Origin of the sequence: Pseudomonas sp. 5Ae-yellow, assembly GCF_014077575.1 — a bacterium.
Taxonomy (GTDB): domain Bacteria; phylum Pseudomonadota; class Gammaproteobacteria; order Pseudomonadales; family Pseudomonadaceae; genus Halopseudomonas; species Halopseudomonas neustonica.
Window position 1 is genome coordinate 1 of record NZ_JACGWE010000012.1, and the last position, 110,129, is coordinate 110,129.

Genomic DNA, 110,129 nt, shown 5'->3' on the forward strand with positions numbered 1-110,129 from the left:
CGGCGAGCTGGAGCAGTTCGGGGTTGGGTTTACTGCGTTTCGTGCGTTTGTTGATGGTCATAGTGACTCCAGGAGGAGAGGCAGTATCCTGCCGTTTCACCGGTTACACAATTTTTAGGACACCCTCTGCCCTCATGTACTTACTCTTCTACAGCACGTTCCATGGATTCCTTGGACTCTACCGCAGCGTCTTTCACTGCTTCGCCCTTGTCTTCCACGTAGTCAGCTGAGGCATCGTAAGCTTCTTCGATGTTCTCGCCAGCGGCGTCCATCTTGTCTTCGATGACTTCACCGGTGGTTTTTTCGTTACCGGTGGCTTCACGGGCTTTCTGCTCTACCGCATCGCCAGTCTCTTCAGCGGCGTCACCCATGCTCTCAACCGCTTCGGAAACGTTTTCCTGCGCGCGGTCCATCTTGTCTTCTGGCTCGTCCTGACAGCCGGCAACCAAGCCGACCGCACTGACCAACATCGCAGCTGCAAACAATTTTTTCATCTAGATCTCCTTGAAGATGAAAACAGGTTCATCTTTACGTGCTTGTTATAGGTGTTACTGCGCTTCTTGGGCTTTTTGCTCGATGGCATCACCGGTTTCTTCTGCTGCATCGCCCATACTATCGACGGCGTCAGACATCGAATCGGCGGCGTTCTCCATCTTGTCTTCGGGTTCATCCTGACAACCGGCCAGAAGACCCAAACCCGCCATTAAGATAGCTGCAAAGGCTAATTTTTTCATCGTAATTCTCCATGGTGATGATATTAAGTGTCAGCAATATAGGCCGTGATACGTGCGCTAAGTTCCGTTGGCTATGCTTTCTGGAGTCAAAACTGTGATCTGGGTAGTATGATCAGCTTATGTTGCCCCTGGCACAGCTGGAACCGGAATGAGATATGAGTAGTATTCAAGAGCGAGCGCACAATTTTCTGTCGGTGTTACGGCATTGTCAGCACCTGGGTCTCACCATTGAGCAAGCGGATGAGCAAGGGCTGGTGATAAAGCTGCCCTACAGCGAAAAGATAGTCGGAAACCCGGTTACCGGGTTGATACACGGCGGTGCCATTACCACCCTGATGGATACCTGTTGCGGTATCTCTACCGTTTGCTACCTACCCAGTTTTGAGATCTGCCCCACTCTGGACCTGCGTATTGACTATATGCGTCCTGCTGAACCCGGCAAGGCTATTTATGGTTTTGCGGAGTGCTATCGGGTTACGCCCACCGTTATTTTTACCCGTGGCGTCGCCTATCAGGACGACAAGGAACAGCCCATAGCACATGTGGTAGGCACCTTTATGCGCATGGGCAAAGGGGCCGAGCCAAAGGCGTTGGATGGAAACGGTGAGGGGGCGAGTGTATGAGCCTTAATGAAATTGAAGTTCAGCAAGTAGTTGCCAGCTCACATCAAACGGGTGATTACAGTCCTTTGGTAAAACTGATTCCCTATGCCAGCATGATCGGCATGCAGGTCACTCGTCTGGGGGATGAAGCGGTATTCAGTCTGCCCAAGTCAGAAGACAATATTGGTAACCCGGTACTGCCAGCGTTGCATGGCGGGGTAATTGCCGGTTTTATGGAACAGTCTGCGATGCTGCATCTGATGATTTTCATGAACAGTGCGGTATTTCCCAAAATCATCGACTTCTCGGTGGATTACCTGCGTGCCGGGTTGTACCGTGACACTTACGCGACCTGTCAGGTTTGGCGGCAGGGGCGGCGGGTAGGCAATGTTGCCATCACCGCCTGGCAGACGCGTTCGAAAGAGCCGATCGCCACCGCAAGAGCACATTTCAAGCTCGATTAGCATTCTGATGGGAGTAGCAAGAAGACATGGAAAGCCTGTTGATATTGAGTGGCTTGGTTGCGTGTCTCTGCGCCTGGGTCTGGTTGGCTGTTGCTAGCCGGCGGTTGTCGGTTGGACTCTTTGTGGTTGCGCTGATTGCCCCGGTGCTAACGCTGTTTATGCGCGGCAAGGGTTATTCACGTCCTGCTCGCGCATTATTGCTTATGGGCATGGTGATCGCTCTGGGCGGGCTGGCCTTAATGTCTCAGCAGCGACCACAGCAATTTGAGCAATTGATATCTGGCCGCTGGGCCGAACAGCCCGCTGAGAGTGCGTTGAGTGGCATGCTGATGGAGCAGCCTTTTGCACCTAATGACGTGCGTTGGCAAGGTAAGCATCTGATCTTTACGGAAAAGGTGGGGGAGCGCATCCGTCGTTCGTTGGTGATCAAGTTTGATCGTGCTGAATCCCTACTTCAAGGTACGGCGATTGACCTCTTGCCCGGTGACCCGGGGCCCTGGCCTGAAATCGTGCTGCAGTGGTATACGGGCGCGCTTGAGCCGCCGGGCCTCCGACGGCTGGATGGTGCCTACAGTATGAGCTTGTCCCTGGCTGCTCAAGGCACCGATCAGACTCGCATGACAGTGCACCTGCATTTGCCTGCCGATTATGCGACTCGTCTGACCGGCACTGTGTTGTTGCAGGACCAGCCACAATGGCTCGGTAAGTCGGCAACAGTCGCGCCAATTGTTGAGGCAGCACCTGAGCCTGAGGTCTTCGTGCCGGAGTGGCAAGAGGTGAGTGTGCTCGCCTTGCTGGACGAACCACGTGCCTACATAGGGAAAACGGTGCGCCTTTCGACCACCTCGGGCAAGGTGTTCTCGGGTTTGCTTAAAGAAGTGACAGCGCAGAAGCGCGTCGTCCTCTCGCTACCGCAGGGCGCCAATCAGGTCGATTTCCAGTTTCATCCGGTCGATATCCAGCTACTTGAGATGCGCAGGCGCTGAGGGATTTGCGTCCGCGTTGTCGGCTGGACCTTGAAAAAAATCAGACCGTCCCCATTTTCTCTCCATGTGCTGGCTTCTTTAGGCCACGTTTCAACTGAACGCTATGGAGATAATTCGACATGACCGTGGAAAGCAAAAAGGAAACGCTTGGGTTTCAGACTGAGGTAAAGCAACTGCTGCACCTCATGATCCATTCTATGTACTCGAACAAGGAAATTTTCCTGCGCGAGCTGGTTTCCAATGCGTCAGACGCTTCAGACAAGCTGCGCTTTGAGGCCATTGCCCAGCCCGAGCTGCTGGAAGATCAGCCTGATCTGCGCATCCGCATCAGCTCTGATGATAAAGCCAATACGCTGACCATCGAAGATAACGGTATTGGTATGTCGCGCCAGGAAGTCATTGACCACCTGGGTACCATAGCCAAATCCGGTACCGCAGCGTTCATGCAACAACTCAGTGGTGACCAGAAAAAAGACGCCAGTCTGATTGGTCAATTCGGTGTTGGTTTTTACAGCGCGTTCATTGTGGCCGACAAGGTAGAGGTCTTTACTCGTCGTGCTGGCCTTGATGCTGCCGAGGGCGTGCATTGGGAATCAGCGGGTGAAGGTGAGTTCAGCATCGCCACGGTTGAAAAGCCCGAGCGCGGTACGCGCATCGTGCTGCACCTCAAGCCAGCCGAATCCGAATTTGCTGACGGTTTCCGTCTGCGCAATGTGGTCACCAAATACTCCGACCATATCTCCTTGCCGATTGAGCTGCCCAAACAGCACCATGGTGAAGAAGCCGAGAAGCCTGCAGAGACCGAGTGGGAAAGTGTCAACCGCGCCAGTGCACTCTGGACTCGTCCGCGCACCGAGGTCAAGGACGAAGAGTACCAAGAGTTCTACAAGCATGTAGCGCATGATTTTGAGAATCCGCTGAGCTGGAGTCACAACAAGGTCGAGGGCAAGCTGGAGTACACCAGCCTGTTGTACGTGCCTGGTCGTGCACCTTTTGACCTGTACCAGCGTGAAGCTCCCCGTGGTCTGAAACTCTATGTTCAGCGCGTATTCATCATGGACGACGCCGAGCAGTTCCTGCCCTTGTACCTTCGCTTCATCAAGGGTGTGGTCGACTCCAACGATCTGTCGCTGAACGTTTCGCGTGAGATCCTGCAGAAAGATCCGGCTATCGACAGCATGAAGTCCGCCCTGACCAAGCGCACACTCGATATGCTTGGCAAGCTGGCCAAGAACGAGCCCGAGCAGTACGCCAACTTCTGGAAGGCGTTCGGTAGTGTGTTGAAGGAAGGCCCTGCAGAAGATTATGCCAACCGCGAGAAGGTGGCGAGCCTGTTGCGCTTCGCGTCTACTCAGCAGAACGACGACAGCGAAGTGGTTAGCCTGGATACCTACATCGAGCGCATGGTTGAGGGGCAGGACAAGATCTATTACCTCACTGGCGAGCACTACAACCAGGTCAAGAACAGCCCGCACCTGGAGATCTTCCGTAAGAAGGGTATCGAAGTTCTGCTGCTGACCGACCGTATCGACGAATGGCTGATGAGCCACCTGACCGAGTACAACGGCAAGCAGTTCATCGACATCGCTCGTGGTGACCTGGACCTTGGCAAGCTTGAAGGTGAAGAAGACAAGCAGGCGCAGGAAAAGCAGGCTGAAGCCAAGGCCGATCTGGTTAAGCGTATTCAAGAGGCGCTGAAAGATGAGCTGCAAGAGGTACGCGTTTCTCACCGTCTGACTGACTCTCCGGCTGTGCTGGTGATCAATGAAGACGATATGGGCCTGCAGATGCGCAAGATTCTGGAAGCAACCGGCCAGAAAGCACCTGAGAGCAAGCCCATTCTGGAAATCAACACTAGCCATCCGCTGCTCGATAAGCTGGATAGCGAGCAGGATGAAACCCGATTTGCCGACCTGAGTCAGATTCTGTTCGATCAGGCTGCATTGGCTGCAGGCGAGGCGCTGCAGGACCCGGCCGCTTATGTACGCCGGCTCAATGCGCTGCTGGTGGAGCTGAGCAGCTAAAAAGCGCTAAGGCAGATCACATGACGTGGTCTGCAGGTCGCACAGACCTTGTTACGAAAGATGCCTGCTTATGCAGGCATTTTTTATGCGTATGCGGTTATGCTGGGTTTTCTCGGCAACGCAGCAAGGACACAGCTCATGCAAAAGACATTAAGCGCGCTGGTAATGACCGGTGTGGCAACCATGGCGCAGGCAGAAATGACCGTTGAAAACGTAGCTTACGAGATTGACGGCGAGGCTTATGAAGGCTTACTTGTGTTTGATGACAGCGTGAGTGATCCGCGTCCTGGAGTGCTTATGGTGCCTAACTGGATGGGTGTCACTGAGCAGGCCGCAGAAAAAGCAGCCAAGGTCGCGGGTTCCGACTATGTGGTTTTTGTTGCTGATATGTATGGCAAGGACATTCGCCCACAGAACGCGGATGAGGCGGGCGCCGCCGCCACCGTGGTGCGCTCGGACCGATCGCTGATGCGGCACAGGGTCAATGCGGCTCTGGATGTGCTGCGTGAACAGGCTAAGAAGGTACCGCTGCAAACTGACAACTTGGTTGCCATTGGCTTCTGCTTCGGCGGAGGTACCGTACTGGAACTGGCCCGTTCGGGGACTGAAATCAAAGGCGTGGTGTCATTCCATGGCAATCTGGATACGCCCGATCCAGCGGACGCCAGCGCGATCAAGATGCCCGTGCTGGTTCTGCACGGCGCTGATGATCCCTTTGTTCCGCAAGAGCAAGTCCTCGCGTTTGAAGATGAAATGCGCAATGCCAAGGTCGATTGGCAACTGTTCAGCTATGGTGGCGCAGTCCATTCCTTCTCTGATCCTTATGCCAAGATGACGGGCAAGGCTGAGTATCATCCGCAGGTAGCACCGCGTGCGTTTGGCGCTATGCGCCAGTTCTTCAATGAAGTGCTGACACCCTGAAGCGTGATTCTTGACCCTATTAAGGGCTAACAGATTGCATCGGAATTAATAGGCATGCGATTGATTTTAAATAACAAAAGCTTGTCTTTCCTGTTGTTGGTCTGCCTTCTTCCCACGCAGCTGGCTGCTCAGGATGCCGGCTTGCCGGTCATCGTGAGCAGTGTGGAAGAGCGCACCCTGAATAGTGATATTCAGGCGCTAGGCACCCTGCAGGCCAATGAAACAGCCCATCTTGCCAGCCCGGTATCAGACATTATCTCGCGTATCCATTTTGCTGATGGCCAGCGCGTAGCAGCTGGAGAGGTACTGGTTGAACTAACCAATCATGAGCAGGTCGCTGAGTTGGAAGAAGCTCGGGTTGCCGTGGCTGATGCTGAGCGACAATTGCAGCGCACACGGCAATTGGTGGAGAGCAGCTTTGTCTCGGCGCAGGAGCTGGACGGCCGTCGACGTGAGTTTGAGTTGACTCAGGCGCGATTGAGGGCGGTAGAAGCGCGGCTGAAGGACCGACTGATCAAGGCGCCTTTTGCTGGCGTGATGGGTTTACGTCAGATCAGTATTGGTACTTTGCTGTCAGCTGGTTCCCCGGTTGCTACCTTGCTTGATGACAGCGTAATGAAGCTGGATTTCAGTATCCCTGAAACGCTGATGGCGCAGGTACGGCCGGAGCTAGACGTGACTGCTAGCGCTGCGGCTTTTCCGGAACGCACGTTTAACGGCACAATCGTATCGCTGGATAATCGGGTTGACCCGGTTACCCGATCTATACGAGTGCGTGCTCTGTTGGATAATGACGCTCGCCTGCTACGTTCAGGTATGTTGATGCGCGTCAGTGTTGCCAGTGCTCCGCGCCAAGCCCTGGTGATCCCGGAGGGAGCGCTGCTGCCATTAGGAGATAAGCAGTTCGTTATGCGGATCGAAGGGCCCGCCGAATCTCCTTCGGTGCAGCGTTTACGAGTCGAGATTGGCGAGCGTTTGCCAGGATTGGTGGAAATCACATCCGGCTTGGCGAAGGGGGACCGCGTGGTGACTCACGGTGCGTTTCGGCTAGCCTCTGGTCAGACAGTACGGATAAAAGCCGAACTGGGCGCTGGCGAGTCAGTGCAGCCCGCGCTCAAGGGTATCGCAGAACCATGACGGTAAAAGGCCTGTGATTCTCTCTGATACCGCGGTATTGCGTCCGGTTTTTGCGACTGTTCTGTCTGTATTGTTGGTCATCTTTGGTTTAGTGGCTTTCTCCGAGCTGCCTTTGCGCGAGTACCCCGACATTGATCCACCGGTGGTCACTATTGAGACCAACTACGTGGGGGCTTCTGCCGCTGTTGTCGACTCCCAGATCACCCAGGTAATCGAGGAGCGCATCGCGGGTATTGAGGGCATCGAGTTTATTGAGGCGCAAAGCGAGGATGGTCAATCAGAGATCACTGTGCGCTTTGCCATCGATAAGGATATTAACGAAGCGGCCAATGATATTCGTGACCGGGTGTCCAGTGCTGCAGGCAACCTGCCGGATGCAGCCGAACCGCCGGAAGTACAGAAACTGGACGCGAACGAGGATGTGATCGTCTGGTGGAACTTGACCAGTGAACGCATGAGTCTGCCGGAGCTGACTGATTACGCTGAGCGCTATCTGGTTGATCGCTTTTCTACGCTTAACGGAGTAGCGCGTGTCAGGGTGGGAGGTTCGCAACGCTTTGCCATGCGTGTATGGCTGGATAACGAAGCACTGGCGGCACGCAATCTCACGGTCGAAGATGTTGAGCAGGCATTGCGCCGTGAGAACGTGGAACTCCCGGCTGGCTCGGTTGAGTCGATTAATCGGCAGTTCACTGTACGGGTAACCCGGGCCTTCAACAACGCGGAGCAGTTCAATCGGCTGGTGGTGTCGCGTGGCGACAATAACTACCTGGTTCGATTGGGTGAGGTGGCAAGGGTTGAGCGCGGCACGGAAGAGAGCCGCAACCTGTTTCGTGGCAACGGCGTACCCATGGTCGGTATTGGCCTGACGCGGCAGTCTACCGCGAATACGCTGGAAGTATCGCGCAGCTCCAAACAACTGGTTGCCGAACTCAACCCGACTCTGCCAGAGGGGATGGAGATTCTACCCAGTTACGATAGTGCCGTATTTATTGAAGGTGCGGTGAAGGAGGTGTACAGCACGCTCTTGATCGCCTTGGTGCTGGTGGTGATCGCCATTTTCGTCTTTTTGGGCAGTCCGCGCGCGATCCTGGTGCCAGCAGTAACCCTGCCGGTCTCGATCATGGCAACCTTCATTGCGTTGTTGATCTTTGGTTTCACCGTCAACTTGCTGACCCTGCTGGCATTGGTACTGGCCATCGGACTGGTGGTTGATGACGCCATTATCGTGCTGGAAAACGTTCGCAGGCGCATCGACGAGCTGGATGAAACACCCCTGGTCGCCGCCTTTTACGGTACGCGGCAAGTCGCTTTTGCCGTCGTATCTACCACCCTGGTATTGATTGCTGTCTTCGTACCCATTGCCTTTCTTAAGGGGGATGTAGGGCGATTGTTCTCGGAGTTTGCCCTGACCATGGCGGCAGCGGTTGCCTTCTCCAGCTTCGTTGCTCTGACCTTGTCGCCGGTGCTGGCCGCTAAAGTGCTCAAGCCGCACGATGAAGGGCGTCTGAGCCGCACAGTAGAACAGGTGCTACAGAAAAGCCGCGCAGCCTATCGGCGACTGCTCGCGGCGGTACTGCGGCTGCGTTGGCTGGCCCTGACTGTGTTTCTGTTACTGGCTGGCGGCACTGGTTGGTTATTTCAGACCCTGCCCAGTGAGTACACGCCAGGCGAAGATCGCGGCACTTTCTTTATTATCGTAAATGGGCCCGAGGGTGCGACCTTTGAGTACATGAACGATTACATGAATGAGATCGAGGCGCGTATGTCGAGCTATGTCGACAGCGGCGAAGTTACGCGGATGCTGGTACGCGCGCCGCGCTCATTTGGCGGTGTGACCACGTTCAATACCGGCATGGTGATTGTCGTTCTGGATGATTGGGGGCAACGCCGCTCCGGCTGGGAAATCATGCAGAACGTACAGCGAGACATGGCTGACCTGACCGGTGTACGTGTCTTTCCGATCATGCGGCAGGGCTTTGGTGGACGTCAGTTGCAGCCATTTCAGCTGGTTATTGGCGGCGCCGGCAGCTATGAGGAGCTGGCTGAGTGGCGCGATATGCTGCTGACGCGCATTCAGCAGGACAATCCGGGCTTGGAAAATATCGATACCGATTACAAGGAAAACCAGCCGCAGCTGCAGGTTGATATCGATTACGATCGCGCGGCAGATTTGGGGGTAAATATCAGCGTAGTAGGGCGTACGCTGGAGACCCTGTTTGGCTCGCGCCGTGTGACCACCTATATCGATGACGGTGAAGAGTATGACGTCATTCTCGAAGGTGAACGTAACGACCAGCGCACGCCCGGCGCCTTGAACAATGTCTATGTGCGCTCCGATACCAGCGGCGAATTGATTCCACTCTCCAACCTGATCACGCTACGGGACCGGGCCGGCTCTACCACGCTTAACCGCTACAACCGGTCGCGGGCTATTACCGTTAGTGCGTCCTTGGCAGAAGGCGTGCCGTTAGGGGAGGCGCTGGCAAAGGTCGAGCAGATGGCGCGTGAGCTGCTACCCGAAACCCTGGTGCTGGATTACAAAGGCGATTCGTTGGACCTGCGCAACGCGGGTAGCTCCATGGTGTTTATCTTTGTGCTCGGCCTACTGGTGGTGTTTTTAGTGCTGGCGGGGCAATTTGAGAGCTTTGTGCATCCGTTTATCATCATGCTTGGCGTACCCATGGCCATTGGTGGGGCTTTGCTAGGGCTCTGGTTGACCGGTAATAGCCTGAATCTTTACAGCCAGATAGGCTTGGTCATGCTGATTGGTCTGGCTGCCAAGAATGGCATTCTTATAGTCGAGTTCGCCAACCAGTTACGTGATCAGGGCATGGATTTCGATCAGGCCGTGATGGAGGCGAGTGTGCTGCGTCTGCGGCCCATCCTCATGACCGGCGTTACCACGGTAGCAGGCGCGGTACCTTTGGTGATGGCCTTCGGGGCGGGTGCAGAAACCCGCTCAGTGATAGGTATTGTGGTGATTTCCGGGGTTAGCATGTCAATGTTGCTGACGCTTTTTGTGATCCCGGTGCTATACAGTTTTCTAGCACGCGGCACCGGTTCACCAGAGGCTACTGCCAAGCGCCTTGCGGCAGAGGAAGGCGGCAATACGCAGGCTGAATAGGTTGGCTTGGAACGTTCGGTATAACTACGGTCAACGTCATGCCATAGGGCTGCGTGATATACGGCAGAATGCCTGACTTAGGCAGCGCGGACTCTGCATAATGCGTTAAAAACGAGCGGCTTGATCGCCCGTTAAAACAACAATAATGATCGATATGGAGAACGCAATGTCTCGACCCGAACAGCCCGGCTGGCGCTGGGGCCCCTTTACCTTTCGCATGCCTTTTTATCACACTAAATTTCATTGGCAGGAGGCCGTACAGGGCTTCTTCGTAGCCGCAGCGACCGGTCTGGCGTTGGTGCCCATCATGACCGGCGCCTTTGGTTTGAGTTTTGAAGAGGCCATCGCGGTCTCGATGATTCATTCTCTGTTGATCGGTTCGGCGCTGATCTTCTTTGGCGAACCCTATGCGCCCGGCTGGATTACGCCAGCGCTGCCGCTGGTGCTGACCTTTGTGCTAACCGGATACGAAGACCCGGTGAGTCGGTTTCAGGCCATGACAGCCCTGTCGCTTAACTTTGCCGTATTACTGATATTGCTTGGCATAACCGGGCTAGGAAAAAAGTTTGTCATCTGGCTACCCGATACGCTGAAGGCAGGCATTATTCTGGGCGCCGCCATCGCGGCGGTTTACCGGGTGTTTGTGGGGGATGAAAGCAGCCCTTCGATTCTTTCCCAGCAGCCGGTCAGCATCATCCTGGCCTGTGGCGTATGTCTGATCTTCTCGTTCTCCTTACCCCTGCAAAAACTCAAGGAGAAGTACCGCGCAGTTGCCATGATCGCAGCGTTAGGGCTGTTGCCTGGCTTCTTTATCGCAGCGCTGGTCGGCCCTATGGTTGGCGAGATTGATTATGACATTAAGTGGGGCATCCTCTTCCCGCCGGTCGCAGATGCTTTTGCCAAGATGTCCCCCTTTGCTATTGGCTGGCCGAGCATCGAGATGTTTGTGCAGGCTATTCCCTTGGCGGTTATCACTTATGTCATCCTCTTTGGCGACATCGTGACCGGTAATGAAGTGATTCGTGACGGTATGACCAAGCGCAAGGATGAGCATATCGACATCAATCCGACGCGTACTCACCTCTCGGTCGGTATTCGCAATGGTCTGCTGGGTTTGTTTGCTCCCTTTTTCCCGACTCAGGGTGCCATGTGGACCGGCGTGCAGGTGATCATCGTGCAGCGCTGGGCGCAGGGTAAAGAGGCGATGGATAGCCTGCACAGTGGTTTGATTTCCTACTACATGATGGGTATTCCGCTGTTGTTCTTCCTCAAGCCACTGCTGACCGGCCTGCAGCCACTGCTATATGTGGCTCTGGCACTGACGCTGATGCTCACGGCCTTTGCCTGTGCTTACGTTGCAATGTCTATTCCGCGTAACAATACCTCGCGTGGCACGGTGCTGCTGATTGGCGCAGGGCTCGCGTTTTTTGATCCCTGGACCGGTTTGGCGCTGGGTGTGATTGCCACGCTGGTCATGGTTGGCTGGGACCGCAATAGCGATCCGATCCCAAGCGAGGACTAATCCCGAGGCGCTTTGATCGCCGACCTCGCGGTATACTTGTGGGCCTAATGCTTCGGCGTTCAGGCCCACATGCTTTTCCAGTCGCCCCGTTTGATGAGAGTCGCCGTGCGCCCCAGTTCTGATAGTCAATATGCCGCTGGTCCAACCAATTGGCGGATCATCCTCAGCTTGCTGCCCTATTTGAAGGAGTTTCGAGGCCGCGTGCTGGCTGCCATGCTCTGCATGCTGGTAGCCAAGTTGGCGGGCGTCGCCGTTCCCTGGTTGTTGAAGCTGATTGTTGATCACTTTGACTCTGCAACAGACGCGTTAGTCGTGGTTCCTATAGCGCTGCTGGCCGCCTATGGGATATTTCGGTTCTCCTCGGTATTTTTCGGCGAACTGCGTGATGCGGTATTCGCCCGCGTAGCCGAACGCGCGATGCGGCGCATATCACTGCGCGTGTTTGAGCATCTGCACCGGCTTGATCTGGGCTTTCACCTGTCGCGCCGCACTGGTGGTCTGGCACGGGATATCGAGCGCGGTACCACGGGGATCAGCTTTTTGCTGCGCTTCATGGTGTTCAATATTCTGCCAACACTGATTGAGATTGGCCTGATTACGGTTATTTTACTGATCAATTTCAGTGCCTGGTATGCGCTGGCAGTGCTGGGTGCGGTCGTCCTGTATAGCGGCTTTTCGATCTGGTGCACCGAATGGCGTAATCGCTTTGTGCGGGAAAGTAATCAGCTGGATAACCGCTCCAACACTCGGGCCATCGATAGTCTGCTGAATTTCGAGACGGTGAAGTACTTCGGTAACGAGGCTTTTGAGGCACAGCAGTACGACCAGAATCTGCAAGCCTGGGAAGCGGCGCGCATGAAAAACCGGTTATCGCTGGTCGCGTTGAATTCTGGTCAGGCCTTGATTATTGCTGGTGCGGTCACCCTGATGATGGTGATGGCCGCCCGAGAGGTCAGTGGTGGCAGCATGACCGTCGGTGAGCTGGTGATGATCAACGCGTACATGATTCAGCTGTTTGTGCCGCTGAACTTTCTGGGCTTTATTTACCGCGAAATCCGCGAGGCGCTGACTAATATCGAGCGCTTGTTCGGCTTGCTGGAAGCGCCAGCCAAGGTTGTCGACGCGCCGGATGCGCCGCAGCTGAACTTGAGCGCCGGTGAAGTCGTTTTCAGTGGGGTAGCACACGCCTATGAGCCGGGCAGGCAAATACTCAAGAATGTCAGTTTGCGCATCCCGGCAGGCCATACCCTGGCAGTGGTTGGGCCGAGCGGGGCGGGCAAATCGACCTTGGCAAGACTCCTGTTCCGCTTTTATGACGTTGGTGCAGGTAGCATTAAAATCGATGGGCAGGATATTACCCAGGTGACGCAACACAGCCTGCGCCAGGCCATAGGTGTGGTGCCGCAGGATACGGTGCTGTTCAACGCCACTATCGGCTACAACGTAGCTTATGGGGCGCCCGGCGCCAGCGAAGACGATGTTTGGCGGGTGCTGCGCCTGGCTCAGTTGGAAGACTTTGTGCGCAGCCTGCCACAACAACTGGAGACGCCAGTCGGCGAGCGCGGCCTGAAGCTGTCCGGCGGCGAGAAGCAGCGCATTGCCATTGCCCGCGTCTTGCTCAAGGATCCGCCGATTCTGATTCTTGATGAGGCAACCTCATCGCTGGATACGCACGCCGAGCGGCGTATTCTGGATGCATTGAATCTAGTTGCACGCAAGCGCACGACCCTGGCAATTGCTCATCGGCTGTCGACCATTGTTCACGCTGAGCGCATTTTGGTGCTGGATCAAGGTCAAGTAGTCGAGCAGGGTAGCCATCATGAGCTGCTGGCTCTAGGCGCCGCCTATTCGCGTTTGTGGGCAGACCAACAGCGCGAACAGACTGAAGCCAGTGATACCTGATTCAGCGGCTGAATCTCCCTTGCACCTTGCATGAATCGCTTTAAAAATAGCGGGCAGACAACAACAAGGACAACCAGGAGCAATCATGAGCAGCGTAATTGAGAAGTGGCATCACATCGTTGAAAATCTAGACGCCAAGGGCTTGGATGACTTATTGGCTGACGATGTGGTTTTTCACTCACCGGTGGTGCACACACCGCAAGTTGGTAAACACATCACGCGTCTGTATCTGGCCGCTGCCATGCAGACCCTGAATGCGCCTGGTCACTTCAAGTATTTGCGCGAAGTCATTGATGGCAATAACGCGGTGCTGGAGTTTCAGACTGAAATCGACGGTATTACCATCAACGGCGTCGATATGATCCAGTGGAATGAGGCGGGTCAAATCGTCGATTTCAAGGTGATGGTACGTCCGCTGAAAGCGGTTAACGCCATTCACGCTGCCATGGGGCGGATGCTGGAGGCGATGAAGGCTAAGGCTTGACCTCTGCGTTGGCCTAGGTGGCCGGGTTCAGCAGGTTTGTTGGCTCTGGATCGGCGCTCAGCATTTGGTTCAGTTGGCCACTTGCGAGCGCCGCGGACACCACCTCGCCAATCACCAGCACCGCCGGGCTTTGCAGCTTGAAGGCCGCGGCCTGTTCGCAAAGGTCGTCCAGCCTGCAAGCGTGCTGACGTTGCTGCGGTGTGCTGGCTTGTTCGATCATGGCTATTGGCGTATCTGACGGCATGTCGCCGCTGAGTAGTCCCTCCTGAATCTGTTGCAAACGCGCTACGCCCATGTAGACCACCAGCGTGGTGCCGCCTTGTGCCAAGCCTCGCCAGTTCAGCTCGCTGTCGTCCTGGGTGTGCGCGGTGACGAGGGTCACGCCACGGCTAACGCCACGTAATGTCAGCGGAATCCCGCATTGGGTGGCGCCGGCGAGTCCGGCGGTAATGCCGTTGACAATCTCTGATTCCACGCCGCGCTCGCGCAGCCACAGGGCTTCTTCGCCAGCGCGGCCAAAGATGCACGGATCTCCGCCCTTGAGGCGCACCAGCCGCTTGCCTTGGCGGCCATAGCGCAGCATCAGGCGGTTGATGAAGGCTTGCGGTGTGGAGCGGCAACCGCCGCGCTTGCCCACGCGGATAATGCACGCTTGCGGGCAGTGCTCAAGGATTTCCGGATTGACCAGGTCATCGACCATCACAATCTCTGCCTGGCTGAGTATTCGCGCTGCTTTCAGCGTCAGCAGCTCAGGGTCGCCGGGGCCTGCACCTACCAGCCATACTGTCGGGTTCATGGATGCATACTCCTTGGATTCAGTGTTCTTCATGCCGGTACCGCCAGGCTGGCGATCAATCGTTTTATTTCCGGAACGCAGGAGCCGCACTGCGTTCCGCAACCTAACTCTTGTTTTAGGTCGTCCAGATTCAGCCCGCGCTCAATACCAGCACAAATCCGGCTCTGGCTGACGTCTATGCAGTTGCACAAAGTCTTGTCTGCGCAGGCGCTGGCGGCGCCTGGTGGCGTACTGATGGGGGCAAGTAGCCAGCGGCTTAGCTCAGAAGCGGGCTCACCGCTCAGCCACAAGCTGCGTAGCCAGTTTCGTGCCGCCGTTTCACCACTCAAGCGCACGGCGGTAATGCGCTGTTGGTCAAGCCTGACTCGCTTGCTGACGGCCATGGCCGGATCCTCATAACTGAGTACCGGTCCGCTATCCAGGCCTGCCAACGCATCAATCTGAGCTAGTAGCTCGGCGTCTGGCGCCTGAATCGAAGCAGCGCGCAGCAATAGCGCCGGCCGGTCACGTCCGATCAATCCCATGCCCAGATAGTCGAAGCCTTCACACAATGGTCGTATTGCCTCGAAGCGCTCCTGGACCTTTCCTTCCACCAGTAAAAACAGCTCCCACTGCAACTCGGCGGGCCGGATATTGATGCAGCTCTGTTTGAGTTCGGGCTGTTTGGATAATGGGTCGAAGGCTGGCTGAGTTAGCACGTTACACCCCAGCCCTTTCAGAAAACGATCACCCCAGTGCATCGGTAAAAAGGCTTGGCCAGGGCGCACCTGCTCATCCGCTTGTACCGGCAGTACCAATTCGCCACGACGGCTGCTTACGCGAACCAGGTCGCCGTCGTGCAGGTCGTGTTTGTCGAGGTCATCGGGGTGCAAGCTAAGGAGCGCCTGCTCGACATGCCCGAACAACTGGGCGGCGGTGCCGGTGCGACTCATCCCGTGCCACTGATCACGCAGGCGGCCTGTATTGAGTATAAGTGGGTAGCGCACATCGCGTCTTTCTCGGGCCGGCTGGTACGGCTCACTGACAAAGAGCGCATTGCCATTGTCGGTAGCAAATTTGCCATCGGTATACAGGTGCTGCGTCCCTTGTTGCGTTTTGACGTTGAACGGCCATTGTTGCGGCCCCAGCTCATCGATCAACTGGTGGCTGAGGCCGCTGTAATCCAGATCGCGGCCGGTCGTCAGCTGTTTGTATTCGTCGAAGATCTCTGCTGGGCTGCTGAACCCGAAGAGGCTTGGAAGGCCAGGGCGCAACTGCCTTTCAAGCCGCCGGGCAAAATCGCAGACGATGGCCCAGTCGGCTCGCGCCTGGCCTGGCGCCGGCACGGCTGAACGCACGTGACTGATACGTCGCTCCGAATTGGTGACGGTGCCTTCTTTTTCCCCCCAACTGGCGGCGGGTAATAGTAGGTCAGCGTAGCGGCATGTTTCGGTGGTGAAGAAGGCTTCCTGCACGACCACGAATGGGCACGCGACCAGCGCTTCATGGATCAGCGTCTGATTGGGCATGGACTGCGCGGGGTTGGTACAGGCGATCCAGATCGCCTTGATACCGCCAGTGCGCACGGCCTCGAAAAGCTCAACGGCCGATAGCCCAGCATTGGCGGGCAGTGAATCCACGCCCCAGTAGTCAGCTACCTCGGCTCGGTGACCGGCGTTGTCTGCGTCACGGTGACCGGGTAGCAGATTGGACAGGCTGCCGGTCTCGCGGCCGCCCATCGCATTGGGTTGGCCGGTGAGGGAGAAAGGTCCGCTACCTACCTTGCCGATTTGCCCGGTAGCCAGGTGCAGATTGATCAAGGCACTGTTCTTGGCGCTACCGGACGTGGACTGGTTCAGCCCCATGCACCACATTGATAAAAAACTGGGCGCTGTGCCTATCAGGCTGGCAGCGAGGTTAAGATCAGCTTCGCTTATGCCGCATAGCTTTGCAGTGTGTGCCGGGGCGTAATCCTGAACCAACTGTGCCAGGTCCGCAAAGCCATCGGTATGGGCCTGGATAAAAGCGTGATCGACCCAGTTCTGTTGCAGCAAGATGTGCAGGATGCCGTGGAATAAAGCGACGTCGGTCCCAGGTTCTATGGCCAGGTGTAGATCGGCAATGTCACAGGTATCGGTACGCCGCGGGTCAATCACAATGATGCGCTTGGCGGGGTTGGCTGCCTTGGCGGCTTCCAGGCGGCGAAATAGCACAGGATGGGCGTAGGCCATGTTGCTGCCGGCAATCAGCAGGCAGTCACTCTGCTCGATGTCTTCATAGGAGCAGGGTGGTGAGTCGGCACCCAGGCTGCGCTTATAGCCGACGACCGCGCTGGACATGCACAGGCGCGAGTTGCTATCGATGTTATTGGTACTAATCAGGGCGCGGGCCAGTTTGTTAAAGCTGTAGTAATCCTCGGTCAGCAATTGGCCGGAGATGTAGAAAGCGACGCTGTCAGGGCCGTGCTCGGCGATCGTACGGCCGAATATGTCAGCTGCGTGGCCGAGGGCGGTATCCCAATCGGTTCGGCTGCGTGCCAGCCCCTTGCCCAAGCGCAGCTCCGGGTCGAGCGCACGGGCGGCGAGATCACCGGTTTTATGCAGGGTAGCGCCTTTGCTGCAGAGTCTGCCCAGATTGGCAGGGTGTTTCGGGTCACCGCTGACGTCCAGTAGCTGCTCGCCGTCATGCTCAATGAGTACCCCACAGCCGACGCCGCAGTAGCAGCAGATTGAAGCGGTTGTTTGCGTCGGCTTCATGCGACAGCCTTGGTTTGCTGCATAACGTCATCCGGATCCGGCCTTCCAAACATCAGGTGCTGACGCAGGTGTCCTATGCTGCGTGCCTCACTTATTAGCTGCAAATACCAGTTATTGTCAGCGGTATCGCCATACAGGCATACCCCCACCAGTCGATCAGCTTTAAGCACCAGCTTCTTGTATACACCGGAGCTTGGGTCATTGAGAGTGATGCTCTCGGTGCCTTCGGCGCCCATGAAGTCGCCCACCGAGAACAGGTCGATGCCGGTGACCTTGAGCTTGGTGGGGGTTACCGACCCGAGATAGCGCTGGTAGCCGAGCCTGGCCAGATGATTAGCACAGACTTTCGCTTGCTCGAACAGCGGCGCGACCAGTCCGTAGGCAATGCCGCGGTGACTAACACATTCGCCGATGGCGTAGATGCGAGGGTCGAAGGTTTGCAGCGTATCGTTGACAAGAATACCGCCATTGCAGGCTAGTCCAGCACGTTCGGCGAGTTGGATATTGGGGCGGATACCCGCGGCCATAACGACGAGGTCGGCCGCTACGCTGGTACCATCATTAAAGTCAACGGCACATACGCGGCCACCTTTGTTGCCGCGCAGTTGCTTAGGTGGAGTGCCCAAGCGAAAGCGTATGCCACGTCGCTCCAGTGCGGTCTGCAGCTGCTTGCCAGCGCGCTCATCCAGTTGACGGTCGAGTAACCATTGGCCCTTGTGGATCACGGTGACCTGCATGCCGCGTAACGTCAGTCCGTTGGCGGCTTCTAGACCCAGCAGGCCGCCTCCCACCACTACCGCGTGCTGATGAGTAAGGGCGGTATCCAGCATTAGCTGCGTGTCGCCAATATCGCGATAGCCGATCACGCACTGCAAGTCGTTACCGGGCAATGGCGGTATGAAGGGGGTAGAGCCAGTAGCGAGCAGGAGACGGTCATAGCTCGCCTCAGTATTGTCGTCAGCGACCACTTTGCGATTACGACGATCAATGGCAACGATGCGTTTGCCGGTGTGTAGACTGATGCCATGGTCGCGATACCAGTCAAGATCATTCAGCACTATGTCGCTGAACTCCTGTTCACCGGCAAGTACTGGCGACAGCATTATGCGGTTGTAATTGGGGTGGGGTTCGGCACCGAACACGGTGATCTCATAAAGGTCTGCATTGAGCTTTAGCAGCTCTTCGAGCGCACGTACGCCTGCCATGCCATTACCAATCAATACCAGTTTGAGCTTGTGCATTTCGCTGCTCCGCCTGAAGCTAAAACAAAAAAAGGCGTCCCCCTGCTAACGCAGTAGGGACGCCTTTGTCCGAGTCCTGTTCGATCAGGAAAGCAGGGTCGTCGCCGTTGACGGTCCCACATTGTGTTCGTTGATTAACGATGCAAAGTGCAAAGCAGGTTCCGTGCCATGCACTTGAGTCCAGCAAATTCAGTGGTTTGAGGCACCGTCCAGTATATGGTTTGGCTGTCATGCTGCACTGCGGTGTGGCATGTCGCACTGTGTTGGAGCGCCATGCGACCCAATGGCCTGGGGGCCGCTAGTGAGTCAGCAGCTGAACGACCAGCAGCAGGTTGAGGGCCAGGGAGGTGAGGGCAACATATCGCCAGAATCGTAAGGGATCACGTTTCAATAGCGGTTCATGACAGCTGTGCAGCGGCTGATTTTCGCCTTTTGCTAATTCCAGCAGCCATTCTTCTGCCGTTTCAAAGCGCTCCTTGGGCTCTGCTGCGACCGCACGTAACAACATTGTGTCGATCCACGGCGGCACATCCGGACGGTAGCGGCTGGCTGGAATGGGCTTGCCGAAACGAGGCCGTTGAAAGGCTTCCACCTCGCCGTAGGGATAATGCCCAGTGAGCAAAAAGTACAGGGTCACACCGGTACTGTAGATGTCCTGCTGTGGGTGGGGTTCTGCGCCCCTCAATGCTTCGGGGGCGCGGTAACTTGGCGTACCCGGTGCCCTGCCGGTTTCTTGCTGGGTTAGGCCGGGACAGAAGGTTAGGCCAAAGTCGAGCACGCGTAGCTGTCCGTCCTCTCCCTGATGCAGGTTCTCCGGCTTGATATCTCGATGGATGAGATTGCGTTGGTGCAGTTTGCCGACAGCCTTGACCATTTGTGCGGCCAATGCACGCCAGGCCGGAATGCTGAGGAGACCCAACTGACGCCGCTGCTCTTCCAGGGTGACGCCGGCATATTCACGCATGACGTAATACAAGTGCCGGCGTTGCGGCAGGGGATGTAGTTCGGGCGTGAAGGCACCGGCTACTCGGCGCATGAACCATTCTTCTAATACTAGCGCCTGACGCGCCTGCTGATCATCCTGTAGGCTCGCGGGTAGGGTTTTCAGCAGCCAGGTTTGTTGCAACGGATCGCGTACCCGGTAGAGTAGCGATTGTCGGGATTCGGCACGCACATTGACGACTTCCCACCCCTCAAACGGCTGGCCAGTCTTGAGTTGAGGCGGCAGTGCACGTTCATCCAATGGGGCTAATGCACCGCTGAGAGATGACTCCGGTAACGCGTCTACACGCACCAGCAGTGCGCTGGCGTTGTCCTGACTGCCGGCGCGGTATGTTCGTTCAAGCAGGACCGGGCACGCCTGCTCGAAAGGTTGTTCGTGCAGAATGCCGTGAATCTCGCTGTCTTTGAGTGAAGCCCAAACCCCATCGCTGACGATCAGTAGCTGATCGTGTGCGCGCAGTTCGCCCTCGATGTAATCCATCAATAGGTGCTCATCCAGCCCCAATGCGCGCTTGAGTACGTGCTCCATGCCGGGTTGTTCCCACACGTGCTCACTTGTCAGGTTGCGCAGCTTGCCGTCGCGCAGCAGGTACGCGCGGCAATCGCCAATATGGGCCAGCGTATAGCGTTCGCCGCGCAGCACCAGTGCCGTGAGAGTGGTGAGTAGCGGTTGGCCACCGCCATTGACGCGCAACCAACGGTTATGGGCTGTGAGCAACTTGTCCAAGGCATGGGGGATGGTCCAGGTTTCTGGTGTGGAGTAGTAATCCAATGCGAGCGCCTGCAAGGTGGCATTTGCTGCCAACCCTCCATCTTGGCAATGGCTCACTCCATCTGCCACCGCGAGCAAGTGCCCTTTGCTCGCGGCTAATAGCGGGGCAGGGGTAACCACGCGCACGGCATCTTGATTCTGCGCGCGCGGACCCTTGTCAGTGGCTTCGCAGATACTCAACTTGAGTGTCATGTCAGATCCGCGCCGCGGTTGCGCCTGAAGCGCCCCAAGTGGTGCGCCAGCGACGTTTGACATTATATAAACCAAGCAAGGCCAGAATGCCTAGGCTGGCAAACAACCACAGGCCGAGCTGGTAATCGCCGGTGTGCTGCTTGATAGCCCCCAGACCGGCCGCGAGGATAAAGCCGCCCACACCACCGGCCATGCCGATCAGTCCGGTCATGACGCCAATTTCACGGAAGAAACGTTGGGGGACCAGTTGGAAGACCGCGCCGTTGCCGGCACCAAGGCCAAGCATCGCGGTAACGAAGAAGGCAAGAGCGGCGTAAGAGTTCGGCAAGTTGAAACCGACCACAGCGATACAAATGGCTGCAATGCCATACATGAACAGTAGTGATCGGATGCCACCGATACGGTCAGCTAACGCGCCGCCCAGCGGCCGCATTAAACTGCCGGCCATGACGCAGGCTGCAGTGTAGTAACCCGCCGTTACCGGGTTCAGAGCATACTGGTCGCTAAAGTAACCGGGCAGGGCGCTTGCCAGCCCGATAAAGCCGCCAAAGGTTACGCTGTAGAAGAACATAAACCACCAGCTATCTACGTCTTGCAGTGCCTTGGCGTAATCACCCAGTGACTTAGGAGTTGGTCGCTGGGGTGAGTTCTTGGCCAGCATAATAAACAGGATCAGCGTGACGCCAAGGGGAATCAGTGCAAGGCCGAATACGTTTTGCCAGCCAAACAGGTAGGCCAGGCCCGGCGCAAATATAGCTGCTAACACGGTCCCGGAATTTCCGGCACCGGCGATACCCATCGCTTTTCCCTGATGCTCCGGCGGGTACCACTGGGAGGCCAGCGGCAGCGCGACTGCAAAAGAAGCCCCGGCAAAACCTAATCCTAAGCCCAGCATGAGCGTATGCTGGTAACTGTTAACGCCCACCTGCCATGCCAAAAGCAAGGTGCAGATGACCACTATCTGGCCGATGATTCCGGCGGTTTTAGGCGACAAACGGTCCGCTAAAAAACCCATTAGCAATCGTAGCAATGCGCCCGCCAGAATGGGCGTGGCAACCATTATGCCTCGTTGCTGTGCGCTGAGATCAAGATCGGTGGCGATTTGCACCGCCAAGGGGCCCAGTAAATACCAGACCATAAAGCTCAGGTCGAAGTAGAGAAACGCTGAAAATAACGTTGGGGTGTGGCCGGCTTTCCAAAAGCTATTGTTCATCTGGCACTCCTCTTTGCGCCGTGTGGCGCGCTTTGTAGCCTGTACTAGCTACGACGTCAGGGCAAAAAAAAACGCCATCCCCACGCCCGGAATTACTCCAGGTTGAGGATGACGTCGTTGTCTGTGTAGGTAACCGCCATTGGCTACCTCCTAAACGTTTAGCAGGATATGTGCCAGTGTGAGTCTTATTCGCCAAGCATCTCATGCATGGCAATGATTTGTTCCGCGACTTGAACTAGTTTTTGTTGACGGCTCATGGCCTGCCGTCTCATTAGAGTATGGGCTTCTGACTCATCGCAGCTTTTCATCTTCATCAACAAGCCTTTGGCTTTTTCGACCCGCTTGCGTTCACTCAGCTGTTGTTCTCTGGCATGCAGTTCGGCACGGAGCTTCTGATCGCTCTCGAACCGCACCATGGCGACATCCAGTATTGCTTTCAGTCGAGAACTCTCAACACCTTCAACTATGTAGGCGCTGACCCCCGATTGAATTGCCTGGCGCATGATGCCGGGATCTTGTTCGTCGGTGAACAACGCAATGGGGTGAGGCAGGTCCCGGCTGAACAGGCAGACCTGCTCCATCACGTCCCGACCCGGAGAGTCACTGTCTATCAGAATAACATCGGGTTTGGCGCTCTGTACCCGTGCCGGAAGATCGATGGTCAAACCTGATTCGTCGATCACCTCAAAGCCTGCCTCCAGCAGCGCTTGCTTGAGCTTGCCGACTTTTTTAACGGTATCGTTTATCAGCAAAATGCGGAGCATGGTTTATCAATCAATCCTGGATGATAAGTTCAGTTGGCTTGTCGCGTTGCACGCGGATCGGCGATGGCGTGCAGATCAAAACTATGGGCATAAGCTGTCGGGTTTGTGCCGTCCCATATCTTCCCGTCCATCAGGGTGCTACTGCGCAACATGCTGGTGGGCAGACTGATACCCAGAGCGTTAGCCGCCTGTTTATACAAGTCCACCTGCTGGACCTGCTTGGCGACGGCAAAATAGTCCGGGTCTTCCCGCAGTAGTCCCCAGCGTCGGAACTGAGTCATGAACCAGAGCCCATCAGAAAGATAAGGCATGTTTACCTCACCATTACCGTGAAAACGCAGAGGGTGAGCGTCGTGCCAGTCATGGTCACAGCCATCAACGTAGTTGCCTAACATGCGCGGCTGCAGTGATGTCAGAGGTGCGTTGACATAGTCAGCGCCGCTGATGAGCTGTGCGGTACTGCAACGGTTGTCTTCGCTCTCTTCGATAAAACGGCTCGCATCCAGAATGGACATGATTAGTGCCCGGGCGGTATTGGGATACTGCTCAACAAAGCGTTGAGTGGCACAAAGTACTTTTTCTGGATGATCAGGCCAAACCGACTGGCTGGTAGCCAAAGTAAATCCCATGCCGCTTTGAATCGCGTGAGCACCCCAGGGTTCGCCTGCACAAAAACCGTCAATACGGCCTGCGCGCAAGTGCTCAACCATCAGTGAGGGCGGCACTACGCGGGTGTCTACATCCTTCAGTGGGTGAATACCATGGGCAGCAAGCCAGTAGTAAAGCCACATCGCATGGGTACCCGTGGGAAAGGTGTGCGCCAGGCAGAGCTTGCGACTTTTGTGCTTGGCTTGTGCGATGAGCGCTTGGCTGCTGTTGACGCCGCTTTCCAGCATCGCCTGTGATAGATTGATGCTTTGGCCGTTCTGATTCAGGCCCATCAACACCGCCATAGGCGTTGGTGCACTGCCCAAGCCTAATTGTATGCTGTAGGCCAGACCGTAGAGGCCTTGGGCGGCGTCCAGTTCGCCGTTCAGCAAACCGTCTCGCAGGGCAGACCAAGATTGCTGGCGGCGCAGGTTTAGTGTCAGTCCGTATGGCTGGGAAAATCCCTGCGTTGCGGCCACAATGAGTGAGGCCGAGTCAGTCAGTGGCATAAACCCGAGGTTCAAGATGTGCTTTTCCGGAGCGTCGCTGCCATTGATCCAGGCGAGCGTGTCTCCGCGTGGACTGTCGTTCTGCTTCATTTTTTCGTCCTGAGCCTGCAGTAAAAAGCGCCGTGGACCGCATCGTTAACAGGCATGTTTTCTGTTTAACCTTTGCCTGCTACAAGGCCGAGCCAGGGCGCTATTTCTTGCACTATTTTCGTTCTCTTCAGCGCACTATCATGACTGAGCGCTTGGATTGTTGTACCACCCGCAGGGCGTTGGTGCCCAAGAGATAGTCTTCCAAGCGCTTGCGCTTGTGCGAGGCCATGATAATTAGATCCACATCAATCTTCTTGGCCATTTTAAGGATGGCTTCATAGGGTTTCCCGTCCGCGACGATACGCTGGACCTTGATTTCCTTTGGGACGTTTTCTTTCACGAACTCGCGCAGATTGTCGGTTAGTGTTTTCTTGGCTTTCTCGGCAAACTCTTTTGGGAAAAAGCCGCCAACCATGGGCATGCCAAAGTTGGGCAGCACCATGATGACGTGCAAAGAGGCATTGTAGGTCTGACAGAAGTTCAGCGCGGTGGGCAGCGCTTTACTCCAGGACTGTTTATGGTTCAAGTCGATCGGTAGCAGAATCTTGTTGTACATGGCCGTTACCTTACGCAGTAGTTGCAGTGGCTTTGGAGGTGTTGGCGGGGCGCCGGCGCCACTGCAAGCCGATAACCAGCAGGAATACCGCGAGCCCAGGCAGCCACATCCACTCCTTGGCCCAGCGGTCTACCGGTGCGAGTATTTCGACAATTTCCTGGTCGAACTGGAAACCCAGATCGGCCGCGACGCTACCGTAGGTGACCATGTCGACGATGGTGCGGTCGCCGTCTTCCATCAGCATCAATCCGAGGTTGTCCATGCGCTCTTGCGCGGTGTCGCCCTCAGGAACCGGGACCAGCACAAAGAAGTTGCGTGGCTGGCCGATATCGTCTTCGCCATTGATCTGAACGCGCAGATTGCTGCCCTTATCTACGCTGCCCAGTGTTTGCTCCAGCTGGGCAGGCGGGATGCTGCGATAGGGATCGTGCAGCATGTCCATCCAGAAGCCGGGGCGGAACAAGGTGAAAGCAACCAGCAGGAGTAACAGACTTTCATACCAGCGGCTTTTGACAATCATCCAGCCTTGCGTACCGGCGGCAAAAATCAGCATGGCGATGGTCGCCACGAAGAAAATCAAAATGCCTTGTGCCCAGCTCACATCGATCAAGAGTAGGTCGGTATTGAAGATGAACAGGAAGGGCAGCGCCGCGGTGCGCAGGCTGTAGTAAAAGGCCTGAAAGCCAGTACGGATGGGATCGCCGCCCGATACGGCGGCAGCGGCAAAAGAGGCTAGACCTACGGGCGGAGTCACGTCTGCCATGATGCCGAAGTAGAAGACAAAAAGGTGAACGGCGATCAGCGGCACGATCAGGCCGCTTTCCTGGCCTAGGGTAACGATGACCGGAGCTAGTAGCGCTGATACGACGATGTAGTTGGCTGTGGTAGGCAAGCCCATGCCGAGAATCAGACTAAGGACGGCGGTTAGCGCTAGCATCAGTAGCAGGTTGCCCATCGAGAGTATCTCGACCAGATCAGCCAGCACCAAGCCCACCCCGGTTTGCGACACGGCGCCAACGATAATGCCGGCGGTAGCCGTTGCGATGCCGATGCCAATCATATTGCGAGCACCTGCGACCAGGCCTTGCCAGAGGTCATCAGCGCCCTGCATCAGGTCAGCGCCGAGGCTGGACTGTTTACGGAAGATAGCCATCAGTGGGCGCTGGGTGAGAATAATAACGATCATGAAAACGGTTGCCCAGAACGCCGAGAGGCCGGGCGACAGGCGTTCTACCATCAAACACCAGATCAGCACGATGACTGGCAGTATGTAGTGCAGGCCAGACATGACCGTAGGCTTGGTTTGCGGCAGCGTCACTACCGGGGAGTCGGCATCATCCAGCTCCAGCTCGGGATACTGCGAGCCTATCTTGAGCAGGCCAACATAGACTGCGGCCAGCCCGGCAGCGATGACCCAACTGGCGGCATCACCCAGCGCGGGTTTCAGCCAGCCTAGACCGTAATAGACGGCAAAAGAAAGCGCCATCAGCAGTATGAGGCCCGTCAGGAATCCGATGATCTTGCGCACTAGTGGCTTGGGCGGGTTACTACTCTGCAGGCCCTCCATGCCGGCCTTGACCGCTTCCAGATGCACGATGTAAATCAGCGCGATGTATGAGATCAACGCAGGCAGGAAGGCGTGCTTGATAACCTCGACGTAGGAAATGCCCACGTACTCGACCATTAAAAAGGCCGCGGCCCCCATGACCGGGGGCATGATCTGACCGTTGACTGAGGAGGCTACCTCAACGGCGCCGGCTTTTTCCGAAGAGAAGCCTACGCGTTTCATCATCGGAATGGTGAAGGTGCCGGTGGTGACGGTGTTTGCAATCGATGAGCCAGAGATCAGCCCGGTCATGCCGGATGCGACTACGGCTGCCTTGGCGGGGCCACCGCGATAGTGACCGAGCAGAGAGAAAGCCACTTTGATGAAGTAGTTCCCCGCGCCGGCCTTATCGAGCAGCGAGCCAAACAACACAAATAGGAAAACAAAGCTGGTAGAAACGCCCAGTGCGATACCGAAAACGCCTTGGGTAGTAAGCCACTGGTGATTTGCAAGTGATTCGAGGCTGACACCACGGTGTGCCAGAATACCTGGCATATGCGGCCCGGCCACCGAATAAACGATGAAGATCAACGCCACAATCATGAGTGGCGGACCCAGTGCCCGGCGGGTCGCCTCGAGCAACGTGACGATGCCGATAATCGCGATCACTACATCCTGGGTAATGGGCTTGCCAGGTCTGTCCGCCAGGTCGGCATAGAAGAAAAACAGATAAGAGGCGCAAAAGGCGGCGACCAAGGCAAGAATCCAATCGATGATTGGAATGTGATCCCTGGGTGAGCGCTTGAATGCCGGGTAGGCCATAAAGCCCAAGAATACGGCAAAAGACAGGTGTATCGAGCGTGACTCTGTGCTGTTGAACACGCCCATGCCGATCATGAACGGCAGCGGTGAGGCGATCCACAGCTGGAATACTGACCATAATGCGGCGATAGACAGTAGTAGCTTTCTTGCCATGCCCGTTGGTTTTCGGGCGCCGGTATCGCTGGTTGCAACAAGGTCTTCCAGATCATTGCTATTGGTGCTTGTCGCGTCGCTTGTTTGGCTCATGGCTGCGAGCTACTCCCGTTATTTGATCTTATGATGTCGCTTTAGGCTAACGAGGCAAGACCGTGGTGAAGGCTTGCCAGCACACCGGCATGCTCTTGTGGAACGCCGGTTACTGCAATTATCCGCCGGTAAAAGAGGAGGGCGGAAAGAAACACGTGAAACGATATGCGTAGTGCTGAAACAAGCGAGCCGCCCGGTTGGGCGGCTCGCAGTGTGGCTTACAACCAGCCACGTTCCTTGTAGTAACGCACTGCGCCGTCGTGCAATGGCGCGGATAGACCTTCGGAAATCATCTGCTCTTCTTTCAAGGTGGCGAAGGCAGGATGCAGGCGCTTGAAGCGGTCAAAGTTTTCAAATACCGCTTTTACGGTTTGATAGACCACTTCATCGCTGACCTGATCAGACGCAACCAGCGTAGCGCGCACACCAAAGGTATTTACGTCTGCGTCGTTACCGCGATAAAGACCACCGGGAATAACGGCCTTGGCGTAGTAGGAACGATCTGCGACCAGTTTATCGATTTCTGGCCCATCTACCGAGACCAGTACCGAGTCTACTGTGGTGGTTGCTTCCTGAATGGAACCATTCGGGTGGCCTGCTACATAAACCATGGCATCAACGTTGTTGTCGCCCAGAGCTGCGGCCTGCTCAGCTGCGCCCAGTTCGGATGCAAGGGAGAAGTCCTCAACGGTCCAGCCCAGCGATTCCATGACCACGTCCATGGTGTCGCGCTGACCTGAGCCAGGGTTACCAATGTTGACACGCTTGCCTTTCAGGTCTTTTACGCCGGTAATGTCGGCATCGCGACGGGCAACGATGGTCAGCGGCTCGCCGTGCAGAGCAAAAAGCGCACGCATACCGGTGAATGCGCCGTCTGCTTCAAAGTTCTGTACGCCTTCGTAGGCCTTGTACTGAACGTCAGACTGGACCACGCCCATATCCATCTCGCCACCGCGAATGGAGTTGACGTTGGCAACTGAGCCGCCGCTGGAGGGAGCGTTGCAGCGAATGCCGTGCTCTTCGCTATTGCGGTTGATCAGGCGGCAGACTGACTGTCCGACCACATAGTAGACGCCGGTTTGGCCGCCGGTACCTATAGTGACAAATTCTTCCGCAACAGCAGGGGTTGCCGCGAGGGTGGCGTATCCGATAGTGGCCGAGAACAGCAGGGCAAGGGATTTGCGCTTCATGTGAGATAACTCCTGTTTTTCTGATTATTCATGACTGCAGTGGGTAGACCGCGAGCCAAGTGGTTGACTCAATGCCGTTGTACAGCACTGAAAGCAATTAAATTCCCGGTCTTGAATCAATAGTGTAGTGGATGATTTCACTTCTATTAAAACATACCTGCGGTTCAGGGTAGGAGCAAGCGCCCGCGCAGCGGTGTATCACCATTGTGTGGTAGTGCTCACTCATCAGTTACTTCTGGTGCTGATGAGTGAGCGGGTAGTGTGAGGAGACACGCAACTCAATCTACCGGTGGCCAGCCGCCCATCTCGCGCCAGCGATTCACAATGGTGCAGAACAGCTCAGCCGTTTTCTCGGTGTCGTAGCGCGCTGAGTGGGCTTCACGACCATCAAAATCCATACCGGCTGCATTGCACGCCTTGGCCAGTACAGTCTGTCCATAAGCCAGCCCGCCCAGCGTTGCGGTATCGAAACAGGAGAAAGGGTGGAATGGATTGCGCTTGATCTGAATACGCTCGACTGCCGCGTTGACGAACCCGAGATCAAAGAATGCGTTGTGGCCAACCAGCACCGCACGTTTGCAACCAGCGGATTTGACCGCCTTGCGCACGTGCTTGAAGATTTCTGTGATGGCGTGTTCTTCGCTCACCGCCTGACGCAACGGATGATCCAGCTTGATGCCGGTGAACTCTAGCGCGGCGGCCTCGATGTTGGCGCCTTCGAAGGGTTCGACGCGGAAGAAGTGGGTCTGGTCAGGGTAAACCATACCCTCATCGTCCATACTGATAGTAGTAGCAGCAATTTCCAGCAGGGCGTCAGTAGCGGCGTTGAATCCGCCGGTTTCGACGTCGATCACGACCGGCAGGAACCCCCGGAATCGGTAGGCCATTGGCGATTTTGGTTTGCTGGAGGTTGGTGCGTCCAGACCATCGTTTTCACTATCAAAGTCGAACTCACTCACGCGTAATCCTTAGCATCGCAAAGAGGGGTGGTCAGGCTAGACGCCAGTGCAGGTTTTCACCGGCACGTAGTGGAATCACAAGCTGATCGCCAAAGGGTAGCTGTTCTGGCGCCTGCCAGCTATCACGAATCAGAGTGATCTGGTCCGTGTTGCGCGGCAAACCGTAGAAGTCGGGGCCGTGGAAGCTGGCAAAGGCTTCCAGCTTATCCAGCGCGCCAAGACTGTCGAAGGCTTCCGCGTAGAGCTCTATGGCGGCGTAGGCGCTGTAGCAGCCAGCGCAGCCACAAGCGGCTTCCTTCGCATGTTGTGCGTGGGGCGCTGAGTCAGTGCCCAGAAAGAACTTGCTGGAACCTGATGCGACCGCATCACAGAGGGCCTGTTGATGAGTCTCTCGCTTCAGGATCGGCAGGCAAAAAAGGTGCGGGCGAATACCACCGACCAACATGTGGTTGCGGTTGAACAACAGGTGGTGCGCAGTAATGGTCGCGCCCACGTTGGCTGGCGCTTGTTTGACGAACTCCACCGCATCGGCCGTTGTAATGTGTTCAAACACCACCTTGAGCGTCGGAAAGCGCTCTACCAACTGCACCAGTTGTTGATCAATGAAGGCTTTTTCCCGATCAAAAATATCAACGCTGCTATGGGTTACCTCACCATGCACCAGCAACGGCATACCAATATCAGCCATCGCTTCCAGCGCGGGGTAGATATTCTCCAGATTGGTTACGCCGGACTGCGAGTTGGTCGTTGCACCTGCCGGGTAAAGCTTGGCGGCAATGGCTTGTCCGCTTTGCATGGCTGCACGCACGATCTCGGGGCTGGTTTGATCAGTCAGATACAGAACCATCAGTGGTTCAAAGTGCGAACCGACAGGGCGAGCGGCGAGAATCCGCGCTTTGTAGTCCGCTGCTTCCTGCGCATCACGCACCGGCGGCACCAGATTGGGCATGATTATCGCGCGGCCAAAGGTGCGGGCAGCGTCTGCAACAGTGTAGTCAAGCATCTTTCCATCGCGAAGATGGATGTGCCAATCGTCCGGGCGGGTCAGCGTGAGGCGGTCAGTCATGCGGGTGGGTCCAGAGCAAGATAATGCCGTAATGCTACCGCAATCCTTGGCTTTTTCACACAGCCCAACCGTGCCGCTCGGCTGTGTCTGGGTGCTGCTTGGCCCAATTGATCTGATTTAACTGCCGCTTTGGGTAAAGATTTGTCTCGTGCCGCCGATGAGACAGGCAAGAGAGATTCATTGCGTCGGCATCAGGTCGACGGTTGAAGAGGTGAGAAGCGTGCTTACGCGAACATACCCGGCAATTCTGCTTGCACTGGCCTTGCCTGCCCAGGCTCTGACTTTTCAGACGCGCATGGAAGATGTGCAGTGGCAGGTCACGGGTGATCAGTTTGCCTGTCGCCTGAGTCAGTCGGTTGCCGGTTACGGTGAGGCGACCTTCGTGCGCAATGCTGGCGAGCCTGCTGCCTTCGAGCTTAAGGCGTGGGACAATCACATGAGCTCTGGTGCGGCGCAACTATATAACGAGCCTCCAGCCTGGCGGCCCGGCACCGCCGTTGTCCCTGTCGGTCGCATTGCTGTGAAGCAGGGGGAGGGCACCATGTTGGTGCCGCAACAGCAGGCTGGCCGCATGCTCGCTGGTCTTGCCTCCGGGCTGCAGCCGACCATTATGCGCACGGGGTTTGCCGGCAGTGACCCGGTGCGTGTGGTGGTCTCAAGTGTCGGCTATCAGGATGCCTGGCTGGATTTTCAGAAATGCGTCAGCGGATTGTTACCTCTGAGCTACGCGCAGATTGCCGAGAGCTTGATCAGCTTTGGTTCTGGCGGCTCCGGACTGAGTGCGCAGGCAAAGGCGATGCTCGACACGGCAGTCATTTACATCAAGGCTGAGGAAGACGACCTTAAGGATATTCTTCTCGATGGCCACTCTGATAACCAGGGCAACCGACTGGATAATCGCGAGCTTTCACGTCAGCGAGTGCTGGCCGTGAAAGATTATCTGGTAGAGCAGGGCATCGACGATGAATTGTTCGTCATGCGCTTTCATGGTGATCGCTATCCCGTTGCAAGTAACAGAACCGATCAGGGGCGCAAGGCCAACCGCCGGGTAATGTTGCGGCTGGAAAAGAACTGATCTCACCTTTCCTTGCGTGCTCTGTGCGCATTATCGGCGTTTTTGCGTGCCTGCATGCACAATCTCTCCATAGCTGCCCTGTGATTCCTCGTGCCTTAACGCTAGAATAGCGGCCTTTCGTCCGCTCCTGTGCGAGTGGCGTTACAGTCTTGTTAAGGGAGCTCATCAATGGCAGAAGTCAATAAAGTCGTCCTGGCCTATTCCGGCGGTCTGGATACGTCGGTAATCCTTAAATGGTTGGAAGATACCTACGGCTGCGAAGTGGTCACCTTCACCGCCGACCTGGGGCAGGGCGAAGAGGTAGAGCCCGCGCGTGCCAAGGCGCAAGCCATGGGTGTGAAGGAAATCTACATTGATGATCTGCGCGAAGAGTTCGTTCGTGACTTCGTATTCCCTATGTTCCGCGCCAATACAGTGTATGAAGGCGAGTATTTGCTGGGTACCTCTATTGCCCGTCCGCTGATTGCCAAGCGTTTGATTGAAATTGCCAACGAGACCGGCGCTGACGCCATTTCCCATGGTGCTACCGGCAAGGGTAACGATCAGGTTCGCTTTGAATTGGGTGCCTATGCGCTCAAGCCGGGCGTGAAGGTAATCGCACCCTGGCGTGAATGGGACCTGTTGTCCCGTGAAAAGCTGATGGATTACGCTGCCAAGCACGATATTCCGATCGAGCGCCACGGTAAGAAGAAGTCGCCTTACTCCATGGATGCCAACTTGCTGCACATCTCCTATGAAGGTGGTGTGCTGGAAGATACCTGGGCAGAACATGAAGAAGATATGTGGCGTTGGTCCGTTTCACCAGAAAACGCACCTAACCAAGCGACCTACATCGAACTCGGTTACCAGAATGGTGACATCGTATCTATCGATGGCAAGGATATGAGCCCGGCTACCGTGCTGGCTTACCTGAACAAAGTAGGCGGCGATAACGGTATCGGCCGTTTGGATATCGTTGAAAACCGCTTTGTCGGTATGAAATCACGCGGTTGCTATGAAACGCCCGGTGGTACCATCATGCTCAAGGGGCATCGTGCGATTGAGTCGATCACGCTGGATCGTGAAGTTGCTCACCTGAAAGATAGCTTGATGCCCAAGTATGCCGAGCTGATCTATAACGGTTTCTGGTGGAGCCCTGAGCGCGTCATGCTGCAGCAGATGATTGATGCCTCGCAGGCGCAGGTTAATGGTGTTGTCCGTCTCAAGCTTTACAAGGGCAACGTCATGGTTGTTGGCCGCAAATCAGATGATTCGCTGTTTGATGCCAACATCGCGACCTTTGAGGATGATGCGGGTGCCTACGATCAGGCAGATGCCGCTGGTTTCATCAAGTTGAATGCGCTGCGTATGCGGATCGCTGCCAACAAGGGCCGCAAGTTGCTCTGAGCAATAAGACAGTAATGAAAACGCCCGGTTTATCCGGGCGTTTTGCTGTCAGTCTGGCTAGACTGGGCGCAGGCTTGTAGCTTTAACTTTGTATATCCAATCAGGGCTTTAACTATGCGTATTCTGCACACGATGTTGCGTGTGGGTAATCTGGAAAAATCCATCGCCTTTTATACCGAGGTTTTGGGTATGACGCTGTTGCGCCGCAGGGACTACCCGGAAGGACGTTTTACCCTGGCCTTTGTCGGCTACGGTAATGAAGCAGAACATACCGCGCTGGAGCTGACCCACAATTGGGACACCAATGAGTATGACCTGGGGTCCGGTTATGGGCACATCGCTATTGAAGTGCTGGACGTTTACAAGGCTTGCGAACAAATCAAGGCTGCCGGTGGCAATGTAGTGCGAGAACCGGGTCCGATGAAGCATGGACAAAGCGTATTGGCGTTTGTCGAAGATCCAGACGGTTACCGTATTGAGTTGCTCGGTAAAAAGTGATGTGAAACCGCCCCAGAGGCCTTCAGGGAAGTATTGGCATGATATGGATGTTGCTCATCGCCATTGTGTTGCTTTCAACGCTTGCGGTATGCCGGCTGCGCCACGTACGTAAGCGGGAAGAGACAGAGCAGCGGCGTCAGGCGATTGCGCACATTTTTCTGCTGCGGCAATTGCTGGAGCAGCTGCAGCGCCACCGCGGACTCTCCTTTGGTGTCATGTCGGGAGAGCACGCATTGGAGGCACGACGCTGGTCGGTGCATCAACAACTGCTGCGTCTGCTTAGAAATATCGGCCACTACGAAGCGTCGCTCTACTGGTACGACAGTTGGCACCAGACACGTGATCTATGGCAAAAGATAGAAGCTGGCTTCGATCACCACACCGCAGCGCATTTGCTGTTACTGCACAATCAGATGACGGCGTCCCTGCTGCAGACAATTGAAGCGCTCGCGTCGCGCTTTGACTTGGTGTGCCTGGGACGTTTGGCTCCCCAAGCTGAAGGTATATGGCTGGAATTGCTGCACAATATTGAGCTGGTTGGGCAAAGTCGCGCTTTGGGGACAGGTATTGCGGCTAATCGGCAAAACCTGCCCATCTGGCGGGACCGCTTGCAGATTCTGAGTGCGCAAATCCAGGAGCAAGCTTATGCCGCCTTGGCCAGGCTGATTTCAGATCCTGAGCTGCGGGATCTGGTCAGCTCGTCTGTACGCGAGGCGGAGGATGCGCTGGATATATTGCTTGACCGTATTCGCTCGATACTTGAAAGCCAGAAGGGACCTAAGGTGCACTCGGTCGAATTCTTTCAGGTCGCTACCCGGGCGATCAGCGCTCAACTGCAACTGGTAGACCTGTTGTTAGGTCGGCTAGCGCTAGGTTCAGGATTGCTTGACACCAATTTTCTGAATGCCGATCAAGTCTAAGTAGTCGCACCAAAATAGTGTTCTCTGTTGAAATTGCCCCCTTCTGGCTCACCTTGGAATCACTCAACAGCTCTTTAATCAGAGAGTTATTCTAGTGCTTTTGGCCTGCTGTTTTATTTTAAATTATTGTATTTAATGGTTTTTAATCTTATATCGGTTCCCTCCCGCTTACCCGAAGGTTTTTTTCTCTATCTTGGCATGCCTGTTGCTTTGTTAGAGCAACGGCTATTTCTATACAGCCATGCTTCCGGTGGTCATCGTAGATCACCTGCCTCAAGGCTAGGAAGCGGGTGATCCGAGCAACGAAGCTCCGGCTAGCGCCCAACACAATTTGATCAGTACCAGGCAACGGCGCCTGGAGTCCCAATAGGGCTCCAGGCGTTTTTTTTTGTTTTTTTGCCGGCTGTTGCCGGCTGCGGCTTCGACTGAGGAAAGGCGATGAACTCGAATATGACACCGATCAATAATCAGACACTAGTCATCATCGGTAACGGTATGGTCGGCCATCATTGCGTCGAACAACTGACTGAGCGAGGAGCGCTTGCCCATTATCAAGTTCACGTGTTCGGTGAGGAGCGTCAGCGGGCTTATGATCGTGTGCACCTGTCGGAGTATTTCGGCGGACGCGATGCCGAGTCATTAGCCATGTGCGAAGCTGGTTTTTATGAACAGCATGGGGTGCATATGCACCTGGGTGTGGCGGTGTTGGAGATCGACCGCGAGCGCAAAGAGGTCGTGACCAGCGAAGGGCGGCAAGCCTATGACCGTTTGGTGCTAGCAACAGGTTCCTATCCTTTCGTGCCGCCGATTGCCGGTGCTGACGGTAACTCACGACTGGTTTACCGCACGCTGGACGACCTCGACGCCATCCGCGCGGCGGCCAAGGGCGCGCGTCGCGGTGTCATCGTCGGCGGCGGACTGCTCGGGCTGGAAGCGGCCAATGCACTCAAGTCACTGGGCCTGGAAGCCCATGTTGTTGAATTTGCCCCGCGGTTAATGCCTGTGCAGCTTGATCCCGATGGTGGCGCTGCATTGAAGGCCCGAATCGAAGAACTGGGCGTGCGTGTACACCTAAACCGCGCAACCAGTGAAATTGTAGCTGGCGAAGAGTATGCCTACCGCATGAACTTCAGTGATGGCGAGTCGCTGGAAACCGATCTAATCGTATTTTCCGCTGGCATCCGCCCGCAGGATGCTCTGGGCCACAACGCCGGGCTCAACGTCGCGGAGCGCGGCGGCGTGGTAATCGACAGCGATTACCAAACCAGCGATCCTGATATTTTTGCCATCGGCGAGTGCGCGTCCTGGAAAGGAAACGTTTTTGGTCTGGTTGCACCGGGTTACACCATGGCACGTAATCTGGCATCGCTGCTAATGGGTGAACCACACGAGAGCTTTATTGGCGCGGATATGTCCACCAAATTGAAGCTGTTGGGTGTGGATGTAGGCTCCATTGGCGATGCGCACGCCGCTACACCGGGTGCCAAAAGCTACCGCTTTAATGATGAGGTCAACTCCAGCTACCGGCGCCTTGTGGTATCGCCGGATGGCAGCCAGGTGATTGGCGCGGTCTTGGTGGGTGACAACAGCTTCTACGACACGCTGCTGCAGTACGCGCAAAACGGCATCAAACTGCCGGCTGATCCGGCCAGTTTGATCTTGCCCGCCGGTGAGGGCGCTCCGGCACTCGGTGCTGACGCGCTGCCGGATACTGCCACAATCTGCTCTTGTCATAACGTCAGCAAGGGCGCTGTTTGCTGTCAGGTAGATGCCGGCTGTGTTGACCTCGGCGATCTCAAAGCGGCGACCAAGGCGGGTACAGGATGCGGAGGTTGCAGTGCGCTGCTCAAGCAGGTGTTTGAGCATGAACTCAGTGCGCGCGGCGTTGAGGTCGATAAAAGCCTGTGTGAGCACTTTGCCCATACCCGGCAGGAGCTTTATGGCATTGTCCGGGTTGAGGGCATAATCAGCTTTGACGAGCTGTTGACCAAGCATGGCTACGGCCAAATAGGCTGCGATATCTGCAAGCCGGCTGTGGGTTCGATTCTGGCTTCCTGCTGGAATCAGCCGATCACCGCCCCTTCGTTGGTGCCGCTGCAGGACACCAACGATACTTTCATGGCCAATATGCAGAACAACGGTACCTATTCGGTTGTGCCGCGTATTGCTGGCGGTGAGATCACCCCCGACAAACTCATTGCTCTCGGCGCGGTTGCCAAGAAATACGACCTCTATACCAAAATTACCGGCGGCCAGCGAATTGATCTGTTCGGCGCCGAGTTGCATCAGTTACCGGACATCTGGGGCGAGCTGATTGACGCAGGTTTCGAGACAGGTCATGCCTATGGTAAGTCGCTGCGCACGGTCAAATCCTGCGTTGGCAGTACCTGGTGTCGCTACGGTGTGCAGGACAGTGTGGGCATGGCGCTGGTACTGGAAAATCGATACAAAGGCCTGCGCTCACCCCATAAAATCAAGTTTGGGGTCTCGGGCTGCACGCGCGAATGCGCTGAGGCGCAAAGCAAGGACGTGGGCGTCATCGCCACCGAGAACGGCTGGAACCTTTACGTCGCTGGTAACGGCGGCATGCGGCCGCGTCACGCAGAACTGTTCGCCACCGATCTCGATGATCAAACGCTGATCCGCTATATCGATCGCTTCCTGATGTTTTACGTGCGCACGGCTGACCGGTTGCAGCGCACCTCGGTCTGGCGTGAAGGTCTTGAGGGCGGTCTGGATTACCTGAAAGACGTCATCATCAATGACAGCCTGGCGCTGGGCGCTGAGCTGGAATCCCAGATGCAGTTGGTCATTGATCGCTATGAATGTGAATGGGCCAATGCCCTGAAGGACCCGGAAAAGCTCAAGCGTTTTCGCACCTTTGTTAATGACGAGCGCGGTGATCCGGATATCAAGTTCGTCAAGGAACGTGAGCAGCGTCGGCCGCTTCAGGCTCATGAGCTAAACCTCATACCGCTGGCCGAGGAGGCACTCTGATGATCGAACACAGCCAAAGTGCGGAGCAACAATCCGTTGCCTGGCGTGTGCTCTGCACGCGTCAGGATCTGGTGGCCAACTCGGGCGTGGTCGCGCTGCTGGATAATACCCAGGTTGCCCTGTTTCATTTACCCCAGTACAGCGAAGGTGAGCAGCTTTTTGCGGTTGAGAATCGCGACCCCAAGTCAGGCGCAAACGTGATAGGTCGTGGCATCGTCGGGTATATCAAGGGGGATCTGGTAATTGCATCGCCTTTGTACAAACAGCACTTTAGGTTGGTCGACGGCAGCTGCGTCGAGTATCCAGAGCAGCGCTTGCGCGTATGGCCAGTTCGGCTGAGCGACGACCGGGTGGAAGTGGCAATAGCGACTGAATAATCCGCTTGGCCAGGCCGGTTTCGGCTGGCCGAACCAGCAGTACTGGCGCGCTGCTGCCTGATACGCACGTCAGCCACCTTAAACGATTGAGTACAGAGAGAGTCACGTCATGTCTTATTTAGTTCCTGCCGAGTTTGTCACCAAGATGGTGGATGCGGGTGAGTCCAAGGTTTTCATGTCCACACGCGATACCTTGATCCGCTCATTCATGGCCGGTGCCATTCTGGCACTGGCGGCGGTATTTGCGATTGCCATTACGGTACAGACGGGGAACCCGCTGATCGGTGCCATTTTGTTCCCGGTGGGTTTTGTGATGCTCTACCTGATGGGCTTTGACCTGCTGACTGGGGTCTTCATGTTGGTGCCCCTCGCGCTGCTCGATAAGCGCCCTGGTGTGACCATGGGCGGCCTGCTGCGCAATTGGGGATTGGTGTTTGTCGGCAACTTTGCTGGCGCGCTCACCGTGGCTTTGATGATGGCCTTTGTTTATACCTACGGTTTCTCCACCGATCCGGGCGCGATTGGCGAAAAAATTTCGCACATCGGTGAAGCTCGGACTCTGGGGTACGCTGAGTATGGTATCGCTGGCTGGCTGACCATTTTTCTGCGCGGGATGCTTTGCAACTGGATGGTATCCATGGGCGTGGTAGGGGCTATGATTTCTACCTCGGTCAGTGGCAAGGTGATTGCCATGTGGATGCCGATCATGTTGTTCTTTTACATGGGCTTTGAGCACTCGGTGGTCAACATGTTTCTGTTTCCCTCAGCGATGATCATGGGCGGAGATTTCTCGGTCATGGATTACATGATCTGGAACGAGATCCCCACCGCGCTAGGTAACCTGGTCGGCGGTCTGGCCTTTACCGGTCTTACGCTCTATACCACCCACGTGCGCACCGCTCCCAAGCGCGTGCTCTAACGCGCTCGCTACTCTGTGACTACCCCGGCGGCGTCGGGGTTTTTGAGTGTATAACGCATGTATAAACAGCTCTCAGTGAGTGTGGGGCAGCATTCGGACAAGGGCGTGAAAGACCTGAATCAGGACTTTCACGGCGCGTGGGTTCCGGCCGAGCCCCAGCTAAGTACCAAGGGTATTGCCATTGCTCTGGCTGATGGTATCAGCAGCAGCAGTCTGAGCCAGGTCGCCAGTGAAGCCGCGGTAACGGGGTTTCTGGCAGACTACTACTGCACCTCCGAGGCCTGGAGCGTAAAGCAGTCAGCGCAGCGCGTGCTGATGGCCACCAATTCCTGGCTGTATGCCCAGACGCGACAAAGCCAGTATCGCTATGACGCTGATCGCGGTTACGTTTGTACTTTTAGCGCGCTTATTTTAAAAGCGGCCACAGCCTACCTGTTTCACGTTGGCGATGCGCGCATCTATCGCATGGCAGGCGGCGGGCTGGAGCAGCTCACGCAGGATCATCGCTTATGGGTGTCGCAGCAGCAAAGCCAGCTGGCACGTGCGCTGGGTGCCAGGCAGCAGCTGGAACTTGACTACCAGGCCCTGCCGGTGACGCAGGGCGATACCTTTGTATTGGCAACCGACGGTGTCTACGAATTTGTCAGTGTAGCCTTTATTGCTCAGACCATTGCCGAGCAGCATGCAGACCTGGAGCTCGCGACCAAATTGATTGTGGCAGAAGCTTTGGCGCGCGGTAGCGACGATAACCTCACTGTTCAAGTGGTGCGTGTAGACGGTCTGCCAACACGCGACACCGCTGCTGACTGGTTGACTGATCAGCTGCTTGGCAACCTGCCGCTACCTCCTTTGCTTGAAGCGCGCGAACTGTTTGACGGCTATCGCATCATGCGCGAAGTACAGGCCAGCAGCCGCAGTCATGTGTATCTCGCAGTGGATCAGGAGAGCGGCGAGCAGGTGATTTTGAAGACCCCCTCTATTGATCTGGGCGCTGATGCGGCGTATCGGGAGCGCTTCATGCTAGAGGAGTGGATTGCCCGCCGGTTAAACAGTCCGCATGTGCTCAAGCCTTGCCGTATCGAGAGGCAGCGGAATTTTCTCTATGTGGCTACCGAATATATCGAGGGACAGACGCTGCGCCAGTGGATGGTCGATAATCCTGCGCCGAGCCTGGAGCAGGTGCGCGGGATCGTCGAGCAGATCGCCAGAGGACTGCAGGCCTTTCACCGGATGGAAATGTTGCACCAGGATCTGCGCCCCGACAACATCATGATAGATAATACGGGCACCGTGAAAATCATCGATTTTGGCGCTACCCGCGTGGCCGGACTGATGGAAATGAGCTCCCAGATACTGCCCGAACAGATGCTGGGCACCGTTCAGTACTCCGCGCCCGAGTACTTTATCGGTGACAGCGGCACGCCACGCTCTGACCTGTTTTCATTGGCGGTTATCACCTACCAGATGCTCACCGGGAAATTACCTTACGGCGCCCAAGTGGCCAAAGCACGCACGCGTGCAGCGCAGAACAAACTGATGTATCAGACGGTCCTGCACGATGAGCGAGAGATTCCGGCTTGGATAGACGAGGTGCTCAAACGTGCCCTGCAGCCCAACCCCAACAAACGCTACGAAGCGCTCTCGGAGTTTGTGTTTGATCTGCGTCAGCCCAGCCAGGCCTATTTCAATAGAACGCGACCACCGCTGATGGAACGTAACCCGCTGCTATTCTGGAAAAGCCTGTGTTTTATGCTGGTTATGGTGATTGCCGCGTTACTGGCGCGCTAGCGCGGCGGAGCTTGCACAACTGCTTTGTCAGGGCTGATTGATACCGCGAATACGGGTTGCCAGGTCGGCGGCGTAAAGATCGGTCATGCCAGCGATAAAATCGACCACTCTCAGGTAACTGCGGTAGGGATCCCAATCCGCTTGTGGAATGGTATGTCCCAGCAGGTCCAGTATGCGCTGGTGCTTGAAGCTCAGGTTCTGGCCGGCATGCAGCTCGCTGACTGCGCCGCAAAACGCGTTCAGCAAGGTTTCCAGTGTGCTGTAGGCGCCGATCTCGACCACCGTTTTGCGCTTGTCCTGAAAGATGCGTTTGCGCGCCATCTGCTTGGCGTCCAACACGCAGCGTCTTGCTGCTCCGTGCATATGCTCAACCAGATCACCTTTCAGGTCGCCAGCCAGTAACGCTGGTTGCTGCTCGATGAACGCCTCGGCGGCAGCGTTTACCAGATGCTCAATCGCCTTGCCACGCAGTATTGCCAAGCGACGGCGCTGGGAATCTTCGGGGCCAAGTTGGCGGTAGGTCTCGGGCACATCATCGCCCACGAGATCGAGCAGAACCTTTTCGACCTCTGAATAGGCGAGCAGATCCATTTCCAGGCCGTCTTCCAGGTCAATCAAGCCATAGCAAATGTCGTCAGCCGCCTCGACCAGATAGACCAGCGGGTGGCGGCTCCAGCTCTGCTCGCCCTGGGAGGGCAGGCCGAGCTTGTCGGCGATTTGCTGCAGCAGCGGATACTCGGCCTGGTAGCAGCCAAACTTGTGTTTTTTGTAGCCCTGGCTATCGGCATGCTGCGCTGTCCAGGGATATTTCAGATAAGCGCCTAGCGTTGCGTAAGTCAGGCGCATGCCGCCATCAGCCTGGTGGTACTCAATCTGGGTTAAAACGCGGAAGCCCTGGGCGTTACCCTCAAAGTGCAGAAAATCCTGACGCTCTGCCTCACTCAACTGATCAAGCAGACCGCCTTGGGCTGCCTGGTGGAACCAGTGGCGGATGGCATCCTCGCCGGAGTGGCCGTAGGGCGGGTTACCAATATCATGCGCCAGGCAGGCCGCCTGGACTATCGCACCCAGATCGGCGGGCTCGCACCAGTCTGGTAGCTCGCTGCGCAGCATTTCACCGACGCGCATGCCCAAAGAGCGACCTACGCAGCCAACTTCAAGGCTATGGGTAAGACGAGTGTGAATGTGGTCGTTACTGGAAACCGGGTGCACCTGGGTTTTCTTGCCTAGCCGGCGGAAAGCGCCAGAGAAGATAACGCGATCATGGTCCTTGTGGAACGGTGTGCGGCCTAACTCGTCGGCGCTGGCTAGAGGCTTACCCAAACGTTCCCGGCACAGCAGTGTTTCCCAATCCATAATGATCTCCGTTGTAGTGTGCCGAGTATGTGGGATGCGCACTCGACTGCCAAGGTTGCAATTGATCTCGCGGCACCCTCGTTAGAGGTCGGCAGGCGCGCGTCAACCGGGTAGAATAGCGACCCTTTGTGATTAACTGCGAGCGGCCCCCCGGCATGATCCGTCTTACTCTTTATGGCACCAGCGCCTGCCATCTGTGCGATGCCGCGATGGCTGAGCTTGCCCCCCTGAAAGCCAATGGCCTTCAGGTGCGCGAGGTGGATATTGTGGACGCCGAGGAGCTGATGACGCGGTATCAGTTGCGCATTCCGGTACTGCGTCGTGAGGATACCGGCGCGGAGCTGGACTTCCCATTTGACCTGAACCGTTTGCTTGACTGGTTGCAGGATGTGTTGGCCGAGGAGGGTTGAGCTATGGCGATGCGCGTACTGCCGTTCTGGCAACGTAAAAAGCTGACTGAAATGGATCAGCAGGAATGGGAGTCGCTGTGTGACGGCTGCGGCTTGTGTTGTTTGCAGAAGTTGGAAGATGAAGACGAGCCGCAGACATTTTATTACACCCGCATTGCCTGCAAACTGCTAGATCACCAAAGTTGCCAGTGCAGCGACTACCCTAATCGCCAATTGAAAGTTCCAGACTGTATCCAGCTAACGCCGGGGGCTGCCAGCGATTTTGCCTGGCTGCCGCCAACGTGCGGCTATCGTCTGGTGTCTGAAGGAACGGACTTGCCGCCATGGCACCATTTGATTTGCGGTGACCGTAACGCCGTACACAAGGCGGGTATTTCGTTATCTGGCCAAATGCTCAAAGAGGGCAGTGTAGATGATGATGATTGGGAAGATCACATCATTTTTCGCGTGGGCTGAGGGTGTCGGGCGACCCAGAGTGAGCCGCCCGCCATCTGTTTAGTTGTCGACCTGAAACTCACGTAACTTGGTGTACAGGTAGCGCACCTGGTCATACTCGAATGGGCTGTCGAGTGCACCATAGCGGAAGGGTGTCTGATAGCGCAGATCAATAGCCCATATACCCCAGGTTGCCTGATAGTCGTTCATGAAATCACGGTTGTTCATGTAGTTAACATTGTCTTCAATCGCCCAGTCCACGACTTTACCCGTGCCGTCGCGCAGCGATGAAGGGCCGAGAAACGGGATCACCAGATAGGGGCCAGGCGGCACGCCGTAAACGCCGAGTGTTTGTCCAAAGTCCTCTGGTTGCTGCGGTAGGCCCATACTGTTGGCCACATCAAAAATCCCGCCAATCCCCAGAATACTGTTGAACAACAGCCTTGCTGTGGTCTCTGCACTGCGCTGGAACTTACCCTGCAGCAGGCTATTTCCAAGGTGAGGAATGTCTTTCAAGTTATTGAAAAAATTGGAAACGCCTTTTCGCGCGACCTTGGGTGTAGCCCACACATAGGTGCGTACAACCGGCAGATAAACATGCTGGTCGAATTGTGCGTTAAAGCGATAAATACGACGGTTCATACCTTCCAGCGGGTCTTGCACATTCAGTGCGCGAAGACTCGAGCGCTCGAATTGGTAGCGCGTTTCACTCTTATCAATATCCAGTTCATCAAGCGGATCATGGTAAGCAGGGAAGTCGAGCTCATGCCCGCTGTCACTGTAATTGACGTACTCGTTTGGCGCGTCGGCCAGGACGGTGCCGGTGAAAAAAATACAGCCGAACAGGCCGCTTATCCAATAGACCGGGTTCATTGTGCGTCTCCCTGCAGAAAGTCCATATAACGTTCGGCAACCTGCGGATAGTCGAGATTACCGCCATGTCCTCCGTGCGGATAAAGGTAGGCACGCTCACCGAAGGTGTCGGCCAAAAATCTGTAGTCGTTTTGGGTCAATATAAGGTCATCAGCGTTGCTGACTGCGGCGATGTTGGGACTGTCGTGCAGGAAAGCCTGCAAGCTGCGCAAACTGGTTTCGTAGGCCATCTCGTCGATGGTGCGCCCGGCATTCAGTGCCTCCCACGCTGGCCACAGCTGGGTATTGATGTAGCAGGAAAAATCACAAAACAACGCGCGGCGCAGGTAAGGCGTCAGTGAGGTGCTGACCTTCAATTCCTTATCGGCTGGTACGTAGCGTCCGCCGTGATTGATCAGGTCGCTCATAAAGCTCAGATCCGCTGCTGAGAAGCGAAACACGGCGCCAACCAGCATGGCGAGCTCTGGATCTGATAGCGCCTCGGGTGAGTTCTGTATTTCATAGAACAGGTTGGCTTGAATATCGCTGTTGCCGCGCTGCGCAAAGTGGCGTGAGAGCTTTTGGAAAATATGCTCGTAGAAGCTGTCGTTGTCGCTTACGCCGGGGATACGGGTGTAGGACAAATCGTCGAGCCGGCCTACCGAGGCGTAAAGATCGACCGGTGGATTGAGCAGCAGCACCTTGCTGAAGTTGAATTGCCCCAAATGGGTATCAAGCTCGGCAACGAAGGCGGCATTCAACGCGCCCAAGCTGAAGCCGGCCAAGCGATACTCGGTGACTTCGAAGCCCTTTTCATCCTGCGCCTTATCCAAGGCCATGCTCATGGCAGTATGCAGGTCACGCGCGTCCTCAGCGCCCATCCCCGGCATGCCGCTATTGGACGCTGCTGCGATAAAGTCATGATTGGTTGGCGAAGACAAGACAATAACGTGCATGCCAGCTTGCCAGAATAGTCGCTTGAGATAGTCCATACGCGAGCTGTCGTAGCCAGAGCCGGTGCCAGCAATCAGGAAGATAAGCGGTGCGGGCTCATCATGCCAGGCGACACGGAAATGCAGATCGCGGTAATTGGATAGCGCGGGGGGCAACTTTCTGTCCGGTAATACGCGAACGGCAAGATCGTCCTGCTGAACGTCGACCTCATCAGGAACAGGTACTTTAAGTTCATTCGGAGTGCCGGCAACCGTGGCCATAAAAGGATTGGTTTCCGGGTAGTCAAATTGTTCAGCCTGAGCCGTGAAGGCGATGGCAAAAAGCAATCCGGTGCAAATTCGTATCGTCTTTCGGGGCATAATGGCGATCGTCTACTTTTCCTGAGGAGTCGCTGCAATATACCCTCAAAAGGGGGGTAAAGTTCCATTTTTGCGGGCTGCAAGATTTTTGACTACGGTCGAAAATACGCTATCAGTGCCTGTTCTCGAGGCTTTTACTTAACACTCTGTCAGGCCTGAAGAATCGGCGAGAGCGGCTGCAACTCTGTTTGTTTGCGACGCTCATGACGCTTCCATATCTTCTCGTGAAAGTAGAACGCAACGGTATTCACCGCTGGCTCTACCAATGCGACAGCGCCACCCAGCAATACGCTACCCGTCATCAAGTAAACCACGCCAAAGGCGATGGAGAAGTGCATGCAGGCAAAGGTCATGGTTTTCAACATGGAACACCTCAGACAAATATTTAAATGTTAATGATTCGTAATTGCATATATTAGCGTTTCGAATGGATGACGCAAGCGCGAAAATCCCATAGCCTTGATAGGTAAGCTCAATTGCCTTGTTCCTGCGCGCCGTTGCCGTTTCTATCAGCAATGGGTATCACGCGATCAGTGACTTGGTTGCTGCCCAATTCCGCTATGCTGGTAGTTCGGCACCCTGGGTGTCGCGGTCGTCTGATTAGTCAGTGACGCCAGCAAAAGACAGGACTGCATATGGATTTCAAGGATTATTACAGCGTACTCGGTGTGGATCGTCAGGCCGACGACAAGGCGATCAAGACGGCCTACCGTAAGTTGGCCAGGCAGTATCATCCGGATGTCAGTAAGCATCCTGAGGCGGAAGAAAAGTTCAAGGAAGTTGCTGAGGCCTATGAAGTACTGCACGACGCCAACAAGCGTGCGGAATACGATGACCTCTGCCAGGCTCGAGAGCAGCGCCAGCGTTATCAAGGTAACGCTGATGCCGGTTATGGCGGTGGCGGCCAGTCGGACGCTGATTTTGCCGACTTTTTCAGCTCCATGTTTGGCGGAGCAGGTGGAGGTGGTTTTGGCCGAGGCGCGGCGGATCCCTTTGCCCGCAAGGGCCAGGATGTTGAGATCGAACTGCCGGTGTTTCTAGAAGAAACGCTGGCCGAGATCAGCAAGCCGGTCAGTTTCAACCTGCAGTACGTTGATGAACGCGGTCAGCCGCAGGTGTTACAGAAATCGCTGAAGGTCAAGATTCCCGCCGGCGTTGCGGATGGCGAGCGGATTCGACTCAAGGGCCAGGGATCACCCGGCATGGGCCAGGCGCCGGCAGGTGATCTTTATCTGCATATTCGATTGGTCCCGCATCCGATGTTTGATGTGGAAGGGCGTAACCTGATTCTGACGGTACCCTTGGCCCCTTGGGAAGCGGCGCTGGGCGCCAAGGTAACGGTACCTACCCTGAGCGGTAAAATTCAGCTGACGATCAAGCCAAACAGCCAGAGCGGGCAGCGGTTGCGAATCAAGGGTAAGGGTCTGACTGGAAAACAGGGTAGTGGTGATCTTTTTGCCGTGCTCAAGGTGGTCATGCCGCAGCAGCACAATGAGCGTATGCAGCAGCTCTGGACCGAGCTGGCAGAGCAAGCGGCATTCGATCCCAGGGCCGACTGGAGTAAAGAATCATGAGCAGCGTATACGTAAGTTTTGACGAGCTTTGCCAGTGCGTGAGCATTAGTGAAGCGCAGATAGTCGATCTGGTTGAGCAGGGCGTGCTCCGGCCTGAAGCGGGCGTCCGGCGGGAGGAGTGGCGTTTTAGCCATATTGCCATGAGCCTGGTTAGCAAGGCTGATCGCTTGCATCATCAACTGGCGGTCGAGTGGTCCGATATGCCGTTGGTGCTGGAGATGCTTGATGAGTTGAATGAACTAAGAGCTGAAAACGCTATGCTCAAGCAGCGTCTTGATCGGTTTTTACACGACGAAGGATAAACGCTCGGCACTGCCCTGACCGGCCAGCTACTATCATAGCGGTCAGGGCAGTGCTATCGCGTTAGTCAAAGTCGAATTCGGTCAGCTCACGCTGCAGGCGGCGTTCCTCGAGGTAATTGTCGATCAAGCGACGTTTGGTAAGGCTCGCCTTGGAATTGGGCGCGCTGTCGGTATCTGGGGTGTCGTCCTCTTCGATGAAGTCATCATCGTCCAGTTCGATATCGGTTTTCGCTTTAGCCATGACTCAACTCCACAATGAAGATGCCATTTGCGCACCTTATAAACGGAGTAGGGGTTTTGCGGAAATAGTTTTTTTTTATTAAAAAAGCAAAAAGACCTCGAACCTTCAGTCCGAGGTCTTCTCTTTGTAGTCGCACAGGTCTTCGATGCGGCAGCTACCGCACTGCGGCGTGCGTGCTTTGCAGACGTATCTGCCGTGCAGAATCAACCAGTGATGAGCGTCTACCAGGAACTCCCTGGGCACATGGCGCATCAGTTTTTTTTCCACTTCGAGCACGTTTTTCCCCGGCGCAATACCGGTGCGATTGCTCACGCGAAAAATATGCGTATCCACTGCCATAGCAGGGTGACCAAAGGCCGTATTGAGGACTACATTGGCTGTTTTGCGTCCCACGCCAGGTAGCGCCTCCAGCGCCTCCCGGTCGTCGGGAACTTCACTGTGGTGCAGCTCAATCAGCATTTTGCAGGCGGCGATTACGTTGCGTGCCTTGCTGTTGAACAGGCCAATCGTCTTGATGTACTCGGATAGGCCGTCAACCCCCAGCGCGTAGATCGCCTCTGGCGTATTGGCGACCGGAAAGAGCTTGGCGGTAGCCTTGTTGACACCGACATCGGTTGCCTGCGCCGAGAGGGTGACTGCGACCAGCAGTTCGAACGGCGAGCTGAAGTTAAGCTCGGTCGTCGGGTGCGGGTTGTCTTCACGCAGGCGGCGGAAGATCTCAAAGCGTTTTTCCTTGTTCATAGCCTGCTTGCCGCCTTAGCTGATGGTGCCGGTAACCCGCACGCGCTTGCTGCCAGCGGCTGGTTTGCTAAAGCGCGCTTCCGCACGCGCCTTGACCTTGGCGTCGATCACATTCTTCAGCGCGATCAACAGGCCCATGAATAGAAAGGCGCCGGGCGGTAAAATAACAAAAAGCACATCGGTGTAATTCGCGAAGATAACCAGTTTCCAGTTTGCCGCCATTGGCCCCAGCAGCAGATCCATGCCCGCGAACAGGGTGCCATGGCCTACCAGCTCGCGCAGACCACCCAATACGACCAATACCAATGCAAAGCCCAAGCTCATCATGAAACCATCGACCAGCGACGGTAGAATCGCGTTTTTTGACGCAAAGGCATCGGCGCGGCCCAGAATCACGCAGTTGGTGACGATCAGCGGAATAAAGATGCCGAGTATCTGATACAGCTCGTAGGTAAATGCCTGCATCAAGAGCTCAATACAGGTAGTCAGCGCGGCGATAATCATCACAAAGGCAGGCAGGCGCACGGCATCGGTTACGGCGCTGCGGATCAGCGACACCGCCAGGTTGGAGCCGGTTAGTACCAGCATGGTCGCCAGTCCTAGCCCCAGCGCGTTGACCACTGAACTACTGACGCCCAGCAGCGGGCATAGCCCGAGCAGTTGTACCAGGCCCGGATTGTTATGCCATAGGCCATCAGCGGTTATCTCGGAGAGCGTTTTAGTTGCCATTGTCGGGCTCCTCAGCGGGTAGTTGCAGCAGGCTGCGCCGGTGTTCTGCAAAGTATTCCAGGCTTTGGTAAACCGCTTTGACCACGGCCCGCGGGGTGATGGTCGCGCCGGTGAACTGATCGAACTTACCGCCGTCTTTTTTCACCGCCCAGTTCTCGGGTACCGGCATGCTCAAGCTTTTACCCTTGAACTCCAGTATCCACTGACTTTTGCCAGTCTCGATCTTGTCGCCCAGCCCGGGTGTCTCACGGTGATTGACGGCGCGCACGCCAGCCACAGAGCCGTCAGCATAGATACCGACCAACAGATCAATACGGCCACTGTAACCCTCGGGCGCGACGACCGGCAGTATCACCGCGACGACCTTGCCGTCTCGTTTGGCGCGATAGGCGTCATGGGCAGCGCCAAGGCGCAGATGGGGATAATCATCAACGCTGAAGCTGTCGGCGAGCAGATCGTTATCGTGCTGCTCATGCGGAAGAATCTCGTTCAGGGCGCTCAGCTGCACCCGGCGTTGGGCTTCGCTGATGCGTTCGGCGGTGCCCTGTTGGGTAATTGCGATCATACCGACGGTCGCCATGGCGAACAGTCCGAGAATGATGCTGTTGCGCAATACCGAGCTGCGGGTAGTGGTTGGATTATCCATGCTCAGTCCGTTTTGCCCATGCCGCGCTTGGCCTTGCGATGACCATAGGTGCGGGGGGTGCTGTAGTAGTCAATGGTCGGCGCAGCCAGGTTCATCAGTAGCACCGCGAAGGCGACCGCGTCGGGGTAGCCACCCCAGGCTCGAATGCAATACACCAGAGTCCCCACGCCAGCACCGAAGATCAGGCGGCCCTGTTTACTGGTGGCGCCGGAGACCGGGTCAGTGACGATAAAGAAGGCGCCAAGCATGCTGGCCCCGCTGAGCAAATGAAACAGCGGTGAGCCATTGGAGTCTGAACCGCTGCCATTCCAGAACAGCAGACTCATGATGGCCAGCGCACCCAACATGCCGACCGGCGCATGCCAGGTATAAATTCGCTTGTAGAGCAGGGCAATGCCGCCAGCCAAATAAGCCAGGCTGACCCATTCCCAGCCATGTCCGGCCAAGCTACCGAATACCGGCTTGCTCGCTTGCAACTCCGCCATGGTCAGGCTGGTATTAGTTTTAACCACATCCAGAGGCGTGGCGAGGGTCCAGCCGTCGATGGCCTGGGTCGCGGGCAAGAAGATACGCGCCAGCCCATCAAACAAGCCCAGGGTGGCCTGGACATTGGGCAGTACCGCTTCAATGCCGCGCCAGGCGGGCCAACTGGTCATTTCTACCGGAAAAGATACCAGTACCACTGCGTAACCCAGCATGGCCGGATTGAACGGGTTCTGACCAAGGCCGCCGTACAATTGCTTGCCGAAGATAATGGCAAAGGCGGTGGCAACCAGCGTCAACCACCAGGGCGCATAGGGCGGCAGCGCAAGGGCCAGCAGCCAGGCAGTCACCAGCGCGCTGCCGTCGCGCAGATAGAAACTGATTGGGCGTTTACGAACCCACAGGATCAGGCTTTCCACCGCAAGCGCAACCAGGCTGGCAAAGCAGATATTGATCAGGGTGCCAAAACCGAAAAACCAGGTCATGGCCAGCACGCCGGGCAGGGTTGCAGCCAATACCCAGAGCATAATGGTCTGGGTGTGGTTGTTGCCCTTGGCGTGCGGCGATGTCATACGAACCAGCGCCATCAGTTGGTCTCCTTGCTAGCCATATATTCGGCGAAGGCTTTGGCTGCCGCGTCGAGTTTGGCGCGGGTAGCCGTTAGCTGGTCCTGTGCCGGGGCGGTGTCGGTTTCAGCATCTATAGCGGCCTGCAGCTCTCGCTCGGCCCGCTTGAAATCAGCTTTAGTGGTGGCCAGGTTGGTTTTCAGCTCGCGCAGGGTTTCGTCCACCGGCTTCTTGTCGACCTTGTTGCGCTCGGGGGGCGGAATCGGGCTGTTGCTTTCGGCCTCATGCAGCGCTTTTTCAGCGGCGTTGAAAACCTGCTGCTGGGCTGCAAGCTGCGCTTTTAGATTCGCGTCATCAGGGGCGCTGTCTATTTCTCGCTCGGTCTTCTTGACTGCTGCGCGCGCCATAGCCAGATCCAGCTTGGCTTTTTTCAGATTCTCATCGACGGGCTTTTTCGAGGTCGCGGCGGCAGGCACGCGGGCATCAGCTGCTTCGGCTTCTGAGCGCAACTTGTCGATTTCTGCCTGCTGCTCTGCGCTCGGGGTATCACCGGCTGCGCGCTCGGCCTTCTTCAGGTTGGCGCGCAGCATTGCAGCCTCGATTTTAAGCTTCTTGGCATCATCCGCGCCGGCAGCGGGCTCAGCCGCAGGCTGGGTGGCAAGGTCGCCCTGTACCTGGTCGAACGCTGTTTGAGCATCGCGCGCGGCTTGTTCCAGGGTCGGGATTTGCGCTTGCAAGTCGGTGTTGTCCGGGTTGGCTGCCAGTTGTTTTTGCGCTTTCTTTAGCGCCATCTGTGCGGTGGCGGCGGCAATCTTGGCTTGCTTCTGTTCTGGACTCAGGCCGCTGGGTTTCTGCGCTTGCAGGCGGGCGACATCAGGTTCTGCCGAGCTATCATTTTCCGTTGCGCTAGGCTTGGCCGCCTCGGCTTCCTTGGCGGCTTTCAATCGTGCTGCTTTTTCGGCGCGAGCCTGACGGTCACGTTCTTTCTGTTCGGCTTCACGCTGCAGACGTTCCTGACGATGCTCAAAGCGTTGCTTGGAGTGATCAGATTTGTGCTGCTGCAGATCCAGCGCACGGATATCAGACTTGGCTGCGCGGTAGTACTGCACCAGCGGGATACTGCTGGGGCAAACGTAAGAGCAAGCGCCGCACTCAATGCAATCAAACAAATTCTGCCGCTTGAGCTGATCGTACTCTTTGCCCAATGCAAAAAAGTGCAACTGCTGCGGCAGCAGCTCTGCTGGGCATGCCTCGGCGCATAGGCCGCAGCGAATGCATGGCTGAGCCGGTGGCGGCGGAGGTAATTCCTCCTGGGTGCCAGCCAGCAGGCAGTTGCTGGTTTTAATGATGGGCGCAGCCATGCTTTGCAGGGTGAAGCCCATCATGGGGCCGCCCATCACTAGCCGATACAGGCGCTCAGGCTGCAACCCGGCAAATTCAAGCAGGTGGCTGATGCGCGTACCAATCAATGCTTCCACGTTGGTGGGGTGATTGAGGGCGTCGCCGGTCAGGGTGGTAATGCGCTTGATCAGCGGCTGGCCCAGCAATACGGCATCGTGGATCGCCAGCAGGGTGCCTATGTTTTGGCAGACCATGCCGATGTCGGCCGGTAGGCCGCCACTGGGCACCTCTTTACCTGTCAGTATCTGGATCAGTTGCTTCTCACCGCCAGAGGGGTATTTGGTCGGGAAGACCACGACCTGCATGCTGTCGCGCGCGCCAACGGCCTTGCGCATCGCTGCGATGGCCTCTGGCTTGTTGTCCTCAATGCCGATCAACACCTGCTCTGGGTGCAGAATATGCTGAAGTATCTCGATACCCGCAACGATCTGCTCGGCGTGGTAACGCATGGCACTGTCGTCGGCCGTGATGTAAGGCTCACACTCGGTGCCATTAACGATCAGCGTATGAATTTTCTGCTCGGGGCGCGCCTTGAGTTTGACCGAGGTCGGGAAGCCCGCACCGCCCAGGCCGCTGATGCCTGCCTGACGGATAACTTCCAGCAGGGTCGCGGGCTCCAGGCTCTGGTAATCACTCATTGGGCTGAGTTCACACCACTGATCCTGGCCATCCACGTCAAGAGTAATAGCCCATTCCTCAAGGCCTGAGGCGTGCGGGTAGGGCGCGGGCCCAATCGCGGTCACTGTGCCGGAGGTGGGCGCATGCAGCGGGCAACTGATCATCCCGCTGGCCTCGGCAATCAGTTGGCCCTTGAGTACCCGCTCGCCGATTTCGACCGTCGGTTCGGCGCGAGCACCCAGATGCTGTTGCAGCGGCAGGATCAACTGGCTGGGTAGCGGCACCGATTCGATACCGTGCGCGGTCGACTGGTGCTTGTTCTCTTCCGGGTGAATACCGCCGGGAATATCCCAGATACGGATGGGGCTGGCAGCGGTCATCAGGCGGCCCCTCGCTGGGCGTCGGTGGCAATAACGGCGGGGCCGGGCAGTGGGAAGTCCCACTTCCAGTTTTGTGGGGTCGTCGGCAACGGCAGCATATCGATACAGTCAACCGGACAGGGCTCAACGCAGAGGTCGCAACCAGTGCATTCATCGGTGATCACCGTATGCATTTGCTTGGCCGCGCCGAGAATCGCATCGACCGGGCAGGCCTGAATGCATTTGGTGCAGCCAATGCATTCAGCTTCACGGATATAGGCAACCATCTTGGGCTTTTCTTCGCCGTGTTCGGCATCCAGCGGCAATACCTCGACGTCGAGCAGATCAGCCAGCGCCTGAATGGTCGATTCGCCGCCGGGCGGGCACTTGTTGATTGGCTCGCCGTTGGCAATGCCTTCGGCGTAAGGCTTGCACCCCGGATGGCCGCATTGGCCGCACTGGGTTTGTGGCAGCAGTTCGTTGATCTGGTCAACGATGGGATCGCCCTCGACCTTGAAGCGAATGGCGGCGTAACCCAGGATGGCGCCGAATATCAGCGCCAGGCCCAGCAGTACCAAGACAGCAGTGAGAATCATCGACATGCTTACAACCTTATCAAGCCGGTGAAGCCCATAAAGGCAAGGGACATCAGGCCGGCTGTGATCATGCCGATGGCGGCGCCGCGAAAGGGCGTGGGCACGTCGGCAATGGCGATGCGCTCACGCAGGCCGGCAAACAGAATCAGGATCATTGAGAAGCCAATTGCCGCGCCCAGACCGTAAGTCGCCGATTTCATAAAGGTCTGTTCGGCGCGGTTAGTGTTCAGCAGAGCGACGCCCAGTACCGCGCAGTTGGTGGTGATCAGCGGCAGAAAGATACCCAGGACGCGGTACAGCAGGGGGCTGGTCTTGTGCACCACCATCTCGGTGAACTGCACCACCACCGCGATCACCAGAATGAAGGAAATGGTGCGCAGAAATTCCAGGTCCAGCGGGACCAGAATGTACTGAAACGTCAGGTAGCTGAGGATGGAGGCCAGCGTGAGCACGAAGGTGGTCGCCGCCGACATACCAATAGCGGTTTCCAGCTTGCCGGAGACGCCCATAAACGGACAGAGGCCGAGAAACTGCACCAGCACAAAGTTGTTGACCAGAATGGTACTGACCAGAATGAGGGCAAATTCAGCCATGTTCCCCAACCCCATGTGTGGAATGCTCGGCGAGCCGCTCTAATGGCAGCTGCGCCTGATTCCGGCTAATCCGGGCGGTCTGCAGACCGCCTCTGTTTATGCTTGTCGCACTATTGAATTACTTGACGCGCTGCCCTGGCTTGGCGCCTTCATCGGGGCTCAGCAGGAAGATATCTTCGCCACCGGGGCCCGCTGCCAGCACCATGCCTTCCGATACGCCAAACTTCATCTTGCGCGGCGCCAGGTTGGCAACGTACAGGGTATGGCGGCCTTCCAGTTTGCTCGGGTCAGGATAGGCGCTCTTGATGCCCGAGAACACGTTGCGCTTGGCGTCGCCGATATCCAGCGAAAGGCGCAGCAGCTTGTCGGCACCTTCAACGAACTCGGCCTTCTCGATCAGGGCTACGCGCAGGTCAACGGCGGCGAAGGCATCAAACTTGATCTCGGCTTCCAGCGGCTCTTTCGTCAGCTCGCCGTTGCCCGCAGGCGCAGCCGTGGCTTCGGCCGCGACGAGGTCTTCCTTGGAGGCATCGATCATGGCTTCAATTTTAGCCGGTTCAATGCGTGCCATCAGCGGCTTGAAGGCGTTCAGCTGATGATCGGCCAGCAGATTCTGGTGATCGTCCCAGCGCAGCGGTGCGACATTCAGGAAGGCCTCAGCGTCGGCAGCGAGATGCGGTAGTACCGGCTTGAGGAAGATGATCAATTGACGGAACAGGTTCACGCCGAGCGAGCAGATGGCCTGGACTTCGTCGTGTTTGCCTTCCTGCTTGTTCAGCGACCAGGGCGCCTTGTCTGCAATCCAGGCATTGGCCTTGTCAGCCAGGCCCATTATTTCGCGCATGGCGCGGGAGAAATCGCGCTTCTCGTAAGCGTCGGCAATCAGCGGTGCGCCGGCGGAAAAAGCCGCGGTCAGTTCAGGGGCTGGGTTGGCATCGACCATCACGCCGGCATTGCCCTTTTGAATAAAGCCCGCGCAACGACTGGCGATGTTTACCACCTTGCCGACCAGGTCGGAGTTGACCTTCTGAATAAAGTCGTCAAGGTTCAGGTCAAGGTCTTCTACACCACGGCCCAGCTTGGCCGCGTAGTAGTAACGCAGGTATTCCGGGGACAGATGATCCAGATAAGTACGGGCCTTGATAAAGGTGCCGCGCGACTTGGACATCTTCTGCCCGTTCACCGTCAGGTAGCCGTGTACGTTGACTGCCGTAGGCTTGCGGAAACCTGCACCTTCCAGCATGGCCGGCCAGAACAGGGTGTGGAAGTTAACGATGTCCTTGCCGATAAAGTGATACAGCTCGGCGCTGGAATCGGCATTCCAGAAGGCATCAAAACTCAGTTCAGGGCGACGCTCGCACAGGTTCTTGAAACTGGCCATGTAGCCAATGGGCGCGTCCAGCCAGACGTAAAAATACTTGCCGGGCTCGTCAGGGATCTCGAAGCCGAAGTAGGGCGCATCACGGCTGATATCCCACTCGTGCAGGCCGCTGTCGAGCCACTCGGCGATCTTGTTGGCAACGGCTTCCTGCAGGGTGCCGCTGCGCGTCCACTGCTTGAGCATGTCGCTGAAGTCTTGCAGACGGAAGAAGAAGTGCTTGGAATCCTTCAATACTGGCGTGGCGCCCGAGATAGCAGAGCGCGGGTCTTTCAGCTCGGTCGGCTCGTACGTGGCACCGCATTTCTCGCAGTTGTCGCCGTACTGGTCTTCTGCGCTGCACTTGGGGCAGGTGCCCTTGATGAAGCGATCGGCCAGAAACATCTTTTTCTCTGGATCGAAATACTGCGTCACTGAACGCGTGCTGATGTGGCCTGCCTCTTTCAAGCGGCCATAGATCAGCTCGGAGAAGTATTTGTTCTCCTGCGAATGAGTCGAGTGATAATTGTCGAAATTGACCAAAAAGTCGGCAAAGTCAGCGGTGTGCTCGGCCTTGACGTTGTCGATCAACTGCTCAGAGGTAATCCCTTCCTTCTCGGCGCGCAACATGATGGCGGAGCCATGGGCATCATCGGCGCAGACGTAAACTGCCTGATTACCGCGCAGTTTCTGGAAGCGAACCCAGATGTCAGTCTGAATGTACTCAAGCATGTGCCCCAGATGGATCGAACCGTTGGCATAGGGCAGGGCGCTGGTAACGAGGATCTGGCGAGATGGGGCGTTGCTGGACATGGGTTCTCGGCTTCTGTTGGATGGACGGAATAAAGCCGGACATGATACCTGTTTGGCGCGCGGGGGTCATCAGGCAGCGCCAGAGAAGGCGCCCATAATGACATCAGATACCGCCAATCTGTTCTGTAAAGCAAGTTGGCAACTGTACCTTGCTGGTGACGGGTGCTGGCGGTATAAGAGGCGCTCGAAAAAGGACGCTTAAACATGACCACCGCACAGCAAATTGATTCGTACGCCGAGCAACCCGCCAGCCGCCGTGAGTGGCTGGGTCTGGCTGTCTTGGTGCTGCCGACTCTGTTGCTGGCGCTGGACATGACGGTGTTGCATCTGGCGGCGCCTCGGCTGAGTGCCGACCTGCAACCAAGTAGCTCAGAGTTACTGTGGATTCTGGATATATACGGCTTCATGGTTGCCGGCTTTTTGATCACCATGGGCACGCTGGGCGATCGCATCGGCCGTCGGCGCTTGCTGCTAGCCGGCGCGCTGGCATTCGGCGTGGCATCGGTGGCGGCTGCGTTCGCAAGTTCTGCTACTTCCTTGATTATCACCCGTGCTTTGTTGGGCATCGCAGGCGCGACCTTGATGCCGTCTACCCTGTCCTTGATTCGCAACATGTTTCATGTCGAGCGCGAGCGCACGCTGGCTATTACGGTGTGGATGACAGGGTTTATTGTTGGGAGTGCCATAGGTCCACTGGTGGGCGGCGTGATGCTGGAGTTTTTCTGGTGGGGCTCGGTGTTTTTGCTTGGCGTGCCGGTGATGGCATTGCTGCTGTTGATGGGGCCGTTTTTATTGCCCGAGTGCCGGGACGAGAACGCAGGGCGGTTGGACGTGGTCAGCGCGCTGCTATGCATTGTGGCGCTGCTGTTGGTGATTTATGGGCTTAAGGATACTGCTCGCGATGGGCTTAATCTGGGGGCATTGCTCGCCGTAGTACTAGGTCTAGTGGTGGGTACTGTGTTTACCCGTCGTCAAAGCCGATTGCCCGATCCCATGCTGGATTTGACGCTCTTTAGTCGGCGCGCCTTTACGGTGTCTATTTTTGCCATGCTGATGGCTATTTTTGCGCTTTCCGGCGCCTGGCTGATGATTTTCCAGTACCTGCAAGGGGTTGCTGGCTTGAGCGCACTGGAAGCCGGGCTGGTCATGTTGCCCGCGGCTATTTTGCAAACGGCTGCTTCACTGGTGGTGCCCAGCTTGTCACGCAAGCTAAAGCCCTCTGTATTCACGAGTCTTGGTTTGTGCGTATCGGTTATTGGATTTTGTGTCTTGCTGCTGGTGCAGGGTCGCGATGGCGTCGCGTTGATGGCGCTGGGTACCATGCTGCTTGGTGTGGGTATCATGCCGGTGATGATTATGGGTACCGATCTTGTGGTGAGCTCGGTACCGCCGGCCAAAGCGGGCGCGGCGGCTGCAACCTCCGAGACCGCTGCCGAACTGGGCATGGCGTTGGGTATCGCGGTTATTGGTAGCGTCGGCGCGGTCATCTATCAGCAGTACATGGCGGCGCGGCTGCCTGACGGTCTGACGCCTGATCAGATAGAGATTGCCAGCGATACCCTGGGTGGCGCGCTGGCAGTGATCAAGCAGCTACCACCCGACACCGCGCAAGCGCTGTTGATCGTAGTGCAGGACGGCTTTGCCTCGGCTCTGCATGTTAATTCGCTGATCGGCGCGGTCATCATGGCCAGTGCCGCAGTGCTGACGGCAACATGCCTGCGTCAAGTCAGGCTGGAAGGCTAGCTGCCCATTGCTTGAGTGTCAGGCCTGAAGCGGTTTCATACTTGAGGGGTTGTGATTGCCGTGCAACCCCGATAGTTTTCCAGGATCGTTTTCTAGTCTGCTCGCTCAAATAACAATGGACACTACATGCCTAACGAACACACTCCCTATACGCTTTATGGCTCGCCGCATTCACTGTATACCGGCAAGGCGCGGTGTTATCTGCGTAATCAGGGCATTGACTATGTTGAAGTGTCGCCGTCGCACCCGGACTTTGCCACCCGCATTCTGCCGCAGATCGGTCGGGGCATCATACCGGTGCTGGAAACGCCAGACGGCCGCGTGATTCAGGACACCATCGATATCATCGACTTTTTTGAGGGGCAGGGCGTCCCTTATCCGGCATACCCGAGTACACCGTTGCAGCATAGTCTGGCGGTGATCATTGAGTATTACGGTGGTCAGGCGATGCTCAAGCAGGCGATGCACTATCGCTGGTCCTACCGCGAGCAGCAGGAAGCCTTTCTGCGCCATGCCTTTGCAAGTAGTTCAGGCGCCGTCATGGCAGAGAAAATCATGGGGCGAATGAACTCCTATCTGCCGCGTCTGGGCGTCAATCCTGACAGCGTTGCCTTGATCGAGCAGTCCTTTGAGACGCTGCTGGATTTACTCGACGCGCATTTTGCCGAGTTGCCTTATCTATTGGGTGGTCGTCCTTCCATTGCCGATTACGGCCTGATCGGCCCGATGTTTGCGCATTTGGGGCGTGATCCGGTGCCTGCTGGCATCATGAAGAAACGTGCGCCAAGAGTGTACCGCTGGGTAGAGCGCATGACGGCACCTGGACTGGATTTAGTCGATTATCCCGACTGCCTGGCTGAATTCTGGCCGCATGACGAGATACCGCCAACGCTGGAGCCTGTATTGCGGCATATCGCGGCAGATATATTCCCCGAGTTGACGGATAAGCTCGCCTTTCTTGATGCCTGGGTAGCGCGCCGGCAGCCAGCGCAGGGTGAGCCGGTTACCGACAAGCCACAGGTGCGGCAGGTCGGACTGGTTGAAACTGAATATCAGGGTGCCCCCGTCGAAGTCGGCGTCGAGCCTTATCTGCTATTTGTGCTGCAGCGCGCGGCAGATCTACTGGCAACGCTCCCGTCAGCGCATGCGCAGGCAGTCATGGCGCAATTGCAGCAACTGGGGCTGGCCGCTGCGATCCCTGCGGTCAGTAGCTACAGGGTAGAGCGCAGCAATAACATCGAAGTATGGGCGCTGCCGACAACGGGGTGATCAGCGCTGTGAAATAGGTCAGTGCTCGGGCTGACTGTCTTGTTGCTGGCTAGCGACATAGCGCTGATAGGCGGCATCCAGGTTGTCGGCAATCTGCTGAGCGTCAGGGTTGCGCCGTGATACGACAAATACTAGCGGCCATTCGCCGAGCTTATCGCAATGGGTTTGTTGCAATGGGTAGTTTGCCAGACTTTCCTGCATTGGATGGCCGTAGCTGATCAGGTACTCAGCACGGCCGGTCGCCAGCAATTGCATGGCGGCCGTATGGTCCGGCGCTACAATCGGTTGGTGGGCTGCTCGATCGAAGACGGCTTTTAGTTGGCCGCGATATGTGTAGCCACGGATTAGCACCAGCTGTTTATCTATCAAGTCTTCAGTGCTGGTGAGCGGTGTACTGCCTGAGAACGAAAAAGCGCACAACTTCACGTTGTAATCCAGTGGCTTGGATTCCAGGGTGAAATCGGCTAGTGCTGGCACGTGCTGCGAACCGGGCCAGAGGTCAATATTACCGTTACTCAGGCTGCGGTAGATTCGATTGATCGGATAATTGATCCAGTGGATTCGATAGCCACTATCCGCTGCCAGCTCGTTGGTCAGTTCAATGATGCTGCCTCGGGCGTTGCCCTGTTCATCGGTGTAGGCCATCGGCGGGAAGGTAAGGTAAGCGGCGTTGAGCAGCGGTAAGGGTTCCTCGGCGCTGACGGAAGTCGGGTAGCCCAGTATGAAAAACAAGATGGCTATCGCTGGAAACTGAGGACCAAGCTTAAGCAATTGATACATCGTCATATTATTATTTTTTATTGGTTTGTGTTCAGGGCAGCGAATCAAGACTAGCCGGGTTTTTGAGTCGGGTCGAGAGCGCGCGGTTTACAGGCGTACTTTTAATGGTTGAAGCGCCCGCGGATAAGGAAAATATTCGTACCGATTTTCGCGCGCAAGTTCGACGCTGTTGAGCATGATCGGGGGCTAAGCGAGCTTGAGTCTCACCTGAGTTTACCGCTCAAGGCGCCGGCGTGTACCGGACTTGGCGCTGGCTTGAGGTGCAAGGTTAGTGGTGTAATGTCATCCGCATCAGCATCTAGCTCCTCGCAAGAGGGGATAATCCGACGCCACACTACAAGCAGGCGTCGTTTTTTTATGTTTACTGAGCAGCTGTTGCTTGCCCAAGTGGCATCGCTGGGTTCTCAGGCTTGAGTCGATAATGAGCGTTACTTCTGGTATCCGGTTGTAAAGGCTATTTTGACCCTGTCTGCGATAGCAGAGAACATGCTGAGCTTACCTAAGACTAGGGATCGTATTTTGACCAATAATGATATTTTGCGCCGTATCCGTTACACCTTCGACATCAAAGACGCCGCCATGGCAGATATTTTCTCTTTGGCGGATGTTGAGGTTTCCCAAGAGCAAGTTGCTCACTGGCTGAAAAAAGAAGAAGACACAGCGTTCGTTAAGTTGAGCGACAAAGAGTTGGCTGTTTTCCTTAATGGGTTTATCAACTTCAAGCGCGGCAAGCGTGAAGGCGCGCAGCCAGTGCCGGAAGATCGCTTGAATAATAATATGGTGTTCCAAAAGCTGCGCATTGCGCTTAATTTAAAGGCTGAGGATATTCTTGATATTTTTCAATTGGTTGAGTTTCGTCTGAGCAGTCATGAGTTGAGTGCTTTCTTTCGTAAGCCAGGTAATAAGAATTACCGCGAATGCAAAGACCAGATTTTGCGCAACTTCTTGCTGGGCGTTCAATATCAACTGCGTCCCCAGGACAAGCAAATAGACTCCGAGTTGGAATGAGCTGAAGGTGCGGTGAATATGAAGTCTAACGGCGAGATTATTGCGCGACTGCGCGAGCAGATTCCGACCTTCGAGTGCGTGCCAGGCTGCCATGACTGCTGCGGTCCGGTAACGACTTCTTCTGAAGAAATGTCGCGCCTGCCGGTGAAGTCCGACGCCGAGCATGACGCCGCGCTGAATGAACTTAACTGCGTACATCTAGGGCCGCACGGTTGCGAAGTTTACGCAGAGCGGCCCCTGATCTGCCGGCTGTTTGGTACCACGCCGCGCATGCCTTGCCCCAATGATCGTCGGCCCGAAACCATGATTGATCAAAAAGTAGAGTGCCAAGTGCATCATTACATCGCCACTACGCGGCAGGTGCTGGTGTAAGTAGATAAAACGTCATTTTACTGCAACATCTGGAGCGTTTTTCGCTCCCGTTACGGCTGCACAGATACCGGCTGAAATGAACAAAGCCATGCCTTTAGGGAATAAGCAACCAGTTGCGCGGTGGTAACAGTGACGGGTTAGCTAGCGCCCTCGTAGAGCAGGTCAACGCGCGGCCGTTTAGGTCGCGCGCCTACCGGGTTACTTGACTGAATCCAGAATAGGGCTCAGATAGGGTTTGTGTTCATCAATGTCTGCACGGGTAAGGCCGTTCATCTCATAGGGGAATACGAGCCAGTCTTCGGTGGTATGCAGGCAGAAGTCGGGCTTGACTCCGGTCTGGCCTGCGCCCAGCCGCTGATAGAGGGTGGCAATACGCGTATCTTTGGGCATGTTGCGCTTCAACTGGCCGCTGAGTTTTTCCAGCACTGCGGCCATGCTGTGACCGGTACCAAAGGCGTCATCGACAATCAGCAGGCGATCATCCTGGTTGATGTTGTCGAGCAGGTAGTGGGTGCCGTGCACGCGAATCTCTGACTGGGGCGAGGCGATCATGGTGTCGTAGTGCTCCATGCCTCGGTACGAGGTGCGCAGCGCGATGTGATCGGTTTTTACACCCAGCGTCTGCAGGCATTCCTGTACGTAAATACCCACGGCGCTGCCGCCGCGCCATAGGCCGACGATGAAGTTTGGGCGAAAACCGCTCTCAAAAACCTGTACGCCAAGGCGGAAGGCATCTTCAATAAGCTGGTTCTCGTCGAGGAAACGGCGAGTGCGAGTGGGTTTTTGTGTGGCGCTGGGCTGGGTCATGGCTTGCCAGAAGGCTCCGTCAGGTGGGAATATGTCGCGAATTCTCAAACGCTAACGGTCTTATGGCTGATAAACAATACCTCAGTGCACAAAGTCTGCTCGAAGATGCTTTTCATCTTGGCGCGCAGATCCTGAATTCGGACTTTCGTCCGACCTTTATTATTGCTGTGTGGCGCGGTGGCGTACCCATGGGCATAGCGGTGCAGGAGTTCCTCGACTACCACGGAGTGCACACCGACAACATTGCTATCCGTACGTCGTCGTACCACGGCATTGACCAGCAAAGCCGCGAAGTCCGTGTGCATGGCCTGAATTATCTGGTCAAGCATGTGACCCATCAAGACTCACTGCTGATTGTTGATGATGTGTTTGATACCGGTCGCTCGGTTGAGGCCATCATCCAGGAACTGAAGAACAAGGCGCGGCTGAATACGCCCCATGATATTCGCGTGGCGGTGCCGTATTACAAGCCTAGCCGCAACGAGGTGGAGTGGGAGCCGCATTTTTACCTGCACAGCACAGATGCCTGGCTAAAGTATCCGCATTCACTCGAAGGCTTAACGGCTGATGAGATCGCGGCCAACCGCCCAGCGCTATATGAAATTCTAAAACCGCATCTGAAGTGAGCAGCTAGCTCGAAGGCTATTTTTCCGGGTTGCTGATGTAATCGTCCTGGCCATGAATAAAGGCGCTGTACTCAGCCGAGTTGTAGATGGTCAGGCAGGCAATCATGGGGTTTTTACGTCCTTGTGATTGAGTCTGGGCATCGGTATTTGGGTAAGCCTCGACGATGAAGTCCTCAGTGGCTTGATAGGGGTCGTGGGTCGCGTCCAGGGTATCTTCGTCTTGTTGTATAAAGTGCGCCCCCCTGCCCATGTAGTGATAGGCACCGCTCGCAGCGGCCAAGTCGTCATCGAGCTGCTTGCTATCCTGGTATGCAGCGTCCAGACAGTGCACAAAACCATAGTTTTTAAGAGACGTTCTGGCTTGCTCTATGGTGGCTGCAAAAACTGAGGGTTGGGTCGCGATCAGAGCGACAAATATAAATCCGCTGATAGTGAACTTTTTCACTACTTTAGCTCCCAGTACAAAATGTGTTTAGGCGAGACTGCAGGGCTGTCGAAGGCATGGCTCTGAGGATTCTGGTAATCACTGTCATCGCCGGTAGCAACGCCATCCCAGAGCGTGACATGGCCCGACGCATCACTCCAGCCTTGAACCTCAATGACAATCAAACCCTTCAGGCCGTTTAGTTGATCGTGCTCTGATGGAGCAAGAGTCTTGTCGGGCGCTCCCCAATTATGGCGGACGAAATTGATTACATCGTTGACCCGCAGAATATAAGGCAGGCCATCTGCACCTTTGGCGCGATATATATTGGTGCCCTGGATGATGGTGCCTTTGGGTATGACGTACCCGCCGTAGTTAAAGCCGCGACTCATGCGCAGAGCGCAGGCGTTGGTGTAGTCCGCGGGCCTTGCTTGTCTTAGCTCGGCTACGTTTCCGCCAACCAAATCGTAAACTTGCTGATAATCCTTCATGCCTACTTCGTAGTAAGCGCGCCACAGTGCTTCGAATTCAGGACGGTTGATCTGTATTTCGGTGCTGGCGCCGCCAGCTGAGGCGGTGAGAGTAGTCATTCAAATACGTCCTTGTAGGTGCACATCATGCGATTTCAAGGCGTTTTGAATGCAGACCTTGCCATTGGCATCAACGACGCCTTGTAGCCTTTGCGAGCTGGCACCTTCCAGGGTTATTTCCAATGTTTCGCCTGGTTGGTAGCCCACTGTCTCGGCATGTAGGTTCATATCAGTATAAAAGCGGGACGCGTTTTGCAGCGGCGTCTGCTTATCGCCGTGACTCCAGTAAATCCGGGTAACCGATTTTTTGGAAGCGCCTGGTGAGCGTAAAGCGGTTTGAGAGCTTTGCTGTGCAGACCCCTGGCTACCTATGCTGATGGTGCCCTCGGCGATCAATACGTTTGAATGTGGCGGGCAGCCGCAAGCAATATAGTCGCCCGCTCTTGCCGCCAGGCCAGCCGGCAGCATAACGCTACGCGGACCTACGGGTATGATTTCACCAATGCCTTTTTTGCAAGCGGGGCAGGTCGCCTTATGGCCTATGGAGCTGGCGACCAGGCCATCGAATTGAAGTCCTGTGTTGCCTTCGACAACAACACCGCCAGTTGAGGTTTTTGAGCCAATACCGATTCTTAACATGCAGATGCCAACTGATTGCAGTGACTGTGGATACGTGGTGAGAGTTGATTTCGGTTTATACGCGCATTGTCTTATAGCGAAAAGGACGGGACTAAAAATCTGTAGAGGGTGTCACGGTCAGTTTAATATTAAGGCTGTTTGCTCGCGCACGGCGAAGCCAGGCCAATAAACCAAAAGCTACACCGGAGTGCACTCAAAACGTGGTTTTTTGGCATGTTGAATTGTTTTTTGGGGGGGGGCACCAGCGCTGAAGTGGTGCTGATGCAGTGGGTACCCATCGCCGGTGTGCCTGCTGCTGGGATGGCAGTGGCACACCGACTGGGGCGCCGCTCAGACCTTGAACTGACGCACCAAAGTACCGAGTCGGTCACCCAGGTCAGACAGGCTACGTGCCGTATTTGCGCCCTGACGAGTCTCTTCGGCGACGCTCTCTACCGCCATCGCGATCTGATGCACGCTACGATTAATCTCTTCTGCTACTGCCGTTTGTTCCTCTGCGGCACTGGCAATCTGCGCGTTCATCGAATTAATGGTGCCGATCAGACCGGCAATGGCATCAAGCGAGGTACCTGCCTTGTTTGCATGCTCGCTGGTCAGTTCGCCGCTGTCACTCGACTGGCGCATGGACTTGATCGCGCTTTCTGTACCTTGCAGGAGGCGGTCTGTCATGCTCTGGATCTCTTCGGTACTGGTCTGGGTGCGGCTGGCCAGCGCGCGCACCTCGTCCGCTACCACGGCAAAGCCGCGACCTGCTTCACCGGCACGAGCAGCCTCAATGGCTGCGTTGAGCGCCAACAGGTTGGTCTGGTCTGCAATGGAGCGAATGACCCCCAATACGCTGACGATTGACTGAACATCTTCATTCAGTTTGTCGAGTGAATTGCCGCTTTCACGGATTTCCATAACCAGCGAGTGAATCTGAGTGATGCTGCCATCGACCACGCGCTTGGCATCCTGACCCTCGCGATCGGTCTGCTGGGCTGCCTCTGATGCTCCCTGGGCGCTATGCGCAACTTCATGCGCTGCTGAGGACATCTCATTGATCGCCGCCGCCACCTGATCGGTCTCCTGGCGTTGCTGCGACATGGCCTTCTCGGAGCGCTGTGCCTGCTCTGTAACTTCTGCAACCAGTTGGGTGAGTTGGCCGGTCATTTCTACCGTTTGGCTCACCAGCCCGTGTACTTTTTCGACGAAACGGTTGAACGCGGTTGCCAGGTCGCCAAGCTCATCATTACTGGTGACCGGCAGGCGATGCGTCAGGTCGCCATCTCCTTGTGCGATATCGTCAAGATTTTGCTTGATACGGATTAGCGGGCGCAGCAGGGTGTTCGCCATGGTTACACCGACAACACCAAAGATGACCAGCAGCACGGTAGCAACCAACAGGATACTGGTGATGATGTTCTCGATGCGCTGGTCTATAGCTTCCTGCACTTCTGCTACCTGGGTCTCGATCCCGTTCAGGTTGACGGCCGTGCCGACCGCCATGTCCCACTTGGGCAGGTAAAAGCTGTAGGCCAGCTTGGGTACGGTAACGGCCTCGTTGCCAGGTAAGGGTGAGGAGTAGTTAACGTAATAGGTGTTGTCTTTTGCGACCCTGACCAGCTCTCGGTTGGTGTATACGCCATTGGGGTCCTGGCGGTCATTTAAACTAACGCCTACGTCCTTTGAACTGGTGCCGCGAAAGAGTCGTACCACGTTGGAGTCGTGACCAAAAAAGTAGCCGTCTTCGCCGTATGTAATCTTGGACAGGATGTCGATGGCTTGTGCTCGCTTCTGCATGTCACCTTGAGCTGATTCCTCGTAAAGCGTCTGAACCGAGCCTATGGCTATCTGGGAGTAGTTTTCCAGCAAGGTACGGCTCTCTTGCATCAGGCGCTCACGTGTCTCTGCTACCTCTTTTTCCGCCAGATTCTGCAGGATCTTGACTGCAGCTCCACTGATGACCAATGCAAACAAAACGATGGGAATAAGGGCCAGCAGCACCACTTTGGTTTTTAACGTCAGACGCATTAGTTTCTCCAAGACAGGTCGGCCGCGCTGAGGTAAAGCACGCGCGTCTGATGTCAGTATCGACCAGAAAATCCAAAAACTGTAGTACTGCTGCGACATTTCAAAGCCAAACAGAGCTGGTAAGGGGGTTGCAGGTTTTCAGGTGCGCAGGTTAGCGCCGCCGACTGAGTATCTGCGTTGCCGGGCATCCTGCTCAGCGAGTAGTCGACATCTCTTTGGTGTTTCTTTCACACCAGCAAAGTGGTCATATGTGCCGCATTTCTGTACCAAAGTTGGACAAAATATTTTTATTGTACAACTAGTGTGGTTTTGAGAGGATGCGCTAGTGGCATTCTGCCAACGCTAAAGTAGAGTTTTTACTATGTTCAATGCAAAGCTAAAGAGGATGTACAGCTCTCAAGGACGAGAGTTGGCTGAAAAAAAGGGCCAGCTGGAAGCCTTGAAAGCGCATATGGCTTTCATTGAATTTAATCCGCAGGGTGTCATTACCGATGCCAGTCCGCTATTTCTGAATCTAATGGGTTATTCGCTGGATCACATAGTCGGTCAGCATCATCGCTTATTTTGTTCGGCAGATGATGTGGCCTCGCCAGCGTACCAAGGGTTCTGGTCAGAGCTGGCAAGAGGTAAGGCCGTTTCAGGCACATTCAGACGCCTCAAAAAGAGTGGTGAGGCAGTGTGGCTGGAAGCGAGCTACATCCCGGTACTGGATGAACAAGGGCGTTGCCTCAAGGTGATGAAGGTCGCCGCCGACGTGACTGCAGAAAAAAAAGAATCGCTGAGTAAAGAAGCACTCGCTGCAGCGTTAGACAAGTCGATGGCGGTTATCGAGTTTAGCCCCAGCGGTGAAATAATTACGGCTAACCGCAATTTTCTGCAGGTGATTGGCTATTCGCTCGAACAATTGCGTGGGAAGCATCACAGAACGCTTTGTACTGACGCCTTTTATCAGCAGAATCCGCATTTCTGGTCGGCGTTGGCCAAGGGCGAGTTCAAGTCCGGGCAATTTCAGCGCTTGAATAGCCGCGGCCAAGTAGTCTGGCTTGAGGCAACCTACAATCCGGTATTTGATGACACTGGCGAGGTATTCAAGGTGGTCAAGTTTGCCAGCGACATCACCGAGCGTATTGAACAGGCGGCGGCGGTGCGTCAGGCCGCCGAGGTTGCCAGCAGTACATCGGAGGAGACCGCAGCGATTGCGCAGCAGGGCATGAAGTCGTTGCAGACGGCGGTCGATACATCTGCGCGTATTGCCGCTCAGGTGTCCGAAGCGACGAGCCTTATCAAGCAGCTAAACGCGCAGTCGAGGAATATTGAAGAGATTGTGGCGACTATCTCGGGTATTGCAGATCAAACCAATCTACTCGCTCTTAATGCGGCTATCGAAGCTGCCCGCGCCGGTGAGCAGGGTCGTGGCTTTGCGGTGGTAGCTGACGAAGTGCGGCAGTTAGCTGCGCGTACCAGCAAATCAACGGCGGAAATTGCCGGAGTAGTGCAAAAGAACCGCGAGCTTACCAGCAAGGTAACGGAGACGGTGCATTCGGTTAGCATTACCGCAGAAGAGGGGAGTCAGCGCACGCACCAGGTTTCGTCGATCATGGAGGAGATATACCAGGGCGCAGAGAACGTTTGTCGCACAACTTCAGGTCTGGTTAGCGTCAAATAATCGAGGGAGATGACGCAGGCCTGAGTTTGTACGGTTAACGTGTATTTAAACTCAGGTCTGCGTTTTACGGCGGTTTTTGGTGCTCACAATCAGGATGCGGTCAGGGATCAGTTACCTTCGCGGCGCAGGGCCTGTGGTGAGAAATCCCGTGGATTGATGACGGCATCAAAGTTGTACATGGGCTCGTTGTTATCGAGGCCGTCTACAAAGTAGTTGCCGTCTTTGAGGTGGTAAAGCGTTTCCAGGGTGCTGCTAACCATCGGCACTTCGTAGTAGTTGATCGGATGAGCTTCCTGCAGGCCAATCAACTCACCATCGGCATCTCGCAGATCAACCGCAAGAATTTGCCAGCTATCTTCATCTATGTAAAAGCGCCGAGCAGCATAGGGGTGGCGATACCCGGTGCGCAGAGTAGCGTCGACGACCCATACTCGGTGCAGTTCATAGCGCAATAGCTCTGGGTTTAACGTGTCGGGCTGCACGATTTGATCGTACGGGATGCCTTTCTGGTGAACAGCGTAGCTGTTGTAGGGCACCAGCATTTCCTGCTTGCCTACCATGCTCCAATCATAACGATCAGGTGCGCCGTTATAGGTGTCCAGCACGTCGGCCGTTGCCAGATCACTGGTATCTGGCTGCACGGAATCATAGGCTAGTGTGGGAAGACGACGAACGCGGCGGTTATCCGGGCTATAGCGCCACGCTTTGCGAGTGGTCAATACCTGATCCAGTGGATCCTGAACAACCAGTGCGGTATTGGCCAATTTCGCAGGTGCGGTGACAACGTACTTGTACAGCAGCAATGTGTTGTCCAGCTCGGCAGTGGTCATGCCTTCGCGGTTATAAACGTAATAGATCTGGCGATCACGTTTGATCAGGTTGCTCTTGCCATTGATGACCACAGCCTGATTGTTGATGAAATGGTTTTGATCACCTTTGTAATGCAGGATGTGGTTCCAGATGGCCTCGATGCCGTCTTGTGGGATCGGGAAAGGAATGCCCGCAGCAGCGCCACGAATACCGTTACCGTTGGCAATCAGTTCTGCGCGGGTAGCGTTGGCTATGGTGGCATCGTAAATACGTTGTGGGGCGGAAGCGCTGCGTCGGCTGGGGAAGATGCGCATGGCGTAGTCAGGATGACGCTGCATCAGATCGACCAGACCAGCTGGTAGTTGAGCTTGATACTGCTCCACATTCTGCGCGCTGACCCGGTATAGCTCAGCGTCCGCTGCATAAGGATCTGGATGATGCATGCCGGGACTGTAGCTAGCGGGCGCAGTTACGCCACCGTTCCATGATGGAATAGTGCCCGCGCTATTGGCAGCCTGCTCAGCACCTAGAGGGGTCAAGTCTCGACCGAGGCGGTCGGCTTGCTGCTGATCAACTTTCGCGAATGACTGACCAGCGGCAACAGTCAGCAATACAGCTGCGAACGTCCTGTACATGATTTAGCTCCTTGCAACACGCCGGAAGACTGCGCGGCGGTAGTATGGAATTGATAGGGAGTGTCGGTAACTTATATTTCTTCGCGCGCGCGCGTGGCGTGATTGTAGCGCCAAACTGATCTTGCTGGCACCCAAGGTACAAAATGAAACAAAGCCTGATATCTCTCTGATCAAGCTTATGCGCTCTAATGTTGTGGCCAGTTTTGGCCAGATAACTTTGCATTCCGCAGCGATTGAGTAGGCCGGTGAGATGATCCTGCGAAAAGCAGGAACAGGGTATACCTGTCAGGTTGCGCTGGTCAGTCACACATTGTTGTATTTATGCAGCATTTGAATTCTGTTAAGGCTGCAGCTCTCCAATGGACCTCTGCACTCTTTTCTAGCCGGCCCACGACCGGAGCGAGAGCTTTGTCCCCGGGTTGATCAGGACTCGTCAAACCAGTTACCAAGATGGACCTTGTTTTTGCCGCCCGGCACCTTGGGTTTCTTTGGCTTCTTGGGTTTCTTGACCAGTTGGCCGCCAAGCCGGGTTTCAGGTACGCGATGCTCGGGTTTAAAGTCGCTGTGCTCACGCCGCTGTAACAGCTGTTGGATGAGGGTTTCAATTGCAGCCAGTTGCCTTATTTCGTCGGCACTAACCAGCGAGATGGCCTCACCGCTGGCACCTGCGCGGCCGCTGCGCCCAATACGATGGACGTAGTCTTCCGCGTTGATGGGCAGATCAAAATTGATCACCAGCGGTAGCTGGGCGATATCCAGCCCTCGCGCAGCGACGTCGGTCGCGATCAGCATGCTGACTTCATTATCTTTAAAGCGCGTGAGCGCTCTCAGCCTGGCTGGTTGCGGACGATCGCCGTGGATACAGTCCGCCTGCACACCTTGGGTTTGCAGTGCTTCGAGCAGCTGATCGACAGCCTTGCGTGTTTTAGCAAATACCAGCGTTTGCGGCCACTGCCGCTCGCTGAGCAGTTGCATAAACAGCTCGGTTTTGCGCTTCTTGTCGACCGGTATGATCCACTGCTCGACGCTATCGATTGCACTGTTGCGTGGGCTGATATCGATCGTCAGCGGATCGCGCAGCAAACCGTCGGCCATCTGCCTGATCAGGGCGGAGAAAGTAGCGGAAAACAGCAGGGTCTGCCGTTTGCGCGGCAGGGCAGAGAACAGTTGATCCAGCTCGTCGGCAAAGCCGAGATCAAGCATGCGATCGGCCTCATCCAGCACCAGAACCTGCAGCTGATTAAATTTGATCGCATTTTGCCGATAGAGATCGAGTAGACGTCCGGGCGTGGCAACCAGCACATCGACGCCTTTACGCAAAGCCATCATCTGTGGGTTGATTGAAACACCGCCATAAACGGCATAGCTGCGCAGCGGCAATTGCTCGCTGTAACGCTGCAGGCTTTGCAGTACCTGCTCAGCCAGTTCGCGGGTGGGTGTCAGTACCAGTGCGCGCACTGAATTGCTGGCGACTACAGATCCTTGCTGGGTCAGTGTTTGCAGTAACGGCAGGGCGAAGGCTGCGGTCTTGCCGGTGCCGGTCTGCGCACTGGCCAGCAGGTCGCGGCCCTTGAGGATGGCGGGGATTGCCTGCTCCTGAATGGCGGTTGGCGTGCTATAGCCGAGCTCTTCAAGAGTACGCTGCAGCGGGTCGATCAAACCGAGGGGGGCGAAAGTCATGATGTGGTCACAAAGTTGAACAGAACGTCAGTTTACCCGTTGCGGCGCTGCGTTGCCTGCTTGGGGTTTTAACTCGGTCCTATTCGTGTTCTGCTAGCGTCGCTAGTGTATGTGCAGATGCGATCTGCTCTACCCAACATAATCACCCTGACGGACGACCTATCATGAATACACAGCCTATTCGGACCACCTGGCAATTGGCGATTCTGGTGTTGCTCAGCAGCCTGTTAGCAGGCTGCGGAATCAACAATATTCCGACCTATGACGAACAGGTGAAATCTGCCTGGTCACAGGTTGAAAACCAGTACCAGCGCCGCGCTGATCTGATTCCTAATCTAGTCGAGACCGTGAAGGGCTTTGCCCGTCAGGAGCAGGAAACCCTGACCGCCGTAGTGGAAGCACGGTCCAAGGCGACATCGATACAGATCAGCGCAGAGGATCTTAATGATCCGGCCAAAATGCGTCAGTTCGAACAGGCGCAGAGCCAGTTGACGGGGGCACTAAGTCGCCTGATGGCAGTGTCCGAGCGCTACCCGGACCTCAAGTCAAACCAGAACTTCCTGGCGTTGCAGTCTCAGCTGGAGGGCACAGAGAACCGTATTGCCGTGGCTCGTCGTGATTTCATTGCCTCTGTGCAGCAATACAACACTGAGATTCGCACTTTCCCCGGCCGTATCTGGCATAGCCTGATGTACAGCGATATGCCTATCCGCGAGAACTTTGAAGCGACCACTGAAAATGCCGAGCAGGCTCCCGCGGTGAGTTTCGAATGAGGTTGATGATCTCCCTGTTGTGCGCGCTGACCTTCTGTTTCAGCGCTGCAGCGACGGCGCAGGAGTCGGCTCTGCCCGAGTTGACCGGGCGCGTGGTCGATAACGCTGGCCTGCTGGAGCAGGGCGCAGAGCAACAACTGACGCAGATGCTGACGGCGCATGAACAGGCAACCAGCGAGCAGGTAGTCGTAGTGACTGTGCCGAGCTTGCAAGGCCAGAGCATTGAGCAGTTCGGTGTGGCGCTGGGCCGTGCCTGGGGAATTGGTCAGCAAGACAAGGACAACGGTGCCTTGCTGATCGTGGCCCGCGACGATCGCAAAATTCGCATCGAAGTGGGTTACGGGTTGGAAGGTCGCCTGACCGATGCGCAGTCTTCGGTCATCATCAATGGCATCATTACGCCCGCTTTCCGTGAAGGACGTTTCGAGCAGGGCATTGTCGACGGTACCGGCGCGATTATTCAGGTGCTGGGCGGTAATCCTCTGGCGGTCGCTGAACGTGCCGAGAGCGATAAAAAGGGCAAGAAGCCGGCGGGAGCCTTGCTGTTGGTCCTTATCATTATTGGCGTCTCTATGTTGGGCGGTGGTGGTCGTGGCGGTTCCGGTCGCGCGCTGCTGGCTGGCGCCCTGTTGGGCGGGCTAAGTGGTGGCTCGCGCGGCGGCGGTGGCGGTTTTGGTGGTGGCGGATTCGGCGGTGGCGGCGGCGGCTTTGGCGGCGGCGGAGCATCGGGCGGATGGTGATTTCAATAAAGGATGCACAATGACGCTTCTATCAAGCAGTGAGCAGCAACAAGTAGCGGATGCGATTGACCGCATTGAGCAGCATACCGACGCCGAAGTGGTGACCGTGTTGGCTCGCCAGGCCGACGACTATCGCTACATACCCTTGCTATGGGCCAGTGTGCTGGCTCTGGTGCTACCGGGGGCAGTGGTCTATTTTAGCGGCTGGCTGGATGTCAGCGAGTTACTGCTGGCCCAGTGGTGTGCGTTTGCAGTGTTAGCGCTGTTGTTTCGGTTGCCGATCATTACCAGCAAGCTGGTACCGCGTGCGGTGAGACATTGGCGCGCCTCCAACCTGGCACGGCGGCAGTTCATTGAACTCAACCTGCACCACACTGAGGGCGAGACCGGCATGCTGATCTTCGTCTCAGAGGCCGAGCGCTACGTCGAGATCATGGTCGACCGCGGCATATCCAGCCGCATCGACAACAAGACCTGGGAGTCGATAGTGGCGACCTTTACCGCGCAGGTTGGCAAGGGTGAGGTGTTGCAGGGCTTTCTTGACTGTATCGAGACCTGCGGCACGCAGCTGGCAAAAGAGCTACCCGCTACCCATGAGCGTAACGAACTACCTAACCGCTTGGTCGTGCTCGACTAAACGGTTGGCGTGCAATAAAAAACCGCTTGGCAGCAACTGCTCAAGCGGTTTTTTTATATCTCACTGCCAGCCTTCAGCAGGCTGGCGTCATCGCGTTAACCTAACGTTTTTGCATGCCAAGGCTGCGGCTGGTCTTGAACTGATTGATCAGCTGATTTAGTTGCGCAGCTGCCTCAGTCAGCTCCTTGGTGTTGCTGGCGGTATCCTGAAGCTCGCGCATGACCCGACCGCCCAGCGTGCTGAGCTGGCTAAGACTGGACGATATTTCGGTACTGGTGCGTGACTGTTGTTCTGCGGCCGCTGCAACCTGACTGGTCATGTCTGTGATGGTGTCGACCGAACTGGCAATGGATTGCAGCGCGGCGCGGGACCCCTCTACCTGTTGCTGCATGGCCGCTGACTGCTGATGGCTGCCTTCCATCGAACTGACTGCCTTCGCGGTGCCGGCCTGCAATGAGTCGATAATGGTGCGTATTTCATCGGTCGATTTCTGGGTGCGGCTCGCCAGCGTGCGCACCTCATCGGCTACCACTGCAAAGCCGCGCCCCTGTTCGCCAGCGCGGGCCGCTTCTATCGCGGCGTTCAGGGCCAGCAGATTGGTTTGTTCCGCGACGGCGCGAATCACGCCGAGCACGGTATCAATGGTATGGGATTGTTCGCTCAATTCAGCTACTGCTTCGCCTGCCTGAGCTATGTTGCGAGCTAATGCTTCCATGGAGCGTGAGGTCTCATCAGCGGTTTGCTGGCTGTTGAGAGCTTGCTGGTTAGCATCGCGGGCCGCATTTGCAGAGTCGGACATGCGTTGCGCTACCTCGTCCGAGGTGGCGCTCATTTCCTCTACCGCCGAAGCAATGGTATCAAGCTCGCTGTTTTGCTGGTTATAGGACGCTTCAGCCTTGTTCATGGCCGAACCGACTTCAGTGGCAATAAGCCTATTGCGCTCGACCACGTCGCGTATATTGTCGATGACGTGCGCGACCTTATCGGTGAAGGCATTAAAGCCGCGGGCCAAACCGCTGATTTCATCGTTACCATGGGCATCCAGATGGCGCGAGAGGTCACCATCGCCGGTAGCGATGTCGTTCATCGCTTTGACTGCATGAGCGATAGGGCGGCTGATACTCAGTGCGATCATCAAATTGACCCCAACCAGCAACAAGATGCCTAATGCGGCCATCGTCAGCTTGGGAATCATATGGGTCCAGAACGCCTGGTTAACGTCATCCAGATAGATGCCCGAGCCAAGAATCCAGCCCCATGGCTTGAAGCCTGAAACGTAAGACACTTTGGCAACCGGGTCGGTTACGCCGGGTTTGGGCCACATATAGTTGACCACACCAGCGGACTGCGCCTTGACCAGGGCCACCATGTCACGGAACAGATATTTGCCGGTCGGATCTTTAACGTCAGCCACGCTGTTACCCACTAACTGGGTAGCAAACGGATGCATGACCATGATCAGGTTATTGGAATGTATCCAGAAGTAGTCTTTGTCGCCGTAGCGCAGCGTTTGCAGGGTGCTGGCAGCGGCGGCTTGCGCTTGCTCTTCAGTCAGCTCCCCGTTTTGCTGCAAGGCATAAAAGTGCTCTATGACGCCCATGCCCGACTCAACCAAATGCTGAGTTTTGAGCGAACGGCCATCGAGTAGGCTTTGGTGATAATCCACAGCAAAGGCGGTTACCAGGCCCAGCACTATGATGAGTACCAGAGCGGTAACAGCAATCAGGCGCTGAAAGATAGAGAAACGACGCAGCACATTCATTGCAGATCCTCTAGGCGGGCTCTAACACGCGCGATAGCCAGCGAGACAGTAGCGCAGAGCCATTATGATGTCCTTTGATCAGCCTAGCAGGTCTTTTGCTAAATCTCCTTGATATTTAATGTTCTACGTATGCTATTGGTGGCGCAGCTTGAACTATTCCAGCGCTCAGCAAAGTATGATGGGGTCAGGCGGTAGGCAATTTTTTGCCGGGGGTAGGGCATAGACACCAGGAGTGGTGCCTATGCATATCAGCAGGTTAAAAAGGTTATTGAATGTAGTCTCTGAACTGTACCGAATTTGAGCGTATCTCGTCTGATGGCCAGTTAGGTACGTTTATTACCTGTACCGCACCATTGCTGCCGCGTGGCTTGAGCTGGATGTTGATGGGTTGATTGGCACCCGGAGAGGCCGGGATGAACAGATCCAGTCCAGAGATAAACGGCAGAGCACTAAAGAACGGATCCGGTCCAGGAAGGGTGCTGTTACCGTCGCTATTGCGGTCATGCAGGAAGATACTACTGGTGCGTTTGAGTAGCGGGGCGGTGGCACTGGTGACGATCTGTGTGTCATTCACCGTGAGACTGTCGTTCAGCTCACCCTGATCGCCCCATAGCTCGCGGTCGCGGGCGATCATCAGGTTGGTGTGGTTGGCACTGCGGTGTAAATAGGCACCGACGCCAGCGCCAGGCAGGGAGGTATTCAAGCGAACAAACAGGCTGTCCTGCAGATAACCTTCACGGTAGAAATAATGGTCGGCACCGACGGCTTCCCGGTCCAGGCCAAACTCGTAGGTTGCGCCCTTGGTAATCGAGAATGGCCCCCAGTTGCCATCACTGCTGATTGGCATGCTGTGGTCAGGGGTGTCTTTTAAACGAATGCCGGTTGCCGGATCAACCTCAAAGATCTGCAGCTCGGTACCCTCTGCGCCGGTATTCTGCGGAAACAGACTGGCGCGGCCCGCGATCCAGACGTTATCGCCTTCGGCGTCACTAATCTGCGTAGTGCCTGGCTGGCTGCCATTGAAGTGGTTATAGATGCGCGCAAAAGAGTCAGCGGATGTGGCTACTTCGATGTGGCCGATAGGCATCTCGGGGGAGGGGTAAACGTTCTCGGCGCCGCTCACTTCGCGTTCAACATACTGACCCCAGAGCGCCAACGTGGGTACGTTGCCTGGCGGTGCGTCCAGCGCTGCGCCATCGATGCTGGTGTAATGCGCAACCTTTGCTGCATTGTCGCTCTCGCCCAGGTACATCAGGCTTACACCGGTGCCCATCGAGTGTCCCATCAGGTCCACTTTATCCGCACCGGAGATCTGCCGCAGGCGCTCGACAATCAGGTTGATCTCCTCGTTACGCTTCGCTGCCTGGATAGGGTCCAACGCATTTTGCCCGGTACTGCTGCTGGTATCGTATTCATACACCGCCAGATAACTGCGCGGGTAACCATTGGCCCGAAAGCGCATGGCTTGAGACTCAAACTGCGAGGCTGAGCCAGCCCCGCCGTGAATGAAAAGCACCGGCCGCAGGGAGAAGTCGATGTTCTTGCCATTCGCCTTATCGACTGAATCAAGCAGGTGGTTAAAGGCGTCGAGTTTAGCCGTCAAGCCACGACTGGCGGTATTGGGATTTTCGGCAAATACATTTTCGGCGCTGAGTGCCGCCAGCAGATCGTTCATGGCGGGTTCAAAGCCGCTTGAGTCGGCAAAATCCAGGGTGACGCCAGGGTTGGCTTGGAGATAGTCACTGATAGCGTTTTTGATGTCAGCGGTGATTTCAATGCCGTTGCCCAGGTTACCGTCTGCATCCAGTGATTGCAGAAAGCGGGAGAGGTTCAGTACCGCGGGGTCGCTGAAGGCAGTAGCGCCATCGACGATGTCCATAGGGGTTAGTTGGCTTGCGCCTGCGGCGGACCCCAGATCGATACCCGCCAGGGAGAAGCGCACGGTCTCGTTGCCTTGATATTGGAAAGTGCCTGCACTGTCGGTCTCACCGCTGCGGCTGTCGGTGGCGTACTGCAACCCCGCCACCGGAGCATCGATGAATACACCGCTGGAAGCGGACTCAGAATCATCGCCGCCACCACCACCGCCCGACAAGCAACCACTGAGCATGACGGATGATAAGCCGAGTAGGGGTAATGCGGTGCGACGTAAGACGCGGGTGACGCCGTGATGACGAGTCATGGGGATCTCTCTTTTTAGAATTGTTCTTTGTCTGTTTTGTCGGCAACGCCGCGCAGGCGGATACCGAGGGCCGTTGCGAAGGACCGCGGTATTGCCAGCGGATGTGCCTTAGCCAAGCAAGAGTTAACAGTGCACAAGTGTATACTGTCAAGCAAAAGAGAATGAACGTTCATGCATAAATGTCTCTGCATGATTCTATTGAAGAAGGGGGAGCCTTGGCTTGGTGGCGCGCAAGCCAGTTCAGCGGTTAGTGTCGCTGAACCAGAACTCAATCTCGTCGGTTGGCTGGTCAAAGGCGGCCGCATGCTCTACCCGGGCTGCAACGTGATACCACTCGCCCACACCATAGCGCCGGGTTTCGCCCGCGACAGTCAGAATCAGTTCGCCGCGGATAATCACGCCGTAGTTGTCTGTTTCGTGCGTGTGCGGCGGTATGCGGGTACCTGGCGGGTAGGAGGCAAATAGCACATCTGCACCGTCGGCGGCGAGCTTGTAGGCATCGAAGCGGCCGTCGTAAATCGGTAGGGTTCGAATCTTGTCTGGGTAATCGCCGGCCATTGCTCTATTTACTCCGTATTGGGTCTGCTCTGATTAGCGACCAGCCCTCAATGTAGTCGGGCATGGGGTCAGCGGCTATTTACAGCTACGAAGTAATCGACAGTTACAGTTGTGGTAAAGCTGGTGCAAGTGGTTAGCTTTCGCGCGTGCTAATCTTGCTGTCAGACTATTTTACCCTTGATTCAACTGGAGATTCGGATGCCGATGATTGTTCCACGCTGGCTGGTGTTGGTACTTGCTGCTACGCCGCTACTGATGGCCTGCGGAGAGTCTGAGTCGCCGCAACCTGAAACGCTGAAACCGCAAGCGCAGAGTAACCTGGCGTCGCAGCAGGAGCAGTCGCTATTGGCCGCGCAACCTGCAACTGATCTGTTGCAAGTATTCAAAAGTCCGAGTTGTGGCTGCTGCGAAGGCTGGATCGAGCATGCTGATAGCGCTGGCTTTACCACGCAGGCGCAGCACCCTGATGATTTGGCCGGCCTGAAGTCTGATTACGGTATAGCGCCGCAGTATCGTTCATGCCACACCTCGATATCAGATGAGGGCTATCTATTTGAAGGTCATGTGCCGGCGCGCTACGTAAAGGCCTTTTTAGCCGAGCCACCCGTTGACGCCATCGGCTTGGCGGTACCGGGTATGCCGGTAGGTAGTCCGGGTATGGAGATGGGCACTGATTTTATGCCGTATCAGGTGCTGTTGTTGAAGCGCGATGGTGGTGCAGAGATTTACGCGCAGGTCGATAGCCCGGCAGATCAGTGATTGCGTGGGATTTCCGCTAAACTTGAACGCGCTGCCTGCAGGTTGTAGAGAAGCCAGCGCCGATAGTTTTTAGCTAACGGACCTTATAGCGTTAATCGATTTCAGTAATTTATGACGATGATTGATTATGCTCCCGGTATACAAGACAACCAAAGGGAGCAATATCATGGCCGTACTCATGCGCATTCTCAAACGCACCGATTCAACTGCTGCAGTGGCTGAAACCATTGCCCATCCCAATTTCTGGATGTATCAATAGGCAGCGGCTCGGGGCCGGTCTGAGCGGGCGCGAATAGTCTGCGCAGAGGCTCAGGCCTCTGCGGGCTCTTCAGTCAAACTGGTGAGTGCATCAGGGCTGTTTTTGAAGGCTTTAGCAAATATCTCACGATGCCGCGCCATGTAGATACTGACTTCTTCCGCCAGCTTCTCACTCAGATCCGGTACCGCCTGTTGCAATACCTCGCCCAGGGTTTCTGCCAGTTCCAGCATCTTGTCGTGACGGTCTGCTTCGGCTTTATCCATGAACAACTGCTCCGGGTCTCTGCTGCTGCGATACACAATTTCAACGGCCATACACACCTCAGGCTTGAATGCGGTTTTCAAATACGTGCTGTGCTGCTGATGAGATCAGCGCTTCACGAGTGTCGCCATTGTACTGGATGGAAATACAGTATCAAGTTATTTGCTCTGCGAGTTTGTCTGCCTCGGCAACATTACCCGTGGCACCAAATCGCTCTAGTTGCATTTCCTGCAAACGGCTACGGGCTCGCTCGAACGCGAAAGACAGATAACCTTGGGTATATAAGTCTTCCAGCGGCACTGCTGCCTCGATATACAGCGGAATACGGCGGTCGTAGCATTCGTCAACCAAGGCGATGAAACGTCGCACGCTGTCGTCATGTACGGACAGACTGGGTAGCTCGCGGTCGCCAGCCTCAACCCGCTCTGCGCCGTCTTCGGTGCCGCGAGCAATGATTCCGGCACGTTGTGGGCTGCTGAGGTTTGGCACCTCGCTTAACAGCAGGGCCGGGAAACGGTCACACAGGCTGATAAAGTCGAGCGCAGACAGTGAGCTGCTGCACAGGGCGCGAAAGGTAAACCAGGCGGCTTTATTACAGTGTTTTACACAGGGCACCTGCAGGTGCCCTAGCAGTATTGGGTCACAGCTCTGCGGTCGATCGCCACAGAGCTGTGCAAACACCTGATCCAGCGGTTTTTCAGCGCTCGTGTCACTGCTCAGCCAATAACGCTGGCAGGCGGTGCCCGGATGTAGGCGATGATCCTGCGCGCCATCGAGCCGCGCGACCCACATGTGCTTCTCAATCGCGGCGATCGCAGGGGTGAAACGCTCACGATTGAAACCGTCGGCGTAAAGCTCGGCAGGAGGCAGATTGGACGTGCAAACCACAACCACGCCCTGTTCAAACATTTCGCGCATCAAGCCGCCGAGCAATATGGCATCGCCAATATCGGTAACAAAAAACTCGTCGAAACACAGCACGCGAACGTTTTGCGCCATCTCGCGGGCGAGCGCTCGCAGGGGCTCTGCCGTCCCGGTAATCTGGAAAAGACGTTTGTGCACCCAGCCCATGAAATGATGAAAGTGCAGACGTTTGCTGGGCACAGAAAGGCTGTCGTAGAAGCGATCCATGAGCCAGGTTTTGCCACGCCCGACAGGGCCCCAAAGATAAACTCCGCGCGTTTCGCGACCGGATTCCAGAGCTTGGTAGCAGTCTTCGAGCATTTGTGCAGCTTGCATTTGCGCCGCATCTGAAGTGAACCCCAGATGTTGCACGGCGTTTTGATAGGCACTAAATGGTGAAGGTGTGTTCATAGTATTTGATACTGAGGGAAAGTAACGTCGGACGGCAAGATGCAGATTGTCACAGCAGCGCTTCGACACCAGACCGCTGATGCTCTGACAGATTTAAACGCTTGGAGGTTCCAATGGCGACAGGTTGGGCTCGTGAGGGCGCAGTACAAGAACAGATTGACGATACCGTTGACGAGGCAGTGCAGCGCGCACGCAGTCAACTGCCGCAGGGCGATAGCCTGGCGTTCTGTGAAGAATGCGATGAGCCTATTCCAGAGGCCAGGCGTCAGGCTCTGCCCGGTGTACGCCTGTGCATTACCTGTCAAAGCGCGGCTGACCAAAGTGCTGCCGGCAGCACCTTCAATCGACGCGGTAGCAAGGATAGTCAGTTGCGCTAGGCTGGTTTACTCCGTTACCCGAGTACAGTGCCTGCAGCAATATCGCGTTATCAGGTGATGTCAAAGATAGACGATTTTTCCTTCTCTGCGTTCACTCCGTCCAGCATGGCGCGCATGCGCTCTGCGGCCTGTTGCTGAAGTTCGTCGCTGCTGGCGCGCTTATTGGGATCGTTCAGCTCGTCAAGGCGTTCGGCAATCAGCTCATCGATCTTTTCTTTTTCTTCCGGGGGTAAGGCATCATATTCTTCTTCGGTTAACCCCATCTCCTGCAGCAATGTGTGCTTTATCTTCTCGGCGACCGACATCGCCATGTAGCGGCTGAACTCTTCGGCAGCAGTGCTGGTATTTTCCTCTTGCTCTTTGGCTTTAGCTTCAGCTTGAGCCTGCTTGGCTTCACTCGTCTGATTGACGGATTGCATTATTTCGCGGAATTCAGCAGCGGTACTGATGCGACTGCTCTTGCTAGGGGTGGCAAGTCCGCTAGGTTGGTTCGCTTGGCTCATACTGTCAATAATGCTCATGGTGTGCTCCTTTTACCATCGTTTGGTCAAAGCCAGGTGCTATCTCGAACAGCATATAAGCAATTATCAGGCCGCTGTTTTGGCACTGGAAAACCGCTCTGGAATAGGGGTATGGTGCTGCAAAGCCTATGTTTTCAGCGGCACTTTCTTGCCGTTGCGGCAAGATATTACCCACCAATGGAGAGTGCTATGCGTAAGCTGGGTGTAGTGCAGGAAATCTGGCGGTACCCGGTCAAGGGCATGGCTGGTGAGTCGCTGAATCGCTGTCAGCTGACTGCACAGGGGCTTTTAGGGGATCGCCTCTGGGCCGTGCGAGACACGCTGCGTGACGAGGTGCAGAGCTGCAAATTTCGTCCTCAACTGCTGCAGGTCAAGGCTAGCTGGGACACCTCGGGCGCTGAGCCAGTCAAGTTAGAGCTGCTGTTTCCGGATGGTAGTCGCCTTGCCAGCAATAGTAAGGATGTCGATGAACGCCTATCGGCGTTACTCGGGCGCACCTCGACACTGGAAGCGCTTGAGTCAGACACCAATCTGCGGCGCTACAAAGCGGATGCCGACGACAGCTGGCTGGACGAACTCAAGGCAACCTTCGAGCGTGAGCCTGGCGAGCCGCTACCGGACTTCTCCGATTTACCGCAGGACATGATCGATTTTGTCTCACTGCCCGGTAGTTACTTTTTGGTATCGCCTTTTCATCTTCTGACCACCGCGAGTCTTAATTATCTTCAGCAGCTGCATCCTGATAGCGACTGGGATGTGCAACGCTTCCGTCCCAATCTGGTGGTCGATACGCTCGACGCGGAAGCGGGACTCATCGAGCAAGCCTGGCTTGACGGTCGGTTGCAGATAGGCGAAGCCGAATTGAGGTGCACCAGTACTGCGCCACGTTGCGGCGCTATCACCCGCGCTCAGCAGCACCTGCCCGCAGATAAAAGCCTGCTACGCACGGTCGTACGTGAGGCAGATCAGAACCTGGGGATTTACGCCGATACCCTGACAGCAGGCGAGCTGCGCGTAGGCGATCCGGTTTATATGCGCGACTGAGGCCAAGAAAATTTGTTTGCTTGCTGTGCTTACAACGACGCCGGTTAATTGATCAATTAACCGGCGTCGTTGGTAATGCAGGATGTGCGATCAAACGTCAGCTTTATTCGAAGATGATGACGCCGCGCGCATTTTTACCTGCCAGCATGTCGTCAAAGGCTTGCTGCGCCTGGTCGATACTGTAGGTCTGGGTTACCAGCTCATCCAGCTTCAGACGATTGGCTTTGTATAGATTGAGGATACGCGGAAAATCGTACTGCGGACGCGCCGAGCCCAGCCAGCTGCCCTTGATGGTGCGTTCATCAGCAGGCAGGGCGAGGGTGGTGATCGACGTTTTGTCCTTGCTGTCGGCCACGCCCACAACCACTACCGTGCCGGCTCGGCCGAGTGATTTGAAAGCCTGCTCGACTACCTTACCGTTGCCCACGCATTCAAATGCATAGTCGACGCCGCCGCCGCTGAGCTTCTTGATTGCTTTGCTGACGTCTTCCACTTCAGAGATATTGACGGTGTGAGTCGCGCCGAACTCCTTGGCCATCTCCAGCTTGCTGGCGTTGGTATCAACCGCGATGACCATTTCAGCCCCAGCGGTAACACAGCCCTGGATAGCATTCAGGCCGACGCCGCCAATGCCGAACACTGCAGCACGGGAGCCTGGCTCCAGCTCAGCAGTGTTGAACACCGAGCCAACGCCGGTAATGACTGCGCAGCCGACCAGCGCTGCGCTGGACATGGGTACGTCGCCATCGATTTGGACGCAGTTGTCCACGTGCAGCGTGGCGTATTCGGCCATCACGCCGCAGGCGCCAAATACATTGAGATCTTCTCCGTCCTTGCCATGGGTACGCACGGTGCCATCGGGTAGGGTGGTCATCGACTTGCGGGCGTTCTCACAGAGCACCGGGCGACCGCGCACGCAGTTCCGGCATTTGCCGCACATGGTGATAAAGGTACTGACGACGTAATCGCCTTCTTTCAGCGTTGTCACACCCTCGCCAACTTCAACCACGATACCGGCTGCTTCATGGCCCAACACCAGCGGTGGAGCGTAAGGAATCTTGCCGGTAGCGGCGGAGTGATCACTGTGGCAGACACCACAGGCAGCGACTTTGATAGTTACCTCACCGCGTTTGGGTGGGTCCACCGTGATGGTTTCAACGTGAAGTGGTTGACCCCATTCACGACAAACAACCGCTTTTGCCTGACGACTCATTATTTTTCTCCGTTTAGGTCTTTGTGATGTGCGTATCTGGTTTACTCAAATGTACTCATGGGCGCAAGGGGAAGCTATCAAACGCTGCAAATTTGGTCGCGCGTTACTATTGTCTGCGCCTTTAACTGGTTTTAATTTCAAGTGATACGGTTTTGTTTATTGTATCACTCCGCCGATTGGCCATGCCAGATGCCAATGCGCTTAACTTTCCTTGGTACCGCGGGCTCAGAAACCACGCGGTTTAGCCGGCGCTAGCCAAACGCTTAAAAAAGGCTACTCAGGGCTGATACTCGAAGACTTCGACGCCTTCTGGTATTTGAACCCAGTCCTGCTTTTCGCTCACCCAGACATGCCTGGTCGGATTGATCATTCTTGTATCGTCCAGATTGGAGGGCTTTAGCTTGATAATCCCGGGCTGCGCTGGGCTGTAGTGATAAAGGCGGTTGCCACAGGCGGGACAGAAGGCGGCACCATTTACGTTGCCGCTGGCAGCGACGCGGCTCCAGTGAGATAGCGGGCCGTTGAAGGTGAGGTCAGCTTCATCAACGATGGCAGTGATGCTGAAGGCGCTAGTCGAGAGCTTCTGGCATTCGCGGCAGTGGCAGGCCATTACGGCCTTGGGAGCCGCATGCAATTGATAGGTGACGGCACCGCATTGGCAACTGCCGTTAACAGGGTATTGAACGACGTCAGACATGATGGACTCCTTGCTTGAAGCCGGAAATTATCGCATGCCGCACTGACTCCGGGCACCCAAAGACAGCGCGTTCAGGTGCGCTGGCGATACCGGTTCTTACGCATATCCATGGTAATCAGCGCGAGCCAATAAAAAGCGCTCACCAATACCGGCAGATAAAACCAGAGGGGGTCCTCAATCGGGAGCCAGTCCAGCGCGCTGAGCAACATCAGCAGCAGCGTCACCAGGTGCAGGCTGCCAGGCACGAACAGTGCACTATCAAGAATACGATTTTCCAACGAGCTTAACTCGTCACAATTATTGGCAATACCGCAGGCGGCGAAAAACAGCACCATGCTGCCGCCGAGCAACAGCACATTGACTAGCAAAGGAATAAGCATAAACGTCTCATGGGGCTCGGGCGGCGGGAGTCCCGTCGTCCAAGCTGGTTGTCCATATCTGGTGATTGTCTACGTCAGCCGTGTTTTAGCCCTGCGGCTTCTGGGCTACAAGAATAGGCGAAGTTATATGCTGATGCTATCGCAGACTATGCTATTGCGAATGGCTTTAATCACGCTGCTGTTCAGTCGCGCAGTGCTTGATTTACAGCCGCCTCAACGTGAATCAAAGTAGTGTCATACAACGGCACTGAGGTATGTTCGGCGCTGATCAATAAGCCTATTTCGGTGCAGCCGAGAATCACGCCCTCGGCACCTGCGGCGACCAAATTATAGATGATGCTCAGGTAGCGTTGACGGGAGTCGTCGCGAATCTCTCCGCGGCAAAGTTGCTGATAGATAATACGGTGCACATCAGCGCGCTCATCGGCGTTCGGAATCAGCACTTCAATGCCCTGGGCTTCCAGCCGTTCACGGTAGAAGGCTTGCTCCATGGTGAACGCGGTGCCCAGGAGCCCGATGCGTCTGACTTGAGCTTGCTGCAACACCGCGGCAGTGGCGTCAGCAATGTGCAGCAACGGGATAGTGACGTGTGCGCCGACATCAGCGGCCACCTTATGCATGGTGTTGGTGGCGATCAATAGAAAATCGACACCAGCCATTTCCAGCGTGCGCGCCGCCTGAATCAGTATGTCGGCGGTGGCTTGCCATTCACCTTTGTGTTGCAGTGCCTCGATCTCGGCAAAGTCAACGCTGTAGAGCAACAGCCGAGCAGAGTGCAGACCGCCCAATGCCCGATTGATGCCGCGGTTTATCTGCGCGTAATAGGTCTGGGTTGATTCCCAGCTCATGCCGCCAATGATGCCGATGGTCTTCATCTGCACTCCCGGTATACGTGTTAACGAATTCAGAGTCTAGCGCCTTGCTGGGATGACGTAGCGGTACAGCTATTGCTCTTTTTTTGTGATTGAAACAGTGCGGTTTACTGGTCTTGCTGATCGAGCTGCTGACTGATCTGGCTGTTTACTGTGGGGGCAGGCAAGCCAAGCAGGTGTTTGATTGATGATAGCGCCAGTAGCAGAAAGGCCAGCGCACACAGGCGATAGGTCATGCGCGCCCAGCGTTGTCCGGCATTGCGAAAGATGCGATCGACTATGCCAGCGCAGACAACACACCACAGCAGTGAGGAGGCCATGAAGCCGGCAAAGAAGAGGGCATAATCGGTGAGGGTCGGATCAGCGACGCCGACGGCGCCCATGGCGCTGCCGAGCGCGGCCCAATAGGCCACGTTCTGTGGGTTGGTTAGCGACAGCAAAACGCCTGCGCGCAGGGCCTTGCGGGCATCGACAGCGGCATTGTTATGGTCAACCAGAAATTCCTGGTTGGCTGCTGTCCAGGAGTCCCAGGACAGCCATAGCAGATAGGCCGTACCGGCAAGCCCGATAGGAAGCTGCAGGGCTTGCGCCTGCAGCAACAGGCCAACGCCAGCCAACCCTAGGATTGCCCAGGAGGCATCGCCCACCAGCGAACCTACCTGTACCGCCAGAGCGGAACGGAAGCCGCCATGCACGCCAACTCGAACGGTTTCGGCAAATACGGCTCCCGGCGCTGCATTGAATATCAAACCAAGTGCGGCGGCGGTAAAAAAGAGTGCAAGCATGGCGACCTTCGGTAGTCAAAAACAGCGCGCAATGATGCCATTGCTGGTTAGGTGGCCCAAGTATGTTTTTGTGAGTGTAGAGAGCTCGTCAGCGGTTTGCTGTGGTGCGGTCTTTTACAGCAGGGCTTGTATGGCCGATCAGCGGCTGGTCGCTGCCAGGCCAACACCAAAACACATAAAGGTACCGCCGCCCAAACGATTGACTAAACGGCCGCCCTTAGGCGATGCCAGCCACTGCCGGGTGGTCCTGGCCAGACCAGCGTAGATCAGATGAATAATCACCAGTACCAGGCTATAGGTCACCACCAGCAGCGCAAACTGATGAACGTGGGCAGCATCGTAATCGACAAACTGCGGCAACACCGAGAGGAAGAAAAATACCGCTTTGGGGTTGGTCAGCTGCAGGCTAAGGCCCTGAATGAACTGTCTGCTGATACTACGGCGGGTGCCTCCGCTTATTTCCACCGGGGTTGCCGGGGAACGCCAGAGCTTGATTCCGAGGTGAATCAAATAAGCAGCGCCGATAAACTTGAGCACGGTGAAGGCGAGGGCAGAGGTCGCCAGCAATATACCCAGGCCGGTAGCGGACACACCGGCAACAATGAACGCACCAATAGCGAGTCCCATAATACCGCCCACCGCGCCGGACACGCCAAAACGAATAGCGTTGGTTAGTGTCAGCAATACTCCGGGTCCGGGACTCATCACGGTTGCAATGGTAACGATCAGAAATAGCAAGTAGGCGTCCATGACGGCTCTGCATGTCACTTTGGGATACTGCTGATTCTGCTGCGTAACCTAAAAAAAGAAAATAGCACCTGGGCTGTTTTTTGCTTGAAAGTGGCACACTGCTGACGATGCCATCGCGCTTCTTTGATTGGTATCGTCAGCCACAAGTACATAACCATGCCACCTTGGTTAGCAGCGCGGCGCAATCAGCGGTTACTTGCGCGGCCCGGGGAAAAATCGGTTGGTACGCTGCTGATAGTCCTTGTACTCAGGCCGTTTTTTCACCGAGTAATACTCCGCTGGTACGGCACCTGTGTAATACACCAAGGTGGTGTACATAACCCGCGAGGCAAACAACAAACCGACGCCCAGCAGCAACCAAATCATCAGGCGCTCGCCCTCGTATAGTGCGAGCCACGATGGAATAGAGGCGACTACCAGTGCATTCCAAACCATCCATTCGGCAAAATAGTTAGGATGCCGGCTGTATTTCCAAAGGCCTGCATTGCATACCTTATTTGTTTCGCCAGCGGCTTTCATAGCGCGTAAAAACGTATGCTTCTGGTGATCAGCGAGGGCTTCCAAACCAAAAGCCATGAGCCATAGCAGTAACCCGATCACCTCGAAGATTGACACGCTATTGCTCGGATTAGAGGCGATGATTAGCGCGGGCATCGCCAGAAATGAGGCGTTCCCCAGCCCCTGAAGAATGCCTTCGACCTGCATGCTCAGTTTGATATTGGTTTTACCCGCGCGCTCCCAGCGGCGCTGCTGAAACGCGTAGCGCGGCAGTTCGGTTTTCAGCTCGCCGGATCGCCACATGCGCAGGGCATCCAGGCCCATGCGACTGCCTGCGAACACATAAGCGCCGCTGACAATGGCGACGCGTATCGGGTTGCCGTCACTCAGGAAAAAAGTCAGTACACCAATTAGCGTAAGGCCCCAGGGCCAGCCTATATCAACGTATGACATACGTCCGGTTAGCCACGTGGGTAAACAGACGACCAACGCAAACAATAACAATTGTAGTAAGCCGTTGGTGAGGCTGATATAGGCTAGCGCATCGGTAGATAGCAGCAAGGCCCAGCCGGCCAGAAAGGGATAGAGCGGAGAAAGATACTTCATCGGTTCGCCTGCTTGGTCAAATGATCGGGTGCTGAGAGCATCAGCACTGGGCATCTAAAGCGGGTTGGGATACACAAAGGCGCTAGTCGCCAAGTAGGCGAAAGCAGCTTTCATAACGTAGAGGGGGCTACGCGGACGCATCCATTCAACAATATCCGTTCAGAACGGTAAATTGTCGCTTATTGTGAGACGCTTTCCAACTATGTTCGGGTTTTTGGCCTCTCATGGCAGGCAGCGCATTGCGCGCTGCCTGCCATGAGTGAACCGATTTTAGCGGTTACCGCTACCGGTGAGCTGGATGATGTTGTTGGGGAACTCCAGTGACTCCACCTCAGCGGTAAAGGCCCGGGCTACTTTGAGAATGGTATCGCTGACATGCGCGTACTGCTTGGAGAACGGCGGCCAATAGTCGCCCAGCCCCAAGGCATCGTTGATCACCAACACCTGGCCATCACAATCCGGCCCTGCGCCAATACCGATAGTGGGGATGCCAACTGACTGGCTGATCAAGCCGCCCAGGCTGTAGGGAATGTGCTCTAGTACCACCATAAAAGCGCCCGCTTTTTCGATCAGTTTGGCTTCATCGAGAATGCGCTGCGCATCGGCATCGGTATTGCCTACTTTCTTGAATGAGGTCGCGGTCTGCGGCGTCAATCCGGTATGCCCAACAACCGGTATACCGTTATCGACCAGATGGGCAATGACCTCAGCCTTGGGGCCTTCCAGTTTAATGCTGCTGGCGCCTGCTGCGATCAGCCGTTGCGCACTGATCAGCGCCGTTTCAGGATCTGTATCGGTGAGATAGGGCAGGTCACCGATGATGTGGGTATTACGCGCGCCGCGGCGCACGGCACCAATGTGATACTCCATATGCTCGAGGGTTACATCACGGGTGCTCTCAAACCCCATCTCCACCATACCCACGGTATCGCCGACCAGAATTACCGGAACGCCGGCCGCCTCAATGCCGCGGGCAACCGGGCAGGTGTAGGCGGTCAGCATGGTAATGGGGTGTTTACCCTTGCGGGCAATAAAATCAGCTGCGTGTAGTGTCATGATGACGCCTCCCAATTTGCAGGAAAACGATGCTGGCTCACGGTGTTGCCCGTAAAATAGGCAGTGGCAGCAAGCCGCATCGTGCTTTTGAGATACCAGCAAACTGGCAATTGCTCAAGCTTCATTGCTGCGGTTTATGGTGGCTTCTTCCGAGAATAAGTTTGCACGAGCCTGGTCTTTTGCCTCGAGCGCTTGCAACGCGGTGCTTACCGGCGTTTTTCAAGACTTTGCTGGTTCGGGTGCCAGTCGCTGTTGCGTTGTTTGCTGGGCTCAATGTCTGGACGGGGTCGCCTTGAGCACGTAGGGTAGCCGTCCGGGTTGGCCTTGGCAGTGATCTTTTTCGGCTCAATGTGAGTAGCTTTTGGCCCCCGCCATCACTGCGTTTAATACGCCGGACTTTTGCGTTACCCGACCACCCAGCGTGGTCATCATCTCGCTGCAGACATAACTAGAAAGATGTTCTGTTTTTTGCTTACGCCCCGTGGCGGCCGCTCCTTGCGTGGGATTCTGGCTGCGACAAAGGACGATCAGGCTGCAAAGCCTATGGGTACTCAATGAACGAAGAAAATTTTTATCAGTTCTCGACACTGACCGTGCTTATCTTGCTGGCAGCCTTTTATGGCGGGACCTATCTGCTTACCTTGCTGATCAAGAAGAAAAAGGAAAATACCGACGCCTTCATGGTGTCCAACCATCAGATCGGCTTTGGTCTGGGCGCTGCTAGCATGACCGCTACCTGGATCTGGGCTGCATCCTTCTATGGTGCCGCTACCTCAGGTTATACCTACGGTATTTCTGGCCCACTGCATTACGGGCTGTGGGGCGCCTTGATGATTTTGTTCATCTATCCCTTTGGTCGTCGCTTTCGTGAATTGGCACCGAACGCACACACGCTGGGCGAGCTGATCCATGCTCGGCATGGCTCTTCCAGTCAGCTTATTCTGGCGTCCTCCAACATACTTGGCAGTATTATCAGCCTGATGGTTAACTTCACCGCTTCGGGTGCGTTGGTTTCCGTGCTTTCGCCCTTATCGTTCCAGGCTGGCGTGGTGATCGCCGGGGTAGGGGTGCTGTCTTACACCCTCTGGTCGGGCTTTCGCGCCTCCGTCCTCACCGACTTTGCGCAGCTGATGGCAATGATGGCCGTGGCTATTCTGATCATTCCCGCCGTGCTCTTTGCGCTCGGCGGCCCGCAAACGCTGTCTGATGGTATGAGTCTGTTAACCCCAGAACAGGCAGACCTGTTTTCCATGGACGCGATTCTCAAGCAGGGCGCACCTTTCTTTGTTGCGGTGCTGGCTTATGCGATTGGTAACCAGACCATCTCACAACGCTTGTTTGCGGTACGTGAAGACCACATCAAACCGACCTTTATCACCGCCACTATCGGCTACGGGGCAATCGTGATTGGCCTGGGCATGATTGGTTTGATGGCCTTGATGACCGGTATGAAGCCTATCGATGGCGACATGAACAACCTGATACCGCAAATGGTATCCATGTACCTGTCTCCGGTGTTTATCGGGCTCTTCTTCATCCTGGTGATCGGTTCGTTGTCTTCGACGGCTGATTCCGATCTCTCCGCCATGTCGGCGATTGTTATGGCTGATGTGTACGGTAAAAACATCGCCAAGAACAAACCTGATCCCACCAAAATGCTGTTTATTGGCCGTCTGACCATGATTGTCGCGACCCTGATCGGGGTAATCCTCGCCAGCTTCTCGATGGACATCCTGATTATGCTGGTGTTTGTCGGCGCCCTCTGGGGGGCCATTGTCTTCCCGGTGATTGCCAGCTGTTTCTGGGATCGCGTCACTAATCTGGCCTTCACTTCAGCGGTCATTGCTGGCTTGTTGATGTTCTGCGTCGCGCGCTTTGAGCTGCTGCCAATGGCAGGTTTCATTGCGGTGCTGTTTGAGCTGCTGGCTGCCGTTGGTGGTGGTGTAGTGCTCGGCCTGATGACCTTTGGCTTCTGCGGCCGCCGTGTTGGCTTGATCGTTGGCGCGCTGAGCGCCATCGGGTTGGCCTTCCTCTGCGTTGGCTTCCTGCGCGACTACACGGTGCTGCTGGCATCGCTGATGGCGTATGGCGTCAGCACGCTTGTTTGTATCGCTGTGAGCTTGCTGGGTTCCAGCAAGTTCGACTTTACGCAGATTGATCAAAACGTAATCAATTACGATCCGGCCAAGACTGAAGCACAAGCCTAAGCTCAATACTAACCATCCGCTGGTGCGCAGACGCGCACCAGCCTGATAACAGGGATACACATGCAAACATTTATCTTGGCGGCCTACGTGCTGGTTTGGCCGTTGGTCTCATTGCTTGTACTGGCTGTCATCGGTGTGGCGACGATCAAGGACATTCAAGCGGCACGGCGCGAGAAGCGTGAACTGGTTTAAAACGTCGAAAGCACGGGCTTTGGCCAGCCGACAAGGGGCAAGGGTGGCTATAGTGGCACCATGATCTGCACATCAGACGTTATGCAGGGTTGCCTCAGTAAACATTATGAATACGCTTAAAAGTCGGCTTACCCTACTCTTTGGCGGCCTGGCCTTTGTTGCCACGGCAGCAAGCACCTGGGTAGTCAGCGATCTTGCGGTTGACGCGCTGCGAAAATCGACCGGTCAAAACCTGGAAGAAATAGCGATTCAGTTCAGAGATAAGATCGATCTCGATTTGTATGAACGCTATAACGATTTTAAAGTCGTTTCCGCCTTTGTTAGCCCGTTACTAGAGTCGGGGCGCGAGGCCGAGATTGCCCCGGTTATAGACGCACTGCAGCATAACTTTTCCAGTTACGCCTGGGTTGGCCTTGTTTCTCCTGCCGGTATGGTCATAGAGAGTAACGGCGGGCTGCTGCGGGGCGCAGACGTAAGTCAGCGGCCCTGGTTCAAGCAAGCACTAAAGCAGCCTTATATGGGCGATGCCCATGACGCCATTCTCTTGGCCGAAAAACTCTATAATCCCACCTCCGCGCCACTGCGCTTTCTCGACTTGGCGGTTCCGCTGCGATCTGAAGATGGAACGCTTTTGGGCGTGCTGGGCGCGCATTTGTATCTGGACTGGGTTGCCAACATGGGGCGCACATTGATGACGCCCATGCGCAAGCGGCTCAATGCAGAGTTCATCGTGGCTGATCAATCTGGCGCTGTGCTGATTGGTCCGCCTGGCAGCGTGCGTCAGGCGCTGCCTGAGGCACTGATTAACAGAATGAAAACTGTGGAGTCGGGTTACCTGACCACAGCGCTTGCGTTCAACGACACCCCGACCGAAACGCAGGACTATCTCGTTGGCTTCACTCGCCTGCAAGGCAGAGGGGAATATGAAAGCTTCAACTGGTGGGTTCTGGTTCGCAAGCCAACAGCTGATGCCTTTACTACTGCCAGAGACCTGCGCACATCCTTGATTATGGTGGGCTTGGTGGTCGCTCCGATCCTGCTTTTATTCGTATCTCTAGTGGCGCGCTGGACTACGCGCCCCTTGCTGAAGATGACGGCAGAAGCCAGTCACCTGGACCCTGAAAAACCGGATACCCTGATTCGCTTGCGCGACGATTACGCTGAGGTCAAAACGCTGTCGTCGGTACTGCGTGACCTGATTCGTAGCCTGGCTAATAAAACGCGAGAGTTGAATGAGCTTAACGCCCATCTGGAGCAGCGCGTTGCTGAGCGCACGCAAGAGCTTGAGCATGCCAATCTCAAGCTTGAAGCAACTGCCCATACCGATTCACTCACTGGTCTGAATAATCGCGGCCATTACTTTAAACTGGGTGAGACTGCCTTGAAAAAAGCGGTGCGGTCGAACAGCCCATTAGCGGTGATCATGTTTGACGCCGACCACTTCAAGACAGTCAATGACACCTATGGTCATGCCGCCGGTGACCGTGCTCTGGTGCATCTGGCACAGATGGCACTGCAGGCACTCAGGGACACCGATATTCTCGCGCGGGTGGGTGGTGAGGAATTTGCGGTAGTGCTGGAAAACACCACTGAACAGTCGGCTGCCGAAGTTGCCGAGCGTTTGCGCGCCAGCATCGCAGCGACTCCGCTGATATTGGACACCGAGGAGCTGGTGCTAACGGTCAGCGTTGGGGTGGCCTGTCTTAAACCAGACAGAGCGGCCAGTCTCGATGCCTTACTGGGGCTGGCGGATAAAGCGCTTTACGCCGCCAAGGCTGGCGGGCGCAATCGCGTGTGCTGTTATTCTGCGCTTCCAGCTAGCGCTAACCAGCCCACACCACCCGGATGATCAAACTGCCACGCCGAACAGCGCACCGACACCTGCGGTTAGCGCCATCGCCAAGGCACCCCAGAAGGTAACGCGGCTGGCAGCGTTGATGACCGGCGCTCCGCCTGCCTTAGCGGATACCGCCCCCAGCAGTGCTAAAAACAACAGTGAACTGCCTGATACTGCCCACATGAGTGTCGCCGCTGGAAAGATAAGAACCATCAGTAGCGGAAGCGCTGCTCCGACAGTAAAGGTTGCCGCGGAAGCAAAAGCAGCCTGTATGGGGCGGGCGGAGACCGACTCGGTGATGCCCAGCTCATCACGCGCATGAGCGCCCAATGCGTCATGCTGCATCAGCTCGGTCGCCACCTGGGAGGCGAGGGCGGGCTCAAGCCCTCGGTTGACGTAAATAGCGGTCAACTCCGCTTGTTCGAACGCGGGGTTGGTCGTCAGCTCTTCTGTTTCGCGTGCCAGGTCAGCACGTTCGGTATCGGCCTGGGAACTGACGGAAACGTATTCGCCAGCCGCCATCGACATTGCCCCGGCAACTAGCCCCGCCACGCCAGCTACCAGAATGCTGCGTGAGTCTGCCCCGGCAGCCGCAACACCCAGCACCAGACTCGCGGTAGATACGATGCCGTCATTGGCGCCTAGTACCGCTGCGCGAAGCCAGCCGATACGGTGTGTTTTGTGTCCCTCTGCATGCATGGTTTAACGCTCTTGGTGAAGGAGGATAATGACTCTCTTCAGTCTAGCCGTTTTTGCTCTCCAAGGTCTGTTCGCTAGCCGTCCAAGCAAGAGCACTTTGCCGGAAAAGGGTAGCGCTGACGGATATCGCCGGCACTCAAAGCAAGCCACGCTCAATCAGTACGTCTTTCACTACAAACATGCCATTTAATGCAGCGGGAAAACCGGCATACACCGCCATTTGTAATACGGTTTCCTTTACTTCGTCCGGGGTGCAACCCACATTCAAGGCGGCATGGACGTGAACTTTTAACTGCGGGGCGCAATGGCCCATGGCGGTGAGGGCGGCTACGGTCGCTATCTCTCTGGATTTCAGATCGAGCCCGGGGCGCGAGTAGATATCGCCGAAGGGGAACTCGATAGTGTATTTGGCCAGATCAGGGCAGACATCCTTCAGGCTTTCAATTACCTGGTGCCCCGCCTCGCCATCTATCTCAGTCAGTTTTTCCAGGCCTGTCTGGTATCTCGTTTTACTCATGATTTTGCTCCACTAGGGTATGTGTGGAGCCAGCATGCATCTTGGAGTTAACTCTAGGTCAAGCAGGTTTGAGTGATTGGTAGTGTTGGATCTTTGCTTCCAGAGCGACCAAGTGCAGCTGTTCATTCTCGATTCGTGCTCTCAGCGCATCGCTGTGCTGCTCCAGCATCTTTTGCCGCGATGCCAGGGTAGTGCTGCCGAGTGCGCGCAGCCTGGAGTAGGTGAGAATGTCGTCCAGCGACATGCCGGTATCCTTGAGCCGCACAATAAAGCGGACCCACTCCAGATCCTGGGTAGTGAACGCGCGATGGCCACTGGCGTTACGCTGAATGCCCGGCAGCAGCCCCAGCTTTTCGTAATACCGAATGGTATAGGCCGAGAGCCCGGTCTGGGCGGAAAACGTGCGCATATTCATTGGCTCAGTCCTTGTGGCTAGGCACCTTCCTCGGCGCGCAGTGTGAGTACCTCAAAACCGTCTGCGGTGACGGCAATGGTGTGCTCCCACTGCGCCGATAGCTTCTTGTCTGCGGTGACTACCGTCCAGCCATCCTTTTTCTGCTTAACCTTGGCTTTGCCCTGATTGATCATCGGCTCGATGGTGAAGGTCATGCCTTCTTGCAGAACGAGTCCCTTGCCCGGCTGACCAAAATGCATCACCTGAGGTTCTTCATGCATTTCACGGCCGATACCGTGTCCGCAGAAATCACGTACCACGGAGTAACCGTGTTTATGGGCGTGGTGCGCTATGGCATAGCCCACATCACCCAGTGTCGCGCCGGGTTTGACCACCTCGATCCCTTTCCACATGGCCTCGTAGGTTTTATCGACCAGGCGCTTCGCCAGCGGTGTCACATCGCCTATCAGGTACATTTTGCTGGAGTCGGCAATAAAACCGCCTTTTTCCAGGGTAATGTCCACGTTGATGATGTCGCCTTCTTGCAATGTTTGATCGTCGGCAGGTACGCCGTGACACACCACCTGGTTGAGGGAGGTGTTCAGGCTATAGGGAAATCCGTACTGGCCTTTGCTGGCTGGGCGCGCGTCAAGCTCATCGACAATGTAGCGTTCAACCAGGTCATTTATGTCCATGGTAGACATGCCCGTTTTCACCTGGCCATCCAGGTAAGCGAAAACAGAGGCCAGCAGCCGACCTGACTCACGCATCAGCTCCAGTTCTTTCGCGCTCTTCAGTTTGACCTTAGACATTGATGATCTTTCTTATACCGATATCCGCCTGCTGCATTTGCTCGCGGATGATCTGAGAAAACGACATGTCCGGATTGGCCTCGGCCAGCATGCCGATTTTTATCCAATACTCAGCTTGTGCATTGATCGAGCGGACCATCACCGAGCTGGCCTTGCGAATGTCTTCGTGCAGGTCTTCACTTATTTTAACAATACCCATAATGGTCCTTGCTATACGATATATATATGTAACGTATACGAATCATATTTTCATCAATGCGCCGTTGCAAGCGCTTACAATCGGCGAACCAGCATCGACCAACCTGGTCGGTTGGGTTTTAAGTCAGGAATCGTTGGCAGTTGCTACAGCGCCTGTAGAATCGGCGGCACTTCATACCTTTACCAGGAACGCGTTTTAAATGGCTATCAAACTGGACGAGAACAGCCAGGGCATTGCTTATGGCGTCAGCGCATACATGTTGTGGGGCTGTTTTCCGCTGTTCTTTGCCTTGTTTGATGGGGTGCCTGTCTACGAGATACTGGTACATCGTATCGTCTGGTCTTGCGTGTTCCTGACGCTGCTAATCACGCTGATGCGTCGCTGGGCTCCGGTGGTTAACGCCTTGGCCCATCCCCGGCGGTTGGGGCGGGTCGCTGGCTGTGCGGTATTGATTGCGCTCAACTGGGGTGTGTACATCTACTCGGTAGAAACGCACCACGTACTGCAAGCCAGCCTGGGCTATTTTCTAACACCGCTGATCAATGTAGCCCTGGGGATGCTGATTCTGCGCGAGCGCATGGCGCGCCTGCAGGGTGTGGCAGTAGCGCTGGCGGTTGTGGGCATACTGGTGCAACTGGTGCTGCTCGGTACTATTCCCTGGATTGCCGTGATACTGGCGCTCAGCTTTGGCACCTATGGTCTATTGCGTAAACAGGTCCTGCTGGACGGGTTGTCCGGGTTGTTTGTCGAGACGCTTTTGCTGTTGCCGCTGGCATTGCTGGCGCTGGCAGCAATGGCGCAGCTGGAGCTGTCTCACTTTACTCAGGATGCGCGCACCCTGATGCTGCTACTCGCCAGTGGCGTGTTTACCGCGGTTCCGCTACTGGCATTCGCCGGTGCAGCGCGGCGCTTGCGCCTGGCGACGCTGGGCTTTCTTATGTATATCAACCCAAGCATGCAGTTTTTGATAGCGGTGTTTGTTTTCAAAGAGGCTATCAGCTCGGTGCAACTGGCCAGCTTTGCGCTTATCTGGCTGGCGCTGTTGCTTTACTCCTGGTCAGCCTGGCGAGGCATGCAAAGTGCGAGGAAGCAGCAGCGCGTTTGAGGGACTGGGCTCGAGTGGATGGGCTTGAAGTAGTGGGTTTGAAGTCGAGAGCAAGGTGAGCTTTTAACCTGCTTGCCCGCGGCTAAATACGGATTCTAAATGCAGCTCCGCCCAGCTCAGACTCCTCAACAAACAACTCGCCTTCATAGCTTTCGAGGATGTCCTTGACCACGGCGGTGCCAATACCCTGGCCCGGATGCTGGGCGTCCAGGCGTTCGCCTCGGCGCAAAATGCGCTCGCGTTGATCGACCGGCACGCCGGGACCGTCGTCTTCTACACAGAGCTCACAGATACCCTGAGCAATGCTGGCGCGAATCCTCACCTGGCCCAAGCAAAGGCGATACGCGTTCTCCAGCAGGTTGCCCAGCAGTTCAAGCAGGGCAGCACGCTCCATGGGGATTTCCAGCCAGGGATCGAATTGCCGTTGCACGGTTACCTGCTTGTCTCGGTAGACCTTGTCCAGCGCATCGCAGAGGTTGTTTACCACTTGCTGCAAGGGCACTCGATGCCTGATCAGGCCGCTCTTGCGCAAGCTGGCGCGTTGCAGCTGATAGCCGATTTGCTGGCTCATGCGCTCTATCTGGCCCTGTAGTATTCGTGTCTGTTCACGGTTCTCTGGTTTGGCGGCGATGACCTCGCTGACCCCTTGCAGCACGGACAAAGGTGTCTTGAGACTGTGCGCTAGATCATCCAGGGAATGGCGATAGCGCTCGCGCTGCTGACGTTCACTGTCGAGTAGCCGGTTCAGCGAGCCGGTCAGGCGTAGCAGCTCGCTAGGATGCTTGTCGCTGAGGCGCTCGCGGTTGCCGCTCTCGACTTCATCCAGTTCTTTGCGCAGCCCGCGCAAGCTGCGAAAGCCCCAAGTCAAACCGAACCATAGCAAGCCAAGCAATAGCAGCAGAGCAAGCCCCAGCCACAGGTAGAGCTGCGTGGTGAAGCCGCGATACAGCGCCTTGGTGTCGCTCGCCGGTTGCAGGGTGACAATGCTGAATGCGGCGCTTTCGCCGCGAAGTAGATCTACCTCCACATCGTATAGGTAGAAATCCTTACCTTTGCTGTCGTAGATGCGCAAAAGCCGGTTGCCGCCGCCGTCGTATTGGGGCAGGTAGTCAAAAGCAATGCCCCGGGACGAGCGCGATCGCCAGATCAAGTTGCCCTCGCGGTCATAGATAAAACCCAACAGCTTGGCGTCGGGAATATCAAACTCTTCATCGGGCAGCTTGCTGGGCATGGTCAGCTTGCCATCGTCGGTGCGAGCAGCAGAAATCAGGGCGCCCGCATCCGCTGCCAGGCGTTGCTCTACCGTCTGCTCCAGGGCGATCAGAAAAGCGCTGCGCAATAGCGGTAGCAGGGCGGTCATAAACAACACCGCCAGCACTGCGCTGCCAAACATCAGGCGCAGGCGCAGGGATGATCCCCAGCGCTCTTTCACACGCCTGAGACGTAATGTCATCGGCAGCGCTCGGTAAACAGATAACCCTGACCGCGCACTGTTTCTATCGGCTTGAAACCGTTAGTGCTTTCCAGCTTACGGCGCAGGCGGCCGACCAATACCTCGATCACATTGGGGTCGCGTTCTTCGTCATCAGGGTAGAGCTGCTCGATCAATCGCTCCTTGGGTACTACTTGTTGCTGGTGACGCATAAGGTACTCAAGAATGCGGTATTCATAAGCGGTTAGATTCATGCCGGCGCCATCAATCTGCGCTTGTTTGCGGTTCAGGTCCAGTAGCAGTGGGCCGGCTGCTATAGTCGATTGAATAAAGCCTGACGAGCGGCGCAACAGCGCATTAAGGCGGGCTTCCAGCTCTTCGAACTGAAAGGGCTTAACCACGTAATCGTCGGCACCCGAGGCCAGGCCCTCGACTTTGTCTTGCCAGTTGCCGCGCGCGGTCAGAATCAGAATAGGGAAGGTCTTGTCCTGGCTGCGTAGCTGCCGGATGAGATCCAGACCGCTGATATCGGGCAGACCGAGGTCGATAATCGCCAGATCATGATGGTACTCATCGACGCGATACAGCGCCTCTTCGGCGTTGGCCACTGCGTCCACCACGTGGCCCTGTTCGCCGAGTCGGGTATAGAGATGGTGACGCAGCAGCGCCTCATCCTCCACGACCAGCAATTTCATGGTTGCATACCCTCTTTATCATGAACACAACCTAGCCACCCCGTGGGGTGGCTCGGCATAGCAACAGTAACCTCAGAACGCGTAGTTTGCCCCCAGATACCATTCGCCGCTGCTGTGCAGGTCAACTGAGCCGGCTTTGCCTTGGCCGTGCGGGGCGAACTCAGTGCTGGCATTGGTGCGCAGATAACGATAACCGCCCTCCAGCGAGGTATTTTGGCTGACTTCCTGTAGCAGGCCTGCCTGCAGGCCGGCAGCATAACCTATATCGCTGTCACGTGAGACGCCAGGGCTGTTCTGCTCCAGCTTGACCAGACCCAGGGTGCCGCCACCAAACACCTTGGTGCCATTTTCATTCAGCGAGTAAATGGCATCGTAGCTGCCGAGCAGGTTCTGCTGGCGCAGCTTATAACCGTTGTTGCTGCCCGACATGTACTCGTAGGTCGCATAGTAACGGCCGGTCTCGTTCTGTCGGCCGGCGCGCACGCCCCAGGTGTTCTCTTTGTTGATGACTTTGTCGAATTTCGGGTTGTCCAGGTTGGCGTTCAACTCCGATGACTTTTGAATGTTATCGCTGGTTTGGCCCCAGGTTAGCCCTGCAAAGTTTTCGTCGGCATGGGCAGCGGTTGCGATGCCGAACACCAGGGGAGTTGCCAGAATCAGCTTGGAAATAGTCGATTTCATGAATGCCTCTCGAAACACAGTGGATGTATCAAAGCTCGAGAGTCATATTGCATGGCGTCTGCTGAACATAGGCTGAATGCTTGCTGAACAGCAGCTGAACAGAGCGCTATTTCACCGTTGAATCAGAGGTATAGCGTGAATATGGCTAGGTGCCACTATAGGTAATGCCTATGGCCGTTCATGGCAGTTTCAATTGGGTCTTTATCAGGTTTACACATAAGGTACTTACCAGCCCGGTTTGCCTCCTGGTTCGGAGCCTCCGCCGGTCATCACTGCCATCATTCCAGCCGAGCACCCTAGATGAAAAAGAATCTCTCACTCGCGGCCCGCATAGGTCTTGGCTTTGCCGCAATCGTATCATTGCTTATCTTGATCACCGCCATCGGTATTCAGCGCGTATGGTTCATTGACGCGACCCTGGAAGAAGTCAGCGAGAACGCGGCTAAGGTGCAGCGCTACGCAATCGACTTCCGTGGCAGTGTGCACAACCGGGCTATCGCCATTCGTGACGCCGTCCTGGTAAGCAATAACCGTGACATGAATGCGCACTTGGCAGAGGTTACCCGCCTTGAACGGGATTACAGTAAGGCGGCGGCGCTGATGGACGAGCTATACCAAAGCCCTAACGTCAGCGCGCAGGAGTTGACCTTGCTGCGCTCAATTCAGGCGATAGAAACCCAAGCACTACGCTCCACAAAGGCGCTGATTGAACTGCGTCAGTCCGGCAATATTGCAGACGCGCAGGCGCTGCTGCTCAAAGAGACATCTGGCTATTACACCGAGTGGTTAAAGCGCGTTAACGCCTTGATTGACTACGAAGGGGAGTCCATAGAGGTGGAGCTGGCCCTCGTTAAGTCCACTGCCAGTGGCTTTGTCAGTGTCATGCTGGTGGCCACGGCTATCGCGCTGCTGCTCAGTATCATTCTTTCTACCGTGATTATTCGCTTCGTTAAATCAACCCTTGGCGCTGATCCTACCGAAGTGGCAACGGCGATACGTCGCCTTGCAGCAGGAGACCTGCAGCAGAGCATAACCACCGACTACCCCAACAGCGTGATGGATGTGCTCAAGACAGCCCTCGACCGCTTGGCCGAAACGGTGACCCAGGTTCGCAGCGCAGCGCACGAGGTTAATCAGTCTTCAACACAGCTGTTGACCACCTCGTCCATGAACAAAGAGCAAATAAGCCTGCAAACCCGTGAGGCCCAGCAGGTCGCAGCGGCCATTTCACAGATGGCGGCAACGGTCAATGAGGTGTCTGGCTACGCCGCCAACGCCGCAGACGCAAGCCGACTGGCTGACGCAGAAGTAGAAAGCGCCAACCAGGTGGTTGCCGACACCACAAAGGCCATCGAGCAGCTTGCGGCAGCCATTGCAGAAACCACGGTAAACGTCGAGCAAATGTCGACAGACAGCGAGAAGATCGAAAGCGTTATTGAGGTAATTAACTCAATCGCATCGCAAACCAATTTGCTGGCATTGAATGCCGCGATAGAGGCGGCCAGGGCTGGGGAGCACGGTCGCGGATTTGCTGTGGTAGCCGATGAAGTTCGCTCTTTGGCAAACCGGACACAGCAATCCACGCAGACTATCCGTGACATGATCAGCGCGTTGCAGACCGGAACCGAAGCCTCTGCCCGGACCATGCGCAACAGCTGCGAGCTGGCCAACAGCACCGTGATAGCAACGCGCAATGCCCAAGGCATCCTGAGCAAGATCAGTGAAGAGGTGGGTGCAATAAACTCAATGAACGCGCAAATCGCCAGTGCAGCGCTGCAGCAGAGCACGGTCACTGAGGAGGTTGCGCAAAATATCAACCGCATTCATAGCTCTACCGTGGAGTCGGCAGCTGGCTCTGAGCAGGTGGATACGTCAAGCCAGGAGCTGTCGCGCCTGGCCGATGGGCTGACGCAAAAAATGGCCTTTTTCAAGGTTGCCTGAGCCGGTCTTGCCCTGCGTGCCGCAGGTGAGGTTTTCAGCCTTTTGGCGCAGCTCAGCTCGAAGCGACTTGAAGTCAGGTCACTGAAGCAGGGTCGCGTCTTAGTGCTGCTAGAGCAGGGCCGGAAGGTGAATGACGATGCCAGGATTCTCTTTAAGGCTGCTGCGGACTTGGTGTCGGCAGCGCCTGAATGTTGCGCAGAATAGCGCGGGTAATATCTTCACGTTTGTGCAGGTCGTCCATCCGGTTGGGTGTATCGATGTTCAGCGCAAAAAACACCGGGCCTTCGGGCCACTCAACCCAGCCAACCCACCAACCGTAACGGCCTTCCCAGCCGGTTTTGGCGCGCAGAATCCAGTTGCGCTGCGCCTCGACGATCATCAGATCTTTCACCAGCCGTTGATGCTCTATCTTGAAGGGTAACTTGTTGCGATACAGCTGTTGCAGAAAGCGGATCTGCTCCTGCGCCGAGATCGCCAGCTTACCGTCAATCCAGTAATCGCCCTGGGTAACCGAGGGATCGGCGTTGCCATAATCCAGCAGCTGCAGGTAGGCGCGTGCCCTGGGCTCACCAATGTTGCTGGCAAAGCCGCGATACACCCACACGGTTGAGTTGCGCATGGCGGTGCGCAGGGTCTGGTCCTGGTTGTGACCTGCGTAGCTGTGTTCAACACCGTCCCAGGGGAATACCTCAAACTCGTCGCGCACTGCTCCGGCGTCCAGCGCCATGAGCGTGTGGGGAATTTTGAAGGTAGAGGCAGGAGAGAAGCGCTGCGCTGCGCGCTCCGGGTTATGTACCCAGGCAGGTTGGTTGGGTGCGCGCTCATCTAACACCACGATGGTGCCCACGGCATTTTGCGCGGCAAATTCAGTTGCCCAGTCAGAACGCTCTTGGTTGGAGGCCTGCAGGGGCAGAGCAAGGATATACAGCAGGCATAGTAGTAGTTTTGGCATGGTTATCAGGGTCAATCGAGTTTGGCCAGGCGCCCAAGTCGGGCACGAATACGCGGCTACTTTAAAGTGTATAGGCTTAGCTACCAAGCCCCAGCCGGGTATGCCACTCGGCCAGCGACTCCTGCGGGTACTGATCACATAGTTTGTCATTTGCCCCGGCCTGCACCTCAACCCACGGCGCTTTGGAGCCGAGCATCAGGTGCGTGCGCTCGGGTGGTACCGGCAAGGGTGTATCGATAGCGGACGCGAGCGGATGTACCAGTTCTGGCCAGTTCGGGTCCCACAGCCATAAGGCACTGCCACACTCGCGGCAAAAATGGCGCTGGGCCGAGCTTTGCCGCCGCTCGCCGGTGTCGTCATCGGTCATCATCGCCTGATACACCTTCACATGCTCCAGCCCCTCTACCTTCAGCGTCTGATAGTCGCCGCCCAGGTTGATTGCATAACCGCCACCGCCCGCCGTCTTGCGGCAGATAGAGCAGTAACAGAGATTAAACGGGTAGGGCTGCGCCGATTCCAGTGAGAAATGAACACTGCCACAGTGGCAAGAGCCTTTGAGGTGCATGGGATTACCTCGTATTGGTTGCTAGGGTCGCGCACGAGCGAGTCCACTAGCGAGTGGTTTGTAGAAGCGCTCAGGGTAGCAGTCGACAGGATGTGATACACGGAGCATTGTGTGCTGCGGGCTGAAGACGACCAAGCAATAACTATCACATTGGGCGACCGAGATTCCAGCTAGCCGCTGTCCCAAGCAGTCCTCCAGTAAGCGATGTGTTAAAACACCTGCCCGCGAGAAGAGCGATCAGATTTTCTTGCAGGGCAGATTAGCAGCGCTAGCTGGTCTGGGATGCAGGCGCTGCTTCCATGCGGCTGGTCAGTCTTGCCTGGTGAATGTTACGCCCATGATTCTGATTTCTTTTACTGACTCTGCCGGTATGGCAAATTGAAATGCTTGTTTTCTGCCCGTTCGGCTCGGAATCGTAACCTGCAATGGGTTTGCGCCTATAGTCACGTTTGTCGCGTAACCGTCCATGTCAATCGCGATGACATTCTCTGACTCCAGCAGATTGATCAATCTGACCGGTTTGTCGCTGTTGTTTTTGAACCCTACTTCAATAGATGAAGCGCCGTCGCTAACGGCATTGACATTTAAGACGGTGCCCTCGATGTGGGCACGCAAGTCGTCAGCGTTATCAATAATGATGGCTTCGTCTTGACTGAGCCCGGTTTTGCGCCCCTCGTCTATACCATCGTCCACTCCACCAATTAGGTCTTTACCGAACCTGACCATGCCCGATACGACTGATTTTGAAGCCTCGGTTACGGAGCTTTCTTCTGAGCTTTGGGCGTAAGAAACGGAGCTGAGTGTCGTGAGTGCTGCGGCGAATAGTATTTTTTTCATTGGCAATCTTATGTGAAGAGTTCTTTCGGGAGGGAAGGCAACCAATGCCTACGCCAGGGCGCATTGCGCGCTGACACCGAATGAGTTCTATTGAAGTTAAACTGTCCGTGTTCCAGCAACCTATATATCCCTATTGTGGCAGTCGTATCGCTCGGGAAAAAATCAGTGCGCGAGCGTCAGTACTGCCTGGTGAATGGGTAGTTTGCTGCTTGTTGAATGGTGCTATAGGGCGTTCGCGCTGCCAACCTGATCTTCCGGAAAATGCTACTCAGTCCACAGCGCGCGCTTCTCACATCGCTATTCGGGCTGTTTTTCCCGGTCGATGGCCGCTTGCACTTGGCGGTAAAAGGCCAGGCGTTGTTTAGCCTGGTCGCCGCCTTGACGGTCTGTCGCCTGCGGCCAGTTGCCATTGGATGCAATTACCAGTTGCCGCGCGGGATCGATAAAGATGCCCTGGCCGAAAATCCCTTGGGCGATGTAGGCACCATCATCCAGTGTCCACCACTGATAGCCGTAGCCGTGTCCGGGCACACCGATATCCGCCTGTTTGGTAGTTGCCTCGGCAATCCAGCCCTCAGGCAATACGGACTCACCACGGGCGATACCGCCACCCATCATGAACAGACCAAAGCGGGCAAAGTCGCGGGTCGCAGCCTGCATGCAGCAGCCACCGATTTCATGCCCGGTGGAGCCCAGCAGCCAGGTTGCGTCCTGCTGCATGCCAAAGGGCTTCCAGACTTTCTCGGAGAGGTATTCAGACAGGGTTTTGTTCGCGGCGGAACTCGCCAGCACGCCAATCAGATTGGTCTCGCCGGTTTTATAAACCCACTTGGTACCGGGCTCTGCTTCAGACTTTAGTTGGCGCATATAACTCACGGTCACATCCACGCCCGGCTCGGCCTTGTGCGAGTTAAACAGCGCTACGTCTGATTGCGGGTCCGCGTAGTCCTCGTTCCAGGCCACGCCGGAGGTCATGGTCAGCAGCTGCTTGATGGTAACGTTGTCGTAAGCGGAGCCCTTCAGGTCGGGGATGTAGTCCGACACCATGTCGTCGATGCTCTTGATGTAGCCATCCTTGATGGCGGCACCGACCAATGTGGAGGTAAAAGACTTGGCCACCGAGAAACTGGTCCAGCGCCCTTCAGGGCCAAAGTCCAGCCCATACTTTTCCAGCCGCACCTTGCCGTCCTGCACGATCACCAGGGCAGCGGCGCGCTGCGAATCCATATAGGCATCCACATCCAGGCCAACATCCAGCGGCGCGCCCTCAGGCAATGGGTACACATTATCGCCAGCCGCAATAACCCGCGAGTCACTCAAGGCGGGGACGCGGTCCAGCGCACGAAAGCCAGCATCGCGCTGGGCTGTAGACCAGAAAAGTACATTGCCGTCAGTAGGGAAGCTCAAGACCAGCCCCCGCATATCCTTGTCGGCCGTCGCCCAGAACACGCTGCATCCCACTACCAGCAGCAATACGATCGAGATAATCCCTTTTTTCATGCTTATGCTCCTTCTTGTTTTTGTAGGGTCATAGTAGGGCAGTGAGGGGTTTTTAGGGGATGTTATCAGGCGTATAACCAGTGGTGATTTTGGGATAGTTGATAAGGGAATGCTTTCTGCCCGCTAGCCGGTAATCCGGCTTTGGAATACACTGGTCGTTTTACAGGCCCCCGACAGGTGAGCAACGACTGCTCACACATCAAAGCTAACCGGTGCGAGCACGCTGCCGGCTGGCCTTGGTGACGCCGCGATCAATACTCAGCTTAGCGGCGCGTCACCTATCAATTCCCGCTGTACCCGTACCGCCGTGCTCTTGGGACGCACGTGCTTACCGCTGCCCTCCAGATGGGCTCGCGTGAAGGCCGCGCCGAACAGCAGGATCATCGAAGAGTAATTAACCCACAGCAGCAGTAGTGCCAGGGAGCCTGCGGCGCCGTAGGCTGATGCCGTCGCGGTATAGGCTAAGTAAATGGAGATAAGGGTGCGGCCCACCATGAACAATAAAGCGGTAATGAACGCGCCCAGCAACACCTCGCGCCACGATAGCAGCACATCGGGGAGGATCTTGAACATCGCAGCGAACAACAGCGTGGTAACTAACAGCGACAGGGCCAACTCCACCCCGACCATAGTTCCCCCGGGAATAGGTAGCCAGTCTTTGGCGTAGGCCATAATGGCGCTAGAAACGACGGACAACATCAGCGACACCAGCAGAATAAAGCCGATTGCCAGGATAATAGTAAGCGACAACAACCGGCTTTTGACAAATAGCCACAGGTTGTTGCGAGTAGGGCGGGGCGCGACGCCCCAGATCTGATTCAGCGACTGCTGCATCTTTGCGAACACCGTGGTGGCACCCACGATGGTGGCAATAATCCCGATCAGCGCCGGCCAGATGCCGCTTTGGTCGATTTGCGAATTAGCCACTGCAGTTTGTATTGTCTCTGCAGCTTCTGGACCGAGCGTCCCCTCCAACTGCGCAAAAAGCTGACCCTTAACCGCGCTCTCGCCGATAACCAGGCCGACCAGCGCAACCACCACGACCAGCACCGGCGCGATGGAAAAAACAGTGAAAAATGCCAGTGCAGCCGCATAAATAAAGGCCTGGCTATCGAGCCAGTTTTTGATCGCGGCACGGAGTATGTTGAACCAGTACATGATCATAGGGACACGTTGCTGTGAAAGCTGAAAACCATCGTCAAAACACCCTAGTCTTGAAGCCAATCTCGCGGATAGGCGGCCATTATAGGCATGGGCGGCGCGCCTAAACACCTGTCATAGAACAGAAAGCCGGTCGTCCGACGTTGTCGTCAACGCCAGCTTAAAGCGCAGCTGACATCAGACCATGGCCATTCGGGCGTTACGAGTCTGTCTGGTCTTTTCCAGCAAAGGGCACGGGGCCACTGAATGTAAGGGTTCTTTGCGGGAATGGAATTTCAATACCGGCCTCGTCCAGAGCCCGTTTAATGGCCGCGACTACCTGATCGCGCGATTCGCGAATATCGACCGGTTTACTCTGGGTCCACCATGTCACTTCAAAATCAATTGAGCTGGCGCCAAAGCCCTGAGCAAAAACCTGTACCGGCTTATCTTTATTGACCGCACCAACACCTTCTACCGCTGCACGAATAACCTCGCGGCTTTCATCTACGTCTTCGCCATAACCAACACCGCATTGAATGGTAATGCGCCTTGATGTCTGGTCGGTCAAAATACGCAACGGATTGGAGTAGAGATAACCGTTAGGTACGATGGTCAGCACACCATCAGTGCGGCGGATATAGGTATCGCGGATGCTGATGTGCTTGATCTGCCCTTCCACGTCTTCACATTCAATATAGTCATCAATGCGCATCGGTTCGCGCATCAATAACAGCAGCCCGGCCAATAGGTTTTCGAAGGTATCCTTGAATGCCAAGCCAATGGCGATAGACCCAATCCCCAGGCCAGCCAATAATTTGGTCGGCGTTAAGCCAGGCATCGCAATCATTGCCGCAATCAAAATACCGATGCCCCAGATGCCAATGACGATGATTTTGCGCAAGGCTTCCTGCAAAGACGGGCGCAAACCCGATCTCGTGGTCGCTTTAATGAACACTTTCACCACGATGACCTTGATCAACCAGGTAAAAAACAAAAAAGCCAGCGCGGCGATGAGTTGCGGGGCGCTTTCAATAAAGGACGTTAAAGCACTATTCAGCTGATCTTTTAGAATCGTTAGCGGGTTGATATCGAACTCCATCAGCGTTCCTTTACGTATGCGTTGTTATTATTGAGATTAACTCAGTTTTACCCAAAAAAGCGGCGCGCTCGCGGTCATGCACTTGAGTAGCTGTTGTTAGGGCACTACAAGCCATAACAGCTGGATACCTACCTTGGTTGCCAACAAGCGCAATCATGCTCCGTCATTCACAATAGCGATCAGCTGAGCGTCGGAGCAATGCCATTTTCTGTCATCAGGCTCGTTTCGGTCATCTACCAACGCATGCGCCATTAACCCCCAACGCTTGCTACCCGGCGCTAGGCTGGATTTTAGTTAGCTCTTTGGCCGTGGTTTTGCGCTAGATGACAGGCGGCTTAGACTACGGGCAGGTGAACATTAACGCCGGATGAAAATGTGAATCTGAACTCTCGTTTTCCGCTACGATCAGACAGTTCAGCGACGCGGGTCACCCAGGCGCTTAGGGCATGCCGCTCGTTCTGCGCGCTAACAACGATTAGCGCAGCGCCAAAGCACCTACCTTATTCAGGAGAATAAAAGTGTCAGATACCAACATCGAACTGATTTCCACCATTAGCGAAGACAACAAACTAGAACTTGCCCTGCGCGAGATCGAGATTCCCGAGCCCGGCGAAAACGACGTAATCATCCGCATCGAAGCCGCCCCGATTAACCCATCTGACCTGGGCGTGATGTTCAGTGCGGCCGATATGACCACTGCCAAGCAATCCGGTAGCGACGAGCGCCCAGTCATCAATGCCGATGTGCCGGCCAAGTTTATGGGCGCGGTTAAAAAGCGGATTGGCAAGGCAATACCTGTTGGCAACGAAGGCGCCGGTACTGTCGTCGCAGCGGGTTCATCCGCCGCTGCACAAGCCCTGATGGGCAAAACTGTCGCCTTCATCGGCGGTGGCAGCTATCGCAAATTCCTGCGTGCCAATGCGCAAAGCTGTCTGGAGCTGGAGCCAGGTACCACTGCGGAAGAGGGCGCTTCCAGCTTTGTTAATCCGCTGACGGCATTGACAATGGTAGAAACCATGCGCGCCGAAGGTCACAAGGCTATCGTGCACGCGGCCGCCGCCTCTAACCTCGGGCAAATGCTCAACCGCATCTGCATCGCCGACGGCATCGATCTGGTCAATATCGTCCGTAAGGAAGAGCAGGAAACCTTGCTGCGCGACCAGGGTGCCAAGTATGTGGTCAACTCCAGTAAAGACAGCTTTATGGCCGACCTGACCCAGGCACTGATCGACACCGGCGCGACCATCGCGTTTGATCCCATCGGTGGCGGTAAATTGGCCAGTGATATTCTCACCTGCATGGAAGCCGCCGTATCGCGCGACATCACTGAATACAGCGTGTATGGATCTACCATCTTCAAACAGGTGTATATCTATGGCGGCCTTGATCGCGGCCCCATCACACTGAACCGCAGCTTTGGTTTTGCCTGGGGTGTGAACGGCTTTTTGTTGTTCAATGCCTTAGGCAAACTGAACAAGGACACTGTCGTCGCCATGCGCAAGCGCATCGCCGCCGAAATCAAAACCACCTTCGCCAGTAGCTACACTCACGAAGTGTCTCTGGCCGGTGCATTGAAACTGGAGTCGATGGCGGTATACGGCAAGCAAGCTACCGGAGAGAAGTTCCTGATCAAGCCGCAGAGCTAAGGTCCAAGGTTTGATTTTTGGCCGCAAGGCCATGCTGGGACGCTGGAGTCAGGTTGGCTCCAGCGTCTGCAAAAAGCGTAACGCTGCCTACTGACTCTGGCCCCAACCCTGGTTCTGAAGGCTGCGGCTTTACTGTCGTCGTATTCGTCGTTCAGTCTGTCATAGCGTGCCGCCAGACCCTGATCCTTGATCTGGATAATGGATCGGAACTGCGCAAAAAAGACTCCAACTGTTCTTTGGCATCGCTTGCGTCTTCTGAACCGACCCCACGCGATCAACCATAATACCGCGCTTTTGAACGCCCGCTCCCTCCATCGCGCATCACCCAGTGATTAACGCCAAGCAATTGATGTTCACCTCACCGCAATTACTTATTCTGATAGCTACAGCTTCCAAAGCCTTGCTTCATCTGCTTCATTGAGATTTCTATGACGGTATCTGCAGGATCTCGATTTGGCTCCACAATACTCGCATAGCATCGATCACCGCGCAGTTCCATTTGTGCGTCATACAGACGCCCTGTCTGGGGAATAAACGATAAAATGATATCGCATAAAGATGGACCTGAGCCGACCACGAAGAGTTTTAGCCCGATGCGACGGCCGCTGGGAATAGGTAACGTTCGGTTCTCCCTATTATAAGGATTGGAGCCAGTGAATCGCCGCGGTTCAGTGCAGTCTTCTCCGTTATCAAAGTACTGGAATATGTGAATGGCTGGCGACAAGCGCAGAAGTGCTCGTGACTCTACTGGGGGCGCCTGGTAAACCGGTGCACAACCGGCAAGACAAAGTACTGATCCGATCACTATTGACGCTACTTTCATCTGTACCTCCGAATGCAATGTGGAGCAATTTTAAGATTTAGCTTTTGTGTTTTGCTCTTGAGCAAAGAGGCAAAATGCAATACCTGGGGACTGTCAGGTTTTTTGTGTTCGGGCTCTTAACGGCCTGCCATCAGGTAGGCCTTCACTTACCAGGTTGGCCTGGTGAAACGATCTTCATACAGGATCGCAAACTGGTTCATAGCGGCTTTCCA

At 55.8% G+C, this 110,129-nt stretch carries 101 protein-coding genes and 5 pseudogenes; 42 read left to right on the plus strand and 64 right to left on the minus strand.

Annotated features, from left to right (window positions below; translation table 11 throughout):
* Positions 1-140 precede the first annotated feature (140 nt).
* Entirely contained in the window at positions 141-494 is a 354-nt protein-coding gene (locus H4J77_RS09415) for a hypothetical protein (RefSeq protein WP_177412373.1), read from the minus strand.
* 54 nt (positions 495-548) lie between these two features.
* Positions 549-734 (minus strand): YtxH domain-containing protein, encoded by a 186-nt coding sequence (locus H4J77_RS09420; protein WP_123891273.1) that lies wholly within the window; start codon positions 732-734, stop codon positions 549-551.
* A 155-nt stretch (positions 735-889) separates the two neighbouring features.
* On the opposite strand from H4J77_RS09420, the gene H4J77_RS09425 reads away from it, so the two are divergent.
* The 10 genes from H4J77_RS09425 to H4J77_RS09470 all read left to right on the plus strand — a co-directional run bounded on the left by H4J77_RS09425 (position 890) and on the right by H4J77_RS09470 (position 13,903).
* Positions 890-1,357 carry a PaaI family thioesterase gene (locus tag H4J77_RS09425; protein ID WP_123891272.1) on the plus strand — a complete coding sequence of 156 codons (468 nt, stop codon included), beginning with the start codon at positions 890-892 and terminating at the stop codon, positions 1,355-1,357.
* Complete coding sequence (locus H4J77_RS09430) at positions 1,354-1,800, plus strand: PaaI family thioesterase (RefSeq protein ID WP_123891271.1); 447 nt, start codon at positions 1,354-1,356, stop codon at positions 1,798-1,800. Before H4J77_RS09425 ends, H4J77_RS09430 begins: the two co-directional genes overlap by 4 nt.
* A gap of 26 nt (positions 1,801-1,826) precedes the next feature.
* Positions 1,827-2,786: a hypothetical protein gene (locus tag H4J77_RS09435; RefSeq protein WP_123891270.1), complete on the plus strand. Its 960-nt coding sequence runs from the start codon at positions 1,827-1,829 to the stop codon at positions 2,784-2,786.
* A 119-nt stretch (positions 2,787-2,905) separates the two neighbouring features.
* Complete coding sequence (gene htpG, locus H4J77_RS09440; RefSeq protein ID WP_182248074.1) at positions 2,906-4,810, plus strand: molecular chaperone HtpG; 1,905 nt, start codon at positions 2,906-2,908, stop codon at positions 4,808-4,810.
* 138 nt (positions 4,811-4,948) lie between these two features.
* A complete protein-coding gene (locus tag H4J77_RS09445) occupies positions 4,949-5,731 on the plus strand; it encodes a dienelactone hydrolase family protein (protein WP_182248075.1) in 783 nt (260 codons plus the stop codon).
* Positions 5,732-5,785: 54 nt separating this feature from the next.
* The gene (locus tag H4J77_RS09450; RefSeq protein WP_182248076.1) at positions 5,786-6,868 is read left to right on the plus strand and encodes an efflux RND transporter periplasmic adaptor subunit; all 1,083 of its coding nucleotides are present in this window, start codon (positions 5,786-5,788) and stop codon (positions 6,866-6,868) included.
* Positions 6,869-6,881: 13 nt separating this feature from the next.
* Positions 6,882-9,995, plus strand: a complete 3,114-nt coding sequence (locus tag H4J77_RS09455; RefSeq protein WP_182248077.1) for an efflux RND transporter permease subunit — start codon at positions 6,882-6,884, stop codon at positions 9,993-9,995.
* Between the two features lie 166 nt (positions 9,996-10,161).
* Positions 10,162-11,517 carry a hypothetical protein gene (locus tag H4J77_RS09460; RefSeq protein ID WP_218565782.1) on the plus strand — a complete coding sequence of 452 codons (1,356 nt, stop codon included), beginning with the start codon at positions 10,162-10,164 and terminating at the stop codon, positions 11,515-11,517.
* A gap of 105 nt (positions 11,518-11,622) precedes the next feature.
* The gene (locus H4J77_RS09465; RefSeq protein ID WP_220469314.1) at positions 11,623-13,419 is read left to right on the plus strand and encodes an ABC transporter ATP-binding protein/permease; all 1,797 of its coding nucleotides are present in this window, start codon (positions 11,623-11,625) and stop codon (positions 13,417-13,419) included.
* An 85-nt stretch (positions 13,420-13,504) separates the two neighbouring features.
* Complete coding sequence (locus H4J77_RS09470; RefSeq protein ID WP_123890961.1) at positions 13,505-13,903, plus strand: nuclear transport factor 2 family protein; 399 nt, start codon at positions 13,505-13,507, stop codon at positions 13,901-13,903.
* 13 nt (positions 13,904-13,916) lie between these two features.
* Here H4J77_RS09470 and cobA read toward each other — a convergent pair whose 3' ends face one another.
* From cobA to pyrC, 12 genes are all read right to left on the minus strand, one after another.
* Positions 13,917-14,699 (minus strand): uroporphyrinogen-III C-methyltransferase, encoded by a 783-nt coding sequence (gene cobA / locus H4J77_RS09475; RefSeq protein WP_123890960.1) that lies wholly within the window; start codon positions 14,697-14,699, stop codon positions 13,917-13,919.
* Positions 14,700-14,728: 29 nt separating this feature from the next.
* Entirely contained in the window at positions 14,729-17,434 is a 2,706-nt protein-coding gene (locus H4J77_RS09480; RefSeq protein ID WP_123890959.1) for a nitrate reductase, read from the minus strand.
* Positions 17,431-18,675 (minus strand): NAD(P)/FAD-dependent oxidoreductase, encoded by a 1,245-nt coding sequence (locus H4J77_RS09485; RefSeq protein WP_123890958.1) that lies wholly within the window; start codon positions 18,673-18,675, stop codon positions 17,431-17,433. The genes H4J77_RS09480 and H4J77_RS09485 overlap by 4 nt, the downstream gene beginning before the upstream one ends.
* A 298-nt stretch (positions 18,676-18,973) precedes the next feature.
* The gene (locus H4J77_RS09490; protein WP_182248080.1) at positions 18,974-20,641 is read right to left on the minus strand and encodes a bifunctional protein-serine/threonine kinase/phosphatase; all 1,668 of its coding nucleotides are present in this window, start codon (positions 20,639-20,641) and stop codon (positions 18,974-18,976) included.
* Between the two features lies 1 nt (position 20,642).
* Positions 20,643-21,854, minus strand: a complete 1,212-nt coding sequence (locus tag H4J77_RS09495) for a NarK/NasA family nitrate transporter (protein WP_123890956.1) — start codon at positions 21,852-21,854, stop codon at positions 20,643-20,645.
* Positions 21,855-22,039: 185 nt separating this feature from the next.
* Positions 22,040-22,618 carry an ANTAR domain-containing response regulator gene (locus H4J77_RS09500; RefSeq protein ID WP_123890955.1) on the minus strand — a complete coding sequence of 193 codons (579 nt, stop codon included), beginning with the start codon at positions 22,616-22,618 and terminating at the stop codon, positions 22,040-22,042.
* Between the two features lie 29 nt (positions 22,619-22,647).
* Positions 22,648-23,865 carry a CmpA/NrtA family ABC transporter substrate-binding protein gene (locus tag H4J77_RS09505; protein ID WP_123890954.1) on the minus strand — a complete coding sequence of 406 codons (1,218 nt, stop codon included), beginning with the start codon at positions 23,863-23,865 and terminating at the stop codon, positions 22,648-22,650.
* Positions 23,866-23,992: 127 nt separating this feature from the next.
* Entirely contained in the window at positions 23,993-24,421 is a 429-nt protein-coding gene (locus tag H4J77_RS09510) for a universal stress protein (protein ID WP_123890953.1), read from the minus strand.
* A 10-nt stretch (positions 24,422-24,431) separates the two neighbouring features.
* Positions 24,432-27,035: a TRAP transporter permease gene (locus H4J77_RS09515; RefSeq protein ID WP_182248082.1), complete on the minus strand. Its 2,604-nt coding sequence runs from the start codon at positions 27,033-27,035 to the stop codon at positions 24,432-24,434.
* A gap of 218 nt (positions 27,036-27,253) precedes the next feature.
* Positions 27,254-28,225 carry a TAXI family TRAP transporter solute-binding subunit gene (locus tag H4J77_RS09520; RefSeq protein WP_123890951.1) on the minus strand — a complete coding sequence of 324 codons (972 nt, stop codon included), beginning with the start codon at positions 28,223-28,225 and terminating at the stop codon, positions 27,254-27,256.
* A 278-nt stretch (positions 28,226-28,503) separates the two neighbouring features.
* Entirely contained in the window at positions 28,504-29,184 is a 681-nt protein-coding gene (rnt, locus tag H4J77_RS09525; RefSeq protein ID WP_177412363.1) for a ribonuclease T, read from the minus strand.
* Positions 29,185-29,215: 31 nt separating this feature from the next.
* Positions 29,216-30,250 (minus strand): dihydroorotase, encoded by a 1,035-nt coding sequence (pyrC, locus tag H4J77_RS09530; protein WP_123890950.1) that lies wholly within the window; start codon positions 30,248-30,250, stop codon positions 29,216-29,218.
* A gap of 220 nt (positions 30,251-30,470) precedes the next feature.
* On the opposite strand from pyrC, the gene H4J77_RS09535 reads away from it, so the two are divergent.
* From H4J77_RS09535 to H4J77_RS09570, 8 genes are all read left to right on the plus strand, one after another.
* Positions 30,471-31,325 carry an OmpA family protein gene (locus H4J77_RS09535; protein ID WP_158611306.1) on the plus strand — a complete coding sequence of 285 codons (855 nt, stop codon included), beginning with the start codon at positions 30,471-30,473 and terminating at the stop codon, positions 31,323-31,325.
* 168 nt (positions 31,326-31,493) lie between these two features.
* Positions 31,494-32,711: an argininosuccinate synthase gene (locus tag H4J77_RS09540; RefSeq protein ID WP_123890948.1), complete on the plus strand. Its 1,218-nt coding sequence runs from the start codon at positions 31,494-31,496 to the stop codon at positions 32,709-32,711.
* 114 nt (positions 32,712-32,825) lie between these two features.
* Positions 32,826-33,209, plus strand: coding sequence for a lactoylglutathione lyase (gene gloA / locus H4J77_RS09545; protein WP_123890947.1), 384 nt, complete (start codon positions 32,826-32,828; stop codon positions 33,207-33,209).
* 38 nt (positions 33,210-33,247) lie between these two features.
* A complete protein-coding gene (locus H4J77_RS09550; protein WP_123890946.1) occupies positions 33,248-34,129 on the plus strand; it encodes a nitrate- and nitrite sensing domain-containing protein in 882 nt (293 codons plus the stop codon).
* A gap of 438 nt (positions 34,130-34,567) precedes the next feature.
* A complete protein-coding gene (gene nirB / locus H4J77_RS09555) occupies positions 34,568-37,126 on the plus strand; it encodes a nitrite reductase large subunit NirB (protein WP_123890945.1) in 2,559 nt (852 codons plus the stop codon).
* Positions 37,126-37,503 (plus strand): nitrite reductase small subunit NirD, encoded by a 378-nt coding sequence (gene nirD, locus H4J77_RS09560; protein WP_123890944.1) that lies wholly within the window; start codon positions 37,126-37,128, stop codon positions 37,501-37,503. Before nirB ends, nirD begins: the two co-directional genes overlap by 1 nt.
* Positions 37,504-37,612: 109 nt before the next feature.
* A complete protein-coding gene (locus H4J77_RS09565) occupies positions 37,613-38,422 on the plus strand; it encodes a formate/nitrite transporter family protein (RefSeq protein ID WP_123890943.1) in 810 nt (269 codons plus the stop codon).
* Positions 38,423-38,479: 57 nt separating this feature from the next.
* Positions 38,480-40,210 (plus strand): bifunctional protein-serine/threonine kinase/phosphatase, encoded by a 1,731-nt coding sequence (locus H4J77_RS09570; RefSeq protein WP_123890942.1) that lies wholly within the window; start codon positions 38,480-38,482, stop codon positions 40,208-40,210.
* Between the two features lie 27 nt (positions 40,211-40,237).
* On the opposite strand, the gene H4J77_RS09575 is transcribed toward H4J77_RS09570, so the two are convergent.
* A complete protein-coding gene (locus tag H4J77_RS09575; RefSeq protein ID WP_123890941.1) occupies positions 40,238-41,566 on the minus strand; it encodes a deoxyguanosinetriphosphate triphosphohydrolase in 1,329 nt (442 codons plus the stop codon).
* 155 nt (positions 41,567-41,721) lie between these two features.
* Between H4J77_RS09575 and H4J77_RS09580 the strand changes: the two genes are divergently transcribed.
* A complete protein-coding gene (locus tag H4J77_RS09580; protein WP_123890940.1) occupies positions 41,722-41,976 on the plus strand; it encodes a glutaredoxin family protein in 255 nt (84 codons plus the stop codon).
* Positions 41,977-41,979: 3 nt separating this feature from the next.
* Positions 41,980-42,432: a YcgN family cysteine cluster protein gene (locus tag H4J77_RS09585; protein WP_123890939.1), complete on the plus strand. Its 453-nt coding sequence runs from the start codon at positions 41,980-41,982 to the stop codon at positions 42,430-42,432.
* 39 nt (positions 42,433-42,471) lie between these two features.
* Here H4J77_RS09585 and H4J77_RS09590 read toward each other — a convergent pair whose 3' ends face one another.
* From H4J77_RS09590 to H4J77_RS09600, 3 genes are all read right to left on the minus strand, one after another.
* Positions 42,472-43,284, minus strand: coding sequence for a VacJ family lipoprotein (locus H4J77_RS09590; RefSeq protein WP_123890938.1), 813 nt, complete (start codon positions 43,282-43,284; stop codon positions 42,472-42,474).
* Complete coding sequence (locus H4J77_RS09595; protein WP_182248084.1) at positions 43,281-44,576, minus strand: serine/threonine protein kinase; 1,296 nt, start codon at positions 44,574-44,576, stop codon at positions 43,281-43,283. Before H4J77_RS09595 ends, H4J77_RS09590 begins: the two co-directional genes overlap by 4 nt.
* Positions 44,577-44,725: 149 nt before the next feature.
* Positions 44,726-44,941 carry a DUF2061 domain-containing protein gene (locus H4J77_RS09600; protein WP_182248086.1) on the minus strand — a complete coding sequence of 72 codons (216 nt, stop codon included), beginning with the start codon at positions 44,939-44,941 and terminating at the stop codon, positions 44,726-44,728.
* Between the two features lie 270 nt (positions 44,942-45,211).
* Between H4J77_RS09600 and cbpA the strand changes: the two genes are divergently transcribed.
* The gene (cbpA, locus tag H4J77_RS09605) at positions 45,212-46,150 is read left to right on the plus strand and encodes a curved DNA-binding protein (RefSeq protein ID WP_123890935.1); all 939 of its coding nucleotides are present in this window, start codon (positions 45,212-45,214) and stop codon (positions 46,148-46,150) included.
* A complete protein-coding gene (locus H4J77_RS09610; protein ID WP_123890934.1) occupies positions 46,147-46,452 on the plus strand; it encodes a chaperone modulator CbpM in 306 nt (101 codons plus the stop codon). Before cbpA ends, H4J77_RS09610 begins: the two co-directional genes overlap by 4 nt.
* A gap of 61 nt (positions 46,453-46,513) precedes the next feature.
* Here H4J77_RS09610 and H4J77_RS09615 read toward each other — a convergent pair whose 3' ends face one another.
* From H4J77_RS09615 to metG, 9 genes are all read right to left on the minus strand, one after another.
* Entirely contained in the window at positions 46,514-46,693 is a 180-nt protein-coding gene (locus tag H4J77_RS09615; protein WP_123890933.1) for a PA3496 family putative envelope integrity protein, read from the minus strand.
* A 105-nt stretch (positions 46,694-46,798) separates the two neighbouring features.
* Complete coding sequence (nth, locus tag H4J77_RS09620) at positions 46,799-47,434, minus strand: endonuclease III (RefSeq protein ID WP_123890932.1); 636 nt, start codon at positions 47,432-47,434, stop codon at positions 46,799-46,801.
* Between the two features lie 15 nt (positions 47,435-47,449).
* Positions 47,450-48,163, minus strand: a complete 714-nt coding sequence (locus tag H4J77_RS09625) for an electron transport complex subunit E (RefSeq protein WP_182248088.1) — start codon at positions 48,161-48,163, stop codon at positions 47,450-47,452.
* Positions 48,153-48,809, minus strand: a complete 657-nt coding sequence (gene rsxG / locus H4J77_RS09630) for an electron transport complex subunit RsxG (RefSeq protein WP_182248090.1) — start codon at positions 48,807-48,809, stop codon at positions 48,153-48,155. Before rsxG ends, H4J77_RS09625 begins: the two co-directional genes overlap by 11 nt.
* A gap of 2 nt (positions 48,810-48,811) precedes the next feature.
* A complete protein-coding gene (gene rsxD, locus H4J77_RS09635) occupies positions 48,812-49,879 on the minus strand; it encodes an electron transport complex subunit RsxD (protein ID WP_182248092.1) in 1,068 nt (355 codons plus the stop codon).
* Complete coding sequence (gene rsxC / locus H4J77_RS09640) at positions 49,879-52,257, minus strand: electron transport complex subunit RsxC (RefSeq protein ID WP_182248094.1); 2,379 nt, start codon at positions 52,255-52,257, stop codon at positions 49,879-49,881. Before rsxC ends, rsxD begins: the two co-directional genes overlap by 1 nt.
* On the minus strand, positions 52,257-52,838 hold the full coding sequence (gene rsxB / locus H4J77_RS09645) for an electron transport complex subunit RsxB (RefSeq protein WP_123890927.1): 582 nt from the start codon (positions 52,836-52,838) through the stop codon (positions 52,257-52,259). Before rsxB ends, rsxC begins: the two co-directional genes overlap by 1 nt.
* Before the next feature lie 2 nt (positions 52,839-52,840).
* A complete protein-coding gene (gene rsxA / locus H4J77_RS09650; protein ID WP_083726308.1) occupies positions 52,841-53,425 on the minus strand; it encodes an electron transport complex subunit RsxA in 585 nt (194 codons plus the stop codon).
* Between the two features lie 118 nt (positions 53,426-53,543).
* Positions 53,544-55,595, minus strand: coding sequence for a methionine--tRNA ligase (metG, locus tag H4J77_RS09655; RefSeq protein ID WP_182248096.1), 2,052 nt, complete (start codon positions 55,593-55,595; stop codon positions 53,544-53,546).
* A gap of 204 nt (positions 55,596-55,799) precedes the next feature.
* Between metG and H4J77_RS09660 the strand changes: the two genes are divergently transcribed.
* Both H4J77_RS09660 and H4J77_RS09665 read left to right on the plus strand, forming a co-directional pair.
* Positions 55,800-57,338, plus strand: a complete 1,539-nt coding sequence (locus H4J77_RS09660; RefSeq protein WP_182248098.1) for an MFS transporter — start codon at positions 55,800-55,802, stop codon at positions 57,336-57,338.
* Positions 57,339-57,464: 126 nt separating this feature from the next.
* Positions 57,465-58,607: a glutathione S-transferase family protein gene (locus H4J77_RS09665; protein ID WP_182248100.1), complete on the plus strand. Its 1,143-nt coding sequence runs from the start codon at positions 57,465-57,467 to the stop codon at positions 58,605-58,607.
* A gap of 18 nt (positions 58,608-58,625) precedes the next feature.
* Here the strand turns inward: H4J77_RS09665 and H4J77_RS09670 are convergent, their stop codons facing one another.
* Entirely contained in the window at positions 58,626-59,339 is a 714-nt protein-coding gene (locus H4J77_RS09670) for an ABC transporter substrate-binding protein (RefSeq protein ID WP_220469315.1), read from the minus strand.
* A 567-nt stretch (positions 59,340-59,906) separates the two neighbouring features.
* Here H4J77_RS09670 and H4J77_RS09675 point away from each other — a divergent pair.
* Both H4J77_RS09675 and H4J77_RS09680 read left to right on the plus strand, forming a co-directional pair.
* Positions 59,907-60,395 carry a DUF1456 family protein gene (locus H4J77_RS09675; RefSeq protein ID WP_182248102.1) on the plus strand — a complete coding sequence of 163 codons (489 nt, stop codon included), beginning with the start codon at positions 59,907-59,909 and terminating at the stop codon, positions 60,393-60,395.
* An 18-nt stretch (positions 60,396-60,413) separates the two neighbouring features.
* On the plus strand, positions 60,414-60,767 hold the full coding sequence (locus H4J77_RS09680; protein WP_182248103.1) for a YkgJ family cysteine cluster protein: 354 nt from the start codon (positions 60,414-60,416) through the stop codon (positions 60,765-60,767).
* Positions 60,768-60,965: 198 nt separating this feature from the next.
* Here H4J77_RS09680 and H4J77_RS09685 read toward each other — a convergent pair whose 3' ends face one another.
* Positions 60,966-61,574 carry a phosphoribosyltransferase gene (locus tag H4J77_RS09685; RefSeq protein WP_182248104.1) on the minus strand — a complete coding sequence of 203 codons (609 nt, stop codon included), beginning with the start codon at positions 61,572-61,574 and terminating at the stop codon, positions 60,966-60,968.
* A 62-nt stretch (positions 61,575-61,636) separates the two neighbouring features.
* Here H4J77_RS09685 and H4J77_RS09690 point away from each other — a divergent pair, with 62 nt between their 5' ends.
* On the plus strand, positions 61,637-62,200 hold the full coding sequence (locus tag H4J77_RS09690; protein ID WP_123890919.1) for a phosphoribosyltransferase: 564 nt from the start codon (positions 61,637-61,639) through the stop codon (positions 62,198-62,200).
* Between the two features lie 16 nt (positions 62,201-62,216).
* Here the strand turns inward: H4J77_RS09690 and H4J77_RS09695 are convergent, their stop codons facing one another.
* The 4 genes from H4J77_RS09695 to H4J77_RS09710 all read right to left on the minus strand — a co-directional run bounded on the left by H4J77_RS09695 (position 62,217) and on the right by H4J77_RS09710 (position 65,806).
* Positions 62,217-62,645, minus strand: coding sequence for a hypothetical protein (locus H4J77_RS09695; protein WP_182248105.1), 429 nt, complete (start codon positions 62,643-62,645; stop codon positions 62,217-62,219).
* Positions 62,645-63,214 (minus strand): type VI secretion system amidase effector protein Tae4, encoded by a 570-nt coding sequence (locus tag H4J77_RS09700; protein WP_182248106.1) that lies wholly within the window; start codon positions 63,212-63,214, stop codon positions 62,645-62,647. The genes H4J77_RS09695 and H4J77_RS09700 overlap by 1 nt, the downstream gene beginning before the upstream one ends.
* Positions 63,215-63,793, minus strand: coding sequence for a PAAR domain-containing protein (locus tag H4J77_RS09705; protein WP_182248107.1), 579 nt, complete (start codon positions 63,791-63,793; stop codon positions 63,215-63,217).
* A gap of 330 nt (positions 63,794-64,123) precedes the next feature.
* Positions 64,124-65,806, minus strand: coding sequence for a methyl-accepting chemotaxis protein (locus tag H4J77_RS09710; RefSeq protein WP_182248109.1), 1,683 nt, complete (start codon positions 65,804-65,806; stop codon positions 64,124-64,126).
* A 451-nt stretch (positions 65,807-66,257) separates the two neighbouring features.
* Here H4J77_RS09710 and H4J77_RS20335 point away from each other — a divergent pair.
* Together H4J77_RS20335 and H4J77_RS20340 are read left to right on the plus strand one after the other, a co-directional pair.
* Positions 66,258-66,935: pseudogene (locus H4J77_RS20335) on the plus strand (PAS domain-containing protein); the annotation flags it as partial.
* 81 nt (positions 66,936-67,016) lie between these two features.
* The gene (locus H4J77_RS20340) at positions 67,017-67,472 is read left to right on the plus strand and encodes a methyl-accepting chemotaxis protein (RefSeq protein WP_259364798.1); all 456 of its coding nucleotides are present in this window, start codon (positions 67,017-67,019) and stop codon (positions 67,470-67,472) included.
* A 107-nt stretch (positions 67,473-67,579) separates the two neighbouring features.
* Here H4J77_RS20340 and H4J77_RS09720 read toward each other — a convergent pair whose 3' ends face one another.
* Entirely contained in the window at positions 67,580-68,917 is a 1,338-nt protein-coding gene (locus H4J77_RS09720; RefSeq protein ID WP_182248113.1) for a DUF1329 domain-containing protein, read from the minus strand.
* 426 nt (positions 68,918-69,343) lie between these two features.
* Positions 69,344-70,597: pseudogene (locus H4J77_RS09725) on the minus strand (DEAD/DEAH box helicase); the annotation flags it as partial.
* 164 nt (positions 70,598-70,761) lie between these two features.
* On the opposite strand from H4J77_RS09725, the gene H4J77_RS09730 reads away from it, so the two are divergent.
* Genes H4J77_RS09730 through H4J77_RS09740 form a run of 3 tightly spaced genes read left to right on the plus strand, consistent with a single transcriptional unit; the run spans position 70,762 to position 72,747 of the window.
* Positions 70,762-71,370: a LemA family protein gene (locus tag H4J77_RS09730; protein ID WP_123889720.1), complete on the plus strand. Its 609-nt coding sequence runs from the start codon at positions 70,762-70,764 to the stop codon at positions 71,368-71,370.
* A gap of 5 nt (positions 71,371-71,375) precedes the next feature.
* Positions 71,376-72,110: a TPM domain-containing protein gene (locus H4J77_RS09735; protein ID WP_404940765.1), complete on the plus strand. Its 735-nt coding sequence runs from the start codon at positions 71,376-71,378 to the stop codon at positions 72,108-72,110.
* Positions 72,111-72,129: 19 nt separating this feature from the next.
* The gene (locus tag H4J77_RS09740; RefSeq protein ID WP_182248119.1) at positions 72,130-72,747 is read left to right on the plus strand and encodes a TPM domain-containing protein; all 618 of its coding nucleotides are present in this window, start codon (positions 72,130-72,132) and stop codon (positions 72,745-72,747) included.
* 100 nt (positions 72,748-72,847) lie between these two features.
* Here H4J77_RS09740 and H4J77_RS20345 read toward each other — a convergent pair whose 3' ends face one another.
* The 4 genes and pseudogenes from H4J77_RS20345 to H4J77_RS09755 form a co-directional block, all read right to left on the minus strand.
* A complete protein-coding gene (locus H4J77_RS20345) occupies positions 72,848-73,651 on the minus strand; it encodes a methyl-accepting chemotaxis protein (protein WP_404940766.1) in 804 nt (267 codons plus the stop codon).
* 87 nt (positions 73,652-73,738) lie between these two features.
* Positions 73,739-74,509 (minus strand): annotated as a pseudogene (locus tag H4J77_RS20350) (cache domain-containing protein); the annotation flags it as partial.
* 265 nt (positions 74,510-74,774) lie between these two features.
* Positions 74,775-76,691, minus strand: coding sequence for an alpha/beta fold hydrolase (locus tag H4J77_RS09750; protein ID WP_182248121.1), 1,917 nt, complete (start codon positions 76,689-76,691; stop codon positions 74,775-74,777).
* 240 nt (positions 76,692-76,931) lie between these two features.
* Positions 76,932-77,249 (minus strand): cupin domain-containing protein, encoded by a 318-nt coding sequence (locus tag H4J77_RS09755; protein WP_182248123.1) that lies wholly within the window; start codon positions 77,247-77,249, stop codon positions 76,932-76,934.
* 198 nt (positions 77,250-77,447) lie between these two features.
* Here H4J77_RS09755 and H4J77_RS09760 point away from each other — a divergent pair, with 198 nt between their 5' ends.
* Complete coding sequence (locus tag H4J77_RS09760; RefSeq protein ID WP_259364795.1) at positions 77,448-78,008, plus strand: DUF411 domain-containing protein; 561 nt, start codon at positions 77,448-77,450, stop codon at positions 78,006-78,008.
* Between the two features lie 309 nt (positions 78,009-78,317).
* Here the strand turns inward: H4J77_RS09760 and H4J77_RS09765 are convergent, their stop codons facing one another.
* Together H4J77_RS09765 and zapE are read right to left on the minus strand one after the other, a co-directional pair.
* Positions 78,318-78,581, minus strand: a complete 264-nt coding sequence (locus tag H4J77_RS09765) for a YebG family protein (protein ID WP_123889726.1) — start codon at positions 78,579-78,581, stop codon at positions 78,318-78,320.
* A gap of 100 nt (positions 78,582-78,681) precedes the next feature.
* A complete protein-coding gene (gene zapE, locus H4J77_RS09770) occupies positions 78,682-79,842 on the minus strand; it encodes a cell division protein ZapE (protein ID WP_182248125.1) in 1,161 nt (386 codons plus the stop codon).
* Positions 79,843-79,955: 113 nt separating this feature from the next.
* On the opposite strand from zapE, the gene H4J77_RS09775 reads away from it, so the two are divergent.
* The gene (locus tag H4J77_RS09775) at positions 79,956-80,219 is read left to right on the plus strand and encodes a DksA/TraR family C4-type zinc finger protein (protein WP_123889728.1); all 264 of its coding nucleotides are present in this window, start codon (positions 79,956-79,958) and stop codon (positions 80,217-80,219) included.
* A gap of 50 nt (positions 80,220-80,269) precedes the next feature.
* On the opposite strand, the gene H4J77_RS09780 is transcribed toward H4J77_RS09775, so the two are convergent.
* Positions 80,270-80,740: a hypothetical protein gene (locus H4J77_RS09780; protein WP_123889729.1), complete on the minus strand. Its 471-nt coding sequence runs from the start codon at positions 80,738-80,740 to the stop codon at positions 80,270-80,272.
* A gap of 189 nt (positions 80,741-80,929) precedes the next feature.
* Between H4J77_RS09780 and H4J77_RS09785 the strand changes: the two genes are divergently transcribed.
* Positions 80,930-81,784: an MOSC domain-containing protein gene (locus H4J77_RS09785; protein WP_182248127.1), complete on the plus strand. Its 855-nt coding sequence runs from the start codon at positions 80,930-80,932 to the stop codon at positions 81,782-81,784.
* A gap of 103 nt (positions 81,785-81,887) precedes the next feature.
* Here the strand turns inward: H4J77_RS09785 and H4J77_RS09790 are convergent, their stop codons facing one another.
* The 8 genes from H4J77_RS09790 to panB all read right to left on the minus strand — a co-directional run bounded on the left by H4J77_RS09790 (position 81,888) and on the right by panB (position 88,641).
* Positions 81,888-82,997, minus strand: a complete 1,110-nt coding sequence (locus H4J77_RS09790) for a zinc-binding dehydrogenase (RefSeq protein WP_123889731.1) — start codon at positions 82,995-82,997, stop codon at positions 81,888-81,890.
* A 277-nt stretch (positions 82,998-83,274) separates the two neighbouring features.
* Complete coding sequence (locus H4J77_RS09795) at positions 83,275-83,694, minus strand: GFA family protein (RefSeq protein WP_123889732.1); 420 nt, start codon at positions 83,692-83,694, stop codon at positions 83,275-83,277.
* Positions 83,695-83,765: 71 nt separating this feature from the next.
* Positions 83,766-84,074: a hypothetical protein gene (locus tag H4J77_RS09800; RefSeq protein ID WP_182248129.1), complete on the minus strand. Its 309-nt coding sequence runs from the start codon at positions 84,072-84,074 to the stop codon at positions 83,766-83,768.
* 182 nt (positions 84,075-84,256) lie between these two features.
* Positions 84,257-84,949 (minus strand): aspartate/glutamate racemase family protein, encoded by a 693-nt coding sequence (locus H4J77_RS09805; protein WP_182248131.1) that lies wholly within the window; start codon positions 84,947-84,949, stop codon positions 84,257-84,259.
* A gap of 104 nt (positions 84,950-85,053) precedes the next feature.
* Entirely contained in the window at positions 85,054-85,731 is a 678-nt protein-coding gene (locus tag H4J77_RS09810; protein WP_182248133.1) for a LysE family transporter, read from the minus strand.
* Positions 85,732-85,869: 138 nt separating this feature from the next.
* Positions 85,870-86,481 carry a LysE family translocator gene (locus H4J77_RS09815; RefSeq protein ID WP_123889736.1) on the minus strand — a complete coding sequence of 204 codons (612 nt, stop codon included), beginning with the start codon at positions 86,479-86,481 and terminating at the stop codon, positions 85,870-85,872.
* A gap of 192 nt (positions 86,482-86,673) precedes the next feature.
* Positions 86,674-87,585, minus strand: a complete 912-nt coding sequence (locus H4J77_RS09820) for a DUF1295 domain-containing protein (RefSeq protein WP_182248135.1) — start codon at positions 87,583-87,585, stop codon at positions 86,674-86,676.
* A 270-nt stretch (positions 87,586-87,855) separates the two neighbouring features.
* Positions 87,856-88,641 (minus strand): 3-methyl-2-oxobutanoate hydroxymethyltransferase, encoded by a 786-nt coding sequence (gene panB / locus H4J77_RS09825; RefSeq protein WP_123889738.1) that lies wholly within the window; start codon positions 88,639-88,641, stop codon positions 87,856-87,858.
* A gap of 554 nt (positions 88,642-89,195) precedes the next feature.
* On the opposite strand from panB, the gene H4J77_RS09830 reads away from it, so the two are divergent.
* The 3 genes from H4J77_RS09830 to H4J77_RS09835 all read left to right on the plus strand — a co-directional run bounded on the left by H4J77_RS09830 (position 89,196) and on the right by H4J77_RS09835 (position 92,889).
* On the plus strand, positions 89,196-90,848 hold the full coding sequence (locus H4J77_RS09830) for a sodium:solute symporter family protein (protein ID WP_123889739.1): 1,653 nt from the start codon (positions 89,196-89,198) through the stop codon (positions 90,846-90,848).
* A 60-nt stretch (positions 90,849-90,908) separates the two neighbouring features.
* Positions 90,909-91,040, plus strand: coding sequence for a putative transporter small subunit (locus H4J77_RS19755; protein ID WP_218565761.1), 132 nt, complete (start codon positions 90,909-90,911; stop codon positions 91,038-91,040).
* A gap of 106 nt (positions 91,041-91,146) precedes the next feature.
* The gene (locus H4J77_RS09835) at positions 91,147-92,889 is read left to right on the plus strand and encodes a diguanylate cyclase (RefSeq protein ID WP_182248137.1); all 1,743 of its coding nucleotides are present in this window, start codon (positions 91,147-91,149) and stop codon (positions 92,887-92,889) included.
* Here the strand turns inward: H4J77_RS09835 and H4J77_RS09840 are convergent, their stop codons facing one another.
* From H4J77_RS09840 to H4J77_RS09860, 5 genes are all read right to left on the minus strand, one after another.
* Positions 92,890-93,576, minus strand: coding sequence for a VIT family protein (locus H4J77_RS09840; RefSeq protein WP_182248139.1), 687 nt, complete (start codon positions 93,574-93,576; stop codon positions 92,890-92,892). It abuts the gene before it with no gap.
* 136 nt (positions 93,577-93,712) lie between these two features.
* Positions 93,713-94,096: a carboxymuconolactone decarboxylase family protein gene (locus H4J77_RS09845; protein WP_404940767.1), complete on the minus strand. Its 384-nt coding sequence runs from the start codon at positions 94,094-94,096 to the stop codon at positions 93,713-93,715.
* A gap of 55 nt (positions 94,097-94,151) precedes the next feature.
* Complete coding sequence (locus H4J77_RS09850; RefSeq protein WP_182248143.1) at positions 94,152-94,508, minus strand: MerR family transcriptional regulator; 357 nt, start codon at positions 94,506-94,508, stop codon at positions 94,152-94,154.
* A gap of 17 nt (positions 94,509-94,525) precedes the next feature.
* The gene (map, locus tag H4J77_RS09855; RefSeq protein WP_182248145.1) at positions 94,526-95,299 is read right to left on the minus strand and encodes a type I methionyl aminopeptidase; all 774 of its coding nucleotides are present in this window, start codon (positions 95,297-95,299) and stop codon (positions 94,526-94,528) included.
* Entirely contained in the window at positions 95,292-95,498 is a 207-nt protein-coding gene (locus H4J77_RS09860) for a ParD-like family protein (RefSeq protein WP_182248146.1), read from the minus strand. Before H4J77_RS09860 ends, map begins: the two co-directional genes overlap by 8 nt.
* Positions 95,499-95,697: 199 nt before the next feature.
* Between H4J77_RS09860 and rarD the strand changes: the two genes are divergently transcribed.
* The gene (rarD, locus tag H4J77_RS09865) at positions 95,698-96,603 is read left to right on the plus strand and encodes an EamA family transporter RarD (protein WP_182248147.1); all 906 of its coding nucleotides are present in this window, start codon (positions 95,698-95,700) and stop codon (positions 96,601-96,603) included.
* Positions 96,604-96,685: 82 nt separating this feature from the next.
* Here the strand turns inward: rarD and H4J77_RS09870 are convergent, their stop codons facing one another.
* The 3 genes from H4J77_RS09870 to H4J77_RS09880 all read right to left on the minus strand — a co-directional run bounded on the left by H4J77_RS09870 (position 96,686) and on the right by H4J77_RS09880 (position 99,411).
* Positions 96,686-98,056 carry an ATP-binding protein gene (locus H4J77_RS09870; RefSeq protein ID WP_182248148.1) on the minus strand — a complete coding sequence of 457 codons (1,371 nt, stop codon included), beginning with the start codon at positions 98,054-98,056 and terminating at the stop codon, positions 96,686-96,688.
* A complete protein-coding gene (locus H4J77_RS09875) occupies positions 98,053-98,730 on the minus strand; it encodes a response regulator (protein WP_182248149.1) in 678 nt (225 codons plus the stop codon). Before H4J77_RS09875 ends, H4J77_RS09870 begins: the two co-directional genes overlap by 4 nt.
* Before the next feature lie 72 nt (positions 98,731-98,802).
* Complete coding sequence (locus tag H4J77_RS09880) at positions 98,803-99,411, minus strand: hypothetical protein (RefSeq protein ID WP_182248150.1); 609 nt, start codon at positions 99,409-99,411, stop codon at positions 98,803-98,805.
* Between the two features lie 300 nt (positions 99,412-99,711).
* Between H4J77_RS09880 and H4J77_RS20355 the strand changes: the two are divergent.
* Positions 99,712-100,218, plus strand: a pseudogene (locus tag H4J77_RS20355) (MCP four helix bundle domain-containing protein); the annotation flags it as partial.
* A gap of 426 nt (positions 100,219-100,644) precedes the next feature.
* Positions 100,645-101,352: a methyl-accepting chemotaxis protein gene (locus tag H4J77_RS20360; protein ID WP_404940768.1), complete on the plus strand. Its 708-nt coding sequence runs from the start codon at positions 100,645-100,647 to the stop codon at positions 101,350-101,352.
* Positions 101,353-101,503: 151 nt separating this feature from the next.
* On the opposite strand, the pseudogene blaOXA reads toward H4J77_RS20360, so the two are convergent.
* The 6 genes and pseudogenes from blaOXA to H4J77_RS09915 all read right to left on the minus strand — a co-directional run.
* A pseudogene (gene blaOXA / locus H4J77_RS09890) lies at positions 101,504-102,256 on the minus strand (class D beta-lactamase); the annotation flags it as partial.
* Positions 102,257-102,380: 124 nt separating this feature from the next.
* Positions 102,381-102,869 (minus strand): GFA family protein, encoded by a 489-nt coding sequence (locus H4J77_RS09895; protein ID WP_123889753.1) that lies wholly within the window; start codon positions 102,867-102,869, stop codon positions 102,381-102,383.
* A 309-nt stretch (positions 102,870-103,178) separates the two neighbouring features.
* Entirely contained in the window at positions 103,179-103,706 is a 528-nt protein-coding gene (locus H4J77_RS09900; RefSeq protein WP_123889754.1) for a hypothetical protein, read from the minus strand.
* Positions 103,707-104,003: 297 nt separating this feature from the next.
* Entirely contained in the window at positions 104,004-105,206 is a 1,203-nt protein-coding gene (locus H4J77_RS09905; RefSeq protein ID WP_123889755.1) for a serine hydrolase, read from the minus strand.
* A gap of 258 nt (positions 105,207-105,464) precedes the next feature.
* Positions 105,465-106,370, minus strand: coding sequence for a YihY/virulence factor BrkB family protein (locus H4J77_RS09910; RefSeq protein ID WP_123889756.1), 906 nt, complete (start codon positions 106,368-106,370; stop codon positions 105,465-105,467).
* 196 nt (positions 106,371-106,566) lie between these two features.
* The gene (locus tag H4J77_RS09915) at positions 106,567-107,448 is read right to left on the minus strand and encodes a mechanosensitive ion channel family protein (protein ID WP_123889757.1); all 882 of its coding nucleotides are present in this window, start codon (positions 107,446-107,448) and stop codon (positions 106,567-106,569) included.
* A gap of 518 nt (positions 107,449-107,966) precedes the next feature.
* Here H4J77_RS09915 and H4J77_RS09920 point away from each other — a divergent pair.
* Positions 107,967-109,094, plus strand: coding sequence for a zinc-binding dehydrogenase (locus tag H4J77_RS09920; RefSeq protein ID WP_123889758.1), 1,128 nt, complete (start codon positions 107,967-107,969; stop codon positions 109,092-109,094).
* Positions 109,095-110,129 lie beyond the last annotated feature (1,035 nt).

Bases quoted from the DNA above. Each gene is read 5' to 3' on its own strand.
- H4J77_RS09740 (WP_182248119.1), top strand. From the start codon at position 72,130: ATGACGCTTCTATCAAGCAGTGAGCAGCAACAAGTAGCGGATGCGATT.
- H4J77_RS09860 (WP_182248146.1), bottom strand. From the start codon at position 95,498: ATGGGTATTGTTAAAATAAGTGAAGACCTGCACGAAGACATTCGCAAG.
- panB (WP_123889738.1), bottom strand. From the start codon at position 88,641: ATGACACTACACGCAGCTGATTTTATTGCCCGCAAGGGTAAACACCCC.
- H4J77_RS09660 (WP_182248098.1), top strand. From the start codon at position 55,800: ATGACCACCGCACAGCAAATTGATTCGTACGCCGAGCAACCCGCCAGC.
- H4J77_RS19755 (WP_218565761.1), top strand. From the start codon at position 90,909: ATGCAAACATTTATCTTGGCGGCCTACGTGCTGGTTTGGCCGTTGGTC.
- rsxC (WP_182248094.1), bottom strand. From the start codon at position 52,257: ATGACCGCTGCCAGCCCCATCCGTATCTGGGATATTCCCGGCGGTATT.
- rsxA (WP_083726308.1), bottom strand. From the start codon at position 53,425: ATGGCTGAATTTGCCCTCATTCTGGTCAGTACCATTCTGGTCAACAAC.
- rsxD (WP_182248092.1), bottom strand. From the start codon at position 49,879: ATGGCGCTGGTTCGTATGACATCGCCGCACGCCAAGGGCAACAACCAC.
- H4J77_RS09625 (WP_182248088.1), bottom strand. From the start codon at position 48,163: ATGGCAACTAAAACGCTCTCCGAGATAACCGCTGATGGCCTATGGCAT.
- H4J77_RS09595 (WP_182248084.1), bottom strand. From the start codon at position 44,576: ATGCCCCGAAAGACGATACGAATTTGCACCGGATTGCTTTTTGCCATC.
- H4J77_RS09445 (WP_182248075.1), top strand. From the start codon at position 4,949: ATGCAAAAGACATTAAGCGCGCTGGTAATGACCGGTGTGGCAACCATG.
- H4J77_RS09700 (WP_182248106.1), bottom strand. From the start codon at position 63,214: ATGACTACTCTCACCGCCTCAGCTGGCGGCGCCAGCACCGAAATACAG.
- H4J77_RS09705 (WP_182248107.1), bottom strand. From the start codon at position 63,793: ATGTTAAGAATCGGTATTGGCTCAAAAACCTCAACTGGCGGTGTTGTT.
- H4J77_RS09755 (WP_182248123.1), bottom strand. From the start codon at position 77,249: ATGGCCGGCGATTACCCAGACAAGATTCGAACCCTACCGATTTACGAC.
- H4J77_RS09485 (WP_123890958.1), bottom strand. From the start codon at position 18,675: ATGCACAAGCTCAAACTGGTATTGATTGGTAATGGCATGGCAGGCGTA.
- H4J77_RS09835 (WP_182248137.1), top strand. From the start codon at position 91,147: ATGAATACGCTTAAAAGTCGGCTTACCCTACTCTTTGGCGGCCTGGCC.
- H4J77_RS09490 (WP_182248080.1), bottom strand. From the start codon at position 20,641: ATGACACTCAAGTTGAGTATCTGCGAAGCCACTGACAAGGGTCCGCGC.
- H4J77_RS09815 (WP_123889736.1), bottom strand. From the start codon at position 86,481: ATGGACGCCTACTTGCTATTTCTGATCGTTACCATTGCAACCGTGATG.
- H4J77_RS09425 (WP_123891272.1), top strand. From the start codon at position 890: ATGAGTAGTATTCAAGAGCGAGCGCACAATTTTCTGTCGGTGTTACGG.
- H4J77_RS09720 (WP_182248113.1), bottom strand. From the start codon at position 68,917: ATGTACAGGACGTTCGCAGCTGTATTGCTGACTGTTGCCGCTGGTCAG.
- H4J77_RS09460 (WP_218565782.1), top strand. From the start codon at position 10,162: ATGTCTCGACCCGAACAGCCCGGCTGGCGCTGGGGCCCCTTTACCTTT.
- H4J77_RS09615 (WP_123890933.1), bottom strand. From the start codon at position 46,693: ATGGCTAAAGCGAAAACCGATATCGAACTGGACGATGATGACTTCATC.
- rsxG (WP_182248090.1), bottom strand. From the start codon at position 48,809: ATGGATAATCCAACCACTACCCGCAGCTCGGTATTGCGCAACAGCATC.
- H4J77_RS09500 (WP_123890955.1), bottom strand. From the start codon at position 22,618: ATGCTCCGCATTTTGCTGATAAACGATACCGTTAAAAAAGTCGGCAAG.
- H4J77_RS09805 (WP_182248131.1), bottom strand. From the start codon at position 84,949: ATGAAGACCATCGGCATCATTGGCGGCATGAGCTGGGAATCAACCCAG.
- cobA (WP_123890960.1), bottom strand. From the start codon at position 14,699: ATGAACCCGACAGTATGGCTGGTAGGTGCAGGCCCCGGCGACCCTGAG.
- H4J77_RS09915 (WP_123889757.1), bottom strand. From the start codon at position 107,448: ATGGAGTTCGATATCAACCCGCTAACGATTCTAAAAGATCAGCTGAAT.
- H4J77_RS09515 (WP_182248082.1), bottom strand. From the start codon at position 27,035: ATGAGCCAAACAAGCGACGCGACAAGCACCAATAGCAATGATCTGGAA.
- H4J77_RS09495 (WP_123890956.1), bottom strand. From the start codon at position 21,854: ATGAACAATAGCTTTTGGAAAGCCGGCCACACCCCAACGTTATTTTCA.
- nirB (WP_123890945.1), top strand. From the start codon at position 34,568: ATGAACTCGAATATGACACCGATCAATAATCAGACACTAGTCATCATC.
- metG (WP_182248096.1), bottom strand. From the start codon at position 55,595: ATGTCCAGCAACGCCCCATCTCGCCAGATCCTCGTTACCAGCGCCCTG.
- H4J77_RS09750 (WP_182248121.1), bottom strand. From the start codon at position 76,691: ATGACTCGTCATCACGGCGTCACCCGCGTCTTACGTCGCACCGCATTA.
- H4J77_RS09820 (WP_182248135.1), bottom strand. From the start codon at position 87,585: ATGAAGTATCTTTCTCCGCTCTATCCCTTTCTGGCCGGCTGGGCCTTG.
- zapE (WP_182248125.1), bottom strand. From the start codon at position 79,842: ATGAACACACCTTCACCATTTAGTGCCTATCAAAACGCCGTGCAACAT.
- H4J77_RS09785 (WP_182248127.1), top strand. From the start codon at position 80,930: ATGCGTAAGCTGGGTGTAGTGCAGGAAATCTGGCGGTACCCGGTCAAG.
- H4J77_RS09730 (WP_123889720.1), top strand. From the start codon at position 70,762: ATGAATACACAGCCTATTCGGACCACCTGGCAATTGGCGATTCTGGTG.
- H4J77_RS09895 (WP_123889753.1), bottom strand. From the start codon at position 102,869: ATGCACCTCAAAGGCTCTTGCCACTGTGGCAGTGTTCATTTCTCACTG.
- H4J77_RS09470 (WP_123890961.1), top strand. From the start codon at position 13,505: ATGAGCAGCGTAATTGAGAAGTGGCATCACATCGTTGAAAATCTAGAC.
- H4J77_RS09570 (WP_123890942.1), top strand. From the start codon at position 38,480: ATGTATAAACAGCTCTCAGTGAGTGTGGGGCAGCATTCGGACAAGGGC.
- H4J77_RS09795 (WP_123889732.1), bottom strand. From the start codon at position 83,694: ATGTCTGACGTCGTTCAATACCCTGTTAACGGCAGTTGCCAATGCGGT.
- H4J77_RS09565 (WP_123890943.1), top strand. From the start codon at position 37,613: ATGTCTTATTTAGTTCCTGCCGAGTTTGTCACCAAGATGGTGGATGCG.
- H4J77_RS09910 (WP_123889756.1), bottom strand. From the start codon at position 106,370: ATGATCATGTACTGGTTCAACATACTCCGTGCCGCGATCAAAAACTGG.
- H4J77_RS09585 (WP_123890939.1), top strand. From the start codon at position 41,980: ATGGCGATGCGCGTACTGCCGTTCTGGCAACGTAAAAAGCTGACTGAA.
- pyrC (WP_123890950.1), bottom strand. From the start codon at position 30,250: ATGACTGACCGCCTCACGCTGACCCGCCCGGACGATTGGCACATCCAT.
- H4J77_RS09840 (WP_182248139.1), bottom strand. From the start codon at position 93,576: ATGCATGCAGAGGGACACAAAACACACCGTATCGGCTGGCTTCGCGCA.
- H4J77_RS20345 (WP_404940766.1), bottom strand. From the start codon at position 73,651: ATGAACAAGGCTGAAGCGTCCTATAACCAGCAAAACAGCGAGCTTGAT.
- H4J77_RS09435 (WP_123891270.1), top strand. From the start codon at position 1,827: ATGGAAAGCCTGTTGATATTGAGTGGCTTGGTTGCGTGTCTCTGCGCC.
- H4J77_RS09690 (WP_123890919.1), top strand. From the start codon at position 61,637: ATGGCTGATAAACAATACCTCAGTGCACAAAGTCTGCTCGAAGATGCT.
- rsxB (WP_123890927.1), bottom strand. From the start codon at position 52,838: ATGTCGATGATTCTCACTGCTGTCTTGGTACTGCTGGGCCTGGCGCTG.
- H4J77_RS09790 (WP_123889731.1), bottom strand. From the start codon at position 82,997: ATGAGTCGTCAGGCAAAAGCGGTTGTTTGTCGTGAATGGGGTCAACCA.
- H4J77_RS20340 (WP_259364798.1), top strand. From the start codon at position 67,017: ATGAAGTCGTTGCAGACGGCGGTCGATACATCTGCGCGTATTGCCGCT.
- H4J77_RS09575 (WP_123890941.1), bottom strand. From the start codon at position 41,566: ATGGATTGGGAAACACTGCTGTGCCGGGAACGTTTGGGTAAGCCTCTA.
- htpG (WP_182248074.1), top strand. From the start codon at position 2,906: ATGACCGTGGAAAGCAAAAAGGAAACGCTTGGGTTTCAGACTGAGGTA.
- H4J77_RS20360 (WP_404940768.1), top strand. From the start codon at position 100,645: ATGGCGGCAACGGTCAATGAGGTGTCTGGCTACGCCGCCAACGCCGCA.
- H4J77_RS09420 (WP_123891273.1), bottom strand. From the start codon at position 734: ATGAAAAAATTAGCCTTTGCAGCTATCTTAATGGCGGGTTTGGGTCTT.
- H4J77_RS09765 (WP_123889726.1), bottom strand. From the start codon at position 78,581: ATGGCCGTTGAAATTGTGTATCGCAGCAGCAGAGACCCGGAGCAGTTG.
- H4J77_RS09850 (WP_182248143.1), bottom strand. From the start codon at position 94,508: ATGAATATGCGCACGTTTTCCGCCCAGACCGGGCTCTCGGCCTATACC.
- gloA (WP_123890947.1), top strand. From the start codon at position 32,826: ATGCGTATTCTGCACACGATGTTGCGTGTGGGTAATCTGGAAAAATCC.
- H4J77_RS09900 (WP_123889754.1), bottom strand. From the start codon at position 103,706: ATGAAAAAAATACTATTCGCCGCAGCACTCACGACACTCAGCTCCGTT.
- H4J77_RS09760 (WP_259364795.1), top strand. From the start codon at position 77,448: ATGCCGATGATTGTTCCACGCTGGCTGGTGTTGGTACTTGCTGCTACG.
- H4J77_RS09550 (WP_123890946.1), top strand. From the start codon at position 33,248: ATGATATGGATGTTGCTCATCGCCATTGTGTTGCTTTCAACGCTTGCG.
- H4J77_RS09480 (WP_123890959.1), bottom strand. From the start codon at position 17,434: ATGAAGCCGACGCAAACAACCGCTTCAATCTGCTGCTACTGCGGCGTC.
- H4J77_RS09430 (WP_123891271.1), top strand. From the start codon at position 1,354: ATGAGCCTTAATGAAATTGAAGTTCAGCAAGTAGTTGCCAGCTCACAT.
- nirD (WP_123890944.1), top strand. From the start codon at position 37,126: ATGATCGAACACAGCCAAAGTGCGGAGCAACAATCCGTTGCCTGGCGT.
- H4J77_RS09870 (WP_182248148.1), bottom strand. From the start codon at position 98,056: ATGACATTACGTCTCAGGCGTGTGAAAGAGCGCTGGGGATCATCCCTG.
- H4J77_RS09775 (WP_123889728.1), top strand. From the start codon at position 79,956: ATGGCGACAGGTTGGGCTCGTGAGGGCGCAGTACAAGAACAGATTGAC.
- H4J77_RS09880 (WP_182248150.1), bottom strand. From the start codon at position 99,411: ATGAAATCGACTATTTCCAAGCTGATTCTGGCAACTCCCCTGGTGTTC.
- H4J77_RS09875 (WP_182248149.1), bottom strand. From the start codon at position 98,730: ATGAAATTGCTGGTCGTGGAGGATGAGGCGCTGCTGCGTCACCATCTC.
- H4J77_RS09540 (WP_123890948.1), top strand. From the start codon at position 31,494: ATGGCAGAAGTCAATAAAGTCGTCCTGGCCTATTCCGGCGGTCTGGAT.
- H4J77_RS09415 (WP_177412373.1), bottom strand. From the start codon at position 494: ATGAAAAAATTGTTTGCAGCTGCGATGTTGGTCAGTGCGGTCGGCTTG.
- H4J77_RS09665 (WP_182248100.1), top strand. From the start codon at position 57,465: ATGCCTAACGAACACACTCCCTATACGCTTTATGGCTCGCCGCATTCA.
- H4J77_RS09780 (WP_123889729.1), bottom strand. From the start codon at position 80,740: ATGAGCATTATTGACAGTATGAGCCAAGCGAACCAACCTAGCGGACTT.
- rarD (WP_182248147.1), top strand. From the start codon at position 95,698: ATGGCTATCAAACTGGACGAGAACAGCCAGGGCATTGCTTATGGCGTC.
- H4J77_RS09520 (WP_123890951.1), bottom strand. From the start codon at position 28,225: ATGAAGCGCAAATCCCTTGCCCTGCTGTTCTCGGCCACTATCGGATAC.
- nth (WP_123890932.1), bottom strand. From the start codon at position 47,434: ATGAACAAGGAAAAACGCTTTGAGATCTTCCGCCGCCTGCGTGAAGAC.
- H4J77_RS09685 (WP_182248104.1), bottom strand. From the start codon at position 61,574: ATGACCCAGCCCAGCGCCACACAAAAACCCACTCGCACTCGCCGTTTC.
- H4J77_RS09610 (WP_123890934.1), top strand. From the start codon at position 46,147: ATGAGCAGCGTATACGTAAGTTTTGACGAGCTTTGCCAGTGCGTGAGC.
- H4J77_RS09450 (WP_182248076.1), top strand. From the start codon at position 5,786: ATGCGATTGATTTTAAATAACAAAAGCTTGTCTTTCCTGTTGTTGGTC.
- H4J77_RS09510 (WP_123890953.1), bottom strand. From the start codon at position 24,421: ATGTACAACAAGATTCTGCTACCGATCGACTTGAACCATAAACAGTCC.
- map (WP_182248145.1), bottom strand. From the start codon at position 95,299: ATGTCTAAGGTCAAACTGAAGAGCGCGAAAGAACTGGAGCTGATGCGT.
- H4J77_RS09830 (WP_123889739.1), top strand. From the start codon at position 89,196: ATGAACGAAGAAAATTTTTATCAGTTCTCGACACTGACCGTGCTTATC.
- H4J77_RS09710 (WP_182248109.1), bottom strand. From the start codon at position 65,806: ATGCGTCTGACGTTAAAAACCAAAGTGGTGCTGCTGGCCCTTATTCCC.
- H4J77_RS09800 (WP_182248129.1), bottom strand. From the start codon at position 84,074: ATGCTTATTCCTTTGCTAGTCAATGTGCTGTTGCTCGGCGGCAGCATG.
- H4J77_RS09680 (WP_182248103.1), top strand. From the start codon at position 60,414: ATGAAGTCTAACGGCGAGATTATTGCGCGACTGCGCGAGCAGATTCCG.
- H4J77_RS09590 (WP_123890938.1), bottom strand. From the start codon at position 43,284: ATGAACCCGGTCTATTGGATAAGCGGCCTGTTCGGCTGTATTTTTTTC.
- H4J77_RS09810 (WP_182248133.1), bottom strand. From the start codon at position 85,731: ATGCTTGCACTCTTTTTTACCGCCGCCGCACTTGGTTTGATATTCAAT.
- H4J77_RS09505 (WP_123890954.1), bottom strand. From the start codon at position 23,865: ATGAAGCAGAACGACAGTCCACGCGGAGACACGCTCGCCTGGATCAAT.
- H4J77_RS09735 (WP_404940765.1), top strand. From the start codon at position 71,376: ATGATCTCCCTGTTGTGCGCGCTGACCTTCTGTTTCAGCGCTGCAGCG.
- H4J77_RS09600 (WP_182248086.1), bottom strand. From the start codon at position 44,941: ATGTTGAAAACCATGACCTTTGCCTGCATGCACTTCTCCATCGCCTTT.
- cbpA (WP_123890935.1), top strand. From the start codon at position 45,212: ATGGATTTCAAGGATTATTACAGCGTACTCGGTGTGGATCGTCAGGCC.
- H4J77_RS09905 (WP_123889755.1), bottom strand. From the start codon at position 105,206: ATGAAAAAAGGGATTATCTCGATCGTATTGCTGCTGGTAGTGGGATGC.
- H4J77_RS09580 (WP_123890940.1), top strand. From the start codon at position 41,722: ATGATCCGTCTTACTCTTTATGGCACCAGCGCCTGCCATCTGTGCGAT.